This window comes from Micromonospora sp. CB01531 (genome assembly GCF_001905095.1).
Lineage (GTDB): Bacteria > Actinomycetota > Actinomycetes > Mycobacteriales > Micromonosporaceae > Micromonospora.
Genome location: NZ_LWLS01000056.1, coordinates 57,672 through 172,306, shown reverse-complemented (window position 1 = coordinate 172,306; position 114,635 = coordinate 57,672). Strand labels below are relative to the sequence as shown.

Sequence of the window (114,635 nt, the reverse complement as noted above, 5' to 3'; positions counted from 1 at the left end):
TCAAGTGACACCTATCGCCGGTCGCTCTTAGCTGGCTGTTAAGTAACGGCCGAACTGGTTTCATCCGGCGGGCCGCACCGGGCAGACTGGGCCGATGCCCGCCGCCGCTCCGCCCGCTCCCCGGTTCCGCCGCCGTCGTACCCAGACCCTCGTCGCGGTGGTCGTCTCGCTCGCCGTGGCGGTCGCGCTCGGCGCCTGGTCTCTGCATGGGCGGGTTGCCGGTGGCGGTGCACTGGAGCAGGGCGACGTCGCTGCGTCGGGCACCCCGATCTGCGCCGGCCGGCCGGCGCGGGCACCCCGCGAGTTGCGCGGCATGTGGATCACGACGGTCAATAACATCGACTGGCCGAGCCGGCCCGGACTGCCCGCCGAGAAGGTGCGGGCCGAGTTCCGAAGCTGGCTCGACCTGGCCGTGCGGCGCAACCACAACGCGGTGTTCGTGCACGTGCGGCCGAGCGGGGACGCGCTCTGGCCGTCCAGGTACGCGCCGTGGTCGCAGTGGCTGACCGGGAGCCGCGACGGCCGCGACCCGGGCTGGGACCCGATGGAGTTCATGGTCGCCGAGGCGCACGCCCGCAACCTGGAGTTCCACGCCTGGTTCAACCCGTACCGGGGTGGGCAGCCGGCCACGGTCGGCGGCCCCGGCCCGCGGCTGGACCAGCTCGCGCCGACCCATCCGCTGCGCCGACACCCCGATTGGGTGGTGACCTATCCCAGCGCTGACCGGCCCGGCAGCCGCCTCTACTTCAACCCGGGTGTGCCGGAGGCGCGCAAGTTCGTCGAGGACTCGATGCTGGAGGCGGTGCAGCGGTACGACGTCGACGGGGTGCACTTCGACGATTTCTTCTACCCGTACCCGGAGGCCGGGCAGGACTTTCCGGACGGCGCGGCGTTCGCCCGCTACGGCCGGGGGTTCGCGGACAAGGCCGACTGGCGGCGGGACAACGTGAACACGCTGGTCCGGGAGATGAGTGAGCGGATCAAGGCGATCAAGCCGTGGGTGAAGTTCGGCATCAGCCCGTTCGGTATCTGGCGTAACAAGCGCACCGACCCGGCCGGCTCGGCGACAGCCGGGTTGCAGAGCTACGACGACATCTATGCCGACACCCGACTGTGGGTACGGGAGCAGTGGCTGGACTACGTCGTGCCCCAGCTCTACTGGCACATTGGGTTCGGCAAGGCCGACTACGCCAAGCTGCTGCCCTGGTGGGCGGCGACGGTGCGGGGCACCCGGGTGCAGCTCTACATCGGCCAGGCCGACTACCGGGTGGGCGAGCGCGGCGCCTGGCGCGACCCGGCCGAGTTGGACCGCCAGCTCGCCCTCAACCAGCGGCACGGGGTGAACGGCAGCGTGCACTTCAGCGCCAAGCAGGTGCGCGCCGACAAACTTGGGGCGGTCAGCCGGTACAGCGAGGCGCACTACGTCGGCCCGGCGCTGGTGCCCACGATGGCGCAGCTACCGGCAGCGCCGCCCGCCGCGCCCGAGGTCACGGACGTACGCCGTGCGGACGGCGGGGTGGTGCTGACCTGGCGCGGAAAAGGCGCGGCGAGCTTCGCCGTCTACCGGGTGGACGCCGAGGTGGCCCGCCTCATCGGCTCTGCCCGTGGTGGCGGCTGGGTCGACCGCGCCGCCCCGGCCGGCCGCTCCCTGTCCTACTGCGTGTCGGGGCTGGATCGCAGCGGGAACGAGGGCCGGCTCAGCACGCCGGTGTCGGTCGCCGCGTAGTAGGGCATCAGGAGTGGCAGAACCGGGTCGGTGTGAACGGCCGGCCGGGTGGCGCGGTGGGCCGCCAGACCGGGTTCAGCTGGATCGCCAGGGCGGGGGCATGCCAGGCGTCCCCCAGTTGCTGGAGTGGGCCGAACTCGCGGCGGGGGTGGTTGACGTTCGCGCCGGCGAGGAAGCTGATCAGCACGTCGTCGGCGCCCTTCCGGCCGATGATTCCCGCGTGGAAGGTCGGCACCTCGACCACCGGAATCTGGAGCTTCTGGCCGGGTGGCGCCTCGGCGGCGCTCACCGTCGGCAGGAAGGCGACAACGCGTACGCCCGGGATCGGGCACAGGATCTGGTAGCGGTAGAAGGTCGCCCCGTCCAGCAGTGAGCGGACGAACGGCTCGTCGGGTGTGCTGCCGGCCCGGTTGCCGATGGTCGTCACCTTGAACATCACCCGCAGCAGCCATCCTGCGGCCAGCCCCCAGCCGGACTTGGCCTCCGGCGGGGGATAGTAGGTCCGCGCGGCGCGGACCAGCGGGCTGAACAACGCCAGCGCCCGCACCGGGGAGTCGGGCCGGTCCCGCAGGTAGGTGCGGGCCACCATCGCCCCCTCGCTCCGCGCGATCAGGGCGATCGACCGTCCGGTCCGCCGGTGAAGCATCTCGATCTGCGCGGCGAGCAGCTGCGAGCTGGACTCCAGCGACCGGTGGGTGGCGTCCGACCGGTACGGCCGCGGGCGGCCAGCTGAGTCCAGGCCGAGGTATGAGAACGGCTGCACGTTCGGATCCGCCGCGGGCCGGCCGTCGTACGCCGAGTCGTGCCCGTCGAGCAGGATCACCGCGTAGGGCACCTGCGGCGGCAGCCGCTGGTTGAGAATCGGTGCGGTGACGGTGTTGGCCTGGTTGCGGGGCTGGGAGAGCACCTGCGACGTCAGCGGGACGGCCAGCGCCAGCACCATGACGATCGGTGCGACCGGCACCCGTGCCCAACGTATCCGCTTCTGCAGGACGGCCGCGTGCACCGTCTGCCGCCAGAGCAGACCGTTGAGTGCGCCGGCGGCGATGGTGACAATGGGCGTCCACACCTCCGGAGTGCGCCACACCAGCCCGCCGAGCACGGTGATCACGACGAAGTCGAGTAGCGACCAGCCGACCAGTTCGATCGACGGCAAGCCGCGCCACCACCCTGGGCCACCGACATCCGCTGCAGGAAGGGGGCGAGCAGCAGCATCGGAATGAGGGCGGCGAACAGGAACCAGGACAGCGAGACCACCGACGCCGCGATCGCGTACGCGGCGAACGGCAGGACGAGGAACGCTCCGAACGCCGCTACCCCGACGTTGCGCAGCAGAAGCGCCCGGTACGGCGGCCGCGGCGCATGCGCCGGCCAGGCCAGGCTGACGATCGTCGCGGACAGCACTCCACGCAGCGCGATCAGAGCCAGCAGGCCGGAGCCGAACATGAGCCAGGAGTTGTGGTAGACCAGCAGCCAGCGCATGTCGTGGTAGGAGTCGTACGGCCAGACCGCCGTGCTCTGGGGCGCCAGTCCCTCGGCCGGGATGAACCCGACCAGCACCAGCACGAAGACCTCAGCCAGCGGGACCGCCGCGGCGGTCCCGAGCAGCGCCAACAGCCGCCGGTGCATTGGTGGCACGAGGTCCTCCTCCGATACGTGCGGCTCTGCACCGACTCTCCCGTGTTTGCCGGTTGCATAGGGCTGAACGATCGGATCGGTCCTCCGTCGCCCCGGCCGGCTGTTGCCGGTGCTTCCGAACGCCGCCGGCCCGTCGCCGGCCGAGAAATTCGGTCGGTGATGGGCCGGTGGGGATCGCTGGGTGCCGCAGGAGCGTCCCGGGGGGTGAGGTACGGCTACGGGATCGCCAGCCCGAGGCTGATCGTCCTGGTCAACGTGGCGTTGTCGTCGTCGCCGTCCAGCGACCAGACCATTGCTCCGGCCAGGCCGGCCCGGCGGATGTACCGCGTCTTCTGCAGCACGACCGCCGGATCGTCGTACGTCCAGAACGTCGTGCCGTCGAACAACCAGGCGTGCCCGGCGCGAACATCGCGATGAATGGTGAAGCCGTCGCCGGCCAGAGCCTTGAGCCGCCGGTAGTCCTCGTAGCCGGCCTCGAAGGTGGCCGGCGCGGGCCCGGCCGCGGGCTGGAACAGGCCGTTCCCGCCGCCGGTCACGCCGGTCCAGCCCCGGCCGTAGTACGGGATGCCGAGGACCAGCTTGTCACGTGGTGCACCGCGAGCGACCCAACCGTCGATCGCCACCTCGGCGGAGAAGTCGGGGCTGTCCGGTGCTCCCGCCGGCACCCGCAGCGCCGACTGCTGGTTGGTCACCGCGTCCCAGGCGCCGTGGAAGTCGTATCCCTGCACGGTGGCGAAGTCCAGATACTGGAAGATCTTGCGGCCCTCGTATCCGGCGTCCATGGCCGCCGGGTTGGCCGGCAGGAAGGCGGTCAGCTCGTAGTGCTTGCGGGTCTGCCGGCCGTACGCGTCCAGTTGCCGGCGGAACTCGCCGAGCAGCTTGGTGAAGTTCTGCCGGTCCTCCGGGCGGACCACGTTGCCCGGCTCACCCGGCCAGTTCGGCCACTCCCAGTCCAGGTCGATGCCGTCGAAGACGCCGGCGGCCGCGGCCGGGCCGCCACTGCCACCGTCCAGGACCGGGAGGTTCCCCTTGAGGTAGAGGTCGATGCAGGAGGCGACGAACGCCTGGCGGGAGGCGTCGGTGCGGGCGGCGTTCGAGAAGTACGTCGACCAGCTCCAGCCACCCAGCGAGATCATCACCTTCAGGTCGCGGTGCTTGGCCTTGAGCTTGGCCAGTTGGCCGAGGTTGCCGTTGAGCGGTTCGCCCCAGGCGTCGGCGACGCCGTCGACGCTCTCCTCCGCCGGGACGGGGCGCTGGTAGTCGGCCCAGGCGTCGCCCTCGCCCGGCCCACCGTCCACGTAGCAGCGCCCGTCTTCGCTCACGTTGCCGAAGGCGTAGTTGACGTGGGTGAGGCGGCTCGCCGCTCCGGAGGTGTCCAGCTTCTTGACCGGGAAGGCCCGGCCGTAGATCCCCCACTGGGTGAAGTAGCCGACGCGGAGGTGGCCGGCCCCGGCGGTTCGGGTTGCCGGGCGCGGCGGCGGTCGCCGGGGTGGCGGTGACCAGCACGGTCGCCAGGGCGACGAGGGCGGTGAGGCGGCGGTGACGGAACGATCGCATGGGCACTCCCACGAGGGATGAGGCCAAATTAGTTAAGAGACCTTTCTGATTGACGAAGCTAAGGCGGCCACGGTCGGCGGTCAAGGGCCGACATGCGGGCAGTCGGCCGAGGCCGCAGCCGAACCGAACTCTGGTCGGACGCGCGGAGAGCTTGACCGGCTCTGCGGCCTCACGCGGCGCCGGTCGAGGCCGGCTCGACGATGACCACCTGGATGCCCTTGTCGCGGAACTTGGCCACCTCGTCGTGCGGCGCGGAGTCGTCTGTCACGAGGGTCCATCGGGGTGGCATGACCGCCCACGCGTGGAAGGGCGCCTGGCCCAGTTTGGCCCCGTGCACCAGGACGTAGACATGATCGGCGCGGCTCATCATGAGCTCCTTCAGCCGCGTCTGTTCGAGGTCCTTCTCGTTGATGCCCCGGTCGGCCCGTACGCCGTCGGCGCCCATGAAGGCGCGGTCGAACGACATCCGCTCCAGCGCCGACTCGGTGACCGGTCCGACGAAGCTCTGGCTCAGCGTCCGTAGCCGGCCCCCGAGGAGGACGACCTCGAGATGCTCCGCCTCGGCCAGGACCTCCAGGGCGGTCAGGCCGATGGTGGACACGGACAGGTTGGTGAACCCGGTGAGGATCTGGGCCAGGGCGGCCGTCGTCGACCCGGCGTCGAGCAGGACGCTCTCGCCGGGGACGATCTGCTCGGCCGCCCAGGCCGCGATCGCCCGTTTGGCGGCGTACGCCTCGCCGAGGCGCTGACGTAGCGAGGCCTCCGGGTGCGGCTCCAGGCTGAGGGCGCCGCCGTAGGTGCGGGCGAGTTTGCCCTGGGTGGTGAGCAGCGCGAGATCGCGCCGGATCGTGGAGGGGGTCACGCCCAGCTTGGCGGAGAGTTCCTCCACACTGGCCAGTCCGTTGGAGGCGGCCATCTGCACGATCTGGTCGCGTCGTTGCGACGATCTCTGCCTGCTCATGTCATGCGCACCTTATCCGAGGAGTCAACCGGCGACCGGCTGCGGCGCCATCTCGACGGCGAGCCGCAACGCCTCGATCATGGATCGGTGGTCGGCGATCCCCTTGCCGGCGATGTCGAACGCGGTGCCGTGGTCCACCGAGGTGCGGATGACGGGCAGGCCGACGGTGATGTTTACGCCCGCCTCCAGGCCCAGCACCTTCACCGGGCCGTGGCCCTGGTCGTGGTACATCGCCACCACTAGGTCGTGGTCACCGCGTCCGGCGAGGAAGAAGAGCGTGTCCGCGGGCAGCGGGCCCTGCACGTCGATGCCGTCGCTCCGGCAGGTCTGGACGGCGGGGACGATCTTCGACTCCTCCTCGCCCCGGCCGAACAGGCCGTTCTCGCCGGCGTGCGGGTTGATGCCGCAGACCCCGATCCGGGGTGCGGGCACACCCGCGTCCACCATGGCCTGGTGGCCACGCCGGATGGTCCGCTCCACCAGCCCCGGCTCGATGCGCTCCACGGCGTCGATGAGGCCGATGTGGGTGGTCACGTGGATGACCTTCACCTTCGGCGTCGACAGCATCATCGACACCTCGGCGGTCCCGGTGAGCTGGGCGAGCAGTTCGGTGTGGCCGGGGAAGACGTGCCCGCCCGCGTGCAGCGCCTCCTTGTTCAGCGGGGCCGTGCAGATGGCCTGCACGTCACCCGCCATCGCCAGCTTGCTGGCCACCCGCACGTAGTGGTACGCGGCGTCGCCGGCCACCGGCGACATCCGGCCGAACGGCAGGTCGGCCGGCAGCAGTCCCAGGTCGATGACGTTGATCCGGCCGGGGGTGAACTCGGCGTCGGTTACTCCGGTCACGGGGACGATCTCCGGCTCGAGCCCGACGATGCCGGCGGCCTGCCGCAGGCGGGCCGCGTCGCCGATGACGACGCACCGGGCTGTCGCCGAGACCTGGGGGTCGAGCAGCGCCCGCACGATGATCTCGGGGCCGATTCCGGCGCCGTCGCCCATGGTGACGGCGATGTAGGGACTGCTGGCCATCTCGGCTCCTTCAGGTCACGTGCTCGGACAGCACGATGCGGACGAGGTCGGTGAGGGAGGTGGGGCCGCCGAAGCTGCCCGGGCGGGTCACCACGACGCGCCCCGTGTCGGTACGCGAGAGCACAGCGCCTTCCCGCTCGGCAACGGGTCGCAGGCGCGCGACGCCGAGCCGGTCGAGGACCGCGCGGGCGGTCTCGCCGCCGGTGAGCACGAGGGCGCGTCCATCCATGGTCGACGGCGCCACGGCGTCGGCGAGGGCGGATGCCAGGCGCGTCGCGAGGTGGGGGCGGATCCCGGCGCGGCCGTCGATGGTGACCGCTGCGCAGCGGGCGCCGTCCAGGCGGGCGGCCACCTGGTGGGCCGCGGCGGCCGGGTCGCTCAACAGGGCCTCGGGGTCGAGGCGCAGCACGACGTCGGCCCGGGGGGCGAGCGCGGCGAGCTGAGTTCGAATGGTGGGGGCGGCGGTCCCGGCGACGACCAGCACCGCGCCGGCCGCCGGCAGCGCGTCGGTGGGGTCAGCGGCGTGGTCGGGATCCGGTGCCATGCCGCGGGCTGCCGCGGCGGCGAGCCCGGCGGAGCCGACCAGCAGCGGCCGTTCGGTGGCCAGGCGCGCCGCGGCGCAGACGGTGTCGAGGTCGGCGTCGGTCGCGGCGTCGCAGACCGGTACGAGCCCGGCCGCGATCGCCGTCGCCAGGGAGCGGGCCAGGTTCTGGGGGCCGCCGCGTACGACGGTGAGGGGCACCGTGCGGGTCGGCAGGGGCGCGAGCGCCGCGGCGAGGTCGCGCGGGGCAGGTCGTTCTTCGGCGTGCCAGAGGCCGGTTTCGTGCAGCGGGACGCCGCGGACGTGCAGCACGCCGTCGACCACGATCCGCCCGGCGGCGGGAAGTGCGGTGGCGACGACGGGGGTGGCACCGAGGGCGGCGTGCATGGCCGCCACCTCGGCGGCGAGGTTGCCGCGGAGCAGGGAGTCCACCTTTTTCAGGACGGTTCCGCCCCGCTGCCCGGTGAGCAGTGACTTGATCCGGTCGGTTGCGCCGGTCGGGTGCAGGGCCCGGGTGGCGGTGTCGACCGCTACGACGCGCGGCGGGGTGGCGGTGTCCGCTGGCCCGCGTGGTGGAGGTTCGTGGCCGAGGAGCACCGAGATGCGCGTTGTGCGCAACAGGAAGGTGGCGGCGGCTTCGGCGGCTCCACTCAGGTCATCGGCCACGACAGTCAGCTCCGGCATCCCCTCACCTCCTCTTGATTGCGCCTGCGAACTGCTCTTTCGATCCAGAGTCGCGGCATCCCGCGCGAGGGCTCGGCCGGGGGCCGGCCCTCCGGCTCGGAGGCATTCAGCGACGCGAAAGACGCTAGCGCCATTGCGCAGAACGCGCAACTGTGCCATCGTGGCTCCACCACCAGTGGCGTCCGTCACAACGGACATATGTTGCCAACCACCACAAGGAGGAATTCATGTCCGACAAGGTCGGGATGAGCGGCGCCACCGGCGCCGGCCCCGGTCGGGGGATCTCCCGCCGGGCGCTCCTGCAGTTCGCCGGCCTCGTGGGCGCGGGCACCGTCGTCGGCTCGGCGCTGAGCGCCTGCGCGGGGCCGCAGGGCGCCGGCGGCGCCACCGGGTCCGGGGGCGGCGGCAAGCTCAGCATCGTGCTCAACCGCAACCTGGTGAGCCTCGACAACAAGCTCAACCAGTACGACGCCGCGGTCACCGTCCAGCGCGCCGTCCGGCAGGCCCTGACCCGGATCGGTCAGAACCTCAAGCCTGAGCTGGTGCTGGCACAGTCGTTCGAGCTCACCGCACCCACCACGTGGACCGTCAAGCTCCGCGACGACATCCACTACTCGGACAAGTCGCCGGTCACCGTCGAGGACGTCGAGACCGCGCTCAAGTACTACTTCCAGGTGAAGGCGAGCTTCGTCGCCGCCCAGTTCCCCGAGCAGCCCGTGTTTGCGAAGATCGACGACCGCACCTTCACGCTCACCACCAGCAAGCCGCTGGTGACGCTCGACTCCCTGATGTCGAACATCCTCATCACGCCGGCCAAGGCCAACAAGCCGGAGGAACTGCGCGAGGGCATCGGCACCGGCCCCTTCAAGGTCGCCTCCGCCGACTCCGGCACCGGCACCTACCGCCTCGTCCGCAACGAGAACTACTGGGGCGAGAAGGCCCTCCTCGACGAGGTGAACATCTCCTACCAGGAGGAGGAGGGCGGGCGGGTCATCGCGATCACCTCCGGCCAAGCCGACGTCATCGACACCATCACCCCCGAGTCGGCAGCGGCGCTGAAGAAGAACAACGACATCGAGCTCATCCAGGAGCCGGGCACCCGCCTGATCCACCTCTTCTACAACTTCCGCAAGCCGGCCGGTCACCCGCTGACCAACCCCAAGGTCCGGGAGGCGCTCAGCTACGCCGTCGACCACGACTCGCTGATCTCCAGCCTGATGAACGGGGTGGTCAGCTCCGCCGAAGGCGTGGTACCCAAGACCCTCGCCGGTTTCGTCCGCACCGGCCAGTACGCCTTCGACCCGGCAAAGGCCAAGCAGATGCTGGCCGCCGAAGGCGTGTCGAAGCTCGACCTCACCTTCATCTGGGAGGAGTCCGAGTTCGCCGGCGCCGCCCGGGTGATGGAGGCGCTGGTCAGCATGCTCGGCGACGTCGGTGTGACGGTGAAGCTGAAGGAGATCCCCAAGGGCGGTGAGATCAACGCGTGGCGCCGCGGTGAGGCCGGCGACTGGGACGTCCTCGGCAACGGCTACGGCAACCAGACCGGCCTGGCCATCACCAACCTGCAGGGCCAGTACGGCGGCACCGCCGAGAAGGAGAAGACCCGCGACAGCTACCACGGCTTCGTCTTCCCGGAGATCAGCGGCCTGATCGACCAGGCCGGCTCGGAGCCCGACGCCGCCAAGCGGGACGCACTGCTCAAGCAGGCCCAGGAGAAGATCTGGGCGCTCTCGCCGGCCATGTGGGCCTGGACCCCGGACAACGTCCTGGCCAAGCGCAAGCGGGTCACCAGCCTCGAGCTTTCCCCCGCCAACTCCTACGACCTGTCCAAGGTCCGGGTGTCAGGCTGAGCAGCACCATGCCCCGCTACCTCCTCAAGCGCCTCCTCCAGACGGTGCTCACCGCGTGGTTCACCGTCACCGTCGTCTTCGTCCTACTGCGCATGGCGCCCGGCGACCCGGCGGTGAACTACGCGCCACCCAACCCGTCCAGCGAGCAACTGGCGGCGGTACGGCACGAGTTCGGGCTCGACCAGCCCGTCCTCGGGCAGTACCTGACCTACCTGCAGCACCTGCTGCGCGGGGACATCGGCGAGTCGTTCCAGTTCCGCCAGTCCGCGTTGCAGGTGGTGCTGGACCGCCTGCCGTACACCATCACGCTCGCCGTCGCGGCCATCGCCGTGACCGCCCTGCTGGCCATCCCGCTCGGGGTGTGGATGGCCCGCCGGGGCAACACCGCCGGGGAACTCGGCGCCAACATCGCGACCATCGCCGGGCAGTCGATGCCGGACTTCTGGATCGGCTTCGTGCTGCTGATCGTCTTCGCGGTGAACCTGCAGTGGTTCCCGCCGTCCGGGTTCACCTCGATGAGCTCGATCGTGCTGCCCTGCCTGACCATCGTCATCCTGCAGGTGGCCCTCGTCTCGCGGCTCGTCCGGCGCGAGATGGTGACCAACCTCAACGCCCCGTACGTCACCATCGCCCGGTCCCGCGGCGTCTCCGAGCGCCGCCTGACCTGGCGGTACGCCTTCGCCAACTCGTCCATCCCCGTGGTCACGGCGCTGGGCACCCGCTTCGCCGCCATGCTCAACGGAGTGGTGATCGTCGAGGTCGTCTTCAAGTGGCCCGGGGTCGGCGAGCTGGTGGTGGACGCCCTGGAACGGCGGGACTTCCCGCTGATCCAGGCGACGGTGCTGGTGACGGTGGTGCTCGCCCTGCTGGTCCAACTCCTGGTGGACATGCTCTACCCCCTCATGGATCCCCGCGTCCGGCTTCAGGAGGCCCGCCGATGAGCGATCTCGCCGTCTCTCCCACCCGTACCGCCGTGCCGCCCAAGGTGCTGCGCCGGTCGGCGGCGGCGCGCAAGGCCCGCTACAGCACGATCAAGATGTGGGTGGGCGCGCTGTGCACGGGGGTTGTCGTGGTCCCGGTGGCCCTCGCCCGCGTCCTGCCGCTGCCCGACCCGGTGCACGGCGTGCTCCGGGAGACCTCGCTGCCGCCGCTGAGCCCCGGGCACCTGCTCGGCACCGACCCCAACGGCCGCGACCTGCTCTCGCGCATCCTGCACGGCGGGCAGACCTCGCTGCTCATCGGGCTGCTGGCGATCCTGCTGTCCGGGCTGATCGGCATCGTGGCCGGCGCCGCCGCCGGCTACTTCGGCGGGTGGGTGGACACCGTCATCTCGCGCCTGCTCGAGGCGCAGATGTCCCTGCCGCTGCTGCTGATGCTGCTGCTCGTCGTGGCGCTGTTCGGCCCGTCGATCCTCGTCATCACCCTGGTGATCGCCATCGCCCAGTGGCCCGAACCGGCCCGGCTGACCCGGGCGCTCGTGCTGGTCGAACGGGAGAAACCGTACGTGGCCGCCGCCCGGGTCCTCGGGCTCGGCCGGCTGCGCATCATCGCCCGGCACATCATCCCGAACATCCTGTCCCAGACCCTGGTCGTGGTGCTCCTGCTGCTCGCCCAGGCGGTGCTGCTGGAGAGCGCGCTGAGCTTCCTCGGCGCCGGCGTGCAGCGCCCCTACCCGACCTGGGGCGGCATCATCTCCGACGGCCGGGAACTCTTCGTCACCGGCGCGTGGTGGCTGGTCACCATCCCCGGCGTCGCGATCGCCCTGCTCGTGCTCGGCGTCAACCTGCTCGGGGACGGACTGCGCGACCGGGTGCGGCGCGCGAAGGCGGTGACCTCCTGATGGCCGTGCTCACTGTGCGGGACCTGACCGTCGACCTGATGACGGGGCTCGGCGCGCTGCGCGCGGTCGACGGGGTCAGCTTCAGCATCGATCCCGGCGAGACGGTGACGATCATCGGCGAGTCCGGCTCCGGCAAGTCGACCACGGCGATGGCCCTGCTCCGGCTGCTGCCGGACGACCTCGCCGTGATCGGCGGCCACGCGGAGATCGCCGGGCGGGACGTGATCGGCAGCCGGCGGCATGTCGCCGCCCTGCGCGGCCGGACGGTGGCGCTGATCCCGCAGGACCCGATGACGGCGCTCAACCCGATCGCCACCATCGGCCGGCAGATGACCGAGGCGATCCGGCTGTCGCACCGCGGCGTCTCGAAGGCGCAGGCCCGCGAGCGGGTCCTCGACCTGCTGCGCGCGGTCCACCTCAGCCAGCCAGAGCGGCGGCTGAAGTCCTACCCGCACCAGCTCTCCGGCGGGATGCTCCAGCGGGTCCTGATCGCCATGGCGCTGTCGGCCGAGGCCGACCTCATCGTCGCCGACGAGCCCACCTCGGCGCTGGACGTGACGGTGCAGGCCGGCATCCTGGACCTGCTGCTGGAGATCCAGGAACGCACCGGCGCGGCGATGCTGCTCATCACCCACGACCTCGGCGTCGCCCGGCTGATGAGCGACCGGGTGCACGTGATGCAGTCCGGCCGGTTCGTGGAGAGCGGCGCCGTGGAGGACGTGATCGACCGGCCCCAGCACCCGTACACCAGGAAGCTGCTGGCGGCGCTGCCGAAGCTCGGGTCGTGGGACGACCCGGGAACGCCGGCCGTGCCGCGGCCGCAGGTGATGAAGGAAGGCGTGTGATGAACCAGCCCCTGCTCGACGTCCGCGGGCTCGTGGTGGAGTACGGCCACGGCCCGGGGCTGCATCGCGCGGTCGACGACGTCTCGTTCCGGATTCCCCGCGGCGGCTCGCTGGCGGTGGTGGGCGAGTCCGGCTCGGGCAAGTCGACCATCGCCCGTGCCCTGGTTCGGCTGGTCAAGCCGGCCGCCGGGTCGATCACCTTCGACGGCGTCGACCTGGCCGGCCTCACCGAGCGGCAGCTGCGACCGCTGCGGCACCGTATCCAGATGGTCTTCCAGGACCCGTACGGTTCGCTCGACCCGCACCTGGACGCTCAGCAGATCGTGGCGGAGCCGATCGCCGTCCGTGGCGAGCGGTCGCGCAGCGTCCGGGAGCGGCGGGCGGCCGAGCTGCTGGACCGGGTCGGCCTGCCGCGCTCGGCGCTGCACCGCAGGCCGCACGAGTTCTCCGGCGGCCAACGCCAGCGCATCGGCATCGCCCGGGCGCTGGCGTCCGAGCCCGACCTGCTGGTCTGCGACGAGGCGACCAGCGCCCTCGACGTCTCCGTGCAGGCGCAGGTCCTCGACATTCTCGGCACGCTGCGGCGGGAGCAGGGCCTGACATTCCTGTTTATCTCGCACAACCTGGGAGTGGTGCGGGCGGTGAGCGACGAGGTGCTGGTGCTGCGTACCGGCCGGGTCGTCGAACAGGGCCCGACGGAGGAGGTCCTGCAGCGGCCCCGGGACGAGTACACCCGGCGGCTGCGCCGCAGCGTCCTGGAGCCGGCGCTGATCACCGGCCGCAAACCCCGCGAGATGGTCCGGCAGGTCGCGGCGGCCCGGGCGGCGGAGAGCGCGGTGGCGTCATGAGGCACACCCCGCTGACCGGGCTGCGCCGCCCGCTGCCCGAACTCGTGCTGGGCACCATGACCTTCGGCGACACCGCCGACCTGGACACCGCCCGGGTCATGGTCGACGTGGCCCTGGACCACGGCCTGACCTCCTTCGACACCGCCAACGGCTACGCCGGCGGGCGCAGCGAGCAGATGCTCGGCGAGATCCTGCGGGGCCGCTGGGACCAGGTCACCGTGGCCACCAAGGCCGGCATCTACCCGGGGGACGCCGGCGGCCACCCGCTGCTGTCCCGCAAGGGCGTCCGGGCCTCCCTCGAGGCCAGCCTGCGCCGGCTCGGCACCGACCGGGTCGACCTGTTCTACCTGCACCAGCCGGACCGGTCGGTGCCGCTGGAGGAGACCGCCGAGGCGCTCGCCGACCTGGTCCGCGACGGACTGGTCGGGGCGATCGGGGTGTCGAACTACGCGGCGTGGCAGATCAGCGACGTCGCGGCGGCGTGCGCGGCCGCCGGCGCGCCGCGGCCCGTCGTGGCGCAGCAGCTGTACAACCTGGTGGCCCGCCGCATCGAGGACGAGTACGTCGAGTACGCGCGGACCCACGAACTGGCCACGGTCGTCTACAACCCGCTCGGCGGTGGCCTGCTGACCGGCCGGCACTCGTTCGACACGGCGCCGGTCGAGGGCCGGTTCGGCAGCTCCGCGCTGTCGGGCATGTACTGCGACCGGTACTGGAACCGGCCGATCTTCGAGGCGGTGGAGGGGCTGTCGCGCATCGCCGACGGCGCCGGGATACCGCTGCCCGAGCTGTCGCTGCGCTGGCTGCTGTCCCGGGAGGTGGTGACCTCGGTCCTGCTCGGCGGGTCCAAGCCGCAGCAGCTGCGCGACAACATCCAGGCAGCGGCCCGCGGGCCGCTGCCGCGCGACGTGCTCGACGCCTGCGACGAGGTCGGCCGCGTCCTCGCCGGCCCGATGCCCGCCTACAACCGCTGACCCACCCAGGAAGGACCATCGTGACCACCGAGCAACCGCCAGCCGCCCGGCCCACCGCCCGCGCCTTCACCGACCGGCTCCGCCGCCGCGAGCGCGCGCTGGGCTACTGGGTGATCATGGACTCGCCGGTGTCCACCGAGCGTATCGCCCGGCTGGGCTACGACTACGTCTGCATCGACGCCCAGCACGGACTGGTCGAGTACGGCGGGATCCTGCGCGGCCTGACCGCGATCGACGCCGGTGGCGGCTCGGTGGGGATGGTGCGGGTCGGGGCGAACGACCCGTTCCACATCGGCCAGGCCCTCGACGCCGGCGCCGCCGGGGTGATCGTGCCGCTGGTCAGCTCGGCGGACGACGCGGCGCGCGCGGTGGCCGCGGCGACGTACCCGCCGCACGGCGTCCGGTCGTACGGGCCGATGCGCTCGGCGCTGCGGGTGGGCCCGGTGCCGGCGGAGGCCGACGCGTCGGTCGCCTGTCTGGCCATGATCGAGACCCCGGAGGGGTTGGACAACGTCGAGAAGATCTGCGCGGTGCCGGGTCTCACCGGCGTCTACGTCGGCCCCTCGGACCTGTGCCTGGCGGTCGGCGGCGCGTACCCGGGCGACCCGGCGGTGGCGGAGGTGTTCGAGGCGGCGCTGCGGCGGATCAGCCGGGCCGCCGCCGAGGCGGGCGTGGCGGCGGGGATCCACACCCCGGCCGGTGCGGACGCCGCCCGCCGACTGGCTGAGGGCTTCACGTTCGCGACGGTCTCCTCGGACCTCGTACACCTGGAACGCGCGGCGGCCGACCACCTGAAGGCCGCCGGCGGTGCGGGATGAGCAGCCCCGCCGCGCCGGCCACCGACGGGCTGGTGCGGGCCCGGCCGGACGGCCTCGGCGAGGCGTACCTGCCCACCCGGACGGTGCAGTCCCACGCGGCCAACCTGGCGGTGCTGCCCGACGGCGACCTGGGCTGTGTGTGGTTCGGCGGTACGCAGGAGGGAGTGGCCGACATCAGTGTCTGGTTCTCCCGCCTGCCGGCCGGCACCGACCGGTGGCGCGATCCGGTGCGGCTCAGCGACGACGCCACCCGCTCCGAGCAGAATCCGGTGCTGTTCGCCGCGCCCACCGGCGAGCTGTGGCTGCTGCACACCGCGCAGCACGCCGGGGACCAGGACACCGCGGTGGTCCGGGTTCGCGTGTCCGTCGACTCGGGCCGCACCTGGGGGCCGGTGCGGGACCTGCTGTCGTCCCCGCACGGCGGCGTCTTCGTGCGGCAGCCCCCGGTCGTCCTACCGTCGGGGCGGTGGCTGCTACCAACGTTCGCCTGCCCGAGGGCGGCCGGTCGGGCGTGGAGCGGGGAGCACGACACGAGCAGCGTCTGGTTCTCCGACGACGGCGGTGCCAGCTGGCAGGAGGCGCCGGTGCCGGCGTCGACCGGGCGGGTCCACATGAACATCGTGCCGCGCCCCGGCGGGCGCCTGACCGCCTACTTCCGCAGCCGTTGGGCCGATCACGTGTACCGCAGCGGCTCGCCGGACGGGATCACCTGGCAGCCGCCGCACCCCGTCGGGTTGCCGAACAACAACTCCTCGATCCAGGCGGTCGCGCTGCCCGGCGGCCTGACCGCCCTGGCGTTCAACGACAGCAGTCGCCGCGACGCGGTGGCCCGCCGGGCCTCGCTGTACGACGAGATCGACGGAGCGGGCATCGTCGAGGATGCCGTCCCGCAGGTGCGGGCGGTCGAGGACGGTGACGGTGACCGGACCGCCTTCTGGGGCGCACCCCGGGCACCGCTGGTCCTCGCCGTCTCCGCCGACGACGGCTCGACCTGGCCGCGGCGCTGGCTGCTGGCCGACGGTGACGGGTACGCCCTGTCGAACAACTCCCGCGACGGGATCAACCGGGAGCTGAGCTACCCGTCGCTGGTGGTGGACAGCGCGGGGGACCTGCACGTCGCGTTCACCCACCACCGGCGGGCGATCCGTTACCTGCGCGTCCCCGCCCGGATGTTCCGGACTGAAGCGGTCGGGGAGCGCGACTAGGCGGAAGTCGACGCCTGGCCAGCTCCCGGCCGGACCGGCCGGTTTCGTGCCTGTTTCACCGCCGGTGCCGGCATCGGCGGACCCCTTCGAGTCGGTTCGGGTGCGTATCTTTGCCGCGGCCCGGGGTGTAGTGGGTTCGCTGCTGCCTACTGATGCCTCATGGGGGAGCCCGACGGGGTGAACGGCGCCGACGGTCGGCCGGACAGCCGGAGTTCCGGTGGCGGAGCCGGCGGGCCGGCGGCACCCGGCGGGATCGCGTGGAAGCGCCTGCACCGGGCGGTGACGTCGCTGGCTGATCCCGAGCGGAGCGCGCCGAGGTCCGGGGTGCGCGCCGCGATCGTGCTGCCGGGTCTGTTCGCGGTCGGACAGTACGTGGTGCGCAACCAGTCGTTCGCCACGTTCACCATCTTCGGCGGCTTCGCTCTGCTGATCATGAGTGACTTCGGTGGCACCCGCCGGGAACGGACCCGCTCCTACCTGCTCGCCACCGCGGCGGGAGCGGTCCTGGTGGCGCTCGGCACGGTGGTGTCCCGCTCGGCGGTCGCCATCCCGGCCGTGATGTTCCTGCTGGCATTCGTCACCACCTTCCTCGCCGCGGTGGTCGGCGGCCACGTCAGCACGGCCCGGCTGGGCCTGCTGCTCTCCTTCGTCCTGGCCGTCACGCTGCCCCCCGCCGCGGGGCAGCTTCCGATGCGGTTGGCCGGATGGCTGTTCGACGGCCTCGCCGCGACCCTCGCCGGCCTGCTGCTGCCCCGCGCCGGGCCGGTGGCGCTGACCCGTGCCGCCGGCGCGGCCTGCCGCGCGGCAGCCGACCTGATCGATGCGATGGCCCGCACTCCGGACGATCCGGGTCTGAGCCGGCTCCGGCAGGCGGCGGCGGAGGCGGTCGACACGGCTCGCCGCCGGTACGCCGCCACGGCGAGCCGGTCGATCGGCTCGCGGCATCGACTGCGCGGGTACGCCGAACTCATCGGCGATCTGCAGTTGATCGTGGGGGTCGCCGGTCATCCGCTGTACCGGCCCGAACGCCTCGCCCGGCGGGGCACCGGAATTGAGGGTGAGTTGGTGGCGGCGATGTCGGACGTCCTGCGCGCCAGCGCCGCCACGCTGGCAGGCCGGGCGGGCGGGCCGGACGTCCGCGCGGTCGACGAGCGGCGGTGGGCGCACCGGCGCGCACTGGAGCGGTGGGTGCGGCGGTCGCTGGGCCCGTCGGCAGCCGGTGAGCAGGTCCTCGACGCGTTGAACGTCGACCACACGCTGCGCGTGCTGGCATACCTGGCGACAGCGGTGGCGGCCAACGCGACGGCGGCGGCGGGCCGCGACACCGGTGCCCGGAGCAGTGGACGAGGCCGGGAGGTCCTGGGCGACCAGCAGGTCCGCCATCGGCGGCTGCGGTGGCTGGCGTCCTCCGCGGCGCCGGGCTCGACCGCGCTGCGGGACAGCCTCCGGGCCGCGGTCGGCCTGGCGGTGTCGGTGTGGCTCGCCGTCCGGCTGGGCCTGCCGCACGCGTTCTGGGTGGTGCTGGGCACGTTGCAGGTGCTGCGGACCAACGCCCTGGGAACCGCCCGCTCGGTGCTTCGGGCCATCGCCGGCAACGTGGTGGGCGTCGCCGCCGGTTCGGCCGTGGTCATCGCGACCGCCGGGCACCCGGCGTGGCTGTGGGCGGTGCTGCCGGCCGCGGTGTTCCTGTCCGCGTACACCTCCGGCTCCCAGCGGTTCCTGCTCAGCCAGGCCGCGTTCACGGTCGACCTGATGATTATTTTCAACCTGCTCGCCCCGGTGGGATGGCGCTTGGGCCTGATCCGGCTGGAGGACGTCGCCGTCGGGGTCGCCGTCAGCGTCGCGCTCAGCCTGCTGCTGTGGCCGCACGGAACGCGCCGGCAGTTCATCCGGAGTGTCGCCGCGTACCAACGGGCCGCGATCGGGCGGCTCCGACACGCCTTCGACCGGGTGCTGGCCGGCGGCGCCGAACGGCTGCCCGCTCCGGCCCCGCCGGCGGGCGCTCGGACCCGGGCCGAGCTGGCGCTCGGCGCCTACCTGGCCGAGCGGTCGGCCGGACCGCTCGACTCCTCGACGGCTGTGGTCCTGCTGTCCGGGGCCAACTACCTGGCCATGGCGGCCAACCTGCTGGAGAACGCGGTCACCGAGTTCGGCTACCGGGCCGAGGATTGCCGGGACGCGGTCGAGCCCCGTGCGAACGGCGCAGCAGGCACTGCTGAGCGGGCTGGGGTGGCTGGCCGACCGGTTGGTCGACACGGGGGCCGGATCATCCTGGCCGGCCCTGCCGGATCTGGACGGGCCGGTGCGTACCTGCCTGCAACGGTGGCGCGACGACGAGGCGGCAGCCGGGTCCGCGATGGCGCTGGTGGTCGCGACCGAATGGATCCGCAGCATCCACCAGGTCGGCGACGACCTGGCCGAGCCCGTCGCCCGTGCGGTCGCGGTGGCGCGCCGGCCCTGGTGGCGCTGACCGGCGCAGCGTCGACCGGCCGCACGAGCTGCCGCCCGCTGCCGCCGTAGCGACGGCGGATCGCGGGCGTGCGGAAGCAGGGCGCTCGCCGGCAACGGCCGGATCGGCTACGCTCGCCGCTCGACACGCCCGGTCGTGACATGTTCATCCGCAGGTCACCGGCCTGTCGCCGGCTCGGTCTCCGATGCGGGGACAGTGGCCGTCCGACGCCCGGCCTCCGGACACCGGCGTCGCCACCCCCATCCCGCACGCACGCCGAAGGCAGGCCGCCGTGTCCGAGCCCGTCACCGACCCCGTCGCCGGTCCGCTGGCCGAGATCGTCGCCGACGTCCTGCCCGCCGACGTGCCCGAGGCCGTCATCGGCGACGTCATCGCCGAACTGCTGCCCGCCGAGGGCCCGCAGGTGCTCGCCGACGATCCGGTGGAGGCCGCCGCCGCCATCACCGAGCTGGTCGAGGCCGCGACCCGGCAGGTGTTCGCCCCCGACCCGCTCGCCGATCCGGTCGCGGCCCTCACCACGCCCGCGCCGGAGCCGGCCGATCCGGCCACGTCGGCCGCCGCCCGCGCCGGCGTCGACATCCGCCCGGTCGACACGCACGTCGACGTCGCCGCCGCCGTCAGCGTCCTCGACGGGGTCTTCGCCCCGGGCGCCGGACACCACTTCTATCCACCCAGCCTGCTGCGCAACCTGCTCGCCGCCGGCGCTCCGATGCTGCTGGCCTGGGACAACGAGATGCCCGTCGGCGTGGTGCTCGCGTTGCCGGGGTGGACCGCCAGCGGCCAGCCGCTGGTGCAGTCCGGCCCGATGGCGGTGTTGCCCACCGCCCGCGGCCGCGGCGTGTCGGTCGCGCTGAAGCTCGCCCAGCGGGCCTGGGCGATCGACCGGGGCGTCACCGAGATCCGCTGGACGTTCGACGCCATGGCCGCGGTCAACGCCAACCTCAACCTGCGCCGGCTCGGCGCGACCGTGGAGGCGTTCCTGCCCGGCTACGAGGGTCTCCGCGACGCCGACAGCCACACCCCACTGCCCTACGACCGGTTGCTCGTCGCCTGGCACCTCACCGGCACGCCCGCCGTACCCGCCGAGGGCGCCGGCACACTGGTGTGGGCGGTCGCCGCCGCCCGGGACGGGCTGCCGGTGCTCGACCCGACCTGGGCCGCCGCTCCCGCCGCGCTGGTCACGGTGCCGGCCGACATCTCCGCGCTGCGCCGGGACGACCCGGCCGCGGCCAGCGCCTGGCAGCACGCCGTCGGCGCTGTGCTGCAGGAGGCGCTCGCGGCCGGCTGGCAGGCCGGCTGGGATCCCCGCGGCGCCTACCGGCTCACCCCGCCGCCCACCCACTGACCACCCGACCGGGACGAGGATCACGACGGTTGCGGGACACGGCACCACGCCCCGGCGTGGTTGAGTGGACCGGTGCCGAGTCCGTCACCTGTGACCCCAAACCTGCCGTCCGGGCGGCTGTCCAGGACGAGACCCTGATGTTCGCTCCGCTGCGGTTCGCCGCGTTCCGTTACTTGGCGACCGGCCGCCTGGTGAACATGCTGGGCAACGGGGTCGCTCCCATCGCGCTGGCCTTCGCCGTGCTCGACCTGACCGGCTCGGTGCGCGACCTGGGCCTGGTGGTTGGCGCACGGTCGCTGCTGAACGTGCTGTTCGTGCTCTTCGGCGGGGTGGTGGCCGACCGGATTCCGCGCCGGGTGGTGCTGGTCGGCTCCAATCTGCTCGGCGCGTCGACCCAGGCGGCGGTGGCCGCTCTGGTGCTCTCCGGTACGGCGACGATCCCGCTGTTGCTGGCGCTCAGCGCGGCCAACGGCGTCGTGAGCGCGCTGGCCCAGCCGGCCTCGGCCGCCGCGACGCCGCAGACCGTGCCGCCGGACATGATCCAGCCGGCCAACGCGATCATCCGGCTCGGCATGAACGCGGGCATGATCGGGGGCGCCGCGCTCGGCGGGCTCCTGGTGGCGGCCGTCGGCCCCGGCTGGGGCCTCGCCATCGACGCGCTCACCTTCGCCATCGCGGCCGTCGCCTTCACCGGAGTCCGGGTCGCCGCCCCGAGGGCACGGACCAGTGGCACGAGCATCATCGCCGACCTCCGTGAGGGGTGGACCGAGTTCACCGCGCGGACCTGGGTCTGGGTGGTGGTGCTCGGCTTCATGATCCTCAATGCGGCCCTCGCCGGCGGCGTGAACGTGCTGGGCCCGGCCGTCGCCGATGCGACGATCGGCCGCAGCGCCTGGGGGGTGGTGCTGGCCGCGGAGACCGCCGGAATGGTCGTCGGCGGGCTGGTCGCCCTGCGGATCCGGGTACGCCGGCTGCTGCTGCTCGGGGTGGCCTGCATGTTCGCCGAGTCGTTCCTGCTGTTGGCGCTGGCCCTGGCGCCGACCGTCTCCGTGCTGCTGGCCGCCGGCGTGGCCGTCGGCATCGCCGTGGAACAGTTCGCGGTCGCCTGGGACACCTCGATCGCGCAGCACATCCCCGCCGAACGGCTGGCCCGCGTCTACTCGTACGACATGTTGGGCTCCTTCGTCGCCATCCCACTCGGCCAGGTGGCGGTCGGACCGGTCGCCGCGGTGATCGGCCCCCGCGACACGCTGCTGATCCTCGCGGCGTTGGTGGTGCTCGCCGTACTCGGCATGTTGGCCAGCCGGGACGTCCGTCGGCTGCCGGCGGCGGCCCCCGCCCGGGCCGCCGACGCAGCGCCGGCCGAGCACGTCCCCCTCGGGCCGGGAGACGGCCCTGTCACGGCACCTGCCGGACCGGCCGTCCCCACCTGATCCACATCCGCCGGGAGCAACGATCGGTGCGGGAAACGAGGACTACGGATGTAGGTCGGTCCGCGCCTGGCCGGTGGACGGATCGTAGGGGTACGACAGGTGCTGGTGGATCATCAACCAGGCGCCCTCTCGCCGTTCGAAGATTCGGGTTCCGCGCGACCAACTGTCGGCGGTCTGGCCGTCGGCCGGCGTCACCCGGACCTGGTTGAGACCCCAGGCGACCGCCAGATCGCCGTTGACCAGGATCTTCAGGTCGGGCACCTGCCAGGTGACGCTGCCGTCGCCAGCGGCGTCGAGGCCGGCCTTGCAGACCTCGCGCACCGCCGATAGGCCGACGTGCTGCAGGGGATGGTCGTGTTCGTAGGAGATGACGTCGTCGGCGATGCCCGCCATCAGGCCGTCGAGGTCCTTCGCGGCGGTGCGGTCGAACCACCGCTGGTGCAGCCGGCGCAGGTCCTGTTCCGCGGCGGCGTCGTCGCGCCGATCGGGGTCGACGCCCGCGGGGACCAAGTCGGTGAGTGGGAAGGAGTGGTGCTCGTGGGTGACGACCCACCGGCCGTCCTGCTTGCGGAGGCCGAGCGTCAGCCGGAGCCGGTTGTCGGGATCGTGGACGAACTCGTCCGGAGTGCCGCAGCGCAGCAGCGCGTACGCGAAGGCAACCTCGTCGCCGGCGGTGATGTCCAGCGACTCGATCTCGAACGAGGCGCCCTGGGCCTGCCACCGGAAGAACGGCGGCCAGGTTTCCCGGTAGGCGTCCAGGCCGCGGACGCCCTGCTGCGGTGGCGGCACGTCGAACATCACGATGTCCTTGACGTGGTCGGCAAGGACGGCGCTGAGGTCACCGCGGTGGACCGCGTCGGCCCAGCGCTCGATCAGGGTGCGGATCTGTTCCTCGTCGGTAGGCATGCTCCGTGGGGCCCTCTCGGTTGGCGTGTCCGTCAGGACTACAACCCGGGCCGGCCCGGAAACTCATCGCGCGCCGTCAGAGTTTCTCCGCCAGCTGTGCTGGCAGGCCGAAGGTGGGGAAGTGGGCGTCCAGGAACGAGACCACCTCGGCCACCCGGCCACCACGCAGCGTGAGCAGATCCAGGCCGGCCGGGACGTAGGCGAGGCGCTCGTCGTCCCATCGGTAGGTGCCGAACGCGAGCTGCCCGTTGGCCCGCACCGGCCGGAAGCGCCAGCGATGCTGGAGCACCGCCTCGACCAGGAATCCGCGGATGGCGTCCCGGCCCTCGTACCAGGTGCTCAGCGGTGGCATCGAGTATCGTGCGTCCTCGGTCAGCATCGCCACGATGGCGTCGACGTCGCCGGCCTCCCACGCGGTCAGGTACCGCTTGACCACGTCCCGCTGCGTCGCGTCGCCCATCGCGTCCAGGGTCTGTCGCTGACTGGTCTGCGGTAGCAGGTCGGCGAGCACCTTCCGGGCTCGCTGCAGGGCGCTGTTGACCGCGGCGACCGTGGTGTCCAGCAGCTCGGCCGCCTCGGCGGCGGAGTAACCGAGCACCTCGCGGAGCAGCAGGACGGCGCGCTGCCGGGGCGACAGGTGCTGCAGGGCGGCGACGAACGCCAGCTCGACGCTCTCCCGCGCGAGCACGCGGTCCTCCGGGCTCAGCCGTCCGGTCCAGCCCATCAGCTGATCCGGGTACGGTTCCAGCCACGCGCGTTCCGCCAGCGGCGCGCCTTCGGAGCTCAGATCCGCGGGCAGCTCCCGCCGCCCCCTGCGCTCGACGAGTGTCAACGACCGGTTCGTCGCGATCTTGTACAGCCATGGCCGGATCGACCCGTGGTGCTCGAACCGCTGCAAGCCGCGCCAAGCCCGGTCCAGCGCGTCCTGGACGGCATCCTCCGCGTCATGAACCGACCCGAGCATCCGGTAACAGTGCGCCCGCAACTCGTCGCGCAACGGTCCGACCAGCCGACCGAAGGCATCCCCGTCACCGGCACGCGCCGCGGTGAGCAACTCCGTCACCGACGGCTCTCCGCCCTGCTCGGTCCGCACGTGCCAGCTCCCTCCTGACGCGCCACCGCCACCCACGCTAGTGCGGTATGTCCGGCCACCGGTGCGCCCGGTACCGGGCACGGGCTCAGCGGTGCTGTCGGATCCGATCCCAGGTGCTCGGCGGCTCCAGCCCTGCTCCGGTGCGCAGCGGGGTGGTGACCGGGGCACCTGCGCCGGCGACCGCGGTGATCCGGCCGTGTTCGGTCTCGGCCGGCAGCCGTGCCGGCACGGCCGGGATCTCGACGTCCAGCCGTACGCGCATGCCGGGCCAGCCCACCACGGTCAGATCCTGGGCGGCGGTGAGCGCCGTGCCGCCGTCGAGCGGGCCACGGACGGTGGCGACCTGATCGCCGGCCCGGATGACAGGGTGCACCGCGATCGCCGTGGCGGCGGTGCGGACCAGCGGTCGGGTCGCCCGGAACACCCGGTCCAGTTGCTCGGGGGTGTGGGCGCCGGGCTGCCCGAGGACGGCACCCACGATGGTGAAGCTCCGGCCGCCCACCTTGACGACGGCGGCGAAGACCAGGCAGCCGCCGGCCTGGTCGGTGGAGCCGGTCTTGATCCCCACGACGCCGTCCTTGCCGACGAGCGAGTTGTAGTTGCGTACGGTGCCGGCGACCGGCAGGGTGGCCGTCTTCTGCGCCACGATCTCCGCGAACGCCGGCAGTTCCATCGCCTTGCGCGCCAGGATCACCTGGTCGACGGCGGTGCTGACGGTGCCCGGGTCGTACCCCGACGGGTCGGTGTAGTGGGTGCCGGTCATGCCGAGCGCCGCGGCGGTGTCGTTCATCTTGGCGACGAATGCCTGGATGCTGCCGGCGTCCCACGCGGCGAGAATCCGCGCCATGTTGTTCGCCGAGGGAAGCAACAGCGCCTGCAGCGCCTGGCGTTCGGTGAAGACCGCGCCCGCGACGACCGGCACCAGGGACTCCCCGCGCGCCTGCTCCTTCGGGTACGCGGCGGCCTGCTGCGCAGTGACGGTGAGCTTCGGGCCATGCTCGCCCCGGTCGAGGGGGTGTTCGGTCAGGATGACGTAGGCCGTCATCACCTTGGTCACGCTCGCGATCGGCACCGGCTTGCGCCCGCCCGACGTGCCCAGTGAGCCGACCCCCTCGACCGAGAGGGCGGCCTGCCCGGTCTTCGGCCATGGCACCTTCGGTGCCTTGCCGGCGATGGTGGTCGACGCGGGCAGGGTCCGGGTGATCGTCGGGGCGGGCAGTGGGCGGCGCAGCGGCGAGACCGCGACCAGCGCGGTGGCGGCAAGGAGCAGGGCCAGCAGGCCGCTGATCAGCAACCGGTGACTGCGTCGGCGACCCTGGTTCGCCGGTTGGGGCGGGACCGCCTTGATCACCTGGGTCGTCGCGGAGTCGAGCATCTGGTTATGTCCCCCCGGGTGGCAGGCCGGCATGTTCCACGGCGCGCTGATGTCGGTGTCGCTGCTGTCGGCGCACGATCAAGTTCAGTCGGGCGGCCGCTGCAGACGGATCGTTCCTCGGCGCGGACCGGTCGGCAAGGGGCGCACCCGTAACCCATGCGAATCGCACAGCTTCTTCACACCCGGCCGGTTAGCTCCTGATCACCACGACAGGAATCACGCCGATGGAGATCGCCGAATGTATGACTACGACGGCCGGACGGGCTACGAGCCGATCAGCGACGTCGACCGCAAGGAGTTCCACGAGCAGGGCTTTCTGCTGCTGCGCGGCGTGCTGACCGAGGAACACCGGGCGGCACTTGAGCAGGCGGTGGACCGGATCCACGGGCGGGCGACCGCCACCGGCAACACCGGCACGGACGGTTCCCTGCACCTGCTGGGTTTCCTCGAGCGCGACCACCTCTTCGGTGACCTGCTCACTCATCCCGTGACGTTTCCTTACGTGTGGGGGTTGCTCGGCTGGAACATCTATACGCATCACCACCATCTGGACGTGACGCCACCGGCGCGGGAGCCGGAGCGCCCGCACTGGGGGTGGCACCAGGACGGTTATCGGCAGAATTCCGACCCGGAGACGCTGGATCCGGCGGTGCCCCGGCCGATGTTCTCGCTCAAGGTGGCCTACGTGCTGTCCGACCTCACCGAGACCGGTCGCGGCGCCACGAAGATCATCCCCGGCAGCCAGGTGCGGAACAGCCTGCCTCGACCCGACGACGTGTCGGCGTACCACCCGGATCCCGCGGGCACGGTGGAGATCACCGCCGAGCCGGGCGACGCGTTCGTCTTCGACCGCCGGCTCTGGCACTCCCGATCGACGAACCGCTCCGCGATCACCCGCAAGATGCTCTTCGTCGGCTACACGTACCGCTGGATCCGGCCGCTCGACGACCTGCACGTCGACCGGGAGGGGCCGTGGTGGGCGGCCCGTACGCCGGTGCAACGCCAGTTGCTGGGCGAAGGGAAGCACACGGCCAACTACTGGGGCATCAACTGGGACGGGCACGTGGACGACGACATCCCGCTGCGCCAGGAACTCAAGCATCGCGGGCTGCTCGACCGGAGGATCCCCTGGCTCCGCTGAAGCCGCCGGCATGGCTACGCTCTGCGACGAGGACCGCGCGTCGGACCCCACGAACCACCCGGGGCATCGTCACCATCAGTGACGACGAGGTGGCCGGCTCGCGTGACGTGCCGGCCACCCCCGGGCCCGATCAGGATGGAGCGACATGGGCGGACGGATTCTGGTCGCCGAGGACGATCCCAAGCAGGCCAACCTGATTCAGCTCTACCTCGAGCGCGAGGGACACACCGTGCTGGTGGTCGGCGACGGGCGCAGCGCGCTCGACCAGGCCCGGAGCCGCCGTCCGGACCTGGTGGTCCTCGACGTGATGATGCCGGTCGTCGACGGACTCGACGTGTGCCGGATCCTGCGCACCGAATCGGACGTGGCCATCCTGTTGCTGACCGCCCGTACCACGGAGGACGACGTCCTGCTCGGCCTCGACATCGGCGCCGACGACTACATCACCAAGCCGTACAGCCCGCGTGAGCTCACCGCCCGGGTGCGGGCCCTGCTCCGGCGGGCCGGTGTCGTCACCGCGGGAACGCAGGCGGTGCTGCAGGTGGGCGACCTGGAGGTCGACCCGGGCCGATTCGAGGTACGGGTGGCGGGCCGGCCGGTCACGCTGACCGCCAAGGAGTTCGGCATACTCGAGGTGCTCGCCGGAGAGCCGGGACGAGCGTTCACCCGCACCCAGATCATCGATCGAGCGTTCGGCTTCGACCATTTCGTGCTGGAGCGTACGGTCGACGCGCACGTGATGAACCTTCGCCGCAAGATCGAGACCGATCCCGCGGCACCACGCTACGTGCAGACCGTCTTCGGCCGCGGCTACCGGCTCGCGGCTCCCCGGCCGGAGTCGGCCGATCTCAGCGGCTCGTCGGTTCGCCAGTCGGCGGCTCCCCGGCCGTGAGTTTCCGGCTGCGACTACTGCTGCTGGTCGTCCTCGTCGCGGTGACCGCGACCGTGGCGACCGCCTGGCTGACCCTGCGCCAGGCGTCCCAGCAGGTTCTCGACTCGGCGGCGGCCGACCAGACGCAGGTCGACCTGGTCACCGAACAGCTGACCCGGTACGGCCAGGAACACGGGACGTGGACCGGGGTGGTCGACCTGGTACGGGATCTGCGATCCAGGACCGGCCAGCGGATCCACGTGGTGACCGAGTCCGGTGAGGTGCTGGTCGACACCGACACCGAGGAAGGCCGCCTGGCCCGCCCGCTCGGCAGCAGCAGCGCCATCGTCGATCCCCGGCCGACCTTGCCGCTGACCGCCGCCGGCCCCGATGCCACGAAGACCACCGCCATGGCGATCGCCGAATACCGCCACACCGCCCGGTACGCGGCCTGCCTGACGGCCGGCGGAGTTCCGCTGGAACGCTCGTCCGGCTACCTCGGTCTGCCGCAGTTCGCGCCCGTGTCCTTGGGGCAACCGGACCTCAGAGAGATCATGGCGAACTGCGGCAGCGTCGCTGCCGCCGCTGACGACGCCGACGCGAGCAGGCAGGTGGAGGTCTGCCGCACGACCTCCGCGGCCAGGACCGAGAGCATCCCCGTGCCCGCTCCGCAACAGCGCCCGCCCTCCGATGCAGCGACCACCGAAGACCAGCTGCGCTGCCTCGCCGGCACGTTCACCGAGGGGATCCGTGACGTGACGCCCGTGCCGGTCCGGATCTATTTCGGTGCCCGTGGGGAGGCAGCGCGCCCGGTGGCGACCGGTCCGCTGCTCGCCGCCGCGGCCGGCGTGGCGCTCGTGGTCATCCTGGGCACCGGCGTGTTGAGCCATCGGGTGCTGCGTCCGATCCGGACCCTGACCACCGTGGCCCAGCACCTCGGCCGGGGTGACCTGAGCAGCCGGGTACCGGTGCAGGGTAACGACGAGCTGGCCAACCTCGGCCGCTCGTTCAACCGGATGGCCGACTCACTGCAACGCGGTGAGGAACGACAACGGCGGCTTGTCGCCGACGTGGCTCACGAACTACGCACCCCGCTGGCCAACCTGCGCGGCTACCTCGAAGCGCTCGCCGACGGGGTGATCGCCCCCGACCCGGAACTCTTCGCCTCCCTGCACGAGGAGGCCGTGCTCCAGCAACGGATCGTCGACGATCTGCAGGACCTGGCGCTCGCCGAGGCGGGGAGACTCACCTACCACCGGGTGGCGGTCGACGTCGCCGAACTCCTGGAGACCTGCCGGACCACGCACCGGGCACGAGCCGAGGCCGCCGGGGTGACCCTGAGCGTCCACGTCGCACCGGCCACCCAGCCGGCCGCCTCGGACGCGGCGGCCGGGCCGCCGGCGGTGAACGCCGACCCGGACCGGCTGCGGCAGGTCCTCGGCAACCTGATCACGAACGCGGTGCGGGCGACCGCGTCCGGCGGCAGCATCTCCCTGCACGCCAGCCGGACCGACGCGGTCGCCGTGATCCGGGTCGCCGACACCGGCACCGGCATCGAACCCTCGGCGCTGCCGCACATCTTCGACCGGTTCTGGCGGGCCGACCCGGCCCGCGGGCGGCACACCGGTGGCGGCGGGCTCGGACTCGCGATCGCCCGGCAGATTGTCACCGACCACGCCGGCACCATCACGGTCGCCAGCCAGGTCGACGTCGGCACCACCTTCACCATCACCCTGCCCACCATCGCCCGATGACGTCGGGGCGGGTGCCGGCGTCCAGGCAGTCACCGAGGCACACCGCCACGCCATCCGCCACCGCCCCACCGCTCGCGCCGCACCCTCGTTCGCGGCAGGGCCCACCGCAGGAAAGGATGTGACCATGACCGATTCCGTTCTCGAAGCCGCACTCCCCGGGCGCGTTGTCGTCACCGGGGCCAGCGGCAAACTCGGTCGCGCCGTGGTCGCGCACCTGCGCGCCGTGGGCGAGGACGTGCTGGCCGTGGACCGCGCCGCCGGCCGCGACCCCCGCGAGGTCGACGGCGAATTCCTCCTCGTCGACCTCACCGACTACGGGCAGGTGGTGGAGGCTTTCACCGGCGGCGCCGACGAGCACGCCGGCAGGGTCGACGCCGTCGTGCACCTGGCAGCGGTGCCGGCCCCCGGGCTGCTGCCCAACGCGGCCACCTTCGCGAACAACTCCGCCGCGACGTACAACGTCTTCGCCGCGGCCCGGGCGGCAGGGATCAAGCGGGTGGTGTGGGCGTCGAGCGAGACCGTGCTCGGGCTGCCGTTCGACACCCCGCCGCCGTACGCGCCGCTCGACGAGGAGTATCCGCCGCGCCCGGAGTCGACCTACTCGCTGAATAAAGCGCTCGAGGAGGAGATGGCGCAGCACTTCTGCCGGTGGGACCCCGAGTTGGTCATGGTGGGCCTGCGGTTCTCCAACGTCATGGACGTCGAGGACTACGCGCAGTTCCCGTCCTTCGACGCCGATCCGGTCATGAGCAGATCCAGTGCCAGCGTCACTGATCGGCTTAGCGATCCTGAGTCGGATGGGGTTTCCGGGATCGTTTCCCACCGTGGTGGGGTCGCGTGGGCGTGCAGGTGGAATCCTGCGCCCAAGGCGGCTCCTCGTGGCCGGTGGCCGGCGGTGGTGGGTGTGCTGATCGTGTTCACGCCCTGGTGTCGGTGGGCTGCGCGGGGCAGCCTGAGCCGGTCCGTTGGTGCGTGTCCCTCCGGACGCTTGCCCGCCAGGCTGTGGGGCCGGGTGGGGGAGGGTGCCCCGCGTCGCCTGGGCGCGGGGCGTGAAGCGTGGGGCCGGGTGGGGCCGGTCTTCGACCGGTCCCTCCGGCTGGTATTGGAGCTTGGGGTGACGACGGCGTTGGCTTCAAGCTCGTCGACAACCGAGCGGATCACCATGGCGCCGGTGGACTTGTCGGTGACGGTCTTGGTCTGATGGGTGAGTCCGCGGGCGGCGATGCGCCGCCAGGCGCCGTGGTCGCGGTCGCCCTGCCAGCGGCAGGACTGGTTGGGGCAGATGGCCCACTTCCAGCCGGCCACGGTCGGCTGGTCGGGGGCTCTACGGTGCTGTAGGGGGGTCAAACACTGCGGGCAGTGCTTGGAGGTGTTGCGGGCGGGGACGGTGACCACGGCGATCCCGTGCTCGGCGGCGAGGTGCCGCATCCGGTCGCTGATCTTTCCGCGGACCTGCTGGGTCAGGCGCGTGTTCAGGCTGTACCCCAGGCCCTTGGTTTCCATCGACCGCAGGTCTTCCAGATAGATCGCCGTCGCCCGGGCGGCGATCGCTTGGTCGACCGTCCAGCGGGCGACGGCCCACGCGAGCGCATCGTTGAGGTTGGAGCGGCGGGCGGACACGTGGCGGATCTCGCCGGCCAGCACCTCCTGTTTCGCTCTCAACTGCTCGTCAGGGCGGCCACCGAGCAGCCGCGCGTACTGCTCGGCCTTCGCATGCAGCCGCTCACTGTGACGGCGCAGGCGGTGCTGCTTGGCGAGGACGCCGGCGGCCCGGAACTGTCCACCCGCCCCCAACGCCGTGATCCGCCCATCCTCTTCCAGGCGCAGGGCACCCGCGCTGAGGAGCGTGTTGAGACCCCAATCCACGCCAACCGCTACCGTGTGGCCGGTGGCCCGGGCCTTCGGCACGGCGTGCGTGTACGCCATGTCGGCACGCACTGTCCCGTCGATGATGCGGAGGGTGGGCAGGTGCAGCACTGCCGCGGCGGGAACCGTGGACGGCAGCCGGATCGGACAGGCCACCCAAGTCCAGTCCCGATACGTCTGCGGATCCGGACGTGTGGGCAACTGCAGCCGCAGCAGCGCCTTCGCCGGGTCGGTGTCGCTGCGCTCGATGATGGCCTGCTGCCGATCACACGCGGCCAGCAACAACATCCGCGGAATCCGCGGGACACCTTCGAGTTCGAACACGTCCACCGGCAGCCGCCCGTTGACCTTGACGAACGTGACGACCTGCCGGGTCCGGCCCTTGATGACGTTCGACGGCAGATGCTCCCCACCCGGGATCGCCTTGCGCACCTGCTCCCACTCGGCAGGGGTGCGCTTGCGCGGATCGGCCGGCCACGTCGACAGGACCCCGGTAGTCACATCGGCACGCCACGCCGCCGAACGCAGAGCACGCCCCGCCTGCTCCTGCGCCATCCGCACGATCCGGTCATTGACCCTCATACCCCCAGGCGGGGTGGCGGTCCAGCCCAGGCGTCGCAGCGCCATCCACGCGTTCGACGGCAACCGCCGCCCGCCTGCGTCCTGCCCGCTGGCCAGCACCTGCACATCCGCCGTGTTCCGGTGCTCGCCGACCAGGACGGCCACCATGCCCGCCACCAGATCGGCACACCAACCAACCCGCTGCGCCAGCACCGCCGCAGACAGCACCTCGCCGGATTCCTCATCCACCCCCGCGCGCAGCAGAGCACGGGCACACGCAGTCCGGGCCATCTCGCCCTCGGCCAGCCGCAGCTTCCCGCTCACCAACTCAACGACCCAACACCGATCCACAAAAACCGGCCCTCACGGCCGACCCACGCCACCGGAACCCACCCCGAGCCAACCCAACGGTGATGCGTCACGGAACGCCGACGCGCTCCGCAGCCTTTGAGAGCCGAAGACGTTCCACACAGGCCAATCTATGATCACAGACAATTCATAATCAAATTTGTCAGCCTGATGGCCGAGGTCTACCCGGGTGTGGAGGTCCGCAAGGAACTCGGCGAGCATGAGACCCTGCTCGGCATCGACAAGGCACGGCAGGTCCTCGGCTACGAGCCTCAACACTCATGGCGCAACCACGTGGACCGCTGACCGGTACCCGCGCCGCCGGGAGGTGGCCGGGCAACCCGTCCAAGCAGTGGCGGTCCGGGGCCGGAGCCGCGGACCGCCACCGTTTGGGACGAGTGCTAGTTGAACTGGAAGTTCGCCGAGTGGGTGGTGCCGTCGATCAGCGTGACCTCAAGGCGTCCACACGTCTTCGCCAGCGACTTGTCGGTCTTCCAGACGTACTGGTACTGCTTGGTGACCGGGTCGTAGGTCAGCGTGCTCGCGCCCGCCGTGACGGTCTGCTGGACCACCTCCTGCGCGGCCGAGGTGTTGCACGTCGTGGCGTGCAGCTCGGGGAAGCCCGACGCGAGAACGGCGAGACCCTGATCGCCACCGAGACCGAACTTGACCGGGACGGCGCTGCCGGCCTTCACGACGTTGACCTTGTCGGCGCTGACCGGCGCCCCGAAGGGCTGCCAGTCGTAGACGACCTGGTAGGTGACGCTGACCGGGGCGGCCTTGTTGCCGGCACGGTCCCGACCGCCGGAGCAGGTCGCGGTGAAGTACCCGACGCTCGGTCCGCCGGTGACGGACAGGGCGGCGGGCGCAGCGACCCCGCTGTCGCTGTCGGTGGTCGAGCAGGCCGGAGTGACCGTGGTGCCGAGGGTGATCTGCTCACCCTGGCTGACCCCGGTGACCGTGACGGTGGGCGGCGTGACGTCCTCGTCCTCGGTGACCGCCTTGTAGGCGTTGACCAGGCCGTACCCGAAGAAGCCGTTGACCTTCGGGTTGTTCGGGTCGACCTTGCACCGGCCCTGCGTGTAGTCGGTGCCCGAGGTGGGGCAGGCGAGCGGAATGGCCTGCTTGCGCAGCAACTCGGCGATGTAGTCGGGGGTAGCGCCGGGGTGCTTGGAGACCAGCAGCGCAGCGACGCCGGCCACGTGCGGCGAGGCCATCGAGGTGCCGGACAGCGTGCGGTAGCTGGCCACCCCGGTCGAGGGTGAGGTGGAGTAGATGCTCGACCCGGGCGCGGCCACGTCCACGCCCCCGAGCCCGAAGCTGGAGAACGACGAGCGCGCCGGCTGCGTGGTCAGGCCGGGGTACCAGGGTCCAACCGCGTTCGCCGGCACGGTGGGCTGGGTGGTCGACGACACCGACACCACGTTGGGCAGCTCCGCCGGCAGGTCGAGGCAGCTCGGGTCGAGGGTGCGCCGGATCGGGGTGGTGTCGTCCGGGCTGGTGGTGTCGACTGTCTTGTTGGCGAGGTCCTGGTTCTCGTTGCCTGCCGCGGCGACGTTGAGGATGCCGCGGTCGGTGGTGTAGTTCACGGCACGGCGGACCGCCTCGACGACCGGAGCCTGGTCGGCCTGGCTCTCACACCAGTACAGCCACGGGTCGATGTAGTAGCTGTTGTTCGTGACCTGGATGTCGTGCTCGGCCGCCCAGATGAAACCGCAGATCGCGTACTCCGGGTAGATGAAGCCGGAGGAGTTGACGACCTTGATGGCGGCCAGCTTCACGCCGGGCGCGACGCCGACGATGCCGACGTTGTTCTTCGCCGAGGCGATCGTTCCGGCCACGTGCGTTCCGTGGTAGTCGGCGGTGAGGCTGGTGGGCCGCCACGCGCCCGGGGTGGTGTCCGGGGCGCCGGTGCCGACACAGTTCACCGACTTCGACTGATCCACCACCGGGGCGAGGTCCTGGTGGTTGGCGTCGATCCCGTCGTCGAGAACGCCGACGGTGACGGTCGAGCTGCCGAGGTTGACCTCGTGGGCCGCACGTGCACCGATAAGGACCATGTCGCTCTGCCGGGTCGCGTTCTCCAGGGCGTCCGGCACGTAGGCGTCGACTTCCTCCGTGTCCTCCGCCATGGCGGGCAGGGCGGCGGTCCGGGTGGCGCCCGCGGAGAGGACGGCGCCGCCGTGCGCGACCGCCTTCACCTTCTGGGCGAACGCAGGATCGGTGGAGCGGGCGATGACCACGCCGATCTGCGTGTACGAGACCATCACCTGGCCGCCGGCCTCGGTGACCGCTGCGGCGGCATCCGTCGTCTGCGCCTTGCCGACGGCGTTGACGACATAGCTGAGGCTGGGACCTTCGGCTGCCGCCGCGCTCGGCGCGAGGAGGACCGCACCGAGCGCCGCAAGGACGCTGGTCGCTGTGCTGACGATGAGGTCATGTCTGCCCAACCTGGAATTCATTCGGGCCTTCCGAAAAGAGGGTGAGGGGGTCACCCGATCTTGGATTGAGTGATGATATGGCGAACAATTCTCAGCACGCACTCGGCTGGATGGTTGATGGCCGTGGCCAGGTGAAACGCCTATGGCCTTCGGTTAATCGGCCAGCCCTCCGGTCTGATATACCGGCATTCGGCCCTGCTGGTTTCATCCGCTTCGCACGCTGGTCGACCAGTTCGGCGACCTCGGCGAGGTCGACCGGCGTGGCGCTACTCGAGGCTGGCCAGTTCGTCGGCGGACAGGCGAAGCGCCCCGGCGGCCACGTTCTCGACCAGGTGATCCGGGTTGCCCGTTCCCGGGATGGCCAACACGTGCGGCCCGCGACTCAGCGTCCAGGCGATCCGGACCTGGGCGGGCGTGGCGGCGTGTGCACGTGCGATGGCGAGGACCGAGCCGTTGTTGGCGACACCGCCGGCCTCCCGTCCGTCACCGGCGACCGCGTAGAACGGCACGAACGCGATGCCCTGCTCGCCACACGCGCGAAGGGTTTTGTCGCTGGTGCGATTGTCGATGCCGTACGCGTTCTGCACACACACGACGGGGGCGATCGCCTGGGCCTGAGCGAGATGCTGCGGGCGGACATTGGAGATGCCCAGATGCCGGATCAGGCCGGCGTCGCGCAGCTCGGCGAGCGCGCCGAAATGCTCGGCGATCGAGTCGAGGCCGTGCTGGCGCAGGTTCACCACGTCCAGGTGGTCGCGGCCGAGCTGGCGCAGGTTCTCCTCGACCTGCCCACGTAGCTGATCCGGCCGGGCCAGGGGCAGCCAATCGCCCGACGGATCCCGGCCGGGGCCGACCTTCGTGGTGACGACCAGATCGTCGGGGTACGGCGCCAGCGCCCGGTTGATCAGCTCATTGGCCGAGCGCAGCGAGGAGAAGTAGAACGCCGCGGTGTCGATGTGGTTCACCCCCAACTCGACCGCCCGGCGCAGCACACCGATGACCCGGTCGCGGTCGCTTGGCGTGCCGAGGTTGAAGGCGGCGCTGCCCGTCAGTCGCATCGCGCCGAAGCCGATCCGGTTGACGGTCAAGTCGCCGAGCGTCCACGTACCCGCCGCAGCCGCGGTGATCTTTTCAGTAGGCATCGGACGAACATAGCCATGGCCCCTGACCTGCGCATTCGGTCGTGTGCCCGATGGTGCCACGCCAAGATCCCTGTTAGATTTCTTATCGTCAGGGAGCACTGCGACGGTGTCCCGGCGGCCCGGACAGCTACTGGCCGGCCCGACGAGGGCCCGGCTTGGCCAGCCGCGCGCAGGGGGCATCCCGTGCCGATCCGCGCGGCGAGGTCGTCCCGCAGCCCCCGCCGCAGGGGCGGTGATCGACTCCGTGTGCGGTGCGTGGGGGTGTCGCGGGTTCCGGATACCGCCTCGTGCGGTACCCGGAGTGGATCTGCGCGGGTTGCCGGCCCAGATGCGCGGCCGCCAGGCTCAGGCTGGACAGGGTAGGGCTGGAGGTGCGCAGCGCCGCCGACGGCGGGCCACCTACCGGCAGGTAGGCCGATGCCGGCGCCCCACAGTCCCAGGCATCAAATAGAGTGTGGCTAATGGAACAAACCGTCGCGGGTGCGGCCAGGCGTGCGCCAGAACGTGGCCGCCACCGGGCTCAGAGTTCAGCCCCGTCCGGCCGGCACCGCAGGCGTTTGCCCACCTACTTCTGGCTGGTGTTGATCGGCGTCCTCGGCGGCGGCCTGCTGTTCACCTTCCTGCCCGGCTCGTCCGGCACCGACCCGAGCCAGCAGGCCATCGCTCCGGGCCCGGCGATCGGCCTGCCACAGGAGACCTTCCCGATCGAACTGACCGAACAGCGACCGACTCCGACGGCGGCAGCGCCTCCAACGGACGAACCCGAGGCGTCGACATCACCGTCTCCGACGCCCACACCGACCCTCTCCCCGACACCTACCCCCACTCCCACCGCATCGTCGCCGCCCAGCCAGTCGCCGACCCCTGGAGCCACGGCCCGGCCGGAGTTGCTCGGCCCTGGCAATGACGGCGAACTGGCGAACATGGTGCAACGCTATTGCGACCGGCACGTCTCAGGGTCCGGCTCAGCCAGTGCACGGTCAGACGGCCGGTGGGAATGCCGCCGGTTTCTGGCGTCACCGCGGATCGTCAACATGGACACCGCCTGCCGCGACCGATACGGAGCGGACGCGTACGCGCAGAACTCGACCAGCGACGCGTACGGCTGGAACTGCTACCGCATCCAGTCCGGGTGACCCCAGCCTGCCCGGTTCGATGATCACTCGATGAAGTCGACCTTGGCCAGTTGGACCTGCCGGTGCGCCGCCAACCGGTCGGCCTGCTCCGCTATCGCCGCCCGGGTGCGGGTCGGCACGCTCGACCACAGTTGCACCTGCACGGTCAGCTTCTTCCCGGACTGGCGCGGGCGCCAGGTGCCAGCGATCTCGCTGTCAGCAACCACCGCACCGGGCCGGCCGAGCACCGGCCAGAGGGCCTTGGCCCGGGCCGGGGCTTCGACCAGCAGCGGACGGTCCTTTGCCTGCAGGAACAGGTCGAACGGCCCGAGCAGCCGGACGAGCTGCGGCTGCGGCGCATCGAGCCGGTCGGCGTCGCTGGAGAGCACCCACCGGGTCTCGCCGGCGACGGACACCTCGACGCTGTCGGACGGCCAGTGGGCCTTGACGTCCTTGACTGGTGCGTCAAGGTAGTCGGCGACGTGCTTCGGGGTGGCCGGGCCGAGCAGCCGCAGGTAGGCGCGGATCAGGTCAAACCTCGGTGGAACGCGATGCGCCGGCCGGTGGCCGGGGATGGGTTGCAGCACCGGCGGAGAGGTGCCGGCCTGCAGTTCCAGGCCGGCGCGCAGCGCCGCGAGCCGGAACGGCATCTCGTAGAGGTGCGTGGCGTTGCACGGTCGGCAGAACCGCAGGTAGGGGGAGTCCATCTGACCGGCCACCACGGCGGAAACCTCGCCCTTCACCAGCGGCGTGGTCACCACTGACCGCATGACGGCCGCGATGACGTCCAGCGCGGCGAGGTTGCCGATGCCGGCCGCCTTCAACGGCTTGGCCGCGTCGTAGATGCGCTTGCCGGCGTCCGCATCGGAAAACGGTTCGACCGCGGCGGCGACCTGCGGCACGTCCTCGCGACGGTACAGGTGCGGGGCGCCGCGCACAGTCCAGAGCGTGGCCAGGTCGCGCTCGCGGAGCGCCGAGCCGTCAGGGCCGCGGTTGCGCAGGGCCCACAATCCGCCGTCCGGCCCGGTGTCCTGCACACCGATGTCGAGCACGGCGGTGTCGGCCAACGCGCCGGCTGGGCAGTCCAACTGCTGGGCGCGCACCCGAAACCCAAGCACCTGGAGGCGATCAATCGAAGCCACCACGGACGCCAGCCTACGACCCGCCACCGACATGGTGGGCGGAATGACGGGCGGGGCGAGACCACGGCCAGCCGGATCAGGGACGGTGTGAACGCCCAGCGGCCTGCGCTCAGAGGGCGAATCCTTGGACGGGGTGTCGGGAGCCGTCGGGGAGGAGGATGTGTGCGGAGTTGGCGGCCCAGCCGATGGCGGCCGTCCACGCCTGTCGGGCCGGTCCGTGACCGCGGAGGTTGACCTGGGAGCCGGTGCCGAACACGACCGATCTCTGGAACGGGCGGTGGGCTACTTGCTTTCGCTGTCGTACTTCGACCTGCCAGCCGGTGCAGTCGGCGTCGCTGTCATCGATGATCAGGTGACGCACGCCGTCGGCGTCGCTGGCGAAGTGGTATGTCGGCAGTGGGTGTGCGGGCCAGTCCACCCGGCGAGTCTGGCGTATCTGCTGTGGTGGGCAGCTGCGGGGTCCGTTGTCGCATGCGACCACTGCCGTGCGATCTGCCGGCCGCTGGCCGGTGCGATCCGCCGACGCGAATGATGTGAATGCCAGTGCCCCAGGTCGCCGTCACCCTGGAGCACCGGCACTGATCGCAGCCGGAGGGTCAGGCTGCCTGGCGTACGCGGTAGGCGAGGTGGGTGACGCCGTTGCCCCCGACGACACGCGTGGGCCCATCCAGCTGGACGGGGGTGATCTTTCAGGCCGGCGAAGAAGGGGATGCCGTCGCCGAGCAGGACCGGGACGAGGTCGACATGGACCTCGTCGAGCAGGCCGGCCTCGAGGACCTGCGCCGCGATGGTGCCGCCGTTGACGCCGACCTCCTTGCTGCCGGCGATGGCCTTGGCCTTGTCGATCGCGTGCTCGATGCCGTCGGTGACGAACACGAACGAGTCGCTCTCCCGCTCCCACCCGTCGGGGACGGTGTGCGTGACGACGACCACGGGTACGTCCATCGGGTGCCGCCCGCCCCAGCCGTGGGTCATGTCGAACAGCCGCCGCCCGACCACCAGCGCACCCGTCCTCTCGGTCAGGTCGCGCAGGTGCTTCGCGCTCGCCGCCGAGGTGCGCATCGTCATGCCGGGTGTGGCCGTCGGCGTCTCGACGTCGCCGTTGTTGTACCACTGGAAGAGGTACTCGAACCCACCGTGCGACGCGTCGGCGATGTAGCCGTCCAACGACATGGTCGCCCCGGTCGTAACCTTCGTCATCGATCCGCTCCTTGGTCTTCGCCAGCCTGCCCGTAACCGGGCCTGTCCTTCACCCACGGGTCGATCCTGGCGACGCCAGTTCGACATCCCCCAAGGAAATTTCGTGCCGCACGGCTCGAAGAGGAGATTCGCCCAGCGTGGGGTCAGGTGCCGAAGCGACGCCACGCGTCGTCGACCACGGCGCTGACACTGACGCCGGCGGTGACGAGGCCAATGGGGGGTGAGCGGGGCCCACCCGGTTCAGCGACGCACGCTGCGGCAGAGGTGTACGCCCAAGCGCATCGGCGGTTGTTAAAGTCGACGCCTCGATCGGCGGGAGGGCTGCGGCACGGCATGCGGGTGACGATGACGAGCGCCGCGGCAGGGACCGGCCAGGCAAACGAGGACTTCGTCGGCGCCGTACCGACGGCAGTTGTGTTGATCGACGGGGCCGGTGGCTTCTCCGGCAGCGAATCGGTCTGCCGGCACGGCGTGGCCTGGTACGCCAGCCGACTGGGCGGCATTCTCCTCAGCCTCTTGTCGCTTGTGCCGGACCGCAACCTTTCGGCGCTGCTCGCCGAGGCCATCGAGCAGGTGACGGATGATCACCGGCACACCTGCGACGTCGCCGATCCCATCAGTCCGTCGGCGACCGTAGCCATCCTGCGCCGGTCCGAGGGCCTCATCGAGCACCTGGTGCTCGGTGACTCGGTCCTCGTGCTCGACCGAGCAGACGGTGCACCGCTCGTCGTCTCCGATCCCCGGGAGGTGGTCATCAGCCGGTCGTACCAGTCCGCGCTCGCGGCCGTCGCCGAGGGTAGCGAGGAGTACCACCGGCTCCTCCGCGACCTGCGCGCCAACCGGAACCGGCCGGGTGGTTTCTGGGTGGCCAAGGACGACCCGCGGGCGGTGGACGAGGCGATCACCGGAAGTTGTCCGATCTCCGAGCTGGCCGGTGCCGTCCTGCTCAGCAATGGGGCCAGCCGCATCGTGGACCGGTTCGGGCTCACCGACTGGCCAGGGGTCATGGCCGTCCTGGCATCGGGCGGACCCGCCGAGATCATCCATCGTGTGCGGCAGGCGGAGGCGCGCCACGCGGTGGTGCCGGACGACGCGACGATCGCACACTGCACCGACCTCGCCGAGGACTGACCGTCGCCAGGCCCGCCCGGCCGCCTGGCCTGGTAGGACCACAGTGGCAGGTGCCGCTGTCGCCACCAGCGGGTCGTCTCGCAGGCGAGGCGGAGCCGTCGGGTGGTTAAGCTGTACGAATGCGGAGGGCGGTCTGCTGGAGCGACCTTGATGGCTGACGCCGACGATGTCCGTCAGCTGGCGCTGGCGCTGCCGCACGTGGTCGAGATCGACAGTGAAGGTTTCGATTTCCGGGTCGCCGGCAAGGGATTCGTCTGGTCCTACCCAGAGCGCAGACCTGGTATGTCGCGCCTCATCCGGACCGACATCGCGGTGCTGTACGTCGGCGACGAGGCGGAGAAGCAGGCGTTACTCCTCGGCGAGCCCGGGGTTTTCTTCACCACGCCCGCATATGACGGGGTGCCCCTGGTCATGTTGCGGCTGGCGCAGGTGAGCGTCGATCGCCTGAAGGAACTCGTCACCGACGCGTGGCGCATGCGTGCCCCGGACTCGCTCGTCGGTGACCTTGACGGCACCGACTCGTGAGCCCAGATCTGAGCAGAGCCGATCAGTAGGTCGATGTAGCCCCGGTTGCCACCGGGGGAGCCTTCACCTCCCGTCAGAAGCGCAACCGATGGTTGCGAAATGATGACCTCCCGGCTAACCTGATGTGCAACCAAACGTTGCAGGAGGGGTCATGGAGTTCGGAACGATCGAGCGCGAGATCTACGTCGAGGCGTCGCCCGAGATCGTCTTCGAGGTGGTGAGCAGTCCCGACCACCTCAAGGAGTGGTGGCCGGACGACGCCCGGTACGAGCCGACGCCCGGGTCGACGGGCGAGATCGTCTTCGGCGACCCCGCCGCCGGCGGGGCAGCGGTGCCGTTCACCGTCGTCGACGCGCGACCGCCGCGGACGTTCTCGTTCCGATGGACGCACCCTGCCGACGAGGTCGCGGCTGAGGGCAACTCGCTGCTGGTCACCTTCGAGCTGACCCCGTCAGGCGGCGGGACGCTGCTCAAGATGACCGAGACCGGCTTCCGCGAGATGGGCTGGGAGATCGCCGTCCTCGAGCAGCAGTACCAGGAGCACGTCACCGGCTGGGACTTCTATCTGCCACGGCTGGCGCCGTACGTCGCGACGCTGCGGGTGCGGCCGTGAGCGCCGCGGTGGCGGAGAAGGTCGACGACGACCTCTGGTCCGCGATCGGGGACCCGACCCGGCGCCGGATGCTCGACCTGCTGCTCATCGAGGGCGACGGCACCGCGACCACACTGAGTCAGCAGCTGCCGGTCACCCGTCAGGCGGTGGCCAAGCACCTCGGCATCCTCGACCGGGTCGGCCTGGTCCGGGCGACGCCGGCGGGCCGGGAGAAGCGCTACCGGGTGGACGACGTCCAACTCGCCCACGCGGTGGCCCAGCTCGCATCCGTCGGCTCGGCGTGGGACGCCCGGCTGCAGCGGATCAAGCGGATCGCCGAGGCGATCCAGCGCACCCGACAGGACTGACAACGAGACTGACGAGAGTAAGGAGAGTCGAGATGGTGGACATTCTGCACCGGGTCGGGGTCAAGACCCCGACGCCGGAAAAGGTGTACGACGCGCTGACGACCGTCGAGGGCCTCGCCGGCTGGTGGACCGACGACACGAAAGGCAGTGGCGACCTCGGGGGCGTCCTCGAGTTCCGGTTCCAGGTCGGTGGCTTCGACATGGAGGTCGTCGAGCTACGGCCGTCGGAGCGGGTGGCCTGGCGGGTGGTCGACGGCCCCGAAGAGTGGATCGGGACCACGATCGACTGGGACCTCCGCCAGGACGGCGACTACACGATCGTGCTGTTCAAGCACCAGGGCTGGCAGGAGCCGGTGGAGTTCATGCACCACTGCAGCACCAAATGGGGCTCGTTCCTGCTGAGCCTGAAGTCGCTGGTGGAGACCGGCGAGGGTGCACCGGCGCCGCGGGATGTGCAGATCAGCGACTGGCACTGAGCCGGCGGGCGGTCAGCCCTGTGCGGCGACGCGGCGAGGTCCCGCCGGCGCCGGCGGTTCCGGAGTAACCCAGCTCGGGTGCCGGAGATAGCGTTTCGGGAGGGTGATGTTGTCCGACTGGGCGAGCCAGGCAACCGACGAGCAAGGAGGCGCCATGGCGGAGGAGGCGACCGGGTGGGGCGGGGGACTGTGGGCAGCTGCTGACCTGGTCACCCCGATGGCCATCCGCGTGGCGGCGACGTTGCGGTTGGCCGACCACATCGCCGCTGGCACGCGGACGACCGACGCGCTGGCCGCGGCGGTGGACGTTGACCGGGACGCGCTGGGACGGCTGTTGCGCCATCTGGTGACCGCCGGTGTGCTGTCTCGTGCCGGGACCGGCACCTACCGCCTGACGGCACTGGGTGAGCAACTCCGTGACGATGATCCAGAAGGCGTGCGACCCTGGCTCGACCTGGAGGGTGCCGTCGGGCGCGCCGATCTGTGCTTTGTCGAGCTCCTCCACACCGTGCGTACCGGCGAGCCCGCGTTTCCGCGTCAGTTCGGCCGCTCGTTCTGGGACGACCTGTCGGCCGACCCCCGGCTGGGAGAGTCGTTTGACGCGCTGATGGGAGCCCGGCTGGTGGCGGACGCGCCCGCGGTAGCTGCTGCCTACCCGTGGAGCACACTTGGTCACGTCATCGACGTGGGTGGCGGCAACGCCAGCTTGCTGATCGCCATCCTTCGCGCCCATCCCGACCTGCTCGGGACGGTGATCGACCTGGCCGGCCCGGTGGCCCGCGCCGAACAAGCCATCACCTCAGCCGGCCTGGGCCCCCGGGCCGGCACCCAGGTCGGCAGCTTCTTCGATGCCCTTCCCGCCGGTGCGGGCGGCTACCTGCTCTCGGGTGTCCTGCACGACTGGGATGACGAGGACGCCGCCCGCATCCTGCAACGGTGCGCCGACGCAGCCGCCGAGACGGCAAAGGTATTCGTCGTCGACCACATCGGCGATGCCCAGGGCGACGCCTCGGACACCGAGGGAGACCTGCGCATGCTCTGCTACGTCCGCGGCCGGGAACGCACCCTCGACCAGTTGGGCGAGCTGGCCAGGTCAGCCGGCCTCCAGGTCAGCTCGGTCCGGCCAGCCGGTTCACGCTCGATCATCGAGTTACACCCGTCTCACTGAGCCATCCGCGTGCCGGCACGGCCCGTCGGTCAGGGTTGACGCCCAACGCCGTGGCTGCATGCGGTACGCGGGCTCGAGGTGGTCCGACAGGCCGCTGGGCCAGCGCGCCATCCCTTGCGCCATGCCGACGCCAACCAGTCGGCGACGTAAGCGCGCGTCGCCTCGCATGCGAAGATCCGTCCATGAGCAGCGATATCGCCCTCGACGTGAGCGCCCTGGCGATCAACGTCACGATTCCGGAGGTGCTCCGCTGGACCGACACCCGCCGCGGTGAGGAGTTCACGCTGACCACACTCAACGTCCGGCTCCTCCCGGACGGGCGCCTCGCGGCGAAGGCGTACGGCCGACCGACCGGTGGCGGCCGCGGCACGTACGTTTCGTTCCCCGTGCCCAACAGGCCCGAGCTGGTGGCCCTGGTCGATCAAGCTGCCAGCCGCGCCAGCGCGCTGTGGGCCGCCCACCGCGGCCTCAGCTGAGGTTCGACTGCTGCGACGCGGCACGCGCGTCGGGTCACCAGCCTCGCCGGCGCACAGGTTGCAGCGGACGCGACCTGAACCGCGCCGAGTGCTGGGCGGAATGAGCGCATGTTCGCTAGATCGGCGGGACGGTTGCCGTGGTCGGAATATCGAGCGTGACGAGGTGACCTTCGCCGATCGCGTGCAGCAAATTGTTGGCGCCGGGTTTCGCCTTTGCGGACGGATCGCTGGTCACCATCAACCGCGCTGGCAACGTCGGCGCTCGCCTCCGGCTGTCGGCGCGGATTGACCGGCTGGTCACGTCGGCGAGGACGGCTGGGGTCGCCAGCCAGCTCAAAGCGGCGTTACGCGGGCACGATCTACGGCGTGGTGGGCGCCCCTCAGCCGCCTTGTCCGGCTGCCGATCGGGCTACGCTCGCGGCCGTGCCCCGGACGGCAGGCTCGCCCGGCATCGGAGTGCGGCGGTCGAGCCAGTCGCGGTAAACCGGGGATCTCCGCGCTTCCGCCCAGTACGCCTCGGTGAGCGCGTCCCGTAGCGGGTGCGCGTGCGGTGCGAGCGGCCCGTGGGAGGGCCAGATGAGTCGTTAGCGTGCCCACATCGGATCGCCGGCCAGCGGTCGGATCAGCACGCCTGGGCGGGCCGGGGTCAACGCGTGGGTGAGCGCTACCCCGTGGCCCTGGCCGATGAGCGGGAAGATGACGGCGGCGTTCATCCGCTGCACCCGACGCGGGGTGAAGCCGGCACGCCGGCAGGCGGCCCGGAACAGGCTGCGCATCCGCACGTCCTTGCCCTCGCCGGCGAGCCATTGCTCCGTGGCGAGGTCGGCGAGCGCCACCTCTGGCTGCCCGGCCAACGGGTGTCCCGCGGAGAGCAGGACGAAGATGGGCTCCACCGCGAGTACGGCGTCGTCGAGCTCCGGCGGCAACGCGAGCTCGTACCCGGGATAGTCCAGGCCCAGCCCGAATTCCAGGCGCCCGCCGGTCAGCAGATCGAGGAGTTCCTCCTCGGTGTCGGCCACGTGCAGGGAGGTGTCGGCACGGGGGAACAGCGCCCGGGCGGCGGTCATCAGCAGGGCGGTGAGCGGACCGGGTATCGAGCCGAGTCGCAGCGCGTCGAGGTCGGTGTCGCCGGGCCCGCGCTGGCGTACGTCGCGGAGCAGGTCGTCGTAGAGGGTCAGGACACCGGTGGAGTGGTTCAGGACGATGCTGCCGAGCGTGGTGGGCCGGGTGCCGCGGCGACCGCGGTCGAACAGCGGGCCGCCCAGGGCGCGTTCGATCCGTTGCAGCTGCGCGGTGAGCGCCGGTTGGGTGTACCCGAGAGCGGCGGCGGCCCGGCTGATGCTGCCGGCCTCGGCGATCGCAGTCACCATGCGCAGATGACGGATCTCCAGGTCCATAACCCGATGCTATGGCCGGCTGGGATTTCCCGGTAGTTCATGCGGTCGGGACAGTAACCCGAGCCTGATCAGCAGCGTTCGGCAGGAGGCGCAGGTGCGGGAGAGACGGTTCTACAAGCTGGCAACATTGATGTCGGCGGTGCTGGCTGCGAGTGCCGTCTCGGCGCTGCCGGCGGCCGCCGCGCCGGTGCCATCCGGCACATCCGGCAGATCCGACTGGACGGTGGGCGTTTCCACCCATCCCAATAATGGGCACTGGGTTACGCTGGTGACCGGCGACCGCGTGTACCTGGCCGACAAGCGGGTCGCGATGACTCCGGGTGCCGGGCGGGAGAACATCGGCTTCAGTCAGTTCACTCAGGACGGCCACCAGTACGTTGTGCCGAACGATGCCCTGCGGCTGGTCTCCGCCGGGCAGGTGGACCGCCGGCTGTTCGACATCACCGGCCTGGTCGCGGCGGGCTACGACGACGCGCAGGTGAGCGAGGTGCCGACCATCGTCGCGTACACCGCCGGGGCCGCCGGCCGGGCGCGGCTGCGCGCGGACGGCGCATCCCGGGTGACGCGGACGCTGCCCAGCGTGCGCGGCTCGGTGGTACGGGTGAACAAGCAGCGGGCCGCGACCTTCTGGGCCGATGTCACCGACAAGGGCTCGGGGATCGGCAAGCTCTGGCTGGACGCCAAACGCGAAGTCAGCCTCGATCAGAGCGTGCCGCAGATCGGCGCGCCGCAGGCATGGTCGGCCGGGTACGACGGAACCGGGGTCACCGTCGCTGTCCTGGACACCGGGGTCGACGACACCCACCCGGACCTGGTCGGCCGGATCGCGGAGAAGCAGAACTTCACCACTGCCGCCGACACCAGCGACCCGGTCGGACACGGTACCCACGTGGCGGCCACCATCGCGAGCACCGGGGCGGGCTCCAACGGCAAGTTTCGTGGTGTCGCGCCCGGCGCCTCGCTGCTGATCGGCAAAGTCTGCGAGACCAGGAACTGCGCCGAGTCGGCGATTCTCGCCGGCATGGAGTGGGCGGCGCCACGCGCGAAGGTCATCAACATGAGTCTCGGCGGGCCGGACGAGGGTGACGACCCGTTGAAGGCGGCGGTGAACACGCTGACCGCCCAGACCGGGGCCTTGTTCGTCGTCGCGGCGGGCAACGACGGCCGCGACGGAGGCGTCTCCTCGCCGGCCACCGCCGATGCCGCGCTCGCCGTCGGTGCGGTGGACAAGCAGGAGAATCTGGCGTCCTTCTCCAACCGGGGACCGCGCTCCGACGGTGCCATCAAGCCGGAGATCACTGCGCCCGGCGTCGGCATCGTCGCGGCGCTGTCCAAGGACAGCGACTATCCGGAGTACGCCCCCGGGTACACCCAGCTGAACGGCACTTCGATGGCGACCCCACACGTGGCCGGAGCCGCCGCGCTGCTGGCAGAGCAGCACCCGGGTTGGACCGCCGGCGCGCTGAAGGCGCAGCTGATCGCGTCGGCCAAGCCGAACCCCGCGCTGAATGCGTTCCAGCAGGGCGCCGGCCGGGTGGATGTGGGCCGCGCCATCAAGCAGGCGGTGCTGCCTAGCCCGACCAGTCTCGCACTGGGCACCCAGGCGTACCCAGCTGACGACGACGTCCCGGTGCAGCGGACCGTGCGCTACCGCAATGACGGCCCGGCCGCGGTGACCCTGAACCTGACCGCACCGGCGACCGTGCCGGACGGCTCGGCGGCCCCGGCCGGCATGTTCACGGTGAACCCGAGCCAGCTGACCATCCCGGCCGGCGGCACCGCCGAGACCACGCTGACCGCCAACACCCGGGTCAACAGCGCGACCGGCCTGTTCAGCGGCGCTGTGGTGGCCAGTTCCCCGGACGGTACGGTGTCCGCCCGGGTGCCGGTGGCCATCACCAAGGAACACGAGTCGCGCAAGCTCACTGTCAAACTCATCGACCGCAACGGCGCGCCGGCCAGCGACTACTCGCTCAGCGTCGTGGGCATCGACTTCGCCGTCTACAAGGTGCCTTACCACGCCTCGGGCACCGTCACGACCTCGGTTCGGGTCGGCCGGTACGCCGTACAGGCGACCGTCATCACGGACGGGCCCGACGGTGCCAGCTCGACGCTGCTGACCCAGCCGGTCTACACGGTCACCTCCGGCGGCGACGCCGAACTGGTGCTGGACGCCCGCAAGGGCACCTCGGCCTCGGTCACCGTGCCGCGTGAGGGGGCCGCCAGCCGCAGCGCCCACCTCGGCTTCTTCCGGACGCTGCCGTCCGGGTACGTGCTGGACAACCGGATCAGCGGGACCAGCTTCGCCAAGCTCTACGCGGCGAACCTGGGCGGCTCGGTCCCGGCGGACGCGGGCACGCTCACCGGCGAGGTGCGTACGGTCTGGGCGCAACCGAACGCCGACGGTACCTTCAACAACTCGCCCTACGAGTACGACCTCGTCTGGTTCCGGCGCGGCGACCTGTTCACCAACTTCCGGCACACCGTCCGGCAGGATGAGCTGGCCACCGTGGTCAACCGGTTCCACTCCGTCGGCCCGGTCGACCGGACCGGGTACATGCACAACTGGGGCTTCCCGGCGGACGGCGGCAGCGCGATCTCCGCGCCCATCCCGTTCACCATCCCCGGCGAGCGCACCATCTACTACTCGGCCGACGGCGTGATGTGGCGGAACAGATGGGAACCGCAAGGGCCGTACGGGGCGCAGCTCTGGACGGGTGACCTGACGTACGAGCCGGGCCGGCGGTATGTGGTGGACTGGCAGAAGGGCCCGTCCGCGCCCATCTTCAACGGGGACCGGGTGTACTTCACCCGGCAGGGCAACTACATGGCCCTCAACGTGCCGGTGTCCGGGGACCAGGCCGGGCACACCGGGTACTCGTGGCTGGACACCGGCCGGATGGCGCTCTACAAGGATGATCAGCTGCTCGCCAACATGCCCACGTACTTCTACGACGCGAGCGGCTCCGTTCCCGCGGCGGAAAGCACCTACCGGCTGGAATACGCGGTGACCCGCGGCGCGAACGGTTCGATGGACAACAGCACGTCGATCAGCGGCAAGTGGACGTTCCGCTCCGCCGAGACGCCCGGCGAACAGCCGACCGCCCTGCCGCTCGCTTCGGTCGCGTTCCGGCCGGAGCTGGACGTCGACAACAGCGCGCGCGGCGGACGCGTGTTCCCGGTCCCGCTCAGCATCGAGCGCCAGCCGGGTGCGGCCGCCTCCGACCTGAAGACGGTCAACGTCGAGGTGTCGTACGACGAGGGCGCGACCTGGCAGCGGGTGTCCCTGCAGAAGACCGGCAAGGATGGCTTCCTGGCTCTGCTTCATCAGCCGGAGCAGGGGTACGTGTCGCTGCGCGCCAGCGCGGCGTACGCGGACGGTGCGACTGTCGACTACACCGTCATCAAGGCGTACCGGTTGCGGTAGCCGTGACTGCGCTCAGCGCATGATGGCCAGCCGGGCCGCCGCCATCTCCGCGGCGGCCCGGACCGGCTGAGGCGAGCCATTGTGGCCGGAAGACGGCCGTCCATCACACCGAACGTTCGATGCCGCGGTTGCGCGGGGATGTCACACTCCCGGCGATGTCCCATGGACCTTCGTGGAAGGGAGTCCCCGTGGCGGAGACGGGCGGACTCATTGCGATCATGGGCGGGCTGTTGTGCCTGCTGGTCGTCGGCGTACTCGCGTGGCTGATCATGACCTACAACCGCCTCGTGCGACTGCGCAATCAGGTCGCCGCTTCGTGGGCGCAGATCGATGTGCAGCTCAAGCGGCGTGCGGACCTGATCCCGAACCTGGTGGAGACCGTCAAGGGCTATGCCGCGCACGAGAGCGCCACGCTCGCGGCGGTGACCGCGGCGCGTACCGGGGTGGTCGCGGCGGCGGGCGCCGAACCGGCCGCGCGGGCCCAGGCGGAGAACGCGCTCACCCAGAGCCTCGGCCGGCTCTTCGCCGTCGCGGAGGCGTACCCGGACCTCAAAGCCAGCCAGAACTTCGCCGCCCTGCAGGCCGAGCTCGCCACGACCGAGAACAAGATCGCGTACGCGCGGCAGTTCTACAACTCGGCCGTCCAGACGCACAACAACGCCGGGCAGACCTTCCCGACCATGCTGATCGCCGGCCTCGCCGGGTTCAGGGCGCGGGAGTTCTTCGAGACGGCCGAGGGTGAGCGCGGCCCGGTGCAGGTGCGGTTCTAAGCCATGAGCCCCGCCGTCCTCGAGCTGGGTGCCGTCGGCGCGTCCCTCGCGCTCTTCTTCGGCGCGTACGCGTTGATGCTGTCGATCACCAGCCCGCGCGGCATCCACGCCGCGCTGCCCTCGCCGGATCTGCCCGAGGAGCCGCCCGCCGTGGCGAGCCTGCTCGGCACCGGCTGGCAGGTCACCGAGGATGCCGCCGAGGCGACGCTGCTGGATCTGGGTGCCCGCGGCTACCTCGAATTCCGCCAGCCCGACAACGACCCGCACCACACGACGGTCCACCTGACGGGCACCGTCCCGACGGGGCTGACCGCGTACGAGAAGCGGGTCTACGAGCGCGTCGTGAAGCTGGCCGTGGACGGCGTGGTGCCCCTGACCGCGATGACGTTCCGCGACGAGAAGGCGGCGAAGTCCTGGTGGAAGGCGCTGCGCAGGGAGGTCGTCGCCGACAGTCGGGCGCGCGGCCTGTCGCGCCGCCGCTTCGGTCCGGCGATCGTCGTCCTCCTGGTGATCGTGGCCGCTGTCGCCGCGGCCGGGATCACCTACGGCTTCGGTCATTTCGCCATCCGTACGCCGGACAAGCGCGGCAACGACATCGGGGCGACCATCGGGGCGTACGTGATCAGCTTCGCGTTGCTGGCGGCGTTCGCCGGCCGCTACAACGGGGAGCGGGACACCGCCCCGGGACGGCAGGCCGCGAGCCGATGGATGGGCGTGCGTGAATGGCTGCGCGGGCACGAGGCGTTCGCCGATCTGCCCCCGGCCGCCGTTGGGCTCTGGGATCGCTACCTCGCCTATGGCGCCGCGCTCGGGGCGACCCGCACGGCGAGCACCGTCATCGACATGGGCATGGGCGACCGCACCCGGGTCTGGTCCACGTTCGGCGGCTCCTGGCACCGGGTACGGGTGCGGTATCCGCGCAGCGGACGGTACGGGGAGACCGTACCGAGGCTGCTGTTCCGCGGCGTCCTGCTGGCCGTCATCGGCTACGCCATCGCCCGCTATGGTCACATCGTCGTGGACATCGCGATGCAGATCGACGCGGTGTCGGCCAGCGCCTTCGCCTCGTTCGCCGGCCTCACCTCGGCCCTGATCACCGTCACCGGTGCGCTGCTTGTCGTCAACGGCTGCTACACCGTCGTGCGTACGATCATCGACCTCGCCACACCGAAGACGATCACCGGTCAGGTCCTCTGGATCGACCTGTGGCGGACGCAGAACTCCAGCAGCGACGACAGCAGCCCACAGCCGATCCTGTACTACCTCGCAGTCGATGACGGCACCAGCGACCGCACCGTGGCGTGGGGGTTGCCGCTGGCGCTGGCGAACAGTTGCGCGACCGGCGACACGATCCAGCTGACCGTCCGGCCGTGGTCCCGGCGCGTCACGGCGATAGGCGTCGTTGAGCGGGGAAGTGGACACGGTCCTCAGCCGGAGGTACCGACCGACAACCTGGTGCTCGCCGCGCTCGACCGGCCCCGCCAGGGCGGCGGCGCAGCCCCGGCCTTGATCCGCAACGGCTCGCTGCTGCAAGCCGAGGAGGTCGCCAGCGCCCTGCAGTGGCCGTCGCCGGTCACCGCCAGGGCGATGATGGGACCGGGCGGGATCATCGAGTTCTCCGCTCCGGAGGGCCCGATCCTCATGCTGGTCACGGCGCACGGTGTGCTCGGCTCGATGGCGTGGCGGACGGCGGGCCAGGGAACACCACTGCCCGGCGTCGGCGACGCCGCGTTCACCCGCGGGCCGGCGGCGGCCGCCCGCGTCGACGGCAGCACCGTACAGGTGGCCCTGCTCCCAGCCGCCAGGGGCCGCGATGCCGCACTGCCCGGCCTGCTCAAGCTCGCGGTGGGACGGTTGCGGGCATGAGCGAACCGCGTTCCGCGCGCCGACTTCCTTGATCGCGTTCTTGCCCAGGTCGAAGGCCTCGGCACGACGAGAGGGTGACCCGCCCGTCCGGCACGTCGGACAGGAGGGCCACCCCGTCGGATTTGCTGGTCGTCAGCGCCGGTAGATCGTGTAGACCGCGCCGTTGGTCAGCGAAAGGACGGCCAGATTGCCGTCCGGGCTGGTCTCGATGTCCGTGACGACGCCGAAGTCCCGGCCGATCAGGAGGCTTTCGCTTTCCGTGATCTCGTGCTTGGCGAGGTTGTCCGCCACCCGGTCTTCCAGCCGAGGATCGTCGACGGCGATCTTCTGACGGTTGCCGGTCAGGTTGAAGTGGAAGAGGTAGCCCCCGTTGAGGGCGGCCGTCGCGGCACCCATGAACAGGTCACCCTGGAACTCCGGCCCGAGCGCCCGGCTGTTGAGGAAGCCCATTCCGCCAGGGGCGACCTCCCACCTCCAGCTGAACTCGGGATCGCTGTAGTGCGCCCCGGGAAGCATGAACAGCCTGCCGAGCGCCTCCTGCGGGCTGTCCGCGATGTTGCTCGGCGGCCAGCGTAGTTGCTGGAGGTTCCGCCCGCCGAACGTCGTCTCGATCTCCTTGAACTGGGCGACCCGCTGCACCGGCCCGGCGATCTGGACCCAGCCGCCGTTCATGCCCGGCTCGAGCCGGTTGATCTCGCTGAAGCTGTCGTCGCCGTTCTCCTGCATCCACACACTTCCGGAGGCGGGATCGACGGCCATGCCGAATCCGTTGCGGTGGCCGTACGAGAAGATCTTCTGCACAGTGGCGCCGACCTCGCCGCCCATGGCCGCGCCGGGCCCGAAGAAGGGGTTGTCGGTCGGCGTCGTGCCGTCGTCGTTGAGGCGCAGGACGACGCCGCTGAGGTGGGCGTCGTCCGGTGCCGGCCCGCCGAACTGGTCGTCGGGCACGGTCGGCCCCGGGCAGGCGGCGGTCGGGCCGCAGGTGAGGTTTTGCAGCTGGCCACGCCGACCAAGGTCGCCCGTGAAGGTATACAGCTTCCCGTCATGGCCGAAGCTGATCACCCCGCCGTTGTGGTTGGCGCGGGCGGGCTGGCCGGCGTCCTCTTGACGGGCGCGGATCCGGATCAGGTTGCGGTCGAAGGTGAGTGTGCTGCCGTTCCACACGAACCGGTCGATCCGATTGCCGAGCAGCGGGGTTTCGCTGAGGACGGTGGTGTCCGTGCCGGTCGTGCTCTCCGTCCAGTACAGATATACCCCAGAATTCGCCGGGAAGTCCGGGTGCAGGGCGATCCCGAGCAGGCCTCGCTCGGAGCCGGAATTGACGGCGAGGTCCAGTGGCGTGCTGGTGACGGCTCCGTTGACGACGCGCTGGACCCGCCCGGTCGTCTTCTCGAGCACGAACATGTCGTCGTTGCCGATGAAAGCAAGGCCGGTGGGGCTGACCAACCCCGTGGCGGCCGTGCGCACCGCCAGCTTCCGGTCGAGCATCGTCGGTCCGCCCGGCTCGGCGTTCGCTGGGGCACCGACCGCGGTCATGGACAGTCCTGATGCGGCCAGGGCCAGCATGGCGATGATTGCTCGCGGTTGGCGGCGGGCGCGTGCCGGTGGCACGCCGCCGTCAGGTGATCCATTCGGTGCTTCCATGGTCTGGCGACGTGGGACGACGGTGCGACGAGGTCGTGCGTGCATGCCAGGTTCCCTTCTTGCCCGAGTGGCGAAGACTGTTCCGCGGACGACGTCGACCGGTCGCGAAGCCCGACTGCCGCCGCATGGTGTCGTTCGGTGCAGTGACCCCCTTTGGCCAACGGCGGTGCGGGCGGGCCGTTACGTCTGGACGAACCCGCTGGTGACGACCAGGCTTCGCGACCATTGGACGCCCGGCCGGGCCCGAGGTCGGCCACCGCCTCACCGACAGGTCGCCGGAGAAGCCCATGCCGGAACCTCGGGCCCCACCGGAAGGCACGCGTCCCGGGTGCGCCCGGTTCACTCTCGATCGAAAAATTGAAGTTTGGCTGCCTCGACACACAAGTCGCGGCCTTGCCCGTCCTGTGTTTCACGTCGACCGTGCCCCAGGGCAGCCGGGCGGCTCATTCGACCGGGGGAGGCGGCCGGCGTACGCGCCGTCGTTGGTCGCATCCGGCGACACCCGGCGAGCGATGTGCCACTGCGCTATGCCGCCTAGCGTCGTTCCCATGACTGGTAACGATTTTGACCGAAGGCACCTCCTCCGGCGTACGGCCGGCATGACCGCCGGCGTTGGGGCGCTGGCCATCGGCGGAGCGCTGGGCATCACTGACGCGGCTGTCGCCGACGAACGGCCATCCGTCCACCCGCCGGGCCACCACCCGGTCGTCGGCACCTGGCGCGGCCTGGTGACGCTGCCGCACGAGGTCGAAGTGGGGCTGTTCACCTTCCTCCCGGGCGGCTTCTTCCTGTCGTTCGCCGACGGTGTCCACATCGCGACCGGCCGTTGGGTGGCCGCCGGACGGAGTACCGTAAGGTTCGCCCTGTGGCAGGTGCTGCCGGAGGATCTGACCGGGCCGCCACATCGATACCACGGGGAGGTCCAGGCAAAGCACGAGGCTCATGTGAACGGTGACACGCTGACCAGCGTCGGTACGTGGCGAGGCCTCGACATCGACGGAAACGAGACCGGGCGCGGGCCGGTCTACACCAGGGCAACCCGCTTCGGGGTCGAGCCCTTCTGACGGCAACGTGCCGGCGTCGGGTGCGGTCAGCGCACCAGGCCAGCGTGGTGCGCCAGGATCGCCGCCTGGACCCGGTTTGTCAGTTGCAGCTTGGCCAGCACCCGGCTGACGTGGCTCTTTACGGTGGCCTCACTGAGGTGCAGTCGCTTACCGATGTCACCGTTCGACAACCCTTCGCCGACGGCGGCCAGAACGTCCCGTTCCCGGTCTGTGAGGACGTCGATGCGGCGCAGCGCGTCGCGCCGGTGTGGGCTGCTCGGTTCCGCGAAACGGTGCAACAGGCGGCGGGTGACCCGGGGCGACAGCATCGCCTCGCCTGCGGCGGCGCTGCGTATCGCTGCGGCCATCTGGTCTGCGGTGGCGTCCTTGAGCAGAAAGCCCACCGCGCCGTGGCGCAGCGCCGTCTCCACGTACTCGTCCAGTTCGAACGTGGTCAGCACGACGACCTTCGGCGGGTCCGGGAAGCGGGCGAGCGCCGCGGCGGCGGCGAGGCCGTCGGCGCGCGGCATTCGGATGTCCATCAACACCACGTCCGGCTGGTGGATTCGTGCCTCGCGGACCGCCTGGTCGCCGTCCTCGGCCTCGCCGACGACCTCGATGTCGTCATAGGCCGAAAAGATGGTCAGCAGCGCGGCCCGGACCAGCCATTCGTCGTCGACGACCAGCAGGCGGATCACCGCTCCACCTCCCATGCCTCCCTCGCGACCGCTCCTCGGCGCGCGCCTGGTCGACGAGCAGCTGCTCCTGCGCTCGCCGCGAGGCCACGAACAGGCCGGCCAGGGCCGGCAGGATGCACATGGCCAGACTGATCGGAAGGCTGGCGTCGGCACCGTACGCAAGCCACATCGGCATCGACACCGCCGCCACCATCACGACGGAGAGCACCACCCGTAGCCGCAGCGATCGGAGGTATGCCCCCACCGCGTATTGCGCCACGGGCACGGCCGGCCAGGCGCCCGCGACGAGCCAGCACGCCACGGCACCGGCGTACAGCAGTAGCGGTCGGCTCCGGCGGTCGAACACGGCTACGCCGGTGGCCAACCCCAACGCCACCGTGATCCCCAGCGGTGCCGGGCGATTGACGATCGGGGAGCCGTTGAACAGGCCGGACTGCAGGTCTTGCCACACCCCTGGTAGGACACACGCCGTGGCGAGCACGCCGTCCACCGCCCGGCCCGGACGCAGCCATGGGGCCCGGCGGATGACCATCGCCTGAGTCTATCCAGGACAGCCGATTCGGGCTTCCGCCGATCGATGTAGTCGAAAGGTGTGTCCCCGCTGGGGAGGCCGTCGACCATGGGTGCGCGACTCCGGGCACATCGCGCGATGCCGACCTGATCAGCCAAAACCTAGCGTCGGGGGCATGGAACCCAGATACCGCGATCTCGCCCGCCCGCTGCAATGGGCCTTCGTCGCCTTCGCCACCCTGAACATCGGATTGCTCCTCCACGGCTCGGACATGAGCGTCTTCCGACTGATGGCGCTCGTCGGATATGGCGTCGGGGCGATCCTCTCCGTCGTCGCCGCGCTGCGGTGGCACCGCCTGGGCCGTCGGCTGGCGATCGGGCTGCACCTGGCGCTGGCGCCGCTGCAGTTCGTCTTCAGCATCGCCGAGTCGGTCGCGCTTGTCGGCATCCTGCTCTCGCTAGTGATCCTCGCCCGATGCAGGCCGCGCTTCCCGCTGCTGTCGCCGCGGGCCCGCCGGGTCTGGTTGACCCTGCACGTGGGGTTCAGTGTGGGGTGGCTCGGCGTCGCGCTGACGATGACCGCCCTGGCCGTCATCGGTTGGGCCGCGGACTCCCACGCCATGCGACACGGCGCGTACGAGGTGTTGCATGTGATCGAGCTGGCCGTCGCGATTCCGTCGATGGCGCTGTCGATCATCACGGGCCTGGTCGTGTCGCTCGGCACTAAGTGGGGGCTCGTCCGGTACCGGTGGGTGTTGACCAAGTTCGCCATCGCGGTGAGCATCCCGCTGGTTGCCGGCACCGTCGAGAGCGCGCTGGCCGACGAACTCGCCCTTCGTACCATCGATCCGGCCGGCCAGCCCGGTGCCACCGGCATCGCACTGACGGCCTGCCTGGGCAGCTTCACTGTCGCGCTGTGGATCTCGACCGTGCTGTCGGTCGTCAAGCCCTGGGGCCGAACGCGCTGGGGGCGGCGGGCAGTGGCCGTGCGGGCGGACTCTCCATCCTCGCCACGCAGCCCACTGACGGTTCCGTCACCCCCGAGGCCCGATGCCGGCACATCAACTTCTCCGGCTGGCCTCGCTCGCGTGTTGGGCCGCCGGCAGCGCGGGCTCGTGTGGCGAGTCGTGAAGGACTGGTCCGGGTCAGGCTGACGGCTGGCCGAGAAGTCGTTCGATGAGTCGTGGTTCGCCGGGCCAGGCGGCCAGGAGCACGTCGCGGGGGACATGCCGGCCGGCGTAGCGCAGGGCCAGGGCGACGACGACGATGTCGTCGAGGGGGCCGATGACGGGCAGGAACTCGGGAATGAGGTCGATGGGGCTGGCCACCCAGAGCCCGGCGATCAGCACGGCGATCTTCGCCCGGCGGGGAACCCGCGGGTCCTTGCGGAGTCGTCGGACGGTGGTGACGCAGTCGGGGATGAAGGCGGCGAGGTCGCGCAGGGTGCCCGGTGGAAGCCGGCGGGCCAGCAGGATCAGCAGCGCCCACGAGGCGAGCAGCAGCGCGATCGCGGTGGCCAGGGCGAGCAGCCAGTCACGCATGGGGGGATTCCTGTCCGAGCGGGGCGTGCACGGCTTGGTAGACGGCGGTGGCGTAGCTGTCGAGCGCCTCGGCGCAGCGTTTGAGGCGGTCTTCGGCCTGGACGCCTTCGGTGACGCCGAAGATGTCGCGGGCCTTGAGTTCGCGGAACCAGCGGCGTAGCCGGTCCAGGCTCTGCTCTTCCTCGTCGAGTTCGGCGACGGTGAGCTTGCCGATGCGTCTCTCCTTGGCGATCTCGGCTTCGTACTTGTCGCACTCGGAGGTGAACTCGGTCCACTCGTCGGCGCGCGCGGTGTTGAACTCGTCGAACAGGCTGCTCCGGCTGTCATCGTCGTGCGGGGTGGCGTCGAGCATGAGCATCCGGCCGTCCGCCCGGCGGACCAACTCGGCGACGCGGTCCAGGCCAGTCGCGAACACGGGAGCCGCCGGTGCTGCCCAGACGCCGCCGCTGACCGGGACGGCGCCGACCCGGCGCAGCTCTCGCCAGACCGCTACCCGGTGCCGGGACGGGCCGGCCGGTAGCCGGATCACGGCGACCAGCCAGCCAGGAGAATCGCTCGCCACGTCGGCGAGTGTAACAGCCGCTACATCAACCGAGTCGCCCTCGATCGCGTGCTCACCTGGCGAGCAGCGCGGCCAGGTCGTTGGGCACCGGCATGGGCTGGGTCAGCGGCACCCGGGCGCGGCCCGTGTTGCCCTCCGGGTAACGGCCGGTGGCGGACCCTGGGCCGGCGACGGCGAGCCGGACGACCTGACCGACCGCCTCGACCACGTCGCGCTCGCGCAGCGCGCGGCGCAGCATGGCGGCGTGCACGACCGTGTGCGGCCAGGGCCAGGGCTGGGAGAGGATGTGCGCCCGTTCCGCCGCCCGCCACGCGACCGCGGGGTCGGCGGCGGTGCGGGCCGTGGCCAGTTCGGCGTCGAGGGCGGCACGGACCGCCGCCGGCATCGGCCGCCTCACCGGTCGCCGCCGGAGCAGCAGGAGCAGCCGGGCCGGCAGCCGCAGGCATCGCCATCCTCGGCAGGCGCGGCAGCGGCGAACGCGGCCGCCCCCGGGACGGCGCAGCAGGTGTCCCCGCGCCAGGCCTCGCGGCCTTCCTTGACGGCGACGGCGGCGATGACGAGTGCGGCGACCGGGTCGGCCCAGGACCAGCCGAGCAGGCTGTTGAGGGCGAGTCCGACGAGCAGGACCGCGGACAGGTAGGTGCACAGCAGGGTCTGTTTGGAGTCGGCGACCGCGGTGCGGGAGCCGAGTTCCCGGCCGGCGCGGCGCTGGGCGTACGACAGGCCGGGCATGACGGCCAGGGACAGCGCGGCCAGCACGAGGCCGACGGGGGAGTGGTCGGCGTCGGCGCCGCCGAGCAGGGCGCGGACCGACTCGACGGTGACGTACGCGGCGAGGGCCAAGAACGACACCGCGATGATGCGCAGCGTGGTCTTCTCCCGGGCCTCGGGGTCGCGGCCGGCGAACTGCCAGGCCACTGCCGCAGCGGAGGAGACCTCGATGACCGAGTCGAGGCCGAAGCCGATCAGCGCGGTCGAGGAGGCGATCGTGCCGGCGCTGATCGCCACGACCGCCTCGACCACGTTATAGGTGATGGTGGCGGCGACGAGCAGTCGCACGCGGCGGGCCAGGACCGCCCGCCGGGCCGGCGAGGGGCCGGCCGGGGTCTGGATCATCGGCAGGGTCATCAGCAGCAGCCCTTCGCGTCGGCGTCGGGGCAGGCGGCCGGATCCACGGCGAGCACCAGACCAAGGAGGTCGTCGAGGGCGTGGGCGAGCCGGACGTCGGCAAGCTCGTAGCGGGTACGCCGGCCCTCGGGAGCGGCCACGACCAGGCCGCAGCCGCGCAGGCAGGCCAGATGGTTGGACAGATTCTGCCGGGTCGTGCCGAGCAGGTCGGCGAGCTGGGCCGGGTAGCCGGGGCCGTCGCGCAGGGCCAGCAGCAGCCGTGCCCGGGTCGGATCGGACAGGGCGTGGCCGAACCGCGCCAGCACCTGCCCGTGGGTCAGCGTCTCCACGCCACCGATAGTACAGCCAATGCTGTATCAGTAGTTGGGTCACCGGCCGCAGATCACGGGGCCGCCCGGGGTGGCGGGTCAGCCGGACGATCTGTGCGGGGCGCCATGTACCGCTGTGGTGGACACGGTATGAGCAGGCGTGCCGCCGACCGTGACGACCAGCACGGCGAAGCAGCCGATAAGCAGGGCGAACCCGCCGACCAGCAGGTAGGCCCACCGCCGATCGGCGCGGCGCGGCTCGATGGATGGGCGGCGCGGGAGGCTTCCTTCCCGCGCTCTTCTGGGCACCGAGGGGGAGTTCAGCACCGGCCACTTCGGTGGTGGATTGTGCGATCGGGACGCCATGCTGCCTCCGCGTAAGTCGCCGCCGAGACCCGGACGACTCGTCGGGGAAGGGATCGACGAGCCGTCCGGGCGGAGAGACGCGTCCGCCGCGGCCCTCCACTCCTACCAGGCGATGCATCATCGGGCCGCATTACATGGAGCGGTGAGGCCGTCGGCTGCCCACATTGCGACGCGTGCTGCGATGCGACCACGGGTATTCGCCGCTGGTGGGAACGCGACGAGGTCAGCGGCCCAGGCTGGCCGCCATGCGGCGGCGCATCGGGGGGATCGCCGCGGTCAGACGCAGGATCGTGCGAAAGGCTGCCCGGCCGAGCGGGGTCGAGTTCGCGGCGTTCTGGGCGTTGCGCAGGGACTGCTTCACGGCAGCGAAGCCGTAGCGCAGCATCTCGCGCTCGTACCCGGAGATCGCGGCCGGGAGTGGGACCTCGCCGGCGTGGGCGGCGATCAGCGTGCGTCGGAGCAGGTCGGCGTCGCGCAGCGCGGTGTTCGCGCCGGTGCCGGCCATCGGGGTCATGTTGTGGATGGCGTCGCCGAGCAGCGTGACGCGGCCGGTCGGCCAGGGGGTGACCGGGGTGGCGCTCTTCGCCCGGATCGCGTGGAGGGTGGCCGGGTCGCTTTCGGCGATGAGCCGGTGGAACGCGGGCGACCAGCCGCGGATCCGGTCGGTGACGACCTGTTGCAGCGATGCGCCGTCCTGCTGCTCCACGTCCGGCGGGAACCGGTCGGTAGCGTCGGCGAAACCCCAGAACGCGTAGTCGGTGTCGTCGTGCGGCGGCGTGCCGGAACGCCCGGCGGCCGCCCGATCGATGCGATCGTGCTGCCAGACGGCGGTGAAGAGCGAGCCGCGGCCGCGGGGGACGACGATGTTGGCCCGGGTCCGCAGGGCGGGCGGCAGGTCGGACGCCCGTTCGGGGGTCAACGGATACTTGCCGGCCACCGCGAGCACGCCGGTGTCAAGGCGCTGCGCGTGCGGGAGGAGCTGGCCGCGTACGCGGGAATTGGCGCCGTCCGCGCCGATCAGGAGATCGGCGGTCGCGGTGGTGCCGTCGGCGAAGTGGGCGGTGACCCGGTCGCCGTCGAGCTCATAGCGGTGGAAGCTCCTGCCCCGGTGTACGACGTCGTCGAGCTGGTCGAGCAGGATCTCGCGGAGCCGGATGCGGCTGACGCCGTAGTGGCGGCTGGTGGGGTCGGTGGACGGGTTGATCTCAGCCTCGGTCAACCCGAGCAGCTCCGTGCACTGGTCGGTGAGAAAGCCGAAGCCGCTGTCCCCGGTCGAGACGGTGGCCAGGAACGACAGCCACGCGTCCGGGGGAAGGCAGTTGTGCAGGGCGTGCGCGCCGGCCGGGTTGATGTGGATCCGGTAGCCCTGCAGCCAGTCCGTGCGTTCGAGGGTGCGCTCGTAGACGTTGACCTCGATGCCTTCCCGCCGCAGCCCGTGGGCCAGGGCCAGTCCGCCGATCCCGCCGCCGATGATCATCACCGAAAAGCTCGTCATGTCTCCCAGAGTCACCCTTGTGCATGACTCTGTCAACCACCTGTTTGATTGATAGGATCAGGAGCATGCCTGAGGAGTCGAGACCTCGTCGTTCCCCGTCCGGTCTGGAGCGGAAACGGGATGCCGAGCGCACCCGGGAGCGGATTCTCGACGCCGCGCTGGTGGAGTTCGGTGAGCACGGCTACGCCGGCGCGCGGGTCAGCGCCATCGCCCGCCGGGCCGGCGTCAACCAGCAGTTGATCTCGTACTACTTCGACGGCAAGGAAGGGCTGTATCGCGCCCTCATCGAACGCTGGCGTGCGTTGAGCGGTGAGCTGAACCGCCCGGACGCTCCGCTGGACGAGGTGGTCGCCGCGTTCCTCCAGGCCGGAACGGCACAGCGGCACTGGGTCCGGCTGCTGATCTGGCAGGCCCTGGAAGGCGACCGCGAAGAGGGCGCGGAGCGGTATCGCCGGTCCATGGTCGACGACCTGCGCCGACGTCAGGCCGCCGGTGAGATCGCCCAGGACCTCGATCCGGCCTACCTGCAGCTGGCTCTCTTCGGGGCAGCGCTCGCGCCGACTCTGCTGGCCCACTTCGCCGAGGACTTCACCGGTCTGCCCGTCGACTCTCCCGAGTTTCTCGCCGGGTACGGCGAAGAGCTCAAACGCCTCGTCGCGCGGCTCGCCAAGCCCCTGTGACCGATCCGCAAGAGGCCGTAGCCGATGAGGAAGCGAACCGTGGCTGACACCCTTCCCGATCCGAGCGTTGTGCATCCGATCCCCGAGCAGCCGCGTGTGGTGCTGCTGAAGCCGTGGGTGAGGTCTCCGCTGATCGAGGTCGGAGAGTTCTCCTACTACGACGACCCGGAGGACCCGACCGCCTTCGAGACCCGCAACGTGCTGTATCACTACGGGCCGGAGAAGCTGGTCATCGGGAAGTTCTGCGCGCTGGGCACGGGCGTACGGTTCATCATGAACGGCGCCAACCACCGGATGGACGGTCCGTCGACCTTCCCTTTCCCCGTCATGGGCGGTTCCTGGGCCGAGCACTTCGACCTGATCACCGGCCTTCCCGGACGGGGTGACACCGTGGTGGGCAACGATGTGTGGTTCGGCTACCGCGCCACGATGATGCCCGGCGTCCGGATCGGCAACGGAGCGATCATCGCCGCTGGTTCGGTGGTGGTGGAGGACGTGCCCGACTACGGCATCGTCGGCGGCAACCCGGCCAGGCTCATCCGTCGCCGCTATGCCGAGGATGACGTCGCCCGCCTCCTGGCCCTGGCCTGGTGGGACTGGCCGATCGAGCACATCACCAAGCACCTCCGCACGATCATGGCCGGCCGCCTCGACGATCTGGAAGCCGCGAACCCCGGACAGCTGTAGCGGCACGCGCCGGGGAGGTCAGCTCGGCCGGCGCCCACGGTTCCATCGTGGTAGGCAGGCGGGACGCGGTCGCCGGCCACCACGTCCCGCCTGCCTGTGGGCCGGTCAGGTGATCGGCAGGTTCTGGAAGGTCAGCAGACCGCTGCCGGTCGCGTTGACGATCCAGGGTCCGGCCCGCAGATGGCTGAGGTAGCTCACGCCCGTCGCGCCGTCGGCGGGCGCGGAGAGGGTCAGCTTCAGTTGGCCGCCGGTGACGTACTCGACATCGGTCACGGTGACCGCGGTCCCGTTGACCCGGAAGTCCGCCGCCGCACCCGGCTCGACCGTCAGCGGGTCGTCGCTGCGCAACTGGATGGTGATCTCCGTGCGCCCGGGGTTCGAGAACGCCGCGGTGCTCGGGTTCGGCGGGGCGATCCCCTGAGCAGGTCCGTGGTAGAGGTCGCGCGCCACCACCGCGAACGTGTGGTCGCCCATCTCCCGGTAGCCCTGCTCCCAGGCGTAGTGGCAGCCGTCGTGGCCCGAGAGGCCGTTAGTCGACAGCAAGGTCACGCCGAGCGTGTCGCCCATCTGCCGCTGCGCCTCCCGCAGTGCGCCGGTGGTGCTGTTGCCGCATGGCGAGGTGCGCACCTGATAGACGAAGTACCGGGTCCCCTCGGCGATGTCGGCTCCCAGCTCAGCTCGCCAGTCGTCGAGCAGCGCGGTGAAGCCGGTGACGTGTACGGCCGCTTGGTCGTTGTCGGATTCGCCCTGATACCAGAGCAGCCCGCGGACGTCGCCCAGCACCCCGGCGCCCACCAGGCGTTGCCGCAGCCGGCCGTAGTTGGTGCGGATGTCGTCCGGGTCCGCGTCATTGCGCTGGAAGAACGAGATCGGCTGGCCGCCGTGGGCGCCGTTGAGGATGGCCACCGGGACCTGATAAGTGTCCACGATGCGCCGGGCCATGCGGATGCCCCACTGCCCGATCGAGCCGGGCTGGTTGGTGACCTCGCTGCCGGCGTAGTTCCAGCGGCGGTCCGCCGCCGACAGGACAGGATCGGCCGTGGGAGATCCGTAGCTGCGGATGAACGGCGACTCCTCGCCGGCGGAGGAGCCCTGGTAGGTCGCCGCCACGGCGTTGGACTGGCCCTGGATGACGTAGACGTCGCCGGCCAGGATGCCCTCCCATACGGCCACCCGGCGGGTTACCTGGGCGCCCAGCGCGCGCAGCGCGAACCGGTAGTCGCGCAAGGTGGCGTCGATGCGGGGGCGGAACGAGAACTCGCGCCGGTCGGTGACCGGGGCCGTGTAGGTCCACTCGTCGTCGCCGCTGGTGATTGTGAGCTGAACCGCCTTGACCCGAGGGTCGGTGACTGCTCCGGACACCGGCACGGTGGCGCCGTTCGTGGCGTCCCGGGAATACAACTGGCGGTCCTGCGGGTGCTGATCCAGGGTCAGCACGGAGGAACGGGCGTAGACGGTCAGCCGCCGTTGGGTGAACGTGCCGGCGTTCCCGGCGAACGTCCAGTCCGGGTGACCGGTTGGCGCGGAGCCGATGCCGAGCGAGAGCGCCGCGCCGGTGGACGTGAAGGTGTTGACCGCCAGTACGGTGCGCGGCGCATCCAGCGCGGGGCGGCGGGCGCCGACCTGGTGCACCTGGAACGACCCGTACCCGCCGGAGGCGTTGACGGTGTCGTCGGCGTCGTAGCTGGTGGACGAGGCACCGGAGATCTGCCGGGACGAGCCCGTGCTGTAGGTGTTGGGCCACATCTCCAGATAGCCGGCCAGGCCGGCGCCCGTGGTGACGCCGGGAACGTTGGAGGCCACGTCCAGGTCGTTCACCCGCTGGCGGGTGATCTCCCCGGTGCGGGTCGGCAGGCCGAGGCGGTGCGCGTCCGCGGTGAAGGGCTCCATGGCCGTCCAGGCCCACTGCGGGCCCGCCGGGCCGTCCAGCTCGAGGCAGTAGCCGACCCGGTCGAAGCCGGCGGCCACCGTGTCGGTGCGGTCGAAGGTGTACGGCGGGGTCTGGTTGAGCCAACTCGCCCGGGTCGGCAGGTCGATCGAGAGGACCGGGGTGAAATCGGCCGTGCCGTCGACGTTCGCGGCGCAGGCCGTGTCGTCGACCGCCCGGTCGACAGCGTGCGTTGGACTGGCGGCGGCCGCCGGCCCGGACACCACCGCGATCGAGGACAGCAGCAGTAGGCCGGCCGCAGCGAGGGCGACGCCGCGCAGTCGTGGCGCCGCATCGCGGAGCCCGGGGGAGAGGTGTGGACGGGGCATGACTCGTACCTCCAGCAAGGTCGTAGTTCGCGCCGCCGGAACGACGTGCCCCATGACTAGCAGCGGACATTTACGCATCGCAATGTCATTGCGGTGAATGGTCGGATCCTCGCGACGGAGGCGCCCTCTGGGGCGACCAGCGGGCGACCGGCTGTGTCCACAGGGGCCAGGCTTGCCCGGAGGGCTGCCGAAAGCTTGCCCGCGATCTGCTGCCGCCTTGACGCGATGGCCGCGGCCTCGGCGCTTGTGCAACGATCGTCGGGCGTCATGCCGACCGGTTGGCCCGCGTGCGGCCTTCCGCTGGCATGGGAAGGTGCCACACCTTGTATCCCTTGGAGAGCTTGATGTTCCGCTCCCCGGCTCGGGTGTTCGCCGCGCTGAACGCGGTGCGAACACCCGATCAGGTGGTCCCGATCATGGGCAAGGCGGTCGTGCTCGGTGGCAGCGTCGCCGGGTTGCTGGCCGCCCGGGTGTTGTCCGACCACGCGGAGAGCGTCGTCATTATCGACCGGGACGACCTGCAGGCGTCCGGCGAGCGGCCCGGTGTGCCGCAGGGGACCCAACTGCACGCGCTGCTGCCCGGCGGCTTCCTTCAGCTCGAGCGCCTGTTCCCGGGATTCCGCGAACAGGCACTGGCCCAAGGCGCGATCGAGGCTCCACCCGCGGCCAGGCGCAACTACCTCGACGGCCGCCGGAAGGTTGTCGTACCCGACGACGCCGACAGCTTGGCGGGGAGCCGGCCGCTGCTGGAAGGGCTGATCCGCCAGCAGGTGCTGCGGCTGCCCAACGTCAAGACGGTCACCGCCCGCGCCACGGGTCTCGTCTGCGACGGTGCCGTGGCCACCGGGGTCCGCTGCGACGTCGGCGGGCTGCCGGGTGTCGAGTCCGGTGATCTCGTGGTGGACGCGATGGGGCGGTCGAGCAGGCTGTCCGAGTGGCTGGAGCAGGCCGGCTGGTCACGGCCCGTCGCGCGGCGGATGCCCGTGCACCTGAACTACGCCACCGCGCTGTTTCGACGCCGTGAGGCGAACCCGGAACTCGCGGTCGTCCTGGCGCTGCACAGTCCGGGGATGTCGTCGGACGTGGCCGGCGCGGCGTTCTTCGCGGTCGAGGATGGCCGGTGGATGGCCATGATGGCCGGTTACGGGGAGAACCGCCCGGGGCGGACCGCGGACGACTTCGTCCGCCGGCTGCGGGAGCAGTTCCCACCGGAGTTCGGCGAGGTCGCCGGGGGCGAACTGCTCGACGACGTCCAGACCTACCGCCATGCGGACAGCCGGCGACGGGACTTTCACACGCTGAAGCGGTTTCCGGCCGGGCTCATCAGCGTCGGCGACGCGGTCGCGTCGTTCAACCCCGTGTACGGGCAGGGGATGACGGCGGCGGCCCTGCACGCGGCCTGCCTGTCGGCGTACCTGCGGTCTGGCCCGGATCTGGGCGCGCCCGCGCGCCGGTTCTTCGCCCTGCAGAAGGTGGTGGTCGACGCCGCCTGGTCGACGTCGACCTCCGCAGACCTGGCGCTGCCGCACGTCAACGGGCCCTACCCGCGCGGGTACCGGTTCTCCAGCTGGGTAAGCCGGCAGATCGTCACGGCGACCGTCACGGACGTGACGACCGCGCGGCGGTTCAACGAGGTGGTGTCCATGCGGGCACACCCACGGTCGCTGGCCACACCCGGCGTGATACTCGGTGCCGTGCGCGCGAACCGGCGGGCACGTTGATCCGGTCCGGCTAAAGGTCGGCCGCCTTGTCCAACGCCGTCAGGAAGTCGTCCACCAGGTCGGCGGTGTCCTCGATGCCGGTGGAGACTCGGACCAGCCCGTCCCCGATACCGCTGGCGGCCAACTGTTCGGCGTCCACGATTCCCGCCCACATCGACCTCGGGTGCACCACCAGGGTGCTGACGCTGCCCAGGCTGGCCGCCCGCTTGGCCAGCCCCAGCTCGGCCAGCAGCGCGGCGGCGCCCGCCCGGCCAGCCTTCAGGTCGATGCTGAGCACCCCGCCGAAGCCGGTCATCTGCCGGCGGGCCAGCGCGTGCTGGGGATGCGACGGCAGTCCCGGGTAGCGGACCCGGGCCACCGCCGGGTGGCCCTCCAGGGTCCGTGCCAGGGCGAGGGCGTTGCTGTTGTGCCGCTCCACCCGCAGCGGCAGCGTACGGATGCCCCGCAGCAGGAGCCAGGCGTCGACCGGGCCGAGGGTGCTGCCCGTGACGATCGCGGTCTGCCATACCCGCTCGATCAGTTCGGCGGCGCCGACGACCACGCCCGCCGAGACGTCGGAGTGGCCGCCGAGGAACTTGGTGCCGCTGTGCCAGACCAGGTCCGCTCCGGTGCTCATCGGACGCTGGTTCACCGGGGTGGCAAAGGTGTTGTCGACCACCACGAGCGCGCCCGCCGCATGGGCCAACTCCACGACTGCCGTCAGGTCGGTCAGCTCCAGCAGCGGATTGCTGGGCGTCTCCACCAGCACTAGCCGGGTCTGCGGGCGCATCGCCCGTTCGAACGCCCCGAGGTCGGTCTGGTCGACCTGGGTGCAGGAGACCCCGAAGCGGGGCAGCAGCCCGGTGGCGAGTGAGGTGGTGCCGCCGTATGTGCTGCGCTGCACCACCACGTGGTCGCCGGCGGAGAGCAGGGCCAGCGCGACGGTGCTGATCGCGCCCATTCCCGAGGCGGTGACCAGCCCCGTCTCCGCGCCTTCCAGTTCTGCGACCACGGCGGCCACCTGGGCGTGGTTGGGGTTGCCGTAGCGGGTGTAGAAGGTGCTGCCCCGGGTCTCGGTGGCGATCGTGGTGAACCGCTCGTCGGACTCGGCGCTGAAGGTCGCGCTCTGCACGATCGGCGGCGCCACCGCCCCACCGGGGTTCAGGCCGTCGTCGCCGTGCACGGCGGTGGTGCTGAGGCCGGTCAACGGTGCTCCTCTCGCTAGCCGGGAACGACGGACCGGGCCGGCGTGGGCCGGCCCGGTCGGTCGCTGGTCAGGCGGGTCAGGCGGAACGGGCCACCCGGTCCACCAGCGCACCGTAGCTGCCCAGCGTCACGAACTCGGGCAGGGTGAGGTCGCTGCCGTGGCGCTGTCGCAGCACGGTGACCAGCCGCAGGGCGCGCAGCGAGTCCCCGCCGGCGGCCAGGAAGTCGGTCCCCGGGTCGCTCGGCGCGATGCCGAGCACCTCCTGCCAGGCCGCCGCCACCCGGGCCGCCCACCTGGTCCGCACGTCGTCGTCGAGCGCTGGCCCGTGAGGGGCGACGGCGGGTAGCGGTGCGGTCGGGTCGGCGGCCAGCAGCCGGCCGAAGCCGTCGGCGAAGGTGTCGACGCGGTCCGCGGGGACGTGCCGGTGGTCGTACTGGACGGTGAGGGCGAGGCGGCCGGTGTCGGCGTCCAGTTCGGCGTCGACCGCGAGGCTGAACGCCACGTCCACCGTGATGCCCCGACTGTCCACGATGCGGCTGCCCCCGTCGGCCGGCGCGTTCGGGAAGTGGGTCCAGTTGAAGAAGTGGTCGAAGCGGGGGCCGGCCCCGCCGGCGCGGACTATCTCGGCGAGCGGGAAGCGGTGGTGCGCCATCAGTTCCCGCTCGGTCCGCCAGACCTCGGCGGCCAGGTCGGCCAGGGACGGGGTGCTCAGCTGCACGCTCACCGGCAGGGTGTTGAGGAACAGGCCGAGGGTGGCGTCGCTGCCGTCCCCCTCCGGCCGGCCGCCGACCACCAGGCCGCTGACCACGTCGTTGCGGCCGGACAGCTCGCCGATCAGGCGCAGGTGGATGGCGAGCAGCCAGGACTTCACCGGCACACCGGCCGCCCGCGAGGCCTCGGTGACCACGTCGGTCGTGCCGGCCCTGAGCGGCACGCGCCGGGTGGTGGTGGTCCGCGGGCCCGGGCCGCCGAGCAGCAGCGGCGGCACCGCACCGGGGCCGTCCAGCCAGAACCGGCGGGTGACCGGGTCCGCCAGGGCGTCCCGCTCGGCCGCCACGTACTCCCGGAACGGCAGGCCGGGGCGGGCCGGGCGCGCGCTGCCGGCCCGTTCCCGGTCGTACGCGGCGAGCAGGTCGGTGAGGAACAGGTGCAGGCTCCAGCCGTCGAGGATGGCGTGGTACTCGGCGACGATCAGGGTGAACCCGTCGGCGCCCTCGCGGACGGCGTGCAGCCGCAGCAGCGGTGGGCGGGCCCAGTCGAAGGGGCGTACCCGCTCTTCTGCCACCAGCTCGTCGACCCGCTCGCGGCGGGCCTGCGGGTCGGCGTCGGCCAGGTCCGTCACCGGCACCTCGACCGGCACGTCCGCGTGCACCAGCTGCAACGGCTCCGAGTACGCGCCCAGCGCGAACCCGGTCCGCAGCACCGGGTGGGCGGCCACCAGGTCGGCCAGCGCACGGCGCAGTGCCGCCACGTCCAGCGGCGCGGTGATCCGGTGCGCGGTGACGTTGTGGTACATCGCCGGGTCGCCGGTCAGCTCGCAGTGGTAGACCATGCCCTGCTGCAGGGCGGTCATCGGGTACGCGTCGGTGAGCCCGGCGGGCAGCAGCTCCCGGTCGGCGGCGGCGACCAGTGCGAAGCGCTCCGCTTCCTCGGCCGCGCCGGAAGCCGTGGGCTCGGCGGAAGCACCGTCGAGGGTGATCTGCCCGTGCGTGACGAGCTCCCGGATCGACTGGTAGGTGAAGATGTCGCCGAGCCGGAAGGACAGCCCCCGCTTGTTCGCCGCGACCTGCATCTGGATGCTGCGGATGGAGTCGCCGCCGAGAGCGAAGAAACTGTCGGTCACGCCGAAGCTCGCCACCCCGAGGACCTCGCGCCACGCCTCGACCAGGATCTCCTCGGCCCGGTTGGCGGGCGTCACCGCTGCGCTGTCGCGAGGCCGGTCGAGGCGGGGCGCGGGCAGCGCCGCCCGGTCGAGCTTGCCGTTGCGGGTCAGCGGCAGCTCGTCGAGGAGCACCACGGCGGCCGGGAGCAGGTGGGCCGGCAGCCGGTCGGCCAGCCAGCCGGTCAGGCGCTCCGCCAGCGGGCCGGCCGCCAGCCCGGCCGGGACGACCACCGGCGGGCGCGGATCGGCGGCGTACTCCGGGCGCACGGCGTGCAGGGTGTGCCGGTCGGTGCCGACGAGCAGGTCGTCCTGCCGGGTGACCACGTCGAAGCCGTGGCCCTCGAAGAACGCGACCAGCTCGGCCAGCCGGCCTTCGGTGTCGGTGCCGGCCGCGTCGTGGACCTCCATGGCGACCTGCGCGATCAGCGGCCAGTGCCGGTCCGCCAGCCCGGCGAGCACGTCCGCCTCGGCGCGCTGCACGTCGATCTTCAGCAGGTCGATCCGCTGCGGGCCGATCTCGTCGAGCACGGCCGACAGCGGCCGGACCGGCACGATGAGCTCCCGGCCGGCGAAGCGTGCCGCCAGCAGTTCGTCGACCCGGTCGAGGAGGACGTCCCGCTCGTCGGCGCCGGCGTCCCGCTCGTTGGCGAGGTACCGCTTGATCACCGATACCTCGGCGGCCGGGTCGGCGTACGCGGCATGGCCGGACATCATCGAGTAGCCCGGGTAGTAGGTGAAGGACACCTCCCCGGCCGCCCGGGACAGCCCGAACCCGTGCACCGTGGCCGGTACGCCGAACTCGGCGACGTTGCGCCGCAGCACGTCGGCGACCGACGGCACTGGCTCGAACGCGTGGATCGTCGCGTCCGGGCAGACGGTGTGGACGAACAGCGAGAACATGCCGATGTTCGCGCCCACGTCGAGCACGGTCGCCCCGGGCCGCAGCACGATACCGTCGCGCAGGTAGACCTGCTGGACGAAGATCTCGTCGTACAGGTAGCGGGTCTCGTGCGGGTTGATCCCGGCGATCCGCTCGACGTCGACGTCGACGGTCCCGGTTGGGCGGCCCGGCCGGACGTAGGCGACGAGCCGGTCGCCGTGCCCGTCGTCGTCGCGGGCCACCACGGCGGCGTCGGCGACCTCCGGGTGCTCGCGCAGGACGGTGGCGACCTCGCCCGGCTCCACCCGGAAACCGTGGATCTTCACCTGGTCGTCCAGACGGCCCAGGTAGCGCAGCCGCCGGTCGGCGTCGAAGCGGACCCGGTCGCCGGTGCGGTACACCCGTTCGGTCCGGCCGGACGGCAGCGCCACCGGCACGAACCGCCGTGCGGTGGTTTCCGGGTCGCCGAGGTACCCGTCGGCGAGCTGCGGCCCGCTGACGCAGAGTTCCCCGGCCGCGCCCGGCGGCACCGGCCGCAGCTGCCCGTCGAGCACCCAGACCGCGACGCCGGGCAGCGGCCGGCCGATGGTCGGGGCATCCCCGGCGCGGATCTGCGCCACGCTGGTGTCCACCGTGCACTCGGTCGGGCCGTACAGGTTGACCGCGCGGACGTCGGGCAGCGCCGCCACCGTCTCCCACAGGTCCGGTGCGATGGCCTCGCCACCGAGCAGCAGCAGGCCGGGCAGTCGGGTGTCGCCCGCCCCGGCGAGCAGGATGCGCAGCTGGGCGGGGGTCAGGTCGAGCACGTCGACGTGGTGGTCGGCGAGCGCGGCGGCCAGCGCCGCCCCGTCCCGCCGGACGTCCTCGGGGACCACGTAGAGGCTGCGGCCGTGGCCGAGCTGCACGAGCTGCTTGATCGAGGCGTCGAAGGTGAGCGGAGCATTCACCGCCACCCGCAGCCCCGGGCGGCTGCCCACGTACACCGTCCGCTCCAGGGCATCGGCCAGGTGCGCGGCGGCGCCGTGCGAGACCTGCACCGGGCGGGGCGTGCCGGTGGAGCCGGAGGTGAAGATCACGTACGCCGGGTCGGCCGCGGCCGGCGCTGCGGCGGGCGGCTGGCCGCCGGCCGCGAGGAGCTCGTCGACCGCCACGGTCGCCGGGCCGCCGACGCCGACGACGACCTGCGCGCCGACCGCGCGGACCTGGGCGGCGAGGCGCTGCGCCGGGGCGTCCGGGTCCAGCGGGACGAACACCGCTCCGGCCCGCAGCACGCCGAGGAACGCCACGACGGTGTCCCGCGACCGGGCGGCGAGCACCCCGACCGGGGTGCCGGACAGTCCCCGCGCGGCCAGCGCGCCGGCCACCCGTGTGGCCCGTTCGTGCAGCTCACCGACGGTGTACCCGCCGTCCGCGGCGACCACCGCCGCGGCGTCGGGGTCCATGCCAGCCAGGCCCGCGTCGAGCAGGTCGACGAGGGTTCGTCGCGGCGTCTCGGCGCTACTCCCGGCCGCGTCGGCCAGCCAGCGGGCCTCCCCGTCGCCGAGCACAGTCAGTGGGGCGGCGGCGGTGAGCGCGGCGGGCAGGGTCCGCAGGATCGCCAGCAGTGCGTCGAGCAGCCACTGCCCGCCGACCACCCGCAGGGTGACCTGATCGCCGTCGGTCAGGGCAGTGAGCTGCGGGCCGCCGGCCGGTGGCGGGTCGGCCACCGCCACAGCGGCGCCGTCGAGGCCGGCCACGGTGGCCGGGTCCACGGTGGGCAGCACCGCGAACCCGGCGACCGCCTCGGACTGCTCGTCCACCGGTTCGACCAGGTGGAACGTGTCGTCGGCGGCGGTCTCGGCGGCGTGGACGCGGGCCAGCAGGTCGGCCGGGGCGGCGGGCAGCGGCAGGGCCAGCCGGAGCGGGCCGTAGCCGCCCAGCGGTCCGACCACGTCGGTGCCGGCGGCCTGGCGGCCGTCGCTCCACCGGGCCAGCACCAGGTCCGCCTCATCGGCCCCGTCCGGCGCGTCGGCGCGGCGGGAGACCGCGAGGGCCCAGGCGGCGAGGAGCACGGTGGCCGGCTCGACATTCGCGGACCGGGCGGCGTCGGCCAGGGCGGCGGCGGGCACCGTCGCGGTGACCACCGCGGTCGGGTCGTCGCCGTGCGGGGTGACCAGCCGCGCGGCCGGGGTGGTGGGCGCGGCGGCCGGGTTCTGCTCCCGTTCCTCGAGTTGCCACTCGGCGACGTCGAGGAACTGCAGCGCCTCCGGGTCGTCCGGCAGCGCCTCGCCGGCGTAGGCCCGGGCCAGGTCGGCCAGGACCAGGCGAAGGCTGGCCGGGTCGGCGATCAGCGGGGTAGCGGTCAACTCCAGGGCGTCGTCGGTGAGGGTGACCGACAGGTCGCCCTGGGCACCGATCACCACGGCGCGATCGTCGTCCACGTCCTGCAACGGCACCCGCAGGCCGGGATGGTGCACCAGGGTCAGCCGTAGCGCCTCGTGCCGGGCCACCACCGTGTCGACGGCGGCCTGCAACCGCGCCCGGTCCAGCGGCCGCTGCAGCCGGACCCGGGCCCGGATCAGGTCCCGCTTCCCGGACCAGGCCAGGCGCTGGATCGGCGACAATCGGTATCCGTTCACAACTCGCTCCGGTTGACATAGAGGTCGGACATGGCGACGAGGATCTCCCGGTCGCCGCTGAAGGGCTCCCGGCCGTGGGTGGCCAGGAAGTTGTCCACGACCAGCACGTCGCCGCGCTGCCAGGGCACCGAGACGGCGTGCTGCCGATACAGCTCGCGGATGCCGGTGACCACCTCGTCGGGGATCGGCTCGCCGTCGCCGTAGTACGCGTTGCGGGGCAGCCCGTCCGGGCCGTACTCGCGCAGTAGCGCGCCCGACACCTCCGCCGGCATGTTGGACACGTGGAACAGGTGGGCGTGGTTGAACCAGACCCTCTCCCCGGTACGCGGGTGCGTGGCGACCGCCTGCCGCCGGGCCCGGGTGCGTAGCCCGTCCCCACCCAGCCAGGTGAACTCCGTCGCCGAGGCGGTGCAGTACGCCTCCACCTCCGCCCGGTCGGTGGTCTGGAACGCCTCCTGCCAGGGCAGGTCCAGGTGCGGGCCGTAGTTGCGCACGTAGCAGACGCCGGAGCGCAGGAACCGCTCCCGCACGTCGGCGGGGATCAGCGGGGTGATGACCCGCTCGCTGGCCAGCGGGGTGGCCCCGCCGTCGCCGGTGGCCGGCTGCGCGCACCAGAAGTAGAGGTAGGTGGGCCAGTTGTGCGAGTACGACATCTCGTGGTGCAGCGGGATCCACTGCTCGGCGTTGAACTCGGTGGAGGTGAACACCCGGTCGGCGACCTCGTGGCGGGGGGCGGCCCGCTCCAGGTAGCCGAGCAGGTCCGGGCTGACCGCCCGGGCGGCCTGGCTGAAGTCGTCGGCGGTGCCCACCTCGAAGCCGCGGAAGAACACGGCCCCGTAGCGGTCCAGGTCCCGCAGCAGCTCCTCGCGCCGGCCGGCGAGCCAGCCGGCCAGGTCGAGGTCGGGCACGGTGGCCTCGACGAGCAGCACGAACTCCTCGTCCACGAGCACTCGCCGGGACACCGGCGAGGTGACCGGACCGGCACCGCGCCGGCGCGGCCCCGGCCCGCTCACGGCACCACCTTTCGTTCGCGGCTGCGGGGCTCGCAGACCTGGCTCGCTCCGCGCGCTCACGACCGGTCTCCCGCCGTGGCCGTGCCGGAGCGGAGCGCCTCGGTCAGCTCGGGCGCGGCGACCGGGTCGGACATCGCGGTGAGGATCCGTCGGGGCGGGGTGAACGGCTCCCGGGCGTGCGCGGCGAGCATGTTCTCCACCAGCAGCACGTCGCCGCGCCGCCACTCGAAGGAGCGGGTCTCGGCGGCGTACGCCGCGCGCAGCTCGGCCAGCACCTCGTCGGGGATGGGCGTGCCGTCCCCGTACGCGGTCTGGTAGGGCAGGTCCTCCTCGTCGAGGGCGGCCCGCAGGCCGGCGCTGACGTCCTCGGGCAGGGAGGTGACGTGGAAGAACAGCGCGTGGTTGAACCAGGTCCGCTCGCCGGTGACCGGGTGGCGGCGTACCGCCGGGCGGACCTGCCGGGTGCGCAGCTGCTGGTCGCTGACCCATTCCACGTCGATCAGCGCCCGGGCGCAGTACGCCTCGACGTCCTCGCGCCGCTCGGTCTGGAACGCGGTCTGCCAGGAGAGGCTGATGCCGGGCAGGTAGTTGCGCCGGTAAAGCACCCCGCGCCGCTCGAACTCGGCGACCGTCTCCGGGCGGAGCCGGGCGAGCACCTGGCGGCTGTCGGCCAGCGGAGTGCGCCCGCCGGCGGCCGGCGCCACCTCGCAGTGGAACACGATGCGCAGTGGCCAGTTCACCGTGTACGACTGCTCGTTGTGCAGCACGATCGGCTGGTCGGCGGGGTGCTCGGTGGAGGTGTACACCCCCTCGGTGACCTTGCTGCGCGGCGAGGAGCGTTCGCCGTAGGAGAGCACGTCGCCGGAGACGGCGGCCATCACGGTGCGGAAGTCGTCCGGGCCGGCCACGGCGAAGCCGCGGAACAGCACGGCGCCGGCCCGCCGGGCCAGTTCGTCGACGTCGTCGCGGTGGCCGGCCAGCCAGCCGGGCAGGTCGATGTCGGGCACGTTGGCCTGCACCAGTGCCGGCAGCGGGCCACCGGGCCAGTCGGGCCGCACGTCCACCAGGTTCCGGTCGCGGCCGCGACGGGGGATGGTCCGCGCGACCCGGGTCTGCTCACTCATCTTTCGCTCCAAAGGTGTCGGCACAGTCGGCCAGACTGCGCCGGGGGTCGGCGGCGGCGGTACGCAGCAGCGCGGTGAACCGCCGGTGCCACGCGACCACTCCGTCGTGGTCGAACAGGTCGGTGCGGTAGGTCCAGAGCGCCTCCAGCCCGTCCCGTCGCTCGTCGAGCCAGAGGGTCAGGTCGAGCCGGGCGGTGTCCGGGGTCAGTTCCACGCCGGTGAACTCCCCGGCCGCGCCGCGGTGCCGGGCTGGCGGGGCGTTCTGCACGCCGAAGGCGACCTGGACGAGGGGGTTGCGGTGCGGCCGGCGGGTGGGCCGCAGCCGCTCCACCAGCAGGTCGAAGGGGACGTCCTGGTGGGCCGCGGCGAACAGGGTGACCCGGCGGGCCTCGTCGAGCAGGTCGGCGAAGCGGCGGTCGGGGGCGGGCCGCAGCCGCAGCGGCAGGGTGTTGACGTAGCAGCCGACGCTCTGCTCGGCGGCGACGCTGGTCCGGCCGGCGAACGCGACGCCGACCAGCAGGTCGTGCCGGCCGGTGGCGGTGCCGAGCAGGGCGGCGAAGGCGGCCAGCCCGACCATGTGCAGGCTGACCCGCTCGGCCCGGGCCAGGTCCCGCACGGCCGCGGCGGTGTCGGCGTCCACCCGGGTCCGCAGCGCGGCACCGGGCGCGGCGTGCCGGCCCGGAGGCGCGACAGGCGGCGCGGGCTGGCCGGGCGGGGGCGGGGCCGAGGGCAGGTCGAGCAGGTCGGGCGCGCCGCCCAGCTCGTCGAGCACGTCGGCCACCGCCTGCCGTCCCGCCGGCCCGGCCAGCCAGTTCCGTTCGGCCAGGGCGAGCGCCGCCGGGCCGACCGCCGGGGGTTGGCGGACCGCCGCACCGGCTGCCTCGACGTCGTACGCGCGGGCCAGGTCCCGCACGATCACGCCGAAGGACCAGTCGTCGCAGACGAGGTGGTGGACCACCAGCAGCAGCGCCACCGCGTGGCCGGTGTCGTCCGGCACCAGCTGGGCGCGCAGCAGCGGTCCGGTGGCCAGGTCCATCGGTGACCGGATGGCTTCGGCGGCGAGCCGGGTGAGCCGGTCGTCGAGCGGTGTGCCCGCCTCGGGTGGCGTGACGACCGGTGCCACGTCCGAGGTGGGGTGGAGGTGCTGCACCGGCCCGTCGGGTCCGGAGGGGAACGTCGTGCGCAGGGCCGGATGCCGGTCGACCACCCGACGCAGTGCCCGGGCCAGCCGGTCCGGGTCCAGCGGCGTGGCGAACCGGATCGCGAAGGCGAGCAGGTAGGAGGTGTCGTCCGGGTCGAGCTGGTGCAGGAACCAGAGCCGGATCTGCGCGGCGGACAGCGGGGCGGGGCCGGCTGGCGCCGGGGCGGCCGGCGCGCTGGCCGGCGGCGGGTCGTCGCTGGTCAGCCCGTCGAGGTGAGCGGCCAGCGCGGCGAGGTTCGGGTGGGTGAAGAGGTCGGCGGGTCGGACCGGCCGGCCGGTCGCGGCGGCGAGCCGGATGGCGCAGCGGACCGCGAGCAGGGAGTCGCCGCCGAGGGCGAGGAAGTCGCTGTCGGCGCCGGTGACGGGTACGCCGAGCACCTCGCGCCAGACGGCGGCCACCGCGCCGGCCGTCCCGGGCAGCGGTCCGGTGTCGGATGCGGTGTCGTCGCCGAGGGTGGGGGCGGGCAGGGCGGCGCGGTTCACCTTGCCGTTGGGCAGGGTGGGCAGCCGGTCCAGCCAGACCAGGGTTGCGGGGACCAGGGGCGCGGGCAGCACCTCGGCCAGCCGGGCGCGTACGTCGTCGTGTCGCTCGCCGACCAGGTAGCCGACCAGCAGCGGATCACCGCTCGGTCCGTCCCGCACGGCGGCGGTCGCTTCGCGGACCCCGGGCAGGGCGGCGAGGCGGGCGGAGACCTCGCCCAGCTCGATCCGGTAGCCCCGCAGCTTCACCTGGTCGTCGAGCCGGCCCAGGTACGCCAGCTGCCCGTCCGGTCGCAGCCGGACCCGGTCGCCGGTGCGGTACATCCGGTCGCCGGGCCGGAACGGGTCGGGCAGGAACCGGGCTCGGGTCTCCTCCGGCCGGTCGAGGTAGCCGCGGGCCAGGCCCGCCCCGGCCAGGTAGAGCTCGCCCGGATCGCCCGGCGGGACCGGCTGCCCGTCCGGGTCGAGGACGTAGCCGCGGGTCTGCGGCAGCGGGCGGCCGATGGGCGGGTCTCCGCTGTCCGGTGGCACCTCCGCCCAGGTGGAGTAGGTGGTGTCCTCGGACGGGCCGTAGAGGTTGCACAGCCGGCGTACGTGCGGGCGGGACCACACCCGGGCGGCCAGCGCGGCGGTGAGCGGCTCGCCGGCCAGGCAGACGGTGCGCACGCTCCGCGGTAGGGCGCCGGCGGTGAGCAGTTCGCCCATCGCGGAGGGGACGGTGTTGACCAGGGTGACGGGCAGTCGGTCCGCCTCGGGGGCGGCGAGGGCCAGCACGTTGTCGACAAGCAGCACCCGGCCGCCCCAGCAGAGCGGGGCGAAGATCTCGAAGACGGACAGGTCGAAGCAGACGGAGGTGGCCGCGAGCAGGCCGCCCAGTTCGGCGTCGTCGAAGGTCTGTCGGGCCCAGTGCATGAGCAGCGAGGCCGACCGGTGTTCGATGGCCACGCCCTTGGGCCGCCCCGTGGAGCCGGAGGTGTAGATGACGTACGCCAGGTCCGCCGGCGTGGCCGGCGCCGCCGGGTCGGTGCTGTCGTCGGCCGGGTCGAGCCGGTCGACCGGGATCGCGGTGTCGGGGAACCGGTCGGCGAGGTCGGAGTGGGTCAACACCAGCCGCACGCCGGAGTCGGCGGTCATGAACGCCACCCGGGCCGGCGGGTAGGCCGGGTCCAACGGCACGTAGCAGGCGCCGGCCTTGAGCACGGCGAGCAGGGCGACCACCAGCTCGGGCGTGCGCGGCAGGCAGACGCCGACGCGTTCCTCCCGGGTCACCCCGCGCTGCAGCAGCACCCGGGCCAGCCGGTTCGCGGCGTCGTCGAGCTCACGGTAGGACAGGGTGCGGTCGGTGTGCCGTACCGCCTCCGCGTCCGGGGTACGGGCCGCCTGCGCCGCCACCATCCGGTGCAGGCAGTCCACGGCAGGCGCGGCGCCGCTCGGGCGCCGGCCCACGGCCCGGCGGGTGGGGCCGGCGGGTCGGGTGGGTGCGCTCACCGGCGTGGACCTCCACTCTTGTGCAGCACGAGCTGGCGGTCGGCGGCCTCCTGCAGCCGGTCCTTGTCGGCGAGGATGACGGCGCCGGGGTCGTTGTCGGGCAGTTCGTCCTCTACGTTGCGGATCGGTCGGTAGGCGATGCCCGCGACGGCGAGGGCGAGGGAACAGAGACCGGCCACGATCGCCGCGACGGCCATGCCGCGGCCCGGTCCGTTGCCGACCACGGCGGCCAGCGCACCGTCGGGCGACACCATCGGGGCGAAGACGTGCTCCGCGAGCGGGCCGGCAGTGAGGAATCCGGCCGGCACCATCAGCCAGGACAGCATCTGGCCCATGGACAGGACCCGCCCCTGCAGCTCCAGCCCCACCTTGGCCTGCACGATGGCCAGCCAGTGCGTGTTCACCAGCGCGGTGGCCAGGCCCATGCCGAACAGGCCGAGGGTCGGGAACAGCGGGCTCGGGTGCAGGCCGACGGTGAGCAGTGACGCGCCGAGAAGCACGACGCTGGCCAGGATGCCGGTGGTACGCCGAGCCGTGCCGCCCCAGACGCCCATGAGGACCGAGCCGACGAGCATGCCGACCCCGCTCGCGGCGAGCACCCGGCCCAGTACGGCCGGATCGCCGAACGACAGGGTTAGCGGGGTGACCAGGACCTCGACCATCGAGAAGAAGTAGTTCAGCGATGCGGTCAACACGACCAGCGCCACCAGGCCGTGCCGGCGGATGATGAACCGCCAGCCGCCGAGGATCTCCCGCAGGAACGGCTCCTCGCGCCTGACGAAGAGGGTGTCCGGGAAGCGGACCGACAGGGTGACGGTGACCGCGACGGCGAAGGTGAGCAGGTCGATGACGACGATCCCGCGCAGCCCGACGGCGATCACCAGCGCGCCGCCGACCAGCGGCGCCAGCACGGTGCTCGTCGCCGTGCCGAGGGAGACGATGCCGTTGGCGCGCCCGTAGTACCGCTTCGGTACGAGTTGGGTGACGGCCGCCAGGTAGGCGGGTTGCTGGAAGGCGGTCGCCACCGCGGTGACGCTGATGGCGGTGAACACATGCCACAGCTGGAGTTGCCCCAACCACAGCAGGAGGGCCAGGCTCACGGTGCCGGCGGCGGCCAGGGAATCCGCGAGGACCATGATCCGCCGTCGGTCCCACCGGTCCGCCAGCGCACCCGCGACAGGGGAGAGGACCACGGCGGGCAGCAGCGCCAGGACGGTGGCCGTGGCGAACAGCGAGACCGACCGGGTCTGCTGGTAGACCCACAGGCTCATGCCGAAGCCGGTCAGTCCACTGCCGATGAGCGAGACCAGTTGACCGATCGCGATCAGGTAGAACACCGTCAGGCTGGGCATCGTCCGGCGCGCGGCGGGCCGGTGGGCGGCCGGTGCGGCCGGGACGGCAGCGGCGTGTTCCGGCTGCTCGGGTAGCGGCGGGGGCGCGGCGTCGGTTTCCGGGGCGTCGGCCCGCGGCGGAGCTGCCGCGGTCGGCGCGCCGCAGTTCGCCAGGATGATGCTCGCCAGCTCGCCCGGCTGGTGCTTGGCGAAGTAGTGGCCGGCGCCGTCGATGACCTCCAGCGACACCCGGTCGGAGAAGAACTCCCACTCCAGGTACCGCTCCTGGTACAGCTCCGTGGCGCGGTCGCCGCTGCCGACGACGCAGACGAGCGGGGCCGACAGTTTCCGGGGCAGGCCGTTGGCGTAGACGTCGGTGTAGTAGTCCTCGCCGGCCGCGGAGTCGGCCAGGACCACGCGCATGACGAAGTCCTTCTCGTTCTCGTCGAAGACCTCGGTGAAGAAGCCCATCGCGCGCAGCGCTTCCAGGGTGCGCCGCTTCGACGTCCAGCGTTCCAGCGGGAACCACCGGCGCAGCCAGGTGAACAGGCGGCCGGGCAGTCTCGGGGCGGGGAAGTGGGCGCCGATGACCATCCCGGTCAGTTCGACGCCGGCTGCTTCGAGCCGGCGGGCCAGCTCGACCGCTTCGGCGCCGCCCACGCAGTGCCCGTACACCGCCACCGGGCCCTTGATGCCCTCGAGGACCTCGGCCACGCAGCGGTCCACCAGTTCATCCAGGCCGAGCAGGGGTTCGTCCGGGCGGTTCAGATCGTGGCCGGGCCGTTCCAGCGCGTACAGGGACACCCCCGGTGGGAGGGCGTCGGCGAGGGACTGGAAGGTGATCGCGCTGCCGCCGCCGAACGGTACGCACAGCAGCGTCAGCTGCGTCGGCGTCGCCGGTCGGGACGGGGTCAACTCGTGCAGCAGCCGCCCGGCGGAGCCGCCGGTCGCGTCCAGGTGCTCGGTCAGCGACCGGATCGTCGGGTAGCGGAACAGATCGAGGACGCTGATCGCCGGGTCGTTCCCCGCCAGCGCCTTGATGGCCTTGAAGGAGTCGCCGCCGAGGTCGAAGAAGTCGTCTCGATGCCGACGCTGTCGTAGCCGAGCACCGCCGCCCACCGTTCGGCCAGGGCCTTCCGCAGCGGGGTGTCCGGCGGGGTGGCGCCGACGGTGGCGCTGCCGCGCCGGGGCGCGGGCAGGGCGGCGCGGTCGACCTTGCGGTTGGCGTTGAGCGGCATGCGGTCGAGCACCACGAAGGCGGACGGCACCATGTAGTCCGGCAGGTAGGTGCGGGCGAAGGCCCGCCACGGCGCCGGGTCGGCGTCGAAGTCGGCGGTGACGTCCGGCGTCGCCCCCTGATTCGCGTCCGGGTCGGGTTCCGCTGCGGTGGTCAGGGTCAGGTAGGCCGTGATCGTCTTCTCACCCTCGTCCTCGCGGACCACGACGGCGGTGTCGCGTACCGACGGGTGGCGGCGAAGCACCGCCTCGATCTCGCCGAGCTCGATGCGGAATCCCCGCACCTTCACCTGGGAGTCGCTGCGGCCGACGAACTCGATGCGGCCGTCGGCCAGGTAACGGCCGAGGTCGCCGGTGCGGTACAGCCGCCCGCCGCCGTTCGGGTCCGGCACGAACCGCTGCGCGGTCAGCGCCGGGTCGCCGTGGTAGTCGCGGGCCAGTCCCGCCCCGCCGAGGTACAGCTCACCGAGGACGCCCACGGGGGCGGGGGACAGCTGCGGGTCGAGCACGTAGATCCGCATGTTGCCGATCGGGCGGCCGATGGTGAGGTGCGTGAAGCCGGGCTCGATGCGTTCCATGGTGGACCAGACGGCGGCCTCGGTCGGACCGTAGAGGTTCCACAGCGCGCCGACCCGTTCGGCCAGTTGCCGGGCCAGCGGCGCGGACACCGCCTCGCCGCCGCACACGGCCGTCAGACCGGGCAGTCCGTTCCAGCCGGACTCGATCAGCAGCCGCCAGGTGGCCGGGGTGCCCTGAGCCAGGGTGACCCCTTCCGTGGCGAGCAGTTCGCCCAGTCGGGTCGCGTCGTAGGCGACGTCGCGGCCCACCATCAGCATCCGGGCGCCGACCACGAGGGGCAGGAACAGCTCCGGTACGGACATGTCGAAGGCGAAGCTGGCCATCGCGAGCATGGTGCCGTCGGCGGTCAGACCCGGCCGTTCGCGCATGGCGGCCAGCGTGTTGACGACGGCGCCGTGCGTCACCCGTACGCCCTTGGGGCGTCCCGTCGACCCGGACGTGTAGATCACGTACGCGAGGTCGTCCGGACCGGCGACGGGCTCGGGGTCGGTGTCCGGCTCGGTGGCCAGGGCCGCCTGGCCGTTGTGCAGCACCTCGCCGGCGTACCCGGCGAACCGGTCGGCGAGGTCCGCCTCGGTGACCAGGACCGGGGCGCCGCTGTGCGTCAGCACGTACCGCTGCCGCTCGATCGGGTAGTCGGGATCCACCGGGACGTACGCGCCGCCGGCTTTGAGCACGCCGACCAGGGTGACCGGCAGCTCGGGTGTGCGATTGAGGCAGACGGCGACGGTGACGTCCGGGCCGACGCCGGCGCGGCGGAGCCGGTGGGCGAGCCGGTTGGCCCGGGCGTTGAGTTCGGCGTGGGTGAGCGTGGTCGCCCCGAACGTCACGGCGGGCCGGTCGGGGTTCGTCGCGGCCTGGTGTTCGATCAGCTCGACGAGGGTCGGTGTCTGCCCGTCGCGCCCCTGCGTGGCCCAGCCGAGCGGCGTGGCCGTGTCGTTCCATACGGCGACGCGGGCCAGCTCGGCCGGGGTGAGGACGTTCACGTCCGCGAGCCGGACGCCGGGGTCGGCGACGGCGGCGGCGAGCAGCGTCTCCAGGTGCCCCATCATCCGCTCGGCGGTCGCCGCGTCGAACAGGTCGGTGTTGTACTCCAACCGGAACCGAAGCCCCTCGGCCACCTCGTACGCGTACAGGGCGAGCTCCTGTTGGGCGATGCCCGGCTCGACGGCGAACTGGACCATCCGCAGCCCGGTGATCCGCAGGTCCTGTTCGGGCACGTTCAGCATGTTGAACATCACCTGGAACAGGGGATTCCGGCTGAGGTCGCGGGGCGCGTCGACGAGGTCGACGAGGCGTTCGAACGGCACCTCCTGGTGGTCGTACGCGCCCAGCGCCGTGCGCCGCACCTGCGTGAGCAGTTCGTCGAAGGTCCAGTCGCCGTCGATGACGGTGCGCAACGGCAGCATGTTGACGAAGAAGCCGACCATCGGTTCGAGCTCCGCGCGGACCCGCCCGGCGACCGGGGTGCCGACACAGATGTCGGCCTGACCGGTGTAGCGCCAGAGCAGGGCCTTCAGCGCGGCCAGCACGGTCATCGCCAGCGTGGCGCCTCGGGCCTGGCTGAAGCGGCGCAGTTCGTCGGCCGTCTGCGGGGGCAGGACGAGGGTGCTGACCGCGCCGTCGAACGTCTGCACGGGCGGCCGCGGCCGGTCGGTGGGCACCTCCAGGACGCTGGCCACGCCGTCGAGTTGTCGGCGCCAGTACCGCATGTCGTCGCTGTCGGTGTCCGCCATCCGGTTGCGCTGCCAGCGCGCGTAGTCGCCGTACTGGACGGCCAGTTCGGGCAGCGGCGAGGGGCGGCCGTCGAGGACGGCGTCGTAGAGCGTGGCCAGCTCGCCGGCGATGATGCCGAGGGACCACCCGTCGGAGACGTTGTGGTGCATGGTCAGCGACAGCACGTGCCGGTCGTCGGCGATGCGGAGCAGCACGGCCCGGAACAGCGGCCCGCGGGCCAGGTCGAACGGGCGTCGGACGTCGGCGGCGAGGGCCTGGTGCACCCACGGCGGCACCGCGTCGGCGACGGCGGACTCCACGATGCTGCGGGTACCCGGCACGAGCGGGTCCGCCTCCGCGCCGGCCGGTGTGTACCTGACCGCGAGCTCGACCGGGCCGGGCGGCAGCACCTCCTGAACCGGGTCGCCGTCGGGGCCGAGCGGGAAGACGGTACGCAGCGACTCGTGCCGCCGGACCAGCTCCGCGAGGGCGCCGCGCAGCGCGTCGACGTCGAGGGTGCCGTCCAGCAGCAGCGTGGTGCTGACGGTGTAGGCGTTCTGGTGGTACGCCTGGTCGAGGAACCACAGCCGGTGCTGCCCGGAGGACAGCGGCGCCGGACCGGTGCCGGGATCGGTGCGGGGGATGGCCGGCGCGGCGGGCTGCTCGGCGGGAATGTCCACGGGACGGGCGGGTGCGGTGCCGGTCGCCGGCAGCGCCGCCGCGAGCTGCGCGACGGTCGGCTGCGCGAAGATCGTCTCGAGCGGCAGCGCCACGCCGAGCCGGGCCCGCAACCGTACGACGAGTTGGGTGGCGAGCAGCGAGTGCCCGCCCAGCTCGAAGAAGTTGTCGAGCGCCCCGACCGGTCGGATGCCGAGCAGCTCGCTCCAGATCTCCGCCACGCACTCCTGGGTGGGCGTGTTCGGGGCGACGTAGGCCGTGCTGAGCGCCGGCCGGTTGCCGGCGTCGACGGGCTCGGGCGCGTCCGGCGTGGCCGGGGCGGTGGCCACCAGGGCAGGTGCGGTGTCCGCCGCGATCGTGCGCGGCACGGCGTCCACCCAGTGCCGGTGCCGTTCGAACGGGTAGCCGGGCAGGGCCAGCCGCCGGCGCGGGCCGTGGTACCGGCTCCAGTCGACCGGTACGCCGGCCAGCCACATCCGGCCGACCGCGTCGAGCATGGTGGTGAGGTCGTCGGCGTCGCTGCGCGGATGCCGCATCGCCGCCACCACCTGGCCGGGCTTCAGGCCCGCCAACCGGGCCAGGCCGCCGAGGGCGTGCCCGGGGCCCAGCTCGGCGAGGACCACGTCCTGCTCGGCGAGCAGCGCGGCCGACTCGGCGAACCGCACCGGTTCCCGCAGGTGCCGCACCCAGTAGCCGGGATCGGTGACCTGGCCGGGGGTGACCGGGCCGCCGGTCAGGTTGGCCAGGTAGGGGCGCTCGGGTTCGGCGTAGGTGACCCGGCGGGCGTGGTCGGCGAACTCGTCGAGCACCGGGTCGAGCAGGGCGGAGTGGTAGCCGCGGGTGACCCGCAGCGGCCGGCAGTCGACCCCGTCGCCGGTCAGCCGCAGGCGAAGCTGCCCGATCGCCTCCGGGTCGCCGGACAGCACGCACAGCTCGGGGGCGTTGACGGCGGCTAGTGACACCCGGTCGTCGAGCAGCCCGGCCACCGCCGTCTCGGGCAGGCTCACCGCGAGCATCGCCCCGGCCGGGGTCCGCTCGGCCAGCTCACCGCGGGCGACCACCAGGCGCAACGCGTCGGCCAGGGAGAAGACGCCGGCGAGGCACGCGGCGACGTACTCGCCGAGGCTGTGCCCCACCATCAGGTCCGGGGTCACGCCCTGGGCGAGCAGCGCCCGGGCGAGGGCGTACTCGGTGACGAACAGCGCGGGCTGGATGAGCCGGGGCTGCGCGAGCAGCCGCTCGGCCTGCTCGGCTGCGTCGGGCGCCGGGCAGAGCAGGGTACGCAGGTCCAGCCGCAGGTCATCGCGGAGCAGTTCGGCGCACTCGTCCACCATGGCCCGGTAGGTCGGCTCCGCGCGGTACAGGCCGGCGCCCATCGCCACGTGCTGGGCGCCGTGGCCCGGGAAGGCGAACACCAGCGGTCGCCGCCCGTCCGCGGGGGCGCCGGTGAACTGCCGCTGCGGCGAGTCGAGCGCGGCCAGCGCGTCGGCGCGGTCCGCCGCGACGAGGAAGCGCCGCTGACTCATCGACTGCCGCCGGCCCAGGTTGGCCGCCACGTCGGCGAGGTCCACCGCCGGGTGCGCGTCCAGCCAGTCGCGGACCTGCCCCGTCTGCCGGTCCAGCGCCGCCGTCGTACGGGCCGACACGACCAGCAGCTGCGGCCCCGTGGCCGGCGTCTCCGGTGGCGCGGCGGGCGACGTGGCGGGCGGCTCCTCCAGCACGACGTGGGCGTTCGTGCCGCCCATGCCGAACGAGCTGACCCCCGCCCGGCGAGGGCCGTCGCCGAGCCACGGGCGGGCGGTGTCGTTGAGGTAGAACGGGCTGCTCGCGAAGTCGATCGCCGGGTTGGGTCGGCTGACGTTGATCGTCGGGGGGAGCGTCCGGCGGTACAGCGCTAGGACCGTCTTGATCAGGCCGGCGACACCGGCGGCGGCGTCGGTGTGCCCGATGTTGGCCTTGACGGAGCCGAGGGCGCAGAAGCCGCAGTCGTCGGTGCCGCGCCGGAACGCCTCGGTCAGCGCGGTCACCTCGATCGGGTCGCCGAGGCTGGTGCCCGTCCCGTGGGCCTCCACGTAGCTCAGCGAACGGGGGTCCACGCCAGCCGTCGCGAGGGCGCTGCTGATCACCTCGACCTGGCCGTCGACGCCCGGCGCCGTGTACCCGGTGCGGCGCGCCCCGTCGTTGTTGATGGCGGAACCGCGGATCACCGCGTAGACGGTGTCGTTGTCCGCGACGGCGTCCTCGAGTCGCTTGAGCGCGACGATCCCGACGCCGCTGGATTCGATGCTGCCGCGCGCGTCCGCGCTGAACGGGCGGCAGTGCCCGTCGGGGGAGTAGATCCCACCGTCGTGGTAGAGGTAGCCGCGGCGCTGCGCGGGGAAGATGCTGACCCCGCCGGCCAGGACCAGGTCGGATTCGCCGGTCAGCAGGCTCTGCCGGCCGAGGTGCACGGCCACCAGCGAGGTCGAGCAGGCGGTGGCGACGGTGACGGCGGGACCGGTGAGGTCGAGCTTGTAGGCGACCCGACTGAGCAGAAAGTCCTTGTCGTTGCCGAGGGACAGTTGGTGCTCGCCGAGGGCGCTCATCAGCTCGGGATGGCTGCTCAGATGGTCGAGCAGGTAGCTGCTGCGACCTGACCCGGCGAACAGGCCGATCCGGCCGGGGTGGCCGGACGGGTCGTAGCTGGCGTGCTCCAGCGCGTGCCAGGCGCATTCCAGCAGGAGCCGGTGTTGCGGGTCGAGGGTCTGCGCCTCGCGGGGCGTGATGCCGAAGAAGGCCGCGTCGAACTGGTCGATGCCGGGCAGGTAGGTACCGGCCCGGACGTACGCCGGGTCGTCGAGCCGGGTCGGGTCCGCGCCGTCGGCCAGCATCTCCTCGACGGTGAACTCCTGTATCGACTCCACGCCGGTCCGGATGTTGTGCCAGTACTCGTCGAGGCTCCGGGCGCCGGGGAAGCGGCAGGCCATGCCGACGACGGCGATCATGCCGCTGGGCTGACCGGTGTCGTCGCTCGCGCCGCCCGGTGCGACGCGGACCGGCGCGGGGCGTGAAGCGGCCGGGGCGGTCGCCGTCCCGGCGGTGGCGTTGGTGAGGAACACCGCCAGCGACTCGACGGTGGGGTTCCGGAACAGGTCGGTGACCGTGACGGCGTCGCCGAGCTGTGCGCGCAGCCGCTCGAGGACGGCCAGCAGGCGCATCGAGTGGCCGCCGCGGTCGAAGAAGTTGTCCCGCACCCCGACCCGGTCGACGCCGAGCACGTCGCGCCACACGTCCACGACCAGCCGTTCGAGGCGGATCCGGGTGGCGTCCCACTGGACCGGGCCGGGCCCTGCGGGCCCAGATCGTTCGGCTGCGCCCGGCTGGTCCTGCTGCGGCGCGAGGCGCTGCCGCGGCAGGTCCGGTGCGCGACCGGGGGCGGGCAGCGCGTCCGTGTCCACCTTGCCGTTGCCGTTCAGCGGCAGCGAGTCGAGGAAGACGAACGTGGCGGGAACCATGTACGACGGCAGGTCGGCGGCGAGGGCCGCCCGGAGGATCGCGGTGTCGTGGCCGGTGTTCGCGACGCCCGCCACGTACGCGACGAGCTGCGGGTCGTCGGGGTCGTCCCGGCGCAGCTGCACCGTCACGTCGCTGTCCGGCAGGTGCCGCCGGACGGCCGCCTCGATCTCGCCGCACTCGATGCGGTAGCCACGCAGCTTGACCTGGTTGTCGGTGCGGCCCAGGTATTCGAGGTTCCCGTCCGGGCGCATGCGCACCAGGTCGCCGGTGCGGTACAGCCGCGCGCCGGGGACGGACGAGAACGGGTCCGGGACGAACCGCTCGGCGGTCAACTTCGGCTGGTGCAGGTAGCCGCGCGCCACGCCGGCTCCGCCGACGTACAGCTCGCCGACCACGCCCGCCGGGACCGGGTTCCCCCACGTGTCGAGCACGTACAGCTCGGTGTTGGCGATCGGCCGGCCGATGGGGACCGAGCCGTCGCCCGGGGTGGCGGGGTCGACCTCGTACGCGGCGCAGCCGACCACGGTCTCCGTCGGCCCGTACTCGTTGACCAGCGCGGTGGCGGGGGCGTGGGCCCGCCAGGGCGCCACCTGGTCGGCGCGCAGGTTCTCCCCGCCGATGACGAAGCACCGGGTGCGGCCAGCCAGCTCGGCGGGGCGGAGCTGGTGGTTGACCAGGTCGAGCTGCGCCGGGGTGATCTTGACCAGCCCGAACGGCGTCCGCTGCCGGCGCAGCGCCTCGCCCAGCGCCTCCGGGCCGAGCTGTTCGCCGATCATCAGGACGGTGGCGCCGCTTGCCAGCGGGACCAGCAGGCTCGTGACGGTCAGGTCGAACCCGATCGACGAGTGCAGCGGCACCGTGTCTCCGGGCTGCAGCCGGTAGGCCTGGGCCGCCCAGTGTACGTAGTTGCACACGCCGCGGTGGGTGGCCATGACGCCCTTGGGGCGGCCGGTGGACCCGGAGGTGTAGATGACGTACGCGAGGTCCTCCGCCGACGGCGTGGGCCGTCGCCGCGGCCGCCGCTTCGGCCCACCGCCCGAGCTGCCGTTGCCACGGCCGGGGTCGGGTTGGGTGACCGGGGTGTCCAGAGCCGGCACCAGCAGCGCCGCGTCGTCGGGCACCAGGTGCGCCAGCTCGGCGCAGGTGAGGACGACCGGGGCGGCCGTGTCGGCGAGCAGATAGCGCAGTCGGGCGGGCGGATTGGCCGGATCCATGGGCACGTAGGCCGCGCCGGTCTTCAACACGGCGAGGACCGCCACGGCGAACGGGACCGCGCGGGGCAGCAGCACGCCCACCAGGCCGCCGATGCCGACGCCCCGCTGGCGCAACGTCTCCGCCAGCGCCTCGGCCCGCATGTGCAGCTCGTGATAGGTCAGCGCGGTGTCGCCGTCGGTCACCGCCACGCCGTCGGGGGTCCGGCGCGCCTGCTGCTCGATCAGCACGTGGACCAGGTCGTCCGGCTCGGCGGGGGTGGCGGTGCGGTTCCACTCCGCGACGAGCTGCCGGGACTCACCCGGGGTGAGCATCGCGGCCGCGCCGACCGGCGCGCCCGGGTCGGCCACCAGCGACCGCAGGAGCGTCTGGAAGTGTCCGGCGAGGCGGACCGTCGCGTCGTCGTCGAACAGGTCGGTGCGGTACTCCAGCACGGTCCGCACGCCGTCGGCGTTCTCCCGTACCGAGACGGTGAGGTCGAACTTGGCCGTCTTGGCGGGCACCTCGAACGGGGTGATCTCGAGGCCGTCGAGGCGCGGCGGTGCGGCCTCGCGGCCGTACACGAACATCACCTGGAACAGCGGGGTGAAGCCGGGCCGGCGGGCCGGTCGCAGCGACTCGAGCAGCGCCTCGAAGGGAAGCTCCTCGTTGCTCAGGCCCTCGAGGACCGCGGTACGCACCCGGTCGAGCAGCGTCTCGAACGACGGGTTGTCGTCCAGACGGGCGCGGATGGCGACGGTGTTCAGCAGCAGCCCGACGAGTTTCTGCGCCTCGGGCCGCTGCCGGTTGGCGGTGGGCGTGCCCACCACGATGTCGCGCTGCCCCGTCCAGCGGGCCAGCAGGACCTGCACCGCGGCGAGCATGACCATGTACGGGGAGACGCCCAGCCGGTGGCACAGCGCCATCAGCGCCTCGGTGGGCACGTCCAGTGGGACCGACAGGGTGGACCCCGCGCTGGACGGCACGGCGGGGCGTGGCCCGCGGGTGGGCAGTTCGAGGACGGCGGGCGCGTCCGCGAGCTGCGCGCGCCAGTATTCGCGCTGGGCGGCCGCCTCCGCACCGCCGAGCCAGTCGTGCTGCCACGCCGCGTGGTCGCGGTGGTCGACGTCGACCGGGTCGAGGTCCGCCGGCTGCCCGGTGCGGTGTGCGGTGTAGAGCCGTTCCCACTCGTCGTGGAGGATGCCCAGCGACCACTCGTCGACGGCGACGTGGTGCAGCGTCAGCAGGAGCACGTGCTCCTCCGGCGCGCAGCGCAGCAGGCTGGCCCGTAGCAAAGGCCCGTGTTCCAGGTCGAGCGGGGTGCACGCCTCGGCGTCGAGCCGGGCCTGCAGCTCCTGGTCGCGTTGCCACGTGGGCAGCCCGCTCAGGTCGTGCACCCGCAACAGCCCCGGGCGCGGGTCGTGGACCACCTGGCGCACGCGCTGCACCGCACCGTCCGGACCTGGCGACTCGGCCGCGGCGTCCGCCGCCGGTGCGAGGGTGGTGCGCAGTGCGGTGTGCCGGGCCACCAACCCGTCCAGCGCCGCCGACAGAGCCGCCACGTCCAGCGCCCCGTGCAGCCGGTACGCCAGCGGCACCAGGTAGGTGGCCGCCTCCGGGTCGAGCCGGCTCAGATACCACATCTGGCGTTGCGCGTACGAGGCCGCGACCGGGCCAACGGGGCGCTCGGAGTCGACCCGGAGCCGCGCGACGGACGCCGCTTGCCGGGACCTCAGGACGTCGGTCATCGAGTGTGCCTTCTCTGCGCCAGCACCGGCCGGAGGAGCGCCGCCAACGCGCCGGCCCGTTCCACCAGTTGCTCGTAGTCGGGTAGGGCGAACCTGTCCATGCCGGCCGGTTGACGTGGGATGCCAGCCCTCGTGATCAGCTTGTTCATGTGACAGATGTAGATCCTTGATAGGAGAAGCCCGTTCGACATCATGGCACTGATGATCTTGGTTGGGGGATCCCCGGATTGTGTCGGCTGTCGATGCTTTCGGTGCCGAGGCTGTTGCACGTTCGTCTATTTTTTCGCTGGCGGCAAGATCTCTGACCCGGAAGCTGTCGCGCGGACGATTGACCGAATCTGCGGCGGCCGCGGACGCGGGCAGATCGTCGGCGGGCTTCCCGCGCGGGCCTACCTCGCGAGTAGTGCTTTAGTTGACGCCATGCCCAACCCCGCGATCCTCACCGTCGACGACGACCCGGCCGTCTCCCGGGCGGTCGCCCGCGACATCCGCCGCCGCTACGGCGACCGCTACCGAGTGGTACGAGCCGACTCCGCGGAGACGGCGCTGGAGGCGCTGCGCGAGCTGAAACTGCGTGGTGAGCAGGTCGCCGTGCTGATCGCCGACTACCGGATGCCCCAGATGACCGGCATCGAGTTCCTCGAGGCCGCCATGGATCTCTTCCCGGCGGCGCGCCGGGTGCTGCTGACCGCGTACGCCGACACCGACGCGGCGATCAACGCGATCAACGTGGTCGACCTCGACCATTACCTGCTCAAGCCCTGGCATCCGCCAGAGGAGAAGCTCTATCCGGTGCTGGACTCGCTGCTCGAGGCGTGGCAGGCCACCGCGGCGGCGCCCACCACCGACCTGCGGGTGGTCGGGCACCGCTGGTCGGCCCCCTCGTTCAAGGCGCGCGATTTCCTGGCCCGCAACCTGGTGCCGTTCCGCTGGGTGCCCGCCGACGAACCCGAGGGAGCCGAGTTGCTGGCGGCGGCGGGGGTGACCGCGAACGACGTACCTCTGATCGTCACGGCCGATGGCAAGTCGCTGGTGCAGCCGGCCGAGGCCGACCTGGCCGCGCACGTGGGGCTGACCACGGCGCCGGCTGCGGACTTCTACGACCTGGTGGTCGTCGGGGCCGGCCCGGCCGGGCTCGGCGCCGCCGTCTACGGCGCCTCGGAGGGGCTGCGGACCGTGCTGGTCGAGCGGCGGGCCACCGGCGGGCAGGCCGGGCAGAGCAGCCGGATCGAGAACTACCTCGGTTTCCCGGATGGCGTCTCCGGTGCCCAGCTGACCGACCGGGCCCGCCGGCAGGCGCTGCGGTTCGGCGCCGAACTGCTCAGCGCCCGCGAGGTGGTGGCCCTGGAGGACGCCGGGGCGGCGCGCGTGCTGCGGTTCGCCGACGGAAGCAGCATCGCCACCCACACCGTCGTGCTCGCCACCGGTGTCTCGTACCGGATGCTCCCCGTGCCCGGGTTGGCGGAGCTGACCGGCCGCGGCTGCTTCTACGGCTCCGTGGCGAGCGAGGCGCCGAGCTGCTCCGGGCAGGACGTCTACATCGTGGGCGGGGCGAACTCCGCCGGCCAGGCCGCCGTGCACTTCTCCCGGTACGCCCGACGGGTGCACCTGCTGATCCGTGGCGCCGACCTGACCCGGTCGATGTCCAGCTACCTGATCGAGCAGATTGCACAGATCGACAACATCGAAGTCCACCCGCACACGGAGGTGGTCGGCGGGGCCGGCCAGGAACACCTCGAGGAGGTGACCCTGCGCGACATCCGCAGCGGCGAGGTCCGCCGCGTCGACACCTCGTGGCTGTTCGTGTTCATCGGAGCGGAGCCCCGCACCGACTGGCTCGACGGCGCGGTCGCCCGTGACCCGCGCGGGTTCGTCCTCACCGGCCCCGACCTGACCAGGGGTGGCCACCGGCCGCCAGGCTGGAGCCTGCCGCGCGATCCGTACCACCTGGAGTCCAGCATGCCCGGGGTCTTCGCCGCCGGCGACGTGCGGGCCGAATCGGTGAAGCGGGTGGCCTCGGCCGTCGGCGAGGGCGCGATGGCCGTGTCGCTCGTGCACCGCTACCTGGAGGCACAGTGACCAGCGAACCCGGGCGGCTCACCCCCGACGAGCTTCGTGGCCTCTTCCTCTTCGAGGCGCTCACCGCGCAGCAGTTGGCGCACCTGGCCGAACACGGCCGGATCGAACAGCGCCCCGCCGGCGAGGCCGTGTACGTCGAGGGCGAGCCGGCGAGCTGCTTTTACGTGCTGCTCGACGGCACGGTGGCGATGCGCCGCCGGGTGCAGGGCGACGACGTCGAGGTCAGCCGGACCAGCCAGCGCGGCGTGTACGGCGGGGCGATGCAGGCGTACGTCGGTGACCTGGCCGAGCAGCGATACGCCAACAGCCTCTTCGCGGTGACCGACTGCAAGGTGTTCGCCCTGCCCGCCGAGATCATCGCCGAGGCGATGCGTACCTGGTTCCCGATGGCCACCCATCTCCTGGAGGGGCTGTTCATCGGGATGCGCAACACGCAGACCATCGTCGGCGAACGGGAGCGGCTGCTGGCGCTGGGCGCTCTCTCGGCGGGGCTGACCCACGAGCTCAACAATCCGGCGGCGGCCGCGGTCCGGGCCACCTCCGCGCTGCGCGGCCGGGTCGCGAAGATGCGCCACAAGCTCGCGCTGATCGCCGACGGCCGGCTCGACGGCCGGCGCCTGCACGACCTCGTCGCCCTGCAGGAGGAGGCGGTGAAGCGGGCCGCCACCGCGCCGCCGCTGACCCCCCTCGCGGCCAGCGACGCCGAGGACGAGCTCACCGACTGGCTCGACGACCACGGCGTCCGGGGGGCCTGGGAGGTCGCCCCGACGCTGGTCGCGGGCGGCATCGACGCGGGGTGGCTGAGCCAGGTCGACGCCGCCGTCGGGGCCGACGACCTGGAGTCGGCGATCCACTGGATCACGTACACCATCGACACCGAGCTGCTGATGGGCGAGATCGACGACGCCGTCGGCCGGATCTCCGGGCTCGTCGGGGCCGCGAAGCAGTACTCCCAGCTGGACCGCGCGCCCTACCAGACCGTCGACGTCCACGACCTGCTCGACGCCACCCTGGTCATGCTCCAGGCCAAGATCCCGTCCGGGGTGCAGGTGGTGAAGGAGTACGACGAGAACCTGCCGGCCATCCCGGCGTACGCCGCCGAGCTGAACCAGGTGTGGACCAACCTGGTCGACAACGCGCTCGGCGCGATGGGCGAAACCGGAACATTGACGGTCAGGACCGGCCGCAAGGAGGACCGGCTGATCGTCGAGATCCGCGACACCGGCAGCGGTATCCCGCCGGAGATCCGGCCGCGCATCTTCGAACCGTTCTACACGACGAAGCCGGTCGGCGACGGCACCGGCCTCGGCTTGGACATCTCCTACCGGATCATCGTCAACAAACACCACGGGGACATCCGGGTGCAGTCGCAGCCCGGCGACACCCGGTTCATCGTGCTGCTACCCATGACGTCGGAATAGCTGACGCGGCGCGCGATGCCTGCGCGCAGCGTGCGCACCGGCGGCCGTCGAGCGGGTATACCGGGCCGGCCGTCGCCCGCGACCTGGGCCGGAGCCGGCGGGGCGACCTCACAGGCCGCACCGCCGGCACCCCATCGAAACGTGGTGCCGGCGGCGTAGCGGTTGCGGGATCGACCCGTGAACGGCCCGGCGGCTTACGGGCTGCAGGACAGCTTGGCCTCGGCCCAGTCGCCGTGGTCGCTGCCGACGCCGTCGCCGCCGTCGGTGATCACGAGGTCGAGCACTTTCCCCGCGGTCACGTCGACGTCGACGCTCGCGGTCTCGGCGGTCCCGGTCAGGACCGGTGAGTCGTACTTCGCCGTACCGTCGACCAGCACCTCGAAGGCGATTGAGCCACGGTCTGCCATCTCGTCGTCCACGCCCACCTTCGCGGTGAATCGGGTGCAGCGGCCGTCGAGGTTGACCTTGACCGACGAGGGTGCGTGGGCGCCGAGGCCCTTGGCGTAGACGACCCCGTTCAGGGTGATCGGGTTGCCGTCTCCGGCGGCGCTTTCGCCGTTGCTGCGGTCGCGCTCGACGGGTCCCCAGCCGTTCGTCGAATCGATCCACTCCAGGTCACTGGCCCACGCCTCGCCCTTCGGCGCAGGCGGCAATGGCGTGTCCGCCACGGTGGCGGCGAAGAACCCGAGCGGGCCACCGGGCAGGCGGATCGCGCGGACCGTCTTGCTCGGCGTGATTGGCAGCGCGTTGTAGGACATCCGGTAGTCCGTCGTGGTGTTGGCCAGGCCCGCCGGGGTGTAACGACCCTTGACCGTGACCGCGGGCTTGGCTCCGCCGGTGGCCGGATCCTGGCAGCACCAGTTCGGCAACTGCAGCGGGTGCTGGGACTGGGTGCCGTCGGTGTAGAGGACTGTCACCGTTCCACGGGCGTTCAGGCTGGCGCCAGCGCCGAGCAGGTGAAGGTGACTGCCTCTGCCGCTCACCAGGATCGGCGCGGTGATGTCCTTCGCCACGTTCGGTGTGCCGGTGGCGCCAGCCGGCAGGCTGAACTCGACCCCGTTGACGGTGATCGTCGTACCGGGGCGGAATCCCGCGACGGCCAGCGCCTCCCCGTGGAAGCTGTTACCGGCGCCGTCGAAATTGCCCTTGGCGAATGTCTGGGCATCGGTGATGCCGACCACGTTCGCCGCGGCGGATATCGAGGCGTAGGGCAGCTCCGCGGTGGTGACCGCGCTGGAGCGGTACGGCGCGTTCCTGGCGGTGTAGGCGGCGTCAAGCTGGAGCGTGTACGAGGCCGGCCGGATGTCGTGTCCCGGGGTGATGATCAGCGGTGCGGTGACGGTCTCACCGGGTTCGACACGTGGGAAGTCGGCGTGGCCGCTCGATGTCCAGCCGGCCGGCGGGGCGACGGACAGCCGCAGGTTCGTCATCGCGTGCGTGCCGTCGTTCCGGAAGGACGCGGTGAGCTCGGTCGGCTGGCCCGGCGCGTTCCACAGCTTCGGGCCGGTCAGTTCGACCGTGCCGAGCGCGTCGGCCGGCTTGGCGCCGCCCACGGAACTGGTTCCGGCGAGGGTGACGGTGGTACTGACGCTGGTGGAGAACGCGGGGGTCTTCACCCACACCATGCCAGCGTGGTCGCCGGGCGCGTAGTACCAGCCGGTGGTTGCCGAGTCGTACGCCGGCTTGTCGCCCAGTTCCCGCAGCGGCTGGTCGCCGACCTTGACCACCTGCGGCTTGGTGCTGGTGTGCGCGGTCACCTCGTAGGGCCGTTGCGCGGGCTTGCCGGTGTAGGAGCCGGTGCTCGCGCCGATGGTGAGGACGACATCGCCCCGGTCGTCGACCGGCGCCTTGACGTCGAACCGCTGTGTCGCGAACCTGCCGGTGCGGTGCTCGCGCGTGACCCGGTCGTCCTCGTAGAGCAAGAACGAGGAGCTGCCTTGGGGGTAGACGTCGAGCGTCAGCCGGTCGCCCAGTGCCTGCTCGGCGTGCCGGTTGATGCCGGCCTTCCACATCGGCACCACCGCACCGGCCTTGACGAACAGCGGCAACGTGTCGAGCTGCGCGTGGTAGCCGTTCAGCGTGGTGGGCCCGCGGTGAATTCGGCCGGTCCAGTAGTCGACCCAGGTGCCCGCCGGCAGGTAGATGCCGTTCTTGGTCTCGTCCGCACCCCACATCGGCGCGACGAGGAACTCTCGACCGGCGAGAAACTCGTACCTGGCGGCGTCGGTATACGCGGTCGGGTCGTCCGGGTACTCGATCGGCAGTGACCGGTTGATCGGCGTGCCGGTGCGGTGAGCCTCCGCGGCGTACGAGTAGAAGAACGGCAGGAGCCGCTCGCGCAGCTTCAGGTACCGGCGGTTGATCGAGGTGTACGGCTCGCCGTACGCCCATGGATGCTTGAACGCCGGGGTGGCCCAGCCGCTCATCGTCATGAGTGCCGGTGTGAAGACCTTCCACTGCATGTCCCGCACGTAGCTTCGGGCGGAGCCACCGAAGATGCCGTCGACGTCACCGGCGGTGTAGGCGATTCCGGAGTTGCCGGACCCGTGGATCGCCGGGATCTGCCAGCGGATCGCGTCGAGGCTGCCGCTGTGGTCGCCGGTCCACTGCACCGCGCAGCGCTGCGCCCCGGCCCAGCCCTCGACCATCCAGGCGTAGCCGCGGGCGTTGCTGTACTGCTCGATGCCGTCGTGCGCGGTGTCGCAGGCGGTGAGCGCGTGCCGGTAGCCCGGGCCGACCCAGGCCACGTCCAGCTTGCGGACGCGGACACCGGCCTCACCGACCTCCGCGGGTTGCCGGTCGAGCGCGGACTGGGTCCACAGCCCCATCTCGATGTTGCGGTTGCGTAGCTCGTCGCCGGTCTGCCGCAACGGGCTGATCTCTCGCTTGCCCCAGTACGTGCCGTCGACGAGTTCGTGGCCCAGGTCGTCGGAGTAGCCACAACCGTAGTCGTCATTGACCAGCATCCAGCCACCCGGCATGTCGTGGTCGACGAACTTTTGCGCGATCTTCACCGCGTCCGGCGTGGTCTGCTTGTCGGGGTGGTTCTTCCAGTCGTTGCCCGGGTCGGGGTCCACTCCGTAGTGGCCGCGGTTGTAGCAGTCCGAGTCGCCGTATTCGAGGCCGTAGATTGGCGGGAGGAACGGTCGCCCGGTGAGTTCGGTGTACCGGTCGAGCGAAGCCTTGAAGTCACCGACGAAGTAGTAGGCGTCGAAGCGCTTCTCGGTGTGGGTGGAAACCAGCGGGTCGTTGAAGGCGTACGTACCCGGTGTGAAGGTGTTGCGTAGCACCCCATACCCGGCGGAGCTCATGTAGTACGGCGAGGAGTTCGGGTTGCCGCCGTCCTCCCAGTTGAAATTCCGGGCGACATGGATCGTTGTGCCGCGGTGGCTGAACCGTCCGTTCTGCATGCCACCGCCGAGGAACTGCTCGGTCGCGCCGCGACTCAACGTCTGGGACGTGGTGGTGTCGGTCCACCGGAGCGGCCGGGTCTCCGACCACACAGTGCTGCCGTCGGCCCGGTGCAGCGCGAAACGCAACGGCGACTTGTACGCCCGAACCTCGATCATTCTGGTGCGTAGCGCGTAGTAGCCGCCAGCGTCGGACCACGATGTCTGCGGGGTCGGGTAGTCGGTCTTCACCACGATGTTGGCGTCCGGCGCTTCCGGGCCGTCGGGTGCGGTGTTGGCCGGGTCGGTGAACTGTCCGTCCGGCGCGAGCCAGATCCGGAACACGTCGTCGGCGAGGAACGCCACCCGGACCCGGGCGTCGCCTGCGCTGAGCGTGTAGGTCGCCCGGTCGGCGTGGAAGCCGGTCACCGCCCCGAGCTCCTGGGGCTCGGCGGCCATCGCCGGTGTGCTGGCGAGGGCGCTGGCGGCAAGCATCAGCGCGACCGTGATCGCGGCAGCTGAACGTCGGATCGAGCGAACAGATATGAGCATTTGCCCCTCATCTCGATCAGGAATGGTCAGGCATGATATTCATATCCCACGATGGCCCGTCTGTCACGAGGCTGGCGCGCCGCTTCGACGTGACCGGCGGATCCGGGATTGAGCTGGGCAGACAGCCGCTTGCCCCCGGTGACCCCGGCGGGTCACTGGGCCGTGATGTTGGTGCTGGTCGGTCAGTCAGCCGGCTGTCAGGCCAGGAGCACCGTTACGCCGGCGGCCCGCAGATCGGTGACAACCTTCTCGTCGGCGGCGTCGTCGGTGACCAGGGTGTGCACGGCCGATGCGGCACAGATCTTGGCGAAGGAGTGGCGGCCGAGCTTCTCCGAGCCGGCCACCACGACCACCTGGCGGGCCCGGCTGACCATCAAGGCGTCGATGCCCGCCTCGCTCTCGTCGTGGCACGAGGTCCCCTCGACGGAGAACCCGTCGACGCCGAGGATGAGGGTGTCGAGCCACAGGGACTGCATGACCATGCTGGTCAGCGGCCCGGTCAGCTCGTACGACTGGGGCAGGGCGACCCCGCCGAGAATGACCGTGCGCAGGGACGGTCGCAGCACCATCTCGGTGGCGATGTTCAGCGCGTTCGTCACCACCGTCAGGGCCGGCCGGTGGGTGGCCTGCGCCAGGTCGGGTCGCGCCGCGATGTGCCGGGCGGTGGCCGAGGTGGTGGTGCCTCCGTTCAACCCCACCACGCTGCCCGGTTCGATGAGCCCGGCGGCGGTGGCGGCGATGCGTTCCTTGGTGCTGTGGTCGCCGCGGTGGCGGTAACGGACCGGCAGATCGTAGGCGACCGAGCTGGCCACGATGCCACCATGGGTGCGGGTCACTAGGTGCTGTTCGGCCAGGGCGGTGAAATCACGGCGGACGGTCGCTTCGGAAACCTGCAAGGCGGTGGCGGCCTCGAGGACGGAGAGCCGCCCGCCCCGCTCGGCCAGGATCTCCAGCAGGGCCTGTAGCCGGCGAGCGCGATCGGCCAGCCCGCCGCCCGCGGCGGCTCCCGTCGCGGTCTCGGTCGAGGTCATTTCACGGCTCCCGCCGTCAGACCCGCAACCAGGCGCTTCTCTACCAGCGCGAAGAGGATGACCACGGGCACGATGCTAACTATCGAGACGGCGAACACGTAATGCCACGCGGAGTCGTACTGGCCGACGAACTTCGTGATCGCCACCGACAGCGGCTGGTTCTCCGCGGTGGTGAGGATGACCAGGCTCGCCGCGAACTCGTTCCAGCAGGCGATGAAGGTGAAGATGATGGCGGTGACGATGCCGGGCCAGACCAGCGGCAGGGTCACGTGGCGTAGCGTCTGGAGCTTGCTGGCGCCGTCCACCAGCGCCGCCTCGTCGATCTCCTTGGGCAGGCCGGCGAAGAAGCTGTGCATGATCCACACGGCGAAGCTGAGGTTGAAGGCGGCGTTGACGAGAATCATCGCCAGCCAGGTGTCGTCGATGCCGAGCGCCAGGAACTGCCGGAACAGTCCGGGTGCCAGGACGGTCGGCTGGAGCATCTGAGTGGCCAGCACGAGCAGCAGGAACACCGCGCGGCCGGGAAACGGGTGCTTGGCCGTGTAGTAGGCGGCGGGCAGGGCGACCGCGAGCACCAGCACGGTCCCGCAGAGCGAGATGATCAGGGTGGAGGCCAGGTTGTACGGCAGTGGCGCCTCGGGCGTGGACCACATGGTGAGGTAGTTGGACGGGATCCACTCCGTCGGCAGGTAGGTGGGCGGGATGCGCAGGATCTCCGCGTGTCGCTTGACGGACCCGATGAGCATCACCAGGTACGGCGCGAGGAACACCAGCGCCACCACCACGCCGGCGGTCGTCCTGGTCCAGCGCCGGCCGTGGCGGCTGCGCGGTCGGAAGCCTCGGTGCGCGTCCGCCGCGCTCGCGCCCGCTCGCCGGCCGGTCGTCTCGGGGGTCGTGGTAACCACTGCTACTCGTCTCTCATCGGTCGGAGAGCCGCCAGGTAGATGCCGATCACCGCGAGAACGATCAGGAAGTTCACCACGCTGAGCGCGCTGGCGAGATCGACCTGCCGGTCCTGCTGTACGTACTTGAAGATCAACGTGGTCGTGGTGTCGGCGTCGTACCCGGGGATGCTGCCGGTCATCGTGCGCAGGATGGGCAGGGAGTTGAAGACGTTGATGATGTTGATGAGGACCGCGACGGCGATCGCGGGCCGCAGGATGGGCAGCACGATTCTGCGGTAGATGCGCCCGGGCCCGGCGCCGTCCATCCGGGCCGCCTCGACGATGTCGTCGGGCACCGTCTGCAGGCCCGCGAGGATGGTGTAGGTGGTGAACGGAAGGGACACGAACACCGCCACCACCATGGACACCACGAACGCGGGCACCGGTCGGCGGGTGAAGCCGAACCCGGCGTCGAGGATGCCGAGGTCGACGAGGAACTGGTTGAAAACGCCGTAGAAGGGGTCGAGCGCGTAGTAGAAGACGGTCGAGGTCATCACGACGCTGGCTGCCCATGGCACGATCACCGCCAGCCGGACCAGGCGCCGGCCGGGGAAGGCCTGGTTCAGCAACTGCGCCAGAGCCAGGGAGATCAGCAGCGTCACGAGGACCACGCCGACGACCCAGATGATCGTGTTGGTGAACACCCTGCCCAGCGCGGGGAAGTTCAGCAGCGCCACGAAGTTGTCGAGTCCCGCCGAGCCACGGTCGACGCCGGCCTGCGACACGTCCCGGGAGGACGTCCACACCATGTAGGCGGCGGGAAACAGGACGATCGTGAGGATCAGGGTCAGCGCGGGCAGCAGCCAGGGCAGGGCCCGCACCAGCTCCCGGCGCGCCGGTGGTGCGGACCTGCCGGGCGGCAGCTGCACCTGGGTGTTCTGCTCGCTCATCGTGTCCTCGATGGGGTGGGTGCGACGGCCGCTGCTAAGCGTCGGCCTTGGCCTGGATGCCGGCGAGCACGGCCTTGGGTTGCTTGCCCTGCCCGATCTGGCCGATCTGGCCTTGGAGCGCGCCCTGAGTGGCCGCCCAGCGGGGGTTGGTGCTCGGGTAGAACCGGGCGCCCGGCAGGACCTCCAGGAAGCTGGCGATCTCCTTCTTGTCCTTCAGCGCCTGCGCCCCGGACTTCGTGGTGGGCAGGAAGCCCTCCGTGTCGACGAACTTCCGGTAGACCTCGGCGCTGAAGAAGTAGTCCAGGAAGGCCTTGACCGCCTCCTGCTTGCTGCCGTCGTTCTTGAACGCCATGAGGTGGTCGGCCACCCCGAGGGTCATCGGCTGCCCGTCCTTGCTGGGAATCGGGGCGGTCCCGTACTTGAGCTGGGGGTTCTTCTGCGCGATCTGCCCCACCGTCGGAGGCAGGCCGACGGCCATGGCGATCTTGCCCTGGATGAACACGTCCAGCATGGGCGTACGGTCGCTCGCTCCGGGGTCGGGCTGGGTAAGCCCGGCGTCGATCATCCGCTTCATGAACTGCACCGCTTCGACGTTGCGCGGGTTGTCAACGGTGATCTTGTCGCCCTCGTGCCAGGAGCCGCCGTTGCCGAAGATCCAGATCGAGGTCTCCGCCTGGGCCTCCTCGCTGCCCAGTGGCATGCCGTAGCCGTAGACACCCGAGTTGAGGTTCTTGATCTTCTGGGCGGCGTCGTACAGCTCCTGCCAGGTTGCCGGGGGCTTGGTCACGCCCGCCTTGTCGAGCAGTTCCTGGTTGTAGAAGAGGGTGCGGGCCGAGGCGATCATCGGCAGGCCGTACATCGTGCCGTCGATCGAGGCGTTCTTGGCGAAGGAATCCTGGAAGTCGGCCAGGGTGTCGGGGGAGACCACGTCGGCGGCGGGGTAGAGCAGGTCGTCGGAGGCGAAGCCGGAGAAGGCGTCGATGTTGAGGATGTCCGGCGTCGCCTTCGCCTGCACCTTGGTGCGGATGACGTCGTTGATGTTGTCCCAGGACTGGATCTCGAGGTTGACGGTGATGTCCGAGTGCTTCGCCTGGAAGTCGGCGATGATGCCCTCCCAGAGGGCCTTGGTGCCGTTGCTGTAGCTGGGGACCAGCAGCGACAGCTTCCTGCTGTTGCCGCTCGCGTTGTCGCCGCCGCCGAATCCGCAGGCGGTGAGGGTCAGGCTGGCGATCACGAACGCCGCCGACCAGCGCAGGAACCGTTTCATCTCTGCCTCCATCATGGATGGACCATGAACAGCCGTGATCAGATCCGGGTGTCGCTGATTGTTCTTGACCGACTAGCGCGCTAATCATTCACGATCGCGCTGTCTCTTGGGATTCTGTGACGCCGGTCGATCAACGTCAAGACCAACCGCTCACGATTCGGTCACGGTCGGCGCTCGGCCGGCCATCGATGCGGGTTGGCCCCGCCGGACACGAGCCGGCAAAAATGGGTCACCCTCTCGGCCATCGCCTCCCGGGCCGGCGCCAGATACCGGCGCGGGTCGACCAGGTCGGGATGCGTGGCCAGGGCGCCGCGCACGGCGCCGGTGAAGGCCACGTTCAGCGCCGTACCGATGTTCACCTTGACGATGCCACCGCGCACCGCCCGGCCCAGCTCCTGGTCGGGCACGCCGGACGAGCCGTGCAGCACCAGCGGCACCGCGATCGCGGCCCGCAGCCGACCGATCAGGGCGTGGTCCAGCACGGCGCTGCGGGTGGTCATGGCGTGCGTGGACCCGACCGCGACCGCGAGGGCGTCCACACCGGTCCGCGCCACGTACGACGCCGCCTCGGCCGGATCGGTGCGAGAACCGGGGGCGTGCGGGTCCACCGGCGGCTCGCCGTCCTTCCCACCGATCGTGCCCAACTCGGCCTCGACCCACAGTCCCCGGGCGTGGGCGAATTCGGCAACCGCCCGGGTCGTCGCGACGTTCTCCCGGTGCGACAACCTCGACGCGTCGACCATGATCGAGCCGAAGCCGTGCTCCGCGGCCTGGCGCCACAGATCGGCGGAGACGACATGGTCGAGGTGCAGTGCCACGTCGACCGTGGCCGCCGCCGCGACGGCCCGGGTCGCGGCGGCGATCGGGGCGAGCCGAGAGCCGTGGAACCGTACGGCGTTCTCGCTGATCTGGAGGATCACCGGTCGCCCCGCGGCCTCCGCGCCGGCGACGATCGCCTCGGCGTGCTCCAGGCTGATCACGTTGAACGCGCAGACCGGCCCGGCGGCGATGATCTGTCCGGTCGGTACCAGCGCCATCACAGCTCCTTGAGGGTCACAGCCCGGCGCAGCCGCCGGTAGTCGGACAGGTCCACGCTTCCCGCCACCGGCGCCCGCACCGCCGCCGCGGACAGCGCCACCGCGTCGGTGAGCCGTTCCGGCCAGGGCCGACGGTGGATCATGCCGTGGGCCAGGGCAGCGACGCAGGCGTCCCCCGCCCCGGTCGGGTTGCCGGCGACCGGATGCGGCAGGAACCCGTGCCAGCTGCCCTGTCGGGTCCGGGCGAGCAGTCCCGCCGGGCCGAACGAGGCCACGACGGCACGCGCTTCGAGCGCGTGCACCGCGGTAACGGCCGCAGCCGGTCGGGGGAGTGCCTGCCCGACGAGGCCGGCGAGCTCCTCGGCATTCGGCTTGACCAGATCCGGGCGCGCGCTCAGGCCGTGCCGCAACGGCTCACTGCTGCTGTCCAGCACCGTCCGGGCGTTGGCGTCGCGGGCCGCCTCGATCAACACACGGTACGCATCGGTTGGTACCCCTGGCGGCAGGGAGCCGGAGAGCACGACGACCGCCGCACCGCGTACCAGGTCGGCGAACCGGCTGAGGAAGGCCTTCCACTCGTCCGGGGTGACCCTCGGCCCGGGTTCCCACAGCCCGGTCGCCGCGTCCGGTTCGGCCACGACCACCGTGCGCCGGGACTCGGCCGCGATCGGCACGAACGCCTCCGGCACCCCTTCGGCGGCGAGCAGGGACCGGATCCGCGCGCCGCAGGCACCCCCGGCCAGCCCGGTCGCGACGACCAGGTCGCCGAGGGCACGCAGGACGCGGGCCACGTTGACGCCCTTGCCGCCCGCCCGCTCGGCCACCTCCGCGACCCGGTGGGTGCTGCCCGGAACGAGGGCGGGGATGCGGTACGTCACGTCGAGCGCGGCGTTCAGCGTGACGGTGAGGATCATCCGTCGAGCCCCGCACCGGCGGTCTCGCCACCGGTCAGGATCACCGAGCGGGTCAGGTGGCGTGGCGCGTCCGGGTCGAGTCCCCGGTGGAGGGCCAGGGCGACGGCCAGCCGCTGCGCGAGGATCAGCTCGGCCATCGGGTCGCGTACGGAGTGGACGAAGGTGGCGCCGGTGCCGGCCACCTCCTCCGGCAGCCCCGCCGGCACGGCCCCGAACGCCCACACCGCCCGGCCAGGGCCGGCAATGGCGATCGGGCCGTGCCGGTAGTCCATGGCCGGGTACGCCTCCGCCCAGAAGCGGGCGGCTTCACGGCACTTGAGCCCTGCCTCGTGGGCGAGGCCGACCGTCCAGTCCCGGCCGACGAACGTGAGCTGTTCCAGCATTGTGGGGTCCAGCGGGAGCGGTGCCGTCAGGGCCTCCGCCGCGTCACGGACCGCCTGGTCGAGGCTCTCACCGAGAGGCGCGCGGAGCAGGGCCAGAGCGGTCGTGGCGAACCGGGTCTGCACCACGGACTTCTCGTCGGCGAACGGCAGGCAGACCGGCTCGTCCACAAGGGCCACGGCCGGGGACCTCGGGTCGCCGATGATGCCCGTGCTGCGGGTGTCGCCTGCGATGGCGCGCAGGACGTCGAGCACCTCGCTCGTCGTGCCGGACCGGCTGATCACCACCACCCGGTCGTAGCGGCGCTGCCGCGGGAACTCCGACGCCGCGAACGCGTCCGTCTCGCCGAGGCCGGCCCGTTCGCGCAGTCCGGCGTACGCCATCGCCATGAACCAGGACGTGCCGCAGCCGACGACGGCGACCCGCTCGCCGCGCCGGGGCAACTGTTCAGCGAGTGAGCCCGCGAGCGCGATGGCCCGGTGCCAGCACTCGGGCTGGCTGGCGATTTCCTCATCGACGTGTGTCATGACACTCCGACCTGCTGCTCACGACGAACTCCTCGGAGCGCGCGAAACCGCGCGGTTCGGCAGCGGTCCGAGCATAAATCGACGACAGCCACTTGGGCAATCCGTCACACGGTATTCCGCGGCAGCCGAGGCTCTTACGGCTCAAGCCCTTGTCATCGATGAGCTTTTGAACGACACTGCTCGATATCAAGAGCAACTTGGCAGGTTCGATCAGTCTCCGTCACAGAGGAGTGATCACATGGCCCCATCCGCTCACTTCAATCCGTCCCGTCGTGACCTGCTCCGGTCCGGTGTCGTGCTCGGTGCCGCCGCCGGCCTGAGCGGCGCGGTGGGCGCCCCCGCAGCCGCCGACGACTCCACCGGCACCGAACCGCGCCGCGGCAGCGACGAGAAGAGCATGACCAACGTGCCGTTCGAAGGCTTCGATCGAGTCCGCATCGGGCTCATCGGCCTCGGCAACCGCGGCGGCGACCAGGACCGGCGGTTCGGCGCGGTCGGCACGGTCACCGCGGTCTGCGACATCCGGCCCGAGCGGGTAAACCGCACCATCGGCCGGATCATGCAGCAGGGCTTCCAGGACATCCCGCCGGCCGGCTACTCGGCGGGGGAGGAGGACTACCTCAACCTGGTCCGCCGCGACGACATCGACCTCATCTACATCGCCACCCCGTGGGAGTGGCACTACCCCATGGCCAAGGCCGCCATGGAGCACGGCAAGCACGTCGCTGTGGAGTTGCCGATCGCGCCGTACCTCGATCAGATCTGGGATCTGGTACGCACCTCGGAGCGGACCAGGAAGCACTGCCTGCTGCTGGAGAACGTCAACTACTTCCGCCCCGAGATGGCGATGTTCAACATGGCTCGGCAGGGGGTCTTCGGCGACCTGCAGCACGCCTCCGGCGGATACGTCCACGACCTGCGCTGGCCGTACACGTTCGGCGGCGCCTACTACCCCGAGCATTGGCGGCGCCGCTGGCAGACCAGGATGAACGCCTCGCACTACCCCACCCACGGCCTGGGGCCGGTGTCGGCCACCCTGGGCATCAACCGCGGCGACCGGTTCGAGGAACTGATCTCCGTGGCGTCCCTGCCCAAGGCGCTGGCGCTCTTCCGCGCCGAGGACCCGCGGGTCGGCCCCGACCACCCGTCATGGGACGACGGGCCCTACATCTCCGGCGACCGGCACACCTGCTTCGTCACCACGACCAGCGGACGGTTCATCCGGGTGGAGCACGACGTGAACTCCCCGCACCCGTACAGCAGGGAGACCACGCTCACCGGCACCCGAGGGACGATCCAGCTCGACAACGCCCGGGTCTACCTCGAGTCGCTCGGGCACAACAACCACAGCTGGCGGACCGGCAACGAGTACAACACGATCCTGCGGCAGCACGACCACTGGTTGTGGCCGACGCTGGAGAGCCTGGCCGGCCAGTACGGCGGACACGGCGGCGGGGACTTCATCGCCATCTGGCGTCTCGTCCAGACGATGCGGCTCGGGATGACCCCCGACATCGACGTCTACGACTCGGCGGCGTGGTGCTCGGTGATCCCGCTCAGCCACGATTCGTTGAAGACCGGCCGGATGCATCCGGTCAAGGTGCCCGACTTCACCCGCGGCCACTGGCAGGCGGCGCGACCCACGTTCGACCGGCCGAAGCCCGAGGACCCGGTGCTGGACAAGAACTGAAGCAGGCCGAGCAAGCAGGTGCCGACGGCAGGCTCCCCGGGTGGGCGGAGCCTGCCGTCGGACTGATCAAGGTTCAGGTGCAGGTGATCATCGGGGCCGCCCAGTCGGCGTGGTCGTAGTTGGGGCCGTCGAGTGCGTCCGTCCGAAGCTCGATGACGTCCACCCCGCTGACCGCGAGGTCGAGCGGTACGCCGGCGCCCGCTCCGGTGGCCTCGGCACCGGCGAGCTTGACGCCGTCTCCCCACACCTCGAAGCCGACCCGGCCCCGGTCACCGACCTCGTCGTCGATCCCGACGGTGACGGTGAACCGGCTGCAGCGGGAGCCGAGGAAGTAGCCGATCCTGCCCGGCGCGTGGGTGCCGAGGCCCTTCGGGTAGACGGTGCCCGCGATCGTCAACGGCTTACCGTCCCCGGGGGCCGTCTCGCCGTTGCTCCGGTCCTTCTCGACCGGGCCCCAGCCGTTCTCGGCGTACAGCCAGGTCAGGTCGGACAGGTGCGCTGAGCCGGTCGGGGGTGCGGTCGCCACGGTGAACCGTCCGGCTGCCGTGCCGCTGTACACCTGGTTGCGCCAGGTCCAACTGGCGCTCGCGGTCAGGTCCACCGGACCGAGGTCGGGCCGGTCCGCGGTGAGCGACCAGGTGGCCGTACCGGTCGTGCCGGGACCGATCGAGCCGATCTGGGTCGGCCCGGTCGCCGTTGCGGCCCACCCCTCCGGCGCGGTCAGCAGCAGCCGGGCCCTCGTGACGGCGGTCGTGCCGTCGTTGTGGACCTTCACCGTGACCGGGTTCGCCTCGGTGCCGTCGACGTACGGCCTCCCCGGCGTGGCCTCGACCACGACCATCGGCGGCAGGCCCTTCCCGCCGGGGCTGACCCGCAGCATCACCGCATCGTGTCCGGGGACCTGGGCGCGGATCGTGCCACCGGAGACGGACGTGGTGTTGGTCCACAGGTTCCGCACCGCGTACCCGGTGTCGGCCGGCGGCAGCCCGAGCTCGGCCGCGGTGGTGCCGAGCACGGCCGGCGTCGAGGCCCGGTTGAGCAGGACGACGGCGACCGAACCGTCCGACATCTTCTTGGTCCACACCTCGGTGTCGCCGGAGTCCCGCAGCTTCGCGCCCTGGCGCCCGCTCCAGTCCTGGTTGACCGCGAGCACGTCCGGATCGGTCAGCTGGTTGCGTGCCCACGCCGGCATCGAGCGGATGTCGTTGCCTGCGATCAGCGGCGCGTTCAGCAACGCCCAGAGGCTCATGTGGGCGCGGCTCTCGCCCTGCGTCAGGCCAGGATTGCCCACCTCGAGCATGTCCGGGTCGTTCCAGGCGCCCGGACCGGAGTACGCCTCCAGCCCGACCTGTTGGTCGAGGATCGACATCACGCTCGGCCAGGAGTCGGTGATGTCGCCGGTGGTCCGCCACAGGTCGCCGCCGACCGAGTCACCCCACAGCCACGGCTGGTTGGCGCCCCACTCGCAGATGCTGTAGACGATCGGCCGGCCGGTCTTCTTCAGCGCGTCACCCATCGCCTGGTACCGCTGTTGCGCGGGGACGCCCTGGTTGTTGCAGTTGTCGTACTTGAGGTAGTCGACGCCCCAGTCGGCGAACGTCTGGGCGTCCAGTTCCTCGTGGCCGAGGCTGCCCGGCATCGTGCGGGCGCAGGTCTCGGTGCCGGCGCTGGTGTAGATGCCGAGCTTGAGCCCCTTGGCATGGACATAGTCCGCCAGCGCCTTGATGCCGCTGGGGAACCGTTCGTGGTGGGGGACGTACTTCCCGGTCGCCGGGTCGCGCTCCTTCTCGGCCCAGCAGTCGTCGATGTTGACGTACTGGTAGCCGGCCGCGGCCATCCCGGACGAGACCATCGCGTCGGCGGTGTCGCGGATCAGCTTCTCGTTGATGTCGCAGGCGAAGGTGTTCCAGCTGTTCCAACCGAGCGGTGGCGTCGCCGCCAGGATCGGCTCGGCCGCCGGCGCTGCGGTCACGTCGTGGACCGACGTTGCGGCGGACGCCGGGACGGTGCCGGTCATGGCGAGGACGAGAGCGAGGGTGGTGGTGGCAACTGTTCGCATGGCGGCTCCTGAGGGGGCGGCTGGTGCGATGCAGGTCTATGTAAGAACGTAAATGTATCTGTGCGGTTACGTCAACACGTGTGCGAAAATGTTCGACGCTCGACGAGCGGCCCGACGCCAGCCGTACCCGGTGAGAACCAGGGCCGGATCGGCGCGATCAGATCCCGGCGGTCCCGGAGGCGTTTCCGCAAGCGGACATCGTCCGGTAGGTGACGCGCTCTCGCCTGTTCAGGACGCCATCGGATCGGAATCCTCGGATGCCATACCGCCTGACATGGACCGCGGACCAGCTCAAGACCGCCCTGGTGAACTCGACCGACCAGGGCGGCTACCGCGCCGACCAGGGCGGCTCCGGACGGCTCAACATCGCCCGCGCCGCCACCCAGCAGGCCAAGGCCACCCCGGCGACCCTCGACCTCGGCGCGGTGCGGTATGCCGCCGACGGCGTCTACCAGCCGGTCCGCCGGCAGGTGACGATCCACAACGAGGCGGCGACCGGCCGTACCTTCTCGGTGACCGCCACCGGCGTCGAGGCCAGTCGACGCGGCTGGGTCTGATTCGGTCCCGGTGCCTGCCGCCAAAGGGCGTCCCCTGCCCGGGCGGCGTCATGTACGGCGAGGAGAACGCCACCCTGCTGTACCTGCCGAAACTGGCCGCAGGCGGGGTGGAGCTCGCGGAGATCCCGCACAGCGGGCACTGGTCGATGTACGCCAACCCGGTCGCGATGTGGGAACGGATCGCCGCGTTCCTGCCGCCAGGCCACGCCCGTTGAGGTCGAGTGAGCGGGACGCCCCGGCTCAACGCGCCGGACCGCTCCGGGCCCGGTGGCGGCGTACCGCGTCACGGTTGGCGCACCGCGGTGAGCAGTAACGCTGCTTGCCGGTCCGGGACAGGTCGGCGTAGATCGTCCGGCACCCGTCCCGGGCGCATCGGCCCAGCCGGTCCATGCCGCGAACGGTCAGGTGCAGTGCGGTGCCGACACTGATCAGGGCGCGGAGCACCGCCGACAACGGCACGCCGTCGTCCCGGTAGTGCAGGTGCCAGGGGCCGTCGGCGTGGTTGGTGAGCCGGGGGTACGTCGACGCGCTGGCCAGCATCCGGTTGAGCAGCTCCGCCCGCTCGTTCGCCGAGGCGGCGTCGACGATCTCAGACCACTCCTCGACCAACCGGAGGGTGACCGAGAGGTCGGCGTCCCGCACCGGCATGTCCATCACCACCCCGGCCGTCCGGCATCGGCGGGCCAGTTCCGGCACCGATCGGGGCGGGTCGTTGGCCAGCTCGACGGCCAGCCGTACCGGGTCGGCGCCGTAAGGGTTGAGATGCATAATGCCATTACAGCAGGCTGTGACCATGAGCGACAGCGATGGGCATGTCTGGCGGACCCGGTCCCGGCACCGGACGAGCGAAGGGATCCTCTACTACCAGTCCTGCCACTGCGGGCTGTGGCGGATCCGTGCCGGTCGACAGGCCGGAATCCCGATCGAAACCCGGCCTCTCTCGGCGTACCGGCCGCATCGCTGAGCCCGATCCGGCGACGGGGCTGCCCCACCCCGTTGCGACGTTGGATGGCTGGAACCCCACAGAAGTTTCGTCAGCTGTCTGGTGATCCCACTCCGAGCTGCCAGCTACGGTCTTGTGGCCGGCAGAGAGATCGGTGAATGAAGGCGGCGGAGGCGGTCGCCTGCCGGCAGGCGACCGACGGGTTCCGGCGAGGCCTGGGGAGCGGTCTGCCCGGGGCAAGGAGGACGGCGTTGGTCGGACGGCTGGCTACCTCAGCCATGGCACGAAACCGGATCAGACCGAGCACGCCTCACTGCTCACGTCGACACGAGCCGGGTCGAACTACCGACTGTGGCGGGCGGCCCGGGCCCTTCGGGATCGCCGGCTGACGATAGAAGGGACTCTTGATGGCGCGACGAAAGCTGCGCCCGCGGGCGGCCGGCCTCACCGCCGTGTCCGCCGCGGTGGCGCTGGCTCTATCGCTAGGGGTTGCGGTACCGGCCGCGGCCAGCCCGGATGAGGTCGGGCCGGTCTTCGTCGACGGGCAGGCTCAGATCGTCCCGGAGTTTGCGAACTCCAGCAGCTGGATCCGGCAGCGGTTGTGGGTGGAAACCGAGTTCGACTCCGACGGCGACGGCAAGCTCGACCGCATGCACGTGGACGTCACCAGGCCGGCGCAGACCGAGCAGGGGTTGAAGGTGCCGGTCGTCTACGAGAGCAGCCCTTACTACGCCGGTACGGCGTCCAGCCAGTCGCAGTACTTCTGGAACGTGCGACACGAGCTCGGTGAGCAACCGCCGGCCCGGCTCTCACCGCCACCGATCGCCCACCAGCCGGGTCGGACCTCGGTGTCCACCAGCGAGGTCAGCACCTGGGTGCCGCGCGGGTTCGCCGTGGTCCACTCCGATTCTCCGGGTACCGGGCTGTCGCAGGGCTGCCCGACGGTCGGCGGACCCAACGAGTCGCTGGCGCCGAAGGCGGTGATCGACTGGTTGAACGGCCGCGCGAAGGGCTACACCAGCGTCACCGGGGATCAGGAGGTCTCGGCGACCAGTTGGGCGACCGGCAAGGTCGGCATGACCGGTACGTCGTACAACGGCACTCTGCCGCTCGCCGCCGCGACCACCGGAGTCGACGGTCTCGAGGCGATCATCCCGATCGCGCCGAACACCTCGTACTACCACTACTACCGCTCCAACGGGCTGGTCCGGAATCCCGGCGGCTGGGTCGGCGAGGACATCGACTACCTGTTCGACTACATCAACAGCGGCTATCCGGAGCGCCGGGCGTACTGCATCGACACGATCCGGGTCGGCGAGATGAACCGCAACCAGGACCGGGCGAACGGCGACTACAACGACTTCTGGGCCGGTCGGGACTACCTCCACGCCGTCGGGACCGTCAAGGCCGCCACCCTAATGGCACACGGGTTCAACGACTGGAACGTGGTGCCCGAGCACAGCGTGCGGATCCTCGAGGCGCTGAAGACACAGGGGACGCCGGTGCAGGCGTACTACCACCAGGGCGGGCACGGCGGCGCCCCGCCGCTGGACATGCGCAACCGGTGGTTCACCCGCTACCTGTACGGCGTCCAGAACGGTGTCGAGAACGACGCCCGGGCCTGGGTGGTGCGGAACGAGACCGGTGCCAGCCAGCTCACCCCGTACGCGGACTACCCCAACCCAGCCGCGGCGCCGGTCACCATGGTGCTGAAGCCGGGCGGTGACACCTCCGGCGAACTGACCTCGTTGGCTCGGCCCGGCAAGGGTGTGGAGTCGCTGGTCGATGCCGGCAACACCGCGTGCAATGCCGGCGCACTGGCCACCACGGTGTCCGACCATCGGCTGCTCTACGTGACGCCGGAACTCACCGCGCCGGTGCACATCTCCGGTACGGCGGAGGTGACGCTCCGGATGAGCGCGAGCAAGCCGGCGGCCAACCTGTCGGTGGCGCTGGTGCGGCTGCCGTGGACCGGCGGATCGGGTTGCGAGTCAAGCACCCGGGGCACCACGACGAGCATCATCACCCGGGGCTGGGCGGACCCGCAGAACCGCCACTCGCTCACCCGCAGCGAGCCGCTCGTGCCCGGCGAGTTCGTCGACGTGACCGTGCCGCTGCAGCCGGATGACCAGGTCATCCCGGCCGGCTACCGGATCGGCCTGATGGTCTTCTCCACCGACCACGAGTTCACGCTGCACCCGGCCCCGGGCACCGTGCTCAACGTCGACCTGGCCGCAACGGCCCTCCGGCTGCCCGTGGTCGGCGGCCCGCTGGCGATGCCGGTCTGCGCGAGCACCGACGCCCGGACGACGGTGGTGGTCGGCGGCGTCGACAGCGGTGTGCCCAACCACCCGCTGGCCGGCAACTGCACGATCAACGACCACCTCCTCGACGGGGAGCAGTGGTCGAACCACGGCCAGTTCGTGACCCACGTCAACCAGGTGGTGGACCAGCTGGTCGCGGCTGGGGTGGTCACCTCGGAGCAGCGCGGGTCCATCGTGTCGGCGGCCGCCCGGTCGCGAGTCGGCAAGTGACGAAGTAGCACGGAGGCTTCCGTGGGCGCCGCACGTAGACGTTGGACGGCCGGCGCCCACGGAAGTTCTGTCAGGTGTCCGGTGATTCCCGCTCGGTGCCGGAGGCAGCTTCCGGTGGCCGGCGGGAACGCCGGCGGATGAAGGTGAGGTGGAACAGCCAGTGAGATTCAAGGTCGCGGCCCTCGCGGCGCTAGCGTTGGTGGCCGGCTTGCTGACCGGCGCCGGCCCGGCGAGCGGCGCTCCGGCGGACGGCCCGCCGATGCCATTGCCCAGCCCGAAGGTCCATCCGATTCAAGTCACCGGCCCGGCGGCCGAGCGGCTGAATCTGATCATCCTCGGTGACGGCTACCAGTGGGACCAGCAGGGGATCTTCCTGAAGGACGTGGACCGCAACCTGGCCATCATGTGGGCCACGGAGCCGTTCCGGACCTACCGCGACTACATCAACGTGTACGCGGTGGAGATCGCCTCGATCGACTACGGCGTCCGGTGCGACCCGGACGGCCGGGTACGCCACCCGGACGGCACGATCCGGGACACCGGCCAGCGTGAGGGTCCGATCGACGCCAAGAACACTGCGCTGCGAATGATCTACCAGAACGGCTGTAATGACCCGCTGTCGCGCGGCACCGTCTACGGTGGGGCTCCGGTGAACTGTCAGAACTACGCCGCCTACTACCCAGCGGGTGTGAACCCGTGCGAGACCGGGAACCAGGCGCACAACCGGATCATCGACAACTACGTCGCACCGTTCCTGGGTATCCCGCGCACGGCGCAGAACCTGCAGACCCTGGCGATCTTCAACACGTTCACCTACGGCGGGATCGGCGGCACCCAGGCGACGACCTCGGGCGGCTCCCCGCAGGGCCCGCTAATCTCGTTGCACGAAATCGGCCACTCGCTCGGTACGTTGGCCGACGAGTACCCGTACTCGTCCCGCGACGTGGTGCGGCCCTGCTACACCGGCGGTGAGCCCAGCAGCTTCCACCACACCATCTACCGCGACCCGCAGAAGATGGTCGAGGACCAGCAGAAGTGGTGGCGCTGGATCGGCGAGGAGAGCCTGTCCGGCGGCACGATCGGGGTGCACGAGGGCGGCGGCACGTACCCGTGCGGCCAGCGCCGGCCTAGCGAGCACTCGATGATGCGCTGGATCGGGTTCGACTTTGACCAGATCGGCCTCGAGCACATGGTTGCCCGGGTGACCGGGATGCGTAACTCCGGGCAGATGAACGTCCGGCACAGCCCGTTGGGCACGGTGGCGTCCGACGGCGTGCTGTGGGTCGAGCCCGGGCAGCCGCGCTACCACGAGCTGCAGGTGACCTGGCGAGTCGGTGGTCCGAACGGCACCGTGCTCGACACGCACAACAGCACCAGCCTCGACCTCGGCGAGTTGGACCTGCCCGCCGGGACCGTGGTGCACGTCGAGGTGCGGGACCCGGTAGGGCCAGACGGCATCGACTGGGTTCGCAACCCGTCGACCGCCAACACGGCCACGAACTCGGGCTACAACGGAGCGCGGTTCGTGCAGACCCGGCAGTGGACGGTGGGTGACACCAAGGTGACCCCGTCGTCGCCGGCCGCGACCATCACCGGCTCCACGCCGAACACCCAGCCGGTCGCCGGCGACGAGGTGGTCTACGTGCGGACCAACCACCCGGCCGACCGGATCCTCGATGTGGCCTGGTCGCTGGACGGCAAGACGCTGCCGAACCCGCACAACAGCCGCAACCTCGACCTCGGCGCGCTGAAACTGGCGCCCGGCACCCACCAGCTGGCCGCCACGGTGACCGACCCGGCCGATCCGGGTGGCGTCTCCGACCGGATCGACTGGACGGCCGACAACGCGATGCCGACCGCGCCACGTACCCTGTCCGAGCCGCTGACCCGGCTCGGGGACAGCATGGAGCACCCGGTGTACTTCAACGGGTGGGACATGTGGCTGGACCCGCAGGACGACCACACCGGCTATGCCGAGGACCGTTATGTCGTTGGTCAGCTCCGGCTGAACAAGGACGGCTGGTTCAACTACTTCGGGTTCCCCGAGCAGCCGATGCCCGAGTCGCCGTTCCAGTTCCGTCACTCGGGCACGAACATCAAGGCCCTGACGTACGGCAACCTCGGTACCGGCGGCCTGTCGAAGGCAGCGTTCGAGCAGACCCTGCCCGACGACCACCCGGGCGGCGGGTTCGTGCCGGGGTTCGGCACGCACCTGGTCGAGCACCGGGCCATCGACGCGGCCGGCAACGTCGGCGAGCCGAGCGCCTACCGGGCCACGGTGCTGCCGGGCTCGTCGCCCGACTGCACGAAAACCCTGACCGGCCAGCAGCCGCGGGTCGTGGTCAGCGAGGGGGTGACCTGCCTCAAGGGTGCTCAGGTGAACGGTGGGGTGTCGGTGCGTCCGGGCGCTTCGCTGGTGGTCAGTGACAGCTCGATCGACGGCGGGTTGACGGCGACCGGCGCTCAGGCGGTGCAGCTGTTCGGCAGCACGGTGAACGGCCTCGCCCGGATCACCGGAGCCACCCGGGACGTGACCATCGCGGGCAGCACCTTCAACGGCTCGCTCACCCTGTCGGGCAACGTCCAGGTGACGGCCAACGACCGGTTCAGCCGGCTGGCCGGCGCCTACGGGCCGATCCTGGTCGGCAGCCGGGTCAACGGGCCGCTGAGCTGCACCGGCAACAGCGCGGCGGTGAAGGACTTCGGCGCGCCGAACACGGTGACCGGTGCCAAGGGCGGTGACTGCGCGGCTCTGTAGCGCGCCGTTGCTGCAACAGGAACATCTGGTGGGCCGGCAGTCGCCGGCCCACCAGTCTCTTACCGTTGTTGCCCTGCGCTGGATCGATCAGCCGAGTGCAATGTTACTGGGGAGGCTCTTCCGTGCCTCTTGTGGCTATCTATCCGCTTTGGGGGCCGCGGCACTCCGGCGAGCGGGGCCAGCCTGGGCCTCATGCCAACTCGCCGACGGCGATTGTCGTCGGGTCACGGCTGCCCGCCCCCGCTTGGCGGGCCGCGATCGG

Annotated in this window: 83 protein-coding genes and 2 pseudogenes; 40 read left to right on the top strand and 45 right to left on the bottom strand. The window is 71.4% G+C overall.

The window, feature by feature from the left end; genetic code table 11:
* Window positions 1-94: 94 nt before the first annotated feature.
* Window positions 95-1,726 (top strand): glycoside hydrolase family 10 protein, encoded by a 1,632-nt coding sequence (locus A6A27_RS08955; RefSeq protein WP_073834069.1) that lies wholly within the window; start codon window positions 95-97, stop codon window positions 1,724-1,726.
* Window positions 1,727-1,733: 7 nt separating this feature from the next.
* On the opposite strand, the gene A6A27_RS08950 is transcribed toward A6A27_RS08955, so the two are convergent.
* The 6 genes from A6A27_RS08950 to A6A27_RS08930 form a co-directional block, all read right to left on the bottom strand.
* Window positions 1,734-2,882 carry a hypothetical protein gene (locus A6A27_RS08950; RefSeq protein WP_241825169.1) on the bottom strand — a complete coding sequence of 383 codons (1,149 nt, stop codon included), beginning with the start codon at window positions 2,880-2,882 and terminating at the stop codon, window positions 1,734-1,736.
* Window positions 2,834-3,364 (bottom strand): hypothetical protein, encoded by a 531-nt coding sequence (locus A6A27_RS45800; protein ID WP_241825167.1) that lies wholly within the window; start codon window positions 3,362-3,364, stop codon window positions 2,834-2,836. The genes A6A27_RS08950 and A6A27_RS45800 overlap by 49 nt, the downstream gene beginning before the upstream one ends.
* A gap of 215 nt (window positions 3,365-3,579) precedes the next feature.
* On the bottom strand, window positions 3,580-4,743 hold the full coding sequence (locus tag A6A27_RS08945) for a glycoside hydrolase family 18 protein (RefSeq protein WP_241825179.1): 1,164 nt from the start codon (window positions 4,741-4,743) through the stop codon (window positions 3,580-3,582).
* Between the two features lie 347 nt (window positions 4,744-5,090).
* A complete protein-coding gene (locus tag A6A27_RS08940; RefSeq protein WP_073834068.1) occupies window positions 5,091-5,882 on the bottom strand; it encodes a DeoR/GlpR family DNA-binding transcription regulator in 792 nt (263 codons plus the stop codon).
* A gap of 24 nt (window positions 5,883-5,906) precedes the next feature.
* Window positions 5,907-6,911, bottom strand: coding sequence for a 4-hydroxythreonine-4-phosphate dehydrogenase PdxA (pdxA, locus tag A6A27_RS08935; RefSeq protein WP_073834067.1), 1,005 nt, complete (start codon window positions 6,909-6,911; stop codon window positions 5,907-5,909).
* Between the two features lie 10 nt (window positions 6,912-6,921).
* Complete coding sequence (locus A6A27_RS08930) at window positions 6,922-8,136, bottom strand: four-carbon acid sugar kinase family protein (RefSeq protein WP_073834066.1); 1,215 nt, start codon at window positions 8,134-8,136, stop codon at window positions 6,922-6,924.
* A gap of 227 nt (window positions 8,137-8,363) precedes the next feature.
* Between A6A27_RS08930 and A6A27_RS08925 the strand changes: the two genes are divergently transcribed.
* The 11 genes from A6A27_RS08925 (at window position 8,364) to A6A27_RS08875 (ending at window position 21,764) form a co-directional block, all read left to right on the top strand.
* Window positions 8,364-9,986, top strand: a complete 1,623-nt coding sequence (locus A6A27_RS08925) for an ABC transporter substrate-binding protein (RefSeq protein ID WP_083672506.1) — start codon at window positions 8,364-8,366, stop codon at window positions 9,984-9,986.
* An 8-nt stretch (window positions 9,987-9,994) separates the two neighbouring features.
* On the top strand, window positions 9,995-10,927 hold the full coding sequence (locus A6A27_RS08920) for an ABC transporter permease (RefSeq protein WP_073834065.1): 933 nt from the start codon (window positions 9,995-9,997) through the stop codon (window positions 10,925-10,927).
* On the top strand, window positions 10,924-11,826 hold the full coding sequence (locus A6A27_RS08915; protein WP_073834064.1) for an ABC transporter permease: 903 nt from the start codon (window positions 10,924-10,926) through the stop codon (window positions 11,824-11,826). Before A6A27_RS08920 ends, A6A27_RS08915 begins: the two co-directional genes overlap by 4 nt.
* A complete protein-coding gene (locus tag A6A27_RS08910; RefSeq protein WP_073834063.1) occupies window positions 11,826-12,671 on the top strand; it encodes an ABC transporter ATP-binding protein in 846 nt (281 codons plus the stop codon). The genes A6A27_RS08915 and A6A27_RS08910 overlap by 1 nt, the downstream gene beginning before the upstream one ends.
* Window positions 12,671-13,519, top strand: coding sequence for an ATP-binding cassette domain-containing protein (locus A6A27_RS08905; RefSeq protein WP_073834062.1), 849 nt, complete (start codon window positions 12,671-12,673; stop codon window positions 13,517-13,519). Before A6A27_RS08910 ends, A6A27_RS08905 begins: the two co-directional genes overlap by 1 nt.
* Window positions 13,516-14,493, top strand: coding sequence for an aldo/keto reductase (locus tag A6A27_RS08900; protein WP_073834061.1), 978 nt, complete (start codon window positions 13,516-13,518; stop codon window positions 14,491-14,493). The genes A6A27_RS08905 and A6A27_RS08900 overlap by 4 nt, the downstream gene beginning before the upstream one ends.
* A 20-nt stretch (window positions 14,494-14,513) precedes the next feature.
* The gene (locus A6A27_RS08895) at window positions 14,514-15,311 is read left to right on the top strand and encodes an HpcH/HpaI aldolase family protein (protein ID WP_073834060.1); all 798 of its coding nucleotides are present in this window, start codon (window positions 14,514-14,516) and stop codon (window positions 15,309-15,311) included.
* Window positions 15,308-16,516 (top strand): sialidase family protein, encoded by a 1,209-nt coding sequence (locus A6A27_RS08890; RefSeq protein WP_073834059.1) that lies wholly within the window; start codon window positions 15,308-15,310, stop codon window positions 16,514-16,516. Before A6A27_RS08895 ends, A6A27_RS08890 begins: the two co-directional genes overlap by 4 nt.
* Window positions 16,517-16,675: 159 nt before the next feature.
* On the top strand, window positions 16,676-19,036 hold the full coding sequence (locus A6A27_RS08885) for an FUSC family protein (protein ID WP_073834058.1): 2,361 nt from the start codon (window positions 16,676-16,678) through the stop codon (window positions 19,034-19,036).
* A 221-nt stretch (window positions 19,037-19,257) separates the two neighbouring features.
* Entirely contained in the window at window positions 19,258-20,331 is a 1,074-nt protein-coding gene (locus A6A27_RS44210) for a hypothetical protein (protein ID WP_158073974.1), read from the top strand.
* Window positions 20,332-20,468: 137 nt separating this feature from the next.
* Entirely contained in the window at window positions 20,469-21,764 is a 1,296-nt protein-coding gene (locus A6A27_RS08875; RefSeq protein WP_083672510.1) for an MFS transporter, read from the top strand.
* 42 nt (window positions 21,765-21,806) lie between these two features.
* On the opposite strand, the gene A6A27_RS08870 is transcribed toward A6A27_RS08875, so the two are convergent.
* From A6A27_RS08870 to A6A27_RS08860, 3 genes are all read right to left on the bottom strand, one after another.
* Window positions 21,807-22,670, bottom strand: a complete 864-nt coding sequence (locus A6A27_RS08870) for a YybH family protein (RefSeq protein WP_073834055.1) — start codon at window positions 22,668-22,670, stop codon at window positions 21,807-21,809.
* 76 nt (window positions 22,671-22,746) lie between these two features.
* A complete protein-coding gene (locus A6A27_RS08865; RefSeq protein ID WP_073834054.1) occupies window positions 22,747-23,763 on the bottom strand; it encodes a sigma-70 family RNA polymerase sigma factor in 1,017 nt (338 codons plus the stop codon).
* A gap of 85 nt (window positions 23,764-23,848) precedes the next feature.
* Complete coding sequence (locus A6A27_RS08860) at window positions 23,849-25,138, bottom strand: D-alanyl-D-alanine carboxypeptidase family protein (RefSeq protein ID WP_158073973.1); 1,290 nt, start codon at window positions 25,136-25,138, stop codon at window positions 23,849-23,851.
* A gap of 238 nt (window positions 25,139-25,376) precedes the next feature.
* Here A6A27_RS08860 and A6A27_RS08855 point away from each other — a divergent pair, with 238 nt between their 5' ends.
* The 4 genes and pseudogenes from A6A27_RS08855 to A6A27_RS08840 all read left to right on the top strand — a co-directional run.
* Window positions 25,377-26,279 carry a phytanoyl-CoA dioxygenase family protein gene (locus A6A27_RS08855; protein WP_073834053.1) on the top strand — a complete coding sequence of 301 codons (903 nt, stop codon included), beginning with the start codon at window positions 25,377-25,379 and terminating at the stop codon, window positions 26,277-26,279.
* 145 nt (window positions 26,280-26,424) lie between these two features.
* On the top strand, window positions 26,425-27,171 hold the full coding sequence (locus tag A6A27_RS08850; RefSeq protein WP_073834052.1) for a response regulator transcription factor: 747 nt from the start codon (window positions 26,425-26,427) through the stop codon (window positions 27,169-27,171).
* Complete coding sequence (locus A6A27_RS08845; protein ID WP_073834051.1) at window positions 27,168-28,904, top strand: HAMP domain-containing sensor histidine kinase; 1,737 nt, start codon at window positions 27,168-27,170, stop codon at window positions 28,902-28,904. The genes A6A27_RS08850 and A6A27_RS08845 overlap by 4 nt, the downstream gene beginning before the upstream one ends.
* 124 nt (window positions 28,905-29,028) lie before the next feature.
* Window positions 29,029-29,541 (top strand): annotated as a pseudogene (locus A6A27_RS08840) (NAD-dependent epimerase/dehydratase family protein); the annotation flags it as partial.
* A 71-nt stretch (window positions 29,542-29,612) separates the two neighbouring features.
* Here the strand turns inward: A6A27_RS08840 and A6A27_RS08835 are convergent.
* Window positions 29,613-31,655, bottom strand: coding sequence for a zinc ribbon domain-containing protein (locus A6A27_RS08835; protein WP_198940244.1), 2,043 nt, complete (start codon window positions 31,653-31,655; stop codon window positions 29,613-29,615).
* A 195-nt stretch (window positions 31,656-31,850) separates the two neighbouring features.
* Between A6A27_RS08835 and A6A27_RS46790 the strand changes: the two genes are divergently transcribed.
* Window positions 31,851-31,985 (top strand): hypothetical protein, encoded by a 135-nt coding sequence (locus tag A6A27_RS46790; protein WP_274534539.1) that lies wholly within the window; start codon window positions 31,851-31,853, stop codon window positions 31,983-31,985.
* A 95-nt stretch (window positions 31,986-32,080) separates the two neighbouring features.
* Here the strand turns inward: A6A27_RS46790 and A6A27_RS08825 are convergent.
* Window positions 32,081-33,679: pseudogene (locus tag A6A27_RS08825) on the bottom strand (S8 family serine peptidase); the annotation flags it as partial.
* A 707-nt stretch (window positions 33,680-34,386) separates the two neighbouring features.
* Window positions 34,387-35,262, bottom strand: a complete 876-nt coding sequence (locus A6A27_RS08820; RefSeq protein ID WP_073834048.1) for an oxidoreductase — start codon at window positions 35,260-35,262, stop codon at window positions 34,387-34,389.
* A 557-nt stretch (window positions 35,263-35,819) separates the two neighbouring features.
* Here A6A27_RS08820 and A6A27_RS44205 point away from each other — a divergent pair.
* Entirely contained in the window at window positions 35,820-36,398 is a 579-nt protein-coding gene (locus A6A27_RS44205) for a hypothetical protein (protein WP_073834047.1), read from the top strand.
* A gap of 23 nt (window positions 36,399-36,421) precedes the next feature.
* Here A6A27_RS44205 and A6A27_RS08810 read toward each other — a convergent pair whose 3' ends face one another.
* Window positions 36,422-37,522: a winged helix DNA-binding domain-containing protein gene (locus tag A6A27_RS08810; protein WP_143193947.1), complete on the bottom strand. Its 1,101-nt coding sequence runs from the start codon at window positions 37,520-37,522 to the stop codon at window positions 36,422-36,424.
* Window positions 37,523-37,867: 345 nt separating this feature from the next.
* Window positions 37,868-38,719: a dihydrofolate reductase family protein gene (locus A6A27_RS08800; protein WP_241825165.1), complete on the bottom strand. Its 852-nt coding sequence runs from the start codon at window positions 38,717-38,719 to the stop codon at window positions 37,868-37,870.
* Window positions 38,720-39,052: 333 nt separating this feature from the next.
* On the opposite strand from A6A27_RS08800, the gene A6A27_RS08795 reads away from it, so the two are divergent.
* From A6A27_RS08795 to A6A27_RS08765, 7 genes are all read left to right on the top strand, one after another.
* Complete coding sequence (locus A6A27_RS08795) at window positions 39,053-39,850, top strand: protein phosphatase 2C domain-containing protein (RefSeq protein ID WP_143193946.1); 798 nt, start codon at window positions 39,053-39,055, stop codon at window positions 39,848-39,850.
* Window positions 39,851-40,000: 150 nt separating this feature from the next.
* Window positions 40,001-40,375, top strand: coding sequence for an MmcQ/YjbR family DNA-binding protein (locus A6A27_RS08790; RefSeq protein ID WP_073834044.1), 375 nt, complete (start codon window positions 40,001-40,003; stop codon window positions 40,373-40,375).
* Window positions 40,376-40,526: 151 nt separating this feature from the next.
* Window positions 40,527-40,988: an SRPBCC family protein gene (locus tag A6A27_RS08785; protein ID WP_073834043.1), complete on the top strand. Its 462-nt coding sequence runs from the start codon at window positions 40,527-40,529 to the stop codon at window positions 40,986-40,988.
* Window positions 40,985-41,335: an ArsR/SmtB family transcription factor gene (locus A6A27_RS08780; protein WP_073834042.1), complete on the top strand. Its 351-nt coding sequence runs from the start codon at window positions 40,985-40,987 to the stop codon at window positions 41,333-41,335. The genes A6A27_RS08785 and A6A27_RS08780 overlap by 4 nt, the downstream gene beginning before the upstream one ends.
* 32 nt (window positions 41,336-41,367) lie before the next feature.
* The gene (locus A6A27_RS08775; protein WP_073834041.1) at window positions 41,368-41,811 is read left to right on the top strand and encodes an SRPBCC family protein; all 444 of its coding nucleotides are present in this window, start codon (window positions 41,368-41,370) and stop codon (window positions 41,809-41,811) included.
* A gap of 154 nt (window positions 41,812-41,965) precedes the next feature.
* The gene (locus A6A27_RS08770; RefSeq protein ID WP_073834040.1) at window positions 41,966-42,979 is read left to right on the top strand and encodes a methyltransferase; all 1,014 of its coding nucleotides are present in this window, start codon (window positions 41,966-41,968) and stop codon (window positions 42,977-42,979) included.
* Window positions 42,980-43,161: 182 nt separating this feature from the next.
* A complete protein-coding gene (locus A6A27_RS08765) occupies window positions 43,162-43,455 on the top strand; it encodes a hypothetical protein (RefSeq protein ID WP_073834039.1) in 294 nt (97 codons plus the stop codon).
* Between the two features lie 115 nt (window positions 43,456-43,570).
* On the opposite strand, the gene A6A27_RS43050 is transcribed toward A6A27_RS08765, so the two are convergent.
* Both A6A27_RS43050 and A6A27_RS08760 read right to left on the bottom strand, forming a co-directional pair.
* Window positions 43,571-43,756, bottom strand: a complete 186-nt coding sequence (locus tag A6A27_RS43050; RefSeq protein ID WP_143193945.1) for a hypothetical protein — start codon at window positions 43,754-43,756, stop codon at window positions 43,571-43,573.
* 283 nt (window positions 43,757-44,039) lie between these two features.
* Entirely contained in the window at window positions 44,040-44,852 is an 813-nt protein-coding gene (locus A6A27_RS08760; protein WP_073834038.1) for a LysR family transcriptional regulator, read from the bottom strand.
* 94 nt (window positions 44,853-44,946) lie between these two features.
* On the opposite strand from A6A27_RS08760, the gene A6A27_RS08755 reads away from it, so the two are divergent.
* From A6A27_RS08755 to A6A27_RS08745, 3 genes are all read left to right on the top strand, one after another.
* A complete protein-coding gene (locus A6A27_RS08755) occupies window positions 44,947-48,279 on the top strand; it encodes a S8 family serine peptidase (RefSeq protein ID WP_143193944.1) in 3,333 nt (1,110 codons plus the stop codon).
* 188 nt (window positions 48,280-48,467) lie between these two features.
* Window positions 48,468-49,049, top strand: coding sequence for a LemA family protein (locus A6A27_RS08750; RefSeq protein WP_241825164.1), 582 nt, complete (start codon window positions 48,468-48,470; stop codon window positions 49,047-49,049).
* A 3-nt stretch (window positions 49,050-49,052) separates the two neighbouring features.
* Window positions 49,053-50,915: a DUF2207 family protein gene (locus A6A27_RS08745; protein ID WP_073834035.1), complete on the top strand. Its 1,863-nt coding sequence runs from the start codon at window positions 49,053-49,055 to the stop codon at window positions 50,913-50,915.
* A gap of 132 nt (window positions 50,916-51,047) precedes the next feature.
* Here the strand turns inward: A6A27_RS08745 and A6A27_RS08740 are convergent, their stop codons facing one another.
* A complete protein-coding gene (locus A6A27_RS08740) occupies window positions 51,048-52,451 on the bottom strand; it encodes a PQQ-dependent sugar dehydrogenase (RefSeq protein ID WP_073834034.1) in 1,404 nt (467 codons plus the stop codon).
* A gap of 656 nt (window positions 52,452-53,107) precedes the next feature.
* Here A6A27_RS08740 and A6A27_RS08735 point away from each other — a divergent pair.
* On the top strand, window positions 53,108-53,623 hold the full coding sequence (locus tag A6A27_RS08735) for a hypothetical protein (protein WP_143193943.1): 516 nt from the start codon (window positions 53,108-53,110) through the stop codon (window positions 53,621-53,623).
* A 26-nt stretch (window positions 53,624-53,649) separates the two neighbouring features.
* Here A6A27_RS08735 and A6A27_RS08730 read toward each other — a convergent pair whose 3' ends face one another.
* Window positions 53,650-54,300: a response regulator gene (locus A6A27_RS08730; RefSeq protein ID WP_073834032.1), complete on the bottom strand. Its 651-nt coding sequence runs from the start codon at window positions 54,298-54,300 to the stop codon at window positions 53,650-53,652.
* Window positions 54,227-54,832 (bottom strand): hypothetical protein, encoded by a 606-nt coding sequence (locus tag A6A27_RS08725; RefSeq protein WP_073834031.1) that lies wholly within the window; start codon window positions 54,830-54,832, stop codon window positions 54,227-54,229. The genes A6A27_RS08730 and A6A27_RS08725 overlap by 74 nt, the downstream gene beginning before the upstream one ends.
* Before the next feature lie 91 nt (window positions 54,833-54,923).
* Here A6A27_RS08725 and A6A27_RS08720 point away from each other — a divergent pair, with 91 nt between their 5' ends.
* Complete coding sequence (locus A6A27_RS08720; RefSeq protein WP_143193942.1) at window positions 54,924-55,964, top strand: hypothetical protein; 1,041 nt, start codon at window positions 54,924-54,926, stop codon at window positions 55,962-55,964.
* Here A6A27_RS08720 and A6A27_RS08715 read toward each other — a convergent pair.
* From A6A27_RS08715 to A6A27_RS08690, 7 genes are all read right to left on the bottom strand, one after another.
* The gene (locus A6A27_RS08715) at window positions 55,956-56,351 is read right to left on the bottom strand and encodes a YkvA family protein (protein ID WP_073834029.1); all 396 of its coding nucleotides are present in this window, start codon (window positions 56,349-56,351) and stop codon (window positions 55,956-55,958) included. The genes A6A27_RS08720 and A6A27_RS08715 overlap by 9 nt on opposite strands.
* On the bottom strand, window positions 56,344-56,913 hold the full coding sequence (locus A6A27_RS08710) for a Chromate resistance protein ChrB (RefSeq protein WP_241825163.1): 570 nt from the start codon (window positions 56,911-56,913) through the stop codon (window positions 56,344-56,346). Before A6A27_RS08710 ends, A6A27_RS08715 begins: the two co-directional genes overlap by 8 nt.
* A 52-nt stretch (window positions 56,914-56,965) precedes the next feature.
* Window positions 56,966-57,298 carry a DUF3703 domain-containing protein gene (locus tag A6A27_RS08705; protein ID WP_073834028.1) on the bottom strand — a complete coding sequence of 111 codons (333 nt, stop codon included), beginning with the start codon at window positions 57,296-57,298 and terminating at the stop codon, window positions 56,966-56,968.
* 8 nt (window positions 57,299-57,306) lie between these two features.
* Window positions 57,307-58,041, bottom strand: coding sequence for a cation transporter (locus A6A27_RS08700; protein ID WP_073834027.1), 735 nt, complete (start codon window positions 58,039-58,041; stop codon window positions 57,307-57,309).
* Complete coding sequence (locus tag A6A27_RS08695; RefSeq protein WP_198940243.1) at window positions 58,041-58,370, bottom strand: ArsR/SmtB family transcription factor; 330 nt, start codon at window positions 58,368-58,370, stop codon at window positions 58,041-58,043. Before A6A27_RS08695 ends, A6A27_RS08700 begins: the two co-directional genes overlap by 1 nt.
* Window positions 58,371-58,448: 78 nt before the next feature.
* Window positions 58,449-58,715, bottom strand: a complete 267-nt coding sequence (locus A6A27_RS43045) for a hypothetical protein (RefSeq protein ID WP_143193941.1) — start codon at window positions 58,713-58,715, stop codon at window positions 58,449-58,451.
* Between the two features lie 223 nt (window positions 58,716-58,938).
* Window positions 58,939-60,210 (bottom strand): FAD-dependent oxidoreductase, encoded by a 1,272-nt coding sequence (locus A6A27_RS08690; protein WP_073834025.1) that lies wholly within the window; start codon window positions 60,208-60,210, stop codon window positions 58,939-58,941.
* Between the two features lie 65 nt (window positions 60,211-60,275).
* Between A6A27_RS08690 and A6A27_RS08685 the strand changes: the two genes are divergently transcribed.
* Together A6A27_RS08685 and A6A27_RS08680 are read left to right on the top strand one after the other, a co-directional pair.
* The gene (locus tag A6A27_RS08685) at window positions 60,276-60,890 is read left to right on the top strand and encodes a TetR/AcrR family transcriptional regulator (RefSeq protein ID WP_073834024.1); all 615 of its coding nucleotides are present in this window, start codon (window positions 60,276-60,278) and stop codon (window positions 60,888-60,890) included.
* A 39-nt stretch (window positions 60,891-60,929) separates the two neighbouring features.
* On the top strand, window positions 60,930-61,577 hold the full coding sequence (locus A6A27_RS08680) for a CatB-related O-acetyltransferase (RefSeq protein ID WP_443189956.1): 648 nt from the start codon (window positions 60,930-60,932) through the stop codon (window positions 61,575-61,577).
* Window positions 61,578-61,682: 105 nt separating this feature from the next.
* Here A6A27_RS08680 and A6A27_RS08675 read toward each other — a convergent pair whose 3' ends face one another.
* The gene (locus tag A6A27_RS08675) at window positions 61,683-63,833 is read right to left on the bottom strand and encodes a sialate O-acetylesterase (RefSeq protein WP_073834022.1); all 2,151 of its coding nucleotides are present in this window, start codon (window positions 63,831-63,833) and stop codon (window positions 61,683-61,685) included.
* Between the two features lie 323 nt (window positions 63,834-64,156).
* On the opposite strand from A6A27_RS08675, the gene A6A27_RS08670 reads away from it, so the two are divergent.
* The gene (locus tag A6A27_RS08670) at window positions 64,157-65,554 is read left to right on the top strand and encodes an FAD-dependent oxidoreductase (protein WP_241825161.1); all 1,398 of its coding nucleotides are present in this window, start codon (window positions 64,157-64,159) and stop codon (window positions 65,552-65,554) included.
* Window positions 65,555-65,564: 10 nt separating this feature from the next.
* Here A6A27_RS08670 and A6A27_RS08665 read toward each other — a convergent pair whose 3' ends face one another.
* The 8 genes from A6A27_RS08665 to A6A27_RS44200 all read right to left on the bottom strand — a co-directional run bounded on the left by A6A27_RS08665 (window position 65,565) and on the right by A6A27_RS44200 (window position 89,549).
* Window positions 65,565-66,740, bottom strand: a complete 1,176-nt coding sequence (locus A6A27_RS08665; protein WP_073834021.1) for a trans-sulfuration enzyme family protein — start codon at window positions 66,738-66,740, stop codon at window positions 65,565-65,567.
* 76 nt (window positions 66,741-66,816) lie between these two features.
* Complete coding sequence (locus tag A6A27_RS08660; protein ID WP_158073972.1) at window positions 66,817-72,105, bottom strand: non-ribosomal peptide synthetase; 5,289 nt, start codon at window positions 72,103-72,105, stop codon at window positions 66,817-66,819.
* A gap of 11 nt (window positions 72,106-72,116) precedes the next feature.
* Window positions 72,117-73,133, bottom strand: a complete 1,017-nt coding sequence (locus A6A27_RS08655) for a TauD/TfdA family dioxygenase (RefSeq protein ID WP_073834019.1) — start codon at window positions 73,131-73,133, stop codon at window positions 72,117-72,119.
* 56 nt (window positions 73,134-73,189) lie between these two features.
* Window positions 73,190-74,257 (bottom strand): TauD/TfdA family dioxygenase, encoded by a 1,068-nt coding sequence (locus A6A27_RS08650; RefSeq protein ID WP_073834018.1) that lies wholly within the window; start codon window positions 74,255-74,257, stop codon window positions 73,190-73,192.
* Window positions 74,250-77,426 (bottom strand): non-ribosomal peptide synthetase, encoded by a 3,177-nt coding sequence (locus tag A6A27_RS08645; protein WP_073834017.1) that lies wholly within the window; start codon window positions 77,424-77,426, stop codon window positions 74,250-74,252. The genes A6A27_RS08650 and A6A27_RS08645 overlap by 8 nt, the downstream gene beginning before the upstream one ends.
* Window positions 77,423-79,672, bottom strand: coding sequence for an MFS transporter (locus A6A27_RS08640; protein WP_241825173.1), 2,250 nt, complete (start codon window positions 79,670-79,672; stop codon window positions 77,423-77,425). Before A6A27_RS08640 ends, A6A27_RS08645 begins: the two co-directional genes overlap by 4 nt.
* Before the next feature lie 50 nt (window positions 79,673-79,722).
* Entirely contained in the window at window positions 79,723-89,400 is a 9,678-nt protein-coding gene (locus A6A27_RS45795) for a hybrid non-ribosomal peptide synthetase/type I polyketide synthase (RefSeq protein WP_073834015.1), read from the bottom strand.
* Window positions 89,397-89,549 (bottom strand): hypothetical protein, encoded by a 153-nt coding sequence (locus tag A6A27_RS44200; protein ID WP_158073971.1) that lies wholly within the window; start codon window positions 89,547-89,549, stop codon window positions 89,397-89,399. Before A6A27_RS44200 ends, A6A27_RS45795 begins: the two co-directional genes overlap by 4 nt.
* Window positions 89,550-89,820: 271 nt before the next feature.
* On the opposite strand from A6A27_RS44200, the gene A6A27_RS08625 reads away from it, so the two are divergent.
* The gene (locus A6A27_RS08625; RefSeq protein ID WP_073834013.1) at window positions 89,821-91,479 is read left to right on the top strand and encodes an FAD-dependent oxidoreductase; all 1,659 of its coding nucleotides are present in this window, start codon (window positions 89,821-89,823) and stop codon (window positions 91,477-91,479) included.
* On the top strand, window positions 91,476-92,900 hold the full coding sequence (locus A6A27_RS08620) for an ATP-binding protein (protein ID WP_073834012.1): 1,425 nt from the start codon (window positions 91,476-91,478) through the stop codon (window positions 92,898-92,900). Before A6A27_RS08625 ends, A6A27_RS08620 begins: the two co-directional genes overlap by 4 nt.
* Before the next feature lie 194 nt (window positions 92,901-93,094).
* Here the strand turns inward: A6A27_RS08620 and A6A27_RS08615 are convergent, their stop codons facing one another.
* The 8 genes from A6A27_RS08615 to A6A27_RS08575 all read right to left on the bottom strand — a co-directional run bounded on the left by A6A27_RS08615 (window position 93,095) and on the right by A6A27_RS08575 (window position 103,832).
* Window positions 93,095-96,784, bottom strand: coding sequence for an NPCBM/NEW2 domain-containing protein (locus A6A27_RS08615; RefSeq protein ID WP_158073970.1), 3,690 nt, complete (start codon window positions 96,782-96,784; stop codon window positions 93,095-93,097).
* A gap of 254 nt (window positions 96,785-97,038) precedes the next feature.
* Window positions 97,039-97,872 (bottom strand): DeoR/GlpR family DNA-binding transcription regulator, encoded by an 834-nt coding sequence (locus tag A6A27_RS08605; protein ID WP_073834011.1) that lies wholly within the window; start codon window positions 97,870-97,872, stop codon window positions 97,039-97,041.
* The gene (locus A6A27_RS08600) at window positions 97,869-98,777 is read right to left on the bottom strand and encodes a carbohydrate ABC transporter permease (RefSeq protein WP_198940242.1); all 909 of its coding nucleotides are present in this window, start codon (window positions 98,775-98,777) and stop codon (window positions 97,869-97,871) included. Before A6A27_RS08600 ends, A6A27_RS08605 begins: the two co-directional genes overlap by 4 nt.
* 2 nt (window positions 98,778-98,779) lie before the next feature.
* Entirely contained in the window at window positions 98,780-99,706 is a 927-nt protein-coding gene (locus A6A27_RS08595; protein WP_073834010.1) for a carbohydrate ABC transporter permease, read from the bottom strand.
* 34 nt (window positions 99,707-99,740) lie between these two features.
* On the bottom strand, window positions 99,741-100,973 hold the full coding sequence (locus A6A27_RS08590; protein WP_073834009.1) for an ABC transporter substrate-binding protein: 1,233 nt from the start codon (window positions 100,971-100,973) through the stop codon (window positions 99,741-99,743).
* A 161-nt stretch (window positions 100,974-101,134) separates the two neighbouring features.
* Window positions 101,135-102,010 carry a class II fructose-bisphosphate aldolase gene (locus tag A6A27_RS08585; protein WP_073834008.1) on the bottom strand — a complete coding sequence of 292 codons (876 nt, stop codon included), beginning with the start codon at window positions 102,008-102,010 and terminating at the stop codon, window positions 101,135-101,137.
* The gene (locus tag A6A27_RS08580) at window positions 102,010-102,924 is read right to left on the bottom strand and encodes a 1-phosphofructokinase family hexose kinase (RefSeq protein ID WP_073834007.1); all 915 of its coding nucleotides are present in this window, start codon (window positions 102,922-102,924) and stop codon (window positions 102,010-102,012) included. The genes A6A27_RS08585 and A6A27_RS08580 overlap by 1 nt, the downstream gene beginning before the upstream one ends.
* Window positions 102,921-103,832, bottom strand: a complete 912-nt coding sequence (locus tag A6A27_RS08575) for an SIS domain-containing protein (RefSeq protein WP_073834006.1) — start codon at window positions 103,830-103,832, stop codon at window positions 102,921-102,923. The genes A6A27_RS08580 and A6A27_RS08575 overlap by 4 nt, the downstream gene beginning before the upstream one ends.
* A 238-nt stretch (window positions 103,833-104,070) precedes the next feature.
* Between A6A27_RS08575 and A6A27_RS08570 the strand changes: the two genes are divergently transcribed.
* Complete coding sequence (locus A6A27_RS08570; RefSeq protein ID WP_073834005.1) at window positions 104,071-105,522, top strand: Gfo/Idh/MocA family oxidoreductase; 1,452 nt, start codon at window positions 104,071-104,073, stop codon at window positions 105,520-105,522.
* Window positions 105,523-105,595: 73 nt separating this feature from the next.
* Here A6A27_RS08570 and A6A27_RS08565 read toward each other — a convergent pair whose 3' ends face one another.
* Window positions 105,596-107,581, bottom strand: a complete 1,986-nt coding sequence (locus A6A27_RS08565; RefSeq protein ID WP_073834004.1) for an NPCBM/NEW2 domain-containing protein — start codon at window positions 107,579-107,581, stop codon at window positions 105,596-105,598.
* A 257-nt stretch (window positions 107,582-107,838) separates the two neighbouring features.
* Here A6A27_RS08565 and A6A27_RS08560 point away from each other — a divergent pair, with 257 nt between their 5' ends.
* Both A6A27_RS08560 and A6A27_RS43040 read left to right on the top strand, forming a co-directional pair.
* Window positions 107,839-108,138, top strand: coding sequence for a hypothetical protein (locus A6A27_RS08560; RefSeq protein ID WP_073834003.1), 300 nt, complete (start codon window positions 107,839-107,841; stop codon window positions 108,136-108,138).
* Window positions 108,139-108,188: 50 nt separating this feature from the next.
* Window positions 108,189-108,353, top strand: coding sequence for a hypothetical protein (locus A6A27_RS43040; RefSeq protein WP_198940241.1), 165 nt, complete (start codon window positions 108,189-108,191; stop codon window positions 108,351-108,353).
* Between the two features lie 25 nt (window positions 108,354-108,378).
* On the opposite strand, the gene A6A27_RS08555 is transcribed toward A6A27_RS43040, so the two are convergent.
* Window positions 108,379-108,906 (bottom strand): CGNR zinc finger domain-containing protein, encoded by a 528-nt coding sequence (locus A6A27_RS08555; RefSeq protein ID WP_073834002.1) that lies wholly within the window; start codon window positions 108,904-108,906, stop codon window positions 108,379-108,381.
* A 582-nt stretch (window positions 108,907-109,488) separates the two neighbouring features.
* Between A6A27_RS08555 and A6A27_RS08550 the strand changes: the two genes are divergently transcribed.
* Complete coding sequence (locus A6A27_RS08550) at window positions 109,489-111,615, top strand: Xaa-Pro dipeptidyl-peptidase (protein ID WP_073834001.1); 2,127 nt, start codon at window positions 109,489-109,491, stop codon at window positions 111,613-111,615.
* 160 nt (window positions 111,616-111,775) lie between these two features.
* Window positions 111,776-114,373, top strand: coding sequence for a M64 family metallopeptidase (locus A6A27_RS08545; protein ID WP_073834000.1), 2,598 nt, complete (start codon window positions 111,776-111,778; stop codon window positions 114,371-114,373).
* The last annotated feature ends 262 nt before the right edge of the window (window positions 114,374-114,635 follow it).

What these genes read in the sequence shown, in the direction of transcription:
- A6A27_RS08850 (WP_073834052.1), top strand. Translation starts at nt 26,425, where the DNA reads ATGGGCGGACGGATTCTGGTCGCCGAGGACGATCCCAAGCAGGCCAAC.
- A6A27_RS08870 (WP_073834055.1), bottom strand. Translation starts at nt 22,670, where the DNA reads ATGCCTACCGACGAGGAACAGATCCGCACCCTGATCGAGCGCTGGGCC.
- A6A27_RS08580 (WP_073834007.1), bottom strand. Translation starts at nt 102,924, where the DNA reads ATGATCCTCACCGTCACGCTGAACGCCGCGCTCGACGTGACGTACCGC.
- A6A27_RS08940 (WP_073834068.1), bottom strand. Translation starts at nt 5,882, where the DNA reads ATGAGCAGGCAGAGATCGTCGCAACGACGCGACCAGATCGTGCAGATG.
- A6A27_RS08785 (WP_073834043.1), top strand. Translation starts at nt 40,527, where the DNA reads ATGGAGTTCGGAACGATCGAGCGCGAGATCTACGTCGAGGCGTCGCCC.
- A6A27_RS08930 (WP_073834066.1), bottom strand. Translation starts at nt 8,136, where the DNA reads ATGCCGGAGCTGACTGTCGTGGCCGATGACCTGAGTGGAGCCGCCGAA.
- A6A27_RS08550 (WP_073834001.1), top strand. Translation starts at nt 109,489, where the DNA reads ATGGCGCGACGAAAGCTGCGCCCGCGGGCGGCCGGCCTCACCGCCGTG.
- A6A27_RS08855 (WP_073834053.1), top strand. Translation starts at nt 25,377, where the DNA reads ATGTATGACTACGACGGCCGGACGGGCTACGAGCCGATCAGCGACGTC.
- A6A27_RS08900 (WP_073834061.1), top strand. Translation starts at nt 13,516, where the DNA reads ATGAGGCACACCCCGCTGACCGGGCTGCGCCGCCCGCTGCCCGAACTC.
- A6A27_RS08890 (WP_073834059.1), top strand. Translation starts at nt 15,308, where the DNA reads ATGAGCAGCCCCGCCGCGCCGGCCACCGACGGGCTGGTGCGGGCCCGG.
- A6A27_RS08565 (WP_073834004.1), bottom strand. Translation starts at nt 107,581, where the DNA reads ATGCGAACAGTTGCCACCACCACCCTCGCTCTCGTCCTCGCCATGACC.
- A6A27_RS08800 (WP_241825165.1), bottom strand. Translation starts at nt 38,719, where the DNA reads ATGACGAAGGTTACGACCGGGGCGACCATGTCGTTGGACGGCTACATC.
- A6A27_RS08735 (WP_143193943.1), top strand. Translation starts at nt 53,108, where the DNA reads ATGACTGGTAACGATTTTGACCGAAGGCACCTCCTCCGGCGTACGGCC.
- A6A27_RS08595 (WP_073834010.1), bottom strand. Translation starts at nt 99,706, where the DNA reads ATGAGCGAGCAGAACACCCAGGTGCAGCTGCCGCCCGGCAGGTCCGCA.
- A6A27_RS08650 (WP_073834018.1), bottom strand. Translation starts at nt 74,257, where the DNA reads ATGAGTGAGCAGACCCGGGTCGCGCGGACCATCCCCCGTCGCGGCCGC.
- A6A27_RS08740 (WP_073834034.1), bottom strand. Translation starts at nt 52,451, where the DNA reads ATGACCGCGGTCGGTGCCCCAGCGAACGCCGAGCCGGGCGGACCGACG.
- A6A27_RS08875 (WP_083672510.1), top strand. Translation starts at nt 20,469, where the DNA reads ATGTTCGCTCCGCTGCGGTTCGCCGCGTTCCGTTACTTGGCGACCGGC.
- A6A27_RS08770 (WP_073834040.1), top strand. Translation starts at nt 41,966, where the DNA reads ATGGCGGAGGAGGCGACCGGGTGGGGCGGGGGACTGTGGGCAGCTGCT.
- A6A27_RS43040 (WP_198940241.1), top strand. Translation starts at nt 108,189, where the DNA reads ATGTACGGCGAGGAGAACGCCACCCTGCTGTACCTGCCGAAACTGGCC.
- A6A27_RS08760 (WP_073834038.1), bottom strand. Translation starts at nt 44,852, where the DNA reads ATGGACCTGGAGATCCGTCATCTGCGCATGGTGACTGCGATCGCCGAG.
- A6A27_RS43045 (WP_143193941.1), bottom strand. Translation starts at nt 58,715, where the DNA reads ATGGCGTCCCGATCGCACAATCCACCACCGAAGTGGCCGGTGCTGAAC.
- A6A27_RS08560 (WP_073834003.1), top strand. Translation starts at nt 107,839, where the DNA reads ATGCCATACCGCCTGACATGGACCGCGGACCAGCTCAAGACCGCCCTG.
- A6A27_RS08955 (WP_073834069.1), top strand. Translation starts at nt 95, where the DNA reads ATGCCCGCCGCCGCTCCGCCCGCTCCCCGGTTCCGCCGCCGTCGTACC.
- A6A27_RS08820 (WP_073834048.1), bottom strand. Translation starts at nt 35,262, where the DNA reads ATGCCTACTGAAAAGATCACCGCGGCTGCGGCGGGTACGTGGACGCTC.
- A6A27_RS08555 (WP_073834002.1), bottom strand. Translation starts at nt 108,906, where the DNA reads ATGCATCTCAACCCTTACGGCGCCGACCCGGTACGGCTGGCCGTCGAG.
- A6A27_RS08925 (WP_083672506.1), top strand. Translation starts at nt 8,364, where the DNA reads ATGTCCGACAAGGTCGGGATGAGCGGCGCCACCGGCGCCGGCCCCGGT.
- A6A27_RS46790 (WP_274534539.1), top strand. Translation starts at nt 31,851, where the DNA reads ATGGCCGAGGTCTACCCGGGTGTGGAGGTCCGCAAGGAACTCGGCGAG.
- A6A27_RS08705 (WP_073834028.1), bottom strand. Translation starts at nt 57,298, where the DNA reads ATGCCGGCGGCGGTCCGTGCCGCCCTCGACGCCGAACTGGCCACGGCC.
- A6A27_RS08915 (WP_073834064.1), top strand. Translation starts at nt 10,924, where the DNA reads ATGAGCGATCTCGCCGTCTCTCCCACCCGTACCGCCGTGCCGCCCAAG.
- A6A27_RS08690 (WP_073834025.1), bottom strand. Translation starts at nt 60,210, where the DNA reads ATGACGAGCTTTTCGGTGATGATCATCGGCGGCGGGATCGGCGGACTG.
- A6A27_RS08905 (WP_073834062.1), top strand. Translation starts at nt 12,671, where the DNA reads ATGAACCAGCCCCTGCTCGACGTCCGCGGGCTCGTGGTGGAGTACGGC.
- A6A27_RS08885 (WP_073834058.1), top strand. Translation starts at nt 16,676, where the DNA reads ATGGGGGAGCCCGACGGGGTGAACGGCGCCGACGGTCGGCCGGACAGC.
- pdxA (WP_073834067.1), bottom strand. Translation starts at nt 6,911, where the DNA reads ATGGCCAGCAGTCCCTACATCGCCGTCACCATGGGCGACGGCGCCGGA.
- A6A27_RS08615 (WP_158073970.1), bottom strand. Translation starts at nt 96,784, where the DNA reads ATGCTTGCCGCCAGCGCCCTCGCCAGCACACCGGCGATGGCCGCCGAG.
- A6A27_RS08570 (WP_073834005.1), top strand. Translation starts at nt 104,071, where the DNA reads ATGGCCCCATCCGCTCACTTCAATCCGTCCCGTCGTGACCTGCTCCGG.
- A6A27_RS08575 (WP_073834006.1), bottom strand. Translation starts at nt 103,832, where the DNA reads ATGACACACGTCGATGAGGAAATCGCCAGCCAGCCCGAGTGCTGGCAC.
- A6A27_RS08625 (WP_073834013.1), top strand. Translation starts at nt 89,821, where the DNA reads ATGCCCAACCCCGCGATCCTCACCGTCGACGACGACCCGGCCGTCTCC.
- A6A27_RS08910 (WP_073834063.1), top strand. Translation starts at nt 11,826, where the DNA reads ATGGCCGTGCTCACTGTGCGGGACCTGACCGTCGACCTGATGACGGGG.
- A6A27_RS08715 (WP_073834029.1), bottom strand. Translation starts at nt 56,351, where the DNA reads ATGCGTGACTGGCTGCTCGCCCTGGCCACCGCGATCGCGCTGCTGCTC.
- A6A27_RS08585 (WP_073834008.1), bottom strand. Translation starts at nt 102,010, where the DNA reads ATGGCGCTGGTACCGACCGGACAGATCATCGCCGCCGGGCCGGTCTGC.
- A6A27_RS08745 (WP_073834035.1), top strand. Translation starts at nt 49,053, where the DNA reads ATGAGCCCCGCCGTCCTCGAGCTGGGTGCCGTCGGCGCGTCCCTCGCG.
- A6A27_RS08605 (WP_073834011.1), bottom strand. Translation starts at nt 97,872, where the DNA reads ATGACCTCGACCGAGACCGCGACGGGAGCCGCCGCGGGCGGCGGGCTG.
- A6A27_RS44200 (WP_158073971.1), bottom strand. Translation starts at nt 89,549, where the DNA reads ATGAACAAGCTGATCACGAGGGCTGGCATCCCACGTCAACCGGCCGGC.
- A6A27_RS08790 (WP_073834044.1), top strand. Translation starts at nt 40,001, where the DNA reads ATGGCTGACGCCGACGATGTCCGTCAGCTGGCGCTGGCGCTGCCGCAC.
- A6A27_RS08700 (WP_073834027.1), bottom strand. Translation starts at nt 58,041, where the DNA reads ATGACCCTGCCGATGATCCAGACCCCGGCCGGCCCCTCGCCGGCCCGG.
- A6A27_RS45795 (WP_073834015.1), bottom strand. Translation starts at nt 89,400, where the DNA reads ATGACCGACGTCCTGAGGTCCCGGCAAGCGGCGTCCGTCGCGCGGCTC.
- A6A27_RS08675 (WP_073834022.1), bottom strand. Translation starts at nt 63,833, where the DNA reads ATGCCCCGTCCACACCTCTCCCCCGGGCTCCGCGATGCGGCGCCACGA.
- A6A27_RS08860 (WP_158073973.1), bottom strand. Translation starts at nt 25,138, where the DNA reads ATGCTCGACTCCGCGACGACCCAGGTGATCAAGGCGGTCCCGCCCCAA.
- A6A27_RS08775 (WP_073834041.1), top strand. Translation starts at nt 41,368, where the DNA reads ATGGTGGACATTCTGCACCGGGTCGGGGTCAAGACCCCGACGCCGGAA.
- A6A27_RS08685 (WP_073834024.1), top strand. Translation starts at nt 60,276, where the DNA reads ATGCCTGAGGAGTCGAGACCTCGTCGTTCCCCGTCCGGTCTGGAGCGG.
- A6A27_RS08765 (WP_073834039.1), top strand. Translation starts at nt 43,162, where the DNA reads ATGAGCAGCGATATCGCCCTCGACGTGAGCGCCCTGGCGATCAACGTC.
- A6A27_RS08920 (WP_073834065.1), top strand. Translation starts at nt 9,995, where the DNA reads ATGCCCCGCTACCTCCTCAAGCGCCTCCTCCAGACGGTGCTCACCGCG.
- A6A27_RS08725 (WP_073834031.1), bottom strand. Translation starts at nt 54,832, where the DNA reads ATGGTCATCCGCCGGGCCCCATGGCTGCGTCCGGGCCGGGCGGTGGAC.
- A6A27_RS08590 (WP_073834009.1), bottom strand. Translation starts at nt 100,973, where the DNA reads ATGAAACGGTTCCTGCGCTGGTCGGCGGCGTTCGTGATCGCCAGCCTG.
- A6A27_RS08795 (WP_143193946.1), top strand. Translation starts at nt 39,053, where the DNA reads ATGCGGGTGACGATGACGAGCGCCGCGGCAGGGACCGGCCAGGCAAAC.